This is a genomic window from Mycolicibacterium vulneris, from assembly GCF_002104765.1.
GTDB classification, from domain to species: Bacteria; Actinomycetota; Actinomycetes; order Mycobacteriales; family Mycobacteriaceae; genus Mycobacterium; species Mycobacterium vulneris.
In genome coordinates this window covers 1-115,343 of record NZ_NCXM01000012.1, presented here as the reverse complement: position 1 = coordinate 115,343, position 115,343 = coordinate 1, and the positions used below count along the sequence as shown (strand labels likewise).

102 protein-coding genes, 4 pseudogenes and 1 riboswitch (1 of these 107 running past the window's edge) are annotated in these 115,343 nt (G+C 68.0%); of the genes and pseudogenes, 52 read left to right on the top strand and 54 right to left on the bottom strand.

Annotated features, from left to right (window positions below):
* Window positions 1-343, top strand: partial view of a manganese-exporting P-type ATPase CtpC gene (ctpC, locus tag B8W69_RS13550; protein ID WP_085290314.1) — the end only. The gene continues 1,898 nt to the left of window position 1, outside the view; 343 of the gene's 2,241 nt are visible here — the last part of the coding sequence; its start codon lies beyond the left edge, outside the window; the stop codon is at window positions 341-343.
* Between the two features lie 4 nt (window positions 344-347).
* Here the strand turns inward: ctpC and B8W69_RS13545 are convergent, their stop codons facing one another.
* Complete coding sequence (locus B8W69_RS13545; RefSeq protein ID WP_085290313.1) at window positions 348-1,004, bottom strand: cation diffusion facilitator family transporter; 657 nt, start codon at window positions 1,002-1,004, stop codon at window positions 348-350.
* 137 nt (window positions 1,005-1,141) lie between these two features.
* Between B8W69_RS13545 and B8W69_RS13540 the strand changes: the two genes are divergently transcribed.
* The gene (locus tag B8W69_RS13540; protein WP_085290312.1) at window positions 1,142-2,059 is read left to right on the top strand and encodes a class I SAM-dependent methyltransferase; all 918 of its coding nucleotides are present in this window, start codon (window positions 1,142-1,144) and stop codon (window positions 2,057-2,059) included.
* Window positions 2,060-2,072: 13 nt separating this feature from the next.
* On the top strand, window positions 2,073-3,266 hold the full coding sequence (locus B8W69_RS13535) for a CoA transferase (protein ID WP_085290311.1): 1,194 nt from the start codon (window positions 2,073-2,075) through the stop codon (window positions 3,264-3,266).
* A gap of 3 nt (window positions 3,267-3,269) precedes the next feature.
* Here B8W69_RS13535 and B8W69_RS13530 read toward each other — a convergent pair.
* Window positions 3,270-5,113, bottom strand: a pseudogene (locus B8W69_RS13530) (serine/threonine-protein kinase PknD).
* Window positions 5,114-5,145: 32 nt separating this feature from the next.
* Entirely contained in the window at window positions 5,146-6,252 is a 1,107-nt protein-coding gene (pstS, locus tag B8W69_RS13525; RefSeq protein WP_085290310.1) for a phosphate ABC transporter substrate-binding protein PstS, read from the bottom strand.
* A gap of 375 nt (window positions 6,253-6,627) precedes the next feature.
* Between pstS (B8W69_RS13525) and pstS (B8W69_RS13520) the strand changes: the two genes are divergently transcribed.
* Window positions 6,628-7,749: a phosphate ABC transporter substrate-binding protein PstS gene (pstS, locus tag B8W69_RS13520; RefSeq protein WP_085290309.1), complete on the top strand. Its 1,122-nt coding sequence runs from the start codon at window positions 6,628-6,630 to the stop codon at window positions 7,747-7,749.
* A gap of 26 nt (window positions 7,750-7,775) precedes the next feature.
* Here pstS (B8W69_RS13520) and B8W69_RS13515 read toward each other — a convergent pair whose 3' ends face one another.
* Both B8W69_RS13515 and pstS (B8W69_RS13510) read right to left on the bottom strand, forming a co-directional pair.
* Entirely contained in the window at window positions 7,776-9,773 is a 1,998-nt protein-coding gene (locus tag B8W69_RS13515) for a serine/threonine-protein kinase PknD (protein WP_085290308.1), read from the bottom strand.
* Between the two features lie 21 nt (window positions 9,774-9,794).
* Entirely contained in the window at window positions 9,795-10,895 is a 1,101-nt protein-coding gene (gene pstS / locus B8W69_RS13510) for a phosphate ABC transporter substrate-binding protein PstS (protein ID WP_085290307.1), read from the bottom strand.
* Window positions 10,896-11,101: 206 nt separating this feature from the next.
* Here pstS (B8W69_RS13510) and B8W69_RS13505 point away from each other — a divergent pair, with 206 nt between their 5' ends.
* The 5 genes from B8W69_RS13505 (at window position 11,102) to pstA (ending at window position 16,238) form a co-directional block, all read left to right on the top strand.
* Entirely contained in the window at window positions 11,102-11,965 is an 864-nt protein-coding gene (locus B8W69_RS13505) for an ATP-binding cassette domain-containing protein (protein ID WP_085290306.1), read from the top strand.
* Between the two features lie 44 nt (window positions 11,966-12,009).
* Window positions 12,010-13,134 (top strand): phosphate ABC transporter substrate-binding protein PstS, encoded by a 1,125-nt coding sequence (gene pstS / locus B8W69_RS13500; protein WP_085290305.1) that lies wholly within the window; start codon window positions 12,010-12,012, stop codon window positions 13,132-13,134.
* A gap of 50 nt (window positions 13,135-13,184) precedes the next feature.
* On the top strand, window positions 13,185-14,312 hold the full coding sequence (gene pstS / locus B8W69_RS13495) for a phosphate ABC transporter substrate-binding protein PstS (protein WP_085290304.1): 1,128 nt from the start codon (window positions 13,185-13,187) through the stop codon (window positions 14,310-14,312).
* Window positions 14,313-14,374: 62 nt separating this feature from the next.
* Entirely contained in the window at window positions 14,375-15,388 is a 1,014-nt protein-coding gene (pstC, locus tag B8W69_RS13490) for a phosphate ABC transporter permease subunit PstC (protein WP_085290368.1), read from the top strand.
* Between the two features lies 1 nt (window position 15,389).
* Window positions 15,390-16,238 carry a phosphate ABC transporter permease PstA gene (pstA, locus tag B8W69_RS13485; protein WP_085290303.1) on the top strand — a complete coding sequence of 283 codons (849 nt, stop codon included), beginning with the start codon at window positions 15,390-15,392 and terminating at the stop codon, window positions 16,236-16,238.
* A 15-nt stretch (window positions 16,239-16,253) separates the two neighbouring features.
* Here pstA and B8W69_RS13480 read toward each other — a convergent pair whose 3' ends face one another.
* The 6 genes from B8W69_RS13480 to B8W69_RS13455 form a co-directional block, all read right to left on the bottom strand.
* Window positions 16,254-16,703, bottom strand: a complete 450-nt coding sequence (locus B8W69_RS13480; RefSeq protein WP_085290302.1) for a response regulator — start codon at window positions 16,701-16,703, stop codon at window positions 16,254-16,256.
* Complete coding sequence (locus B8W69_RS13475) at window positions 16,700-18,229, bottom strand: CHASE3 domain-containing sensor histidine kinase (protein ID WP_245843242.1); 1,530 nt, start codon at window positions 18,227-18,229, stop codon at window positions 16,700-16,702. Before B8W69_RS13475 ends, B8W69_RS13480 begins: the two co-directional genes overlap by 4 nt.
* Before the next feature lie 68 nt (window positions 18,230-18,297).
* Window positions 18,298-19,443 (bottom strand): PP2C family protein-serine/threonine phosphatase, encoded by a 1,146-nt coding sequence (locus B8W69_RS13470; RefSeq protein ID WP_110881922.1) that lies wholly within the window; start codon window positions 19,441-19,443, stop codon window positions 18,298-18,300.
* Window positions 19,444-19,688: 245 nt separating this feature from the next.
* Window positions 19,689-20,858, bottom strand: coding sequence for an acyl-CoA dehydrogenase (locus B8W69_RS13465; RefSeq protein ID WP_085290299.1), 1,170 nt, complete (start codon window positions 20,856-20,858; stop codon window positions 19,689-19,691).
* Between the two features lie 15 nt (window positions 20,859-20,873).
* Window positions 20,874-21,395, bottom strand: a complete 522-nt coding sequence (purE, locus tag B8W69_RS13460; RefSeq protein WP_085290298.1) for a 5-(carboxyamino)imidazole ribonucleotide mutase — start codon at window positions 21,393-21,395, stop codon at window positions 20,874-20,876.
* The gene (locus tag B8W69_RS13455) at window positions 21,392-22,708 is read right to left on the bottom strand and encodes a 5-(carboxyamino)imidazole ribonucleotide synthase (RefSeq protein WP_085290297.1); all 1,317 of its coding nucleotides are present in this window, start codon (window positions 22,706-22,708) and stop codon (window positions 21,392-21,394) included. Before B8W69_RS13455 ends, purE begins: the two co-directional genes overlap by 4 nt.
* A 110-nt stretch (window positions 22,709-22,818) precedes the next feature.
* Between B8W69_RS13455 and B8W69_RS13450 the strand changes: the two genes are divergently transcribed.
* Window positions 22,819-23,478, top strand: coding sequence for a GtrA family protein (locus B8W69_RS13450; RefSeq protein ID WP_085290296.1), 660 nt, complete (start codon window positions 22,819-22,821; stop codon window positions 23,476-23,478).
* On the opposite strand, the gene B8W69_RS13445 is transcribed toward B8W69_RS13450, so the two are convergent.
* From B8W69_RS13445 to B8W69_RS13435, 3 genes are all read right to left on the bottom strand, one after another.
* On the bottom strand, window positions 23,433-23,951 hold the full coding sequence (locus B8W69_RS13445) for a PH domain-containing protein (RefSeq protein WP_064954825.1): 519 nt from the start codon (window positions 23,949-23,951) through the stop codon (window positions 23,433-23,435). The genes B8W69_RS13450 and B8W69_RS13445 overlap by 46 nt on opposite strands.
* A 156-nt stretch (window positions 23,952-24,107) precedes the next feature.
* A complete protein-coding gene (locus B8W69_RS13440; protein ID WP_085290295.1) occupies window positions 24,108-24,932 on the bottom strand; it encodes a biotin--[acetyl-CoA-carboxylase] ligase in 825 nt (274 codons plus the stop codon).
* Between the two features lie 17 nt (window positions 24,933-24,949).
* Window positions 24,950-26,521 carry an FAD-binding protein gene (locus tag B8W69_RS13435; protein WP_085290367.1) on the bottom strand — a complete coding sequence of 524 codons (1,572 nt, stop codon included), beginning with the start codon at window positions 26,519-26,521 and terminating at the stop codon, window positions 24,950-24,952.
* Between the two features lie 334 nt (window positions 26,522-26,855).
* On the opposite strand from B8W69_RS13435, the gene B8W69_RS13430 reads away from it, so the two are divergent.
* From B8W69_RS13430 to B8W69_RS13400, 7 genes are all read left to right on the top strand, one after another.
* Complete coding sequence (locus B8W69_RS13430; RefSeq protein WP_064877572.1) at window positions 26,856-28,496, top strand: acyl-CoA carboxylase subunit beta; 1,641 nt, start codon at window positions 26,856-26,858, stop codon at window positions 28,494-28,496.
* 17 nt (window positions 28,497-28,513) lie between these two features.
* Entirely contained in the window at window positions 28,514-28,783 is a 270-nt protein-coding gene (locus B8W69_RS13425; protein ID WP_181447400.1) for an acyl-CoA carboxylase subunit epsilon, read from the top strand.
* Window positions 28,780-29,412, top strand: coding sequence for a Maf family protein (locus tag B8W69_RS13420; protein WP_085290293.1), 633 nt, complete (start codon window positions 28,780-28,782; stop codon window positions 29,410-29,412). The genes B8W69_RS13425 and B8W69_RS13420 overlap by 4 nt, the downstream gene beginning before the upstream one ends.
* A 21-nt stretch (window positions 29,413-29,433) precedes the next feature.
* A complete protein-coding gene (locus B8W69_RS13415; RefSeq protein WP_085290292.1) occupies window positions 29,434-30,324 on the top strand; it encodes a sulfurtransferase in 891 nt (296 codons plus the stop codon).
* Between the two features lie 10 nt (window positions 30,325-30,334).
* Entirely contained in the window at window positions 30,335-30,754 is a 420-nt protein-coding gene (locus B8W69_RS13410; RefSeq protein WP_085290291.1) for a SufE family protein, read from the top strand.
* Window positions 30,755-30,887: 133 nt separating this feature from the next.
* Window positions 30,888-32,684 carry an acetyl/propionyl/methylcrotonyl-CoA carboxylase subunit alpha gene (locus B8W69_RS13405; RefSeq protein ID WP_085290290.1) on the top strand — a complete coding sequence of 599 codons (1,797 nt, stop codon included), beginning with the start codon at window positions 30,888-30,890 and terminating at the stop codon, window positions 32,682-32,684.
* Between the two features lie 195 nt (window positions 32,685-32,879).
* Entirely contained in the window at window positions 32,880-33,296 is a 417-nt protein-coding gene (locus B8W69_RS13400; protein ID WP_085290289.1) for an STAS domain-containing protein, read from the top strand.
* Here the strand turns inward: B8W69_RS13400 and B8W69_RS13395 are convergent.
* The 6 genes from B8W69_RS13395 to B8W69_RS13370 all read right to left on the bottom strand — a co-directional run bounded on the left by B8W69_RS13395 (window position 33,267) and on the right by B8W69_RS13370 (window position 37,664).
* On the bottom strand, window positions 33,267-34,055 hold the full coding sequence (locus B8W69_RS13395) for an RNA polymerase sigma factor SigF (RefSeq protein ID WP_085290288.1): 789 nt from the start codon (window positions 34,053-34,055) through the stop codon (window positions 33,267-33,269). The two genes, B8W69_RS13400 and B8W69_RS13395, sit on opposite strands and share 30 nt — an antisense overlap.
* Window positions 34,052-34,489, bottom strand: coding sequence for an ATP-binding protein (locus B8W69_RS13390; protein WP_085290287.1), 438 nt, complete (start codon window positions 34,487-34,489; stop codon window positions 34,052-34,054). The genes B8W69_RS13395 and B8W69_RS13390 overlap by 4 nt, the downstream gene beginning before the upstream one ends.
* A gap of 434 nt (window positions 34,490-34,923) precedes the next feature.
* A complete protein-coding gene (usfY, locus tag B8W69_RS13385) occupies window positions 34,924-35,235 on the bottom strand; it encodes a protein UsfY (protein WP_085290286.1) in 312 nt (103 codons plus the stop codon).
* 47 nt (window positions 35,236-35,282) lie between these two features.
* Entirely contained in the window at window positions 35,283-35,666 is a 384-nt protein-coding gene (locus tag B8W69_RS13380) for a hypothetical protein (protein ID WP_064877562.1), read from the bottom strand.
* 150 nt (window positions 35,667-35,816) lie between these two features.
* Complete coding sequence (lat, locus tag B8W69_RS13375; RefSeq protein ID WP_085290285.1) at window positions 35,817-37,160, bottom strand: L-lysine 6-transaminase; 1,344 nt, start codon at window positions 37,158-37,160, stop codon at window positions 35,817-35,819.
* Between the two features lie 51 nt (window positions 37,161-37,211).
* Window positions 37,212-37,664 (bottom strand): Lrp/AsnC family transcriptional regulator, encoded by a 453-nt coding sequence (locus B8W69_RS13370; RefSeq protein ID WP_085290284.1) that lies wholly within the window; start codon window positions 37,662-37,664, stop codon window positions 37,212-37,214.
* Between the two features lie 30 nt (window positions 37,665-37,694).
* Between B8W69_RS13370 and hglS the strand changes: the two genes are divergently transcribed.
* From hglS to nei2, 5 genes are all read left to right on the top strand, one after another.
* On the top strand, window positions 37,695-38,948 hold the full coding sequence (gene hglS, locus B8W69_RS13365) for a 2-oxoadipate dioxygenase/decarboxylase (protein WP_085290283.1): 1,254 nt from the start codon (window positions 37,695-37,697) through the stop codon (window positions 38,946-38,948).
* A complete protein-coding gene (gene amaB / locus B8W69_RS13360) occupies window positions 38,945-40,474 on the top strand; it encodes an L-piperidine-6-carboxylate dehydrogenase (protein WP_085290282.1) in 1,530 nt (509 codons plus the stop codon). Before hglS ends, amaB begins: the two co-directional genes overlap by 4 nt.
* Before the next feature lie 46 nt (window positions 40,475-40,520).
* Entirely contained in the window at window positions 40,521-41,192 is a 672-nt protein-coding gene (locus B8W69_RS13355; RefSeq protein ID WP_085290281.1) for a TetR/AcrR family transcriptional regulator, read from the top strand.
* A 61-nt stretch (window positions 41,193-41,253) separates the two neighbouring features.
* Window positions 41,254-45,855, top strand: coding sequence for an ATP-dependent helicase (locus B8W69_RS13350; protein ID WP_181447399.1), 4,602 nt, complete (start codon window positions 41,254-41,256; stop codon window positions 45,853-45,855).
* Between the two features lies 1 nt (window position 45,856).
* Complete coding sequence (gene nei2 / locus B8W69_RS13345) at window positions 45,857-46,612, top strand: endonuclease VIII Nei2 (protein WP_085290279.1); 756 nt, start codon at window positions 45,857-45,859, stop codon at window positions 46,610-46,612.
* A 17-nt stretch (window positions 46,613-46,629) separates the two neighbouring features.
* Here nei2 and B8W69_RS13340 read toward each other — a convergent pair whose 3' ends face one another.
* The gene (locus B8W69_RS13340) at window positions 46,630-47,547 is read right to left on the bottom strand and encodes an extracellular catalytic domain type 1 short-chain-length polyhydroxyalkanoate depolymerase (protein WP_085290278.1); all 918 of its coding nucleotides are present in this window, start codon (window positions 47,545-47,547) and stop codon (window positions 46,630-46,632) included.
* Window positions 47,548-47,738: 191 nt separating this feature from the next.
* Here B8W69_RS13340 and B8W69_RS13335 point away from each other — a divergent pair, with 191 nt between their 5' ends.
* Complete coding sequence (locus tag B8W69_RS13335; protein ID WP_085290277.1) at window positions 47,739-48,104, top strand: DUF732 domain-containing protein; 366 nt, start codon at window positions 47,739-47,741, stop codon at window positions 48,102-48,104.
* A gap of 3 nt (window positions 48,105-48,107) precedes the next feature.
* Here B8W69_RS13335 and B8W69_RS30600 read toward each other — a convergent pair whose 3' ends face one another.
* Together B8W69_RS30600 and B8W69_RS13325 are read right to left on the bottom strand one after the other, a co-directional pair.
* Window positions 48,108-48,269, bottom strand: coding sequence for a hypothetical protein (locus B8W69_RS30600; protein ID WP_165762606.1), 162 nt, complete (start codon window positions 48,267-48,269; stop codon window positions 48,108-48,110).
* Between the two features lie 141 nt (window positions 48,270-48,410).
* Complete coding sequence (locus B8W69_RS13325) at window positions 48,411-49,409, bottom strand: magnesium transporter CorA family protein (RefSeq protein ID WP_085290275.1); 999 nt, start codon at window positions 49,407-49,409, stop codon at window positions 48,411-48,413.
* 144 nt (window positions 49,410-49,553) lie between these two features.
* On the opposite strand from B8W69_RS13325, the gene B8W69_RS13320 reads away from it, so the two are divergent.
* Window positions 49,554-50,213, top strand: coding sequence for a DUF5994 family protein (locus B8W69_RS13320; protein WP_085290274.1), 660 nt, complete (start codon window positions 49,554-49,556; stop codon window positions 50,211-50,213).
* Here B8W69_RS13320 and B8W69_RS13315 read toward each other — a convergent pair.
* The 8 genes from B8W69_RS13315 to B8W69_RS13280 all read right to left on the bottom strand — a co-directional run bounded on the left by B8W69_RS13315 (window position 50,144) and on the right by B8W69_RS13280 (window position 57,867).
* On the bottom strand, window positions 50,144-51,298 hold the full coding sequence (locus tag B8W69_RS13315; protein ID WP_085290273.1) for a PPE family protein: 1,155 nt from the start codon (window positions 51,296-51,298) through the stop codon (window positions 50,144-50,146). The two genes, B8W69_RS13320 and B8W69_RS13315, sit on opposite strands and share 70 nt — an antisense overlap.
* Before the next feature lie 158 nt (window positions 51,299-51,456).
* Entirely contained in the window at window positions 51,457-52,605 is a 1,149-nt protein-coding gene (locus tag B8W69_RS13310; protein ID WP_085290272.1) for a PPE family protein, read from the bottom strand.
* 209 nt (window positions 52,606-52,814) lie between these two features.
* The gene (locus B8W69_RS13305; protein WP_085290271.1) at window positions 52,815-53,621 is read right to left on the bottom strand and encodes an MBL fold metallo-hydrolase; all 807 of its coding nucleotides are present in this window, start codon (window positions 53,619-53,621) and stop codon (window positions 52,815-52,817) included.
* 36 nt (window positions 53,622-53,657) lie between these two features.
* On the bottom strand, window positions 53,658-55,178 hold the full coding sequence (locus tag B8W69_RS13300; protein WP_085290270.1) for an HNH endonuclease signature motif containing protein: 1,521 nt from the start codon (window positions 55,176-55,178) through the stop codon (window positions 53,658-53,660).
* An 8-nt stretch (window positions 55,179-55,186) separates the two neighbouring features.
* A complete protein-coding gene (locus B8W69_RS31415) occupies window positions 55,187-55,558 on the bottom strand; it encodes a hypothetical protein (protein ID WP_245843237.1) in 372 nt (123 codons plus the stop codon).
* A gap of 197 nt (window positions 55,559-55,755) precedes the next feature.
* Complete coding sequence (locus tag B8W69_RS13290; protein ID WP_085290269.1) at window positions 55,756-56,997, bottom strand: DUF6545 domain-containing protein; 1,242 nt, start codon at window positions 56,995-56,997, stop codon at window positions 55,756-55,758.
* Window positions 56,994-57,485, bottom strand: a complete 492-nt coding sequence (locus B8W69_RS13285; RefSeq protein ID WP_085290268.1) for a hypothetical protein — start codon at window positions 57,483-57,485, stop codon at window positions 56,994-56,996. The genes B8W69_RS13290 and B8W69_RS13285 overlap by 4 nt, the downstream gene beginning before the upstream one ends.
* Window positions 57,486-57,492: 7 nt before the next feature.
* On the bottom strand, window positions 57,493-57,867 hold the full coding sequence (locus B8W69_RS13280; RefSeq protein ID WP_110881929.1) for a helix-turn-helix domain-containing protein: 375 nt from the start codon (window positions 57,865-57,867) through the stop codon (window positions 57,493-57,495).
* 595 nt (window positions 57,868-58,462) lie between these two features.
* On the opposite strand from B8W69_RS13280, the gene B8W69_RS13275 reads away from it, so the two are divergent.
* Complete coding sequence (locus tag B8W69_RS13275; protein WP_165762609.1) at window positions 58,463-58,849, top strand: helix-turn-helix domain-containing protein; 387 nt, start codon at window positions 58,463-58,465, stop codon at window positions 58,847-58,849.
* Window positions 58,850-58,859: 10 nt separating this feature from the next.
* Here B8W69_RS13275 and B8W69_RS13270 read toward each other — a convergent pair whose 3' ends face one another.
* The 3 genes from B8W69_RS13270 to B8W69_RS13260 all read right to left on the bottom strand — a co-directional run bounded on the left by B8W69_RS13270 (window position 58,860) and on the right by B8W69_RS13260 (window position 62,981).
* Complete coding sequence (locus tag B8W69_RS13270; RefSeq protein ID WP_085290265.1) at window positions 58,860-59,726, bottom strand: pseudouridine synthase; 867 nt, start codon at window positions 59,724-59,726, stop codon at window positions 58,860-58,862.
* A gap of 12 nt (window positions 59,727-59,738) precedes the next feature.
* Window positions 59,739-61,481, bottom strand: a complete 1,743-nt coding sequence (locus tag B8W69_RS13265; RefSeq protein ID WP_085290366.1) for a glycerol-3-phosphate dehydrogenase/oxidase — start codon at window positions 61,479-61,481, stop codon at window positions 59,739-59,741.
* Window positions 61,482-61,565: 84 nt separating this feature from the next.
* Window positions 61,566-62,981, bottom strand: a complete 1,416-nt coding sequence (locus B8W69_RS13260) for an NAD(P)H-quinone dehydrogenase (RefSeq protein ID WP_085290264.1) — start codon at window positions 62,979-62,981, stop codon at window positions 61,566-61,568.
* Between the two features lie 82 nt (window positions 62,982-63,063).
* Between B8W69_RS13260 and B8W69_RS13255 the strand changes: the two genes are divergently transcribed.
* The gene (locus tag B8W69_RS13255) at window positions 63,064-63,543 is read left to right on the top strand and encodes a gamma-glutamylcyclotransferase family protein (RefSeq protein ID WP_085290263.1); all 480 of its coding nucleotides are present in this window, start codon (window positions 63,064-63,066) and stop codon (window positions 63,541-63,543) included.
* 200 nt (window positions 63,544-63,743) lie between these two features.
* On the opposite strand, the gene B8W69_RS13250 is transcribed toward B8W69_RS13255, so the two are convergent.
* From B8W69_RS13250 to B8W69_RS13240, 3 genes are read right to left on the bottom strand one after another with little or no spacing between them, the layout of a single operon-like run.
* Window positions 63,744-64,922, bottom strand: a complete 1,179-nt coding sequence (locus tag B8W69_RS13250; protein ID WP_085290262.1) for a M20 family metallopeptidase — start codon at window positions 64,920-64,922, stop codon at window positions 63,744-63,746.
* Window positions 64,919-66,109, bottom strand: coding sequence for a M20 family metallopeptidase (locus B8W69_RS13245; protein ID WP_085290261.1), 1,191 nt, complete (start codon window positions 66,107-66,109; stop codon window positions 64,919-64,921). The genes B8W69_RS13250 and B8W69_RS13245 overlap by 4 nt, the downstream gene beginning before the upstream one ends.
* Window positions 66,110-66,155: 46 nt before the next feature.
* Window positions 66,156-66,770, bottom strand: coding sequence for a cutinase family protein (locus B8W69_RS13240; protein WP_181447397.1), 615 nt, complete (start codon window positions 66,768-66,770; stop codon window positions 66,156-66,158).
* 148 nt (window positions 66,771-66,918) lie between these two features.
* Here B8W69_RS13240 and B8W69_RS13235 point away from each other — a divergent pair, with 148 nt between their 5' ends.
* Both B8W69_RS13235 and B8W69_RS13230 read left to right on the top strand, forming a co-directional pair.
* Complete coding sequence (locus tag B8W69_RS13235; protein ID WP_085290259.1) at window positions 66,919-67,734, top strand: purine-nucleoside phosphorylase; 816 nt, start codon at window positions 66,919-66,921, stop codon at window positions 67,732-67,734.
* 4 nt (window positions 67,735-67,738) lie between these two features.
* Window positions 67,739-69,319, top strand: coding sequence for a phospho-sugar mutase (locus B8W69_RS13230; protein ID WP_110881921.1), 1,581 nt, complete (start codon window positions 67,739-67,741; stop codon window positions 69,317-69,319).
* A gap of 7 nt (window positions 69,320-69,326) precedes the next feature.
* Here the strand turns inward: B8W69_RS13230 and upp are convergent.
* A pseudogene (upp, locus tag B8W69_RS13225) lies at window positions 69,327-69,944 on the bottom strand (uracil phosphoribosyltransferase); the annotation flags it as partial.
* Between the two features lie 92 nt (window positions 69,945-70,036).
* Here upp and B8W69_RS13220 point away from each other — a divergent pair.
* From B8W69_RS13220 to B8W69_RS13210, 3 genes are all read left to right on the top strand, one after another.
* A complete protein-coding gene (locus B8W69_RS13220; RefSeq protein ID WP_181447393.1) occupies window positions 70,037-70,927 on the top strand; it encodes an alkaline phosphatase family protein in 891 nt (296 codons plus the stop codon).
* Between the two features lie 165 nt (window positions 70,928-71,092).
* Window positions 71,093-72,391: a protein export chaperone SatS gene (satS, locus tag B8W69_RS13215; RefSeq protein ID WP_085290257.1), complete on the top strand. Its 1,299-nt coding sequence runs from the start codon at window positions 71,093-71,095 to the stop codon at window positions 72,389-72,391.
* Window positions 72,392-72,421: 30 nt separating this feature from the next.
* The gene (locus B8W69_RS13210) at window positions 72,422-73,405 is read left to right on the top strand and encodes a VWA domain-containing protein (RefSeq protein WP_085290256.1); all 984 of its coding nucleotides are present in this window, start codon (window positions 72,422-72,424) and stop codon (window positions 73,403-73,405) included.
* 4 nt (window positions 73,406-73,409) lie between these two features.
* On the opposite strand, the gene B8W69_RS13205 is transcribed toward B8W69_RS13210, so the two are convergent.
* Both B8W69_RS13205 and B8W69_RS13200 read right to left on the bottom strand, forming a co-directional pair.
* Window positions 73,410-74,417: a VWA domain-containing protein gene (locus B8W69_RS13205; RefSeq protein ID WP_085290255.1), complete on the bottom strand. Its 1,008-nt coding sequence runs from the start codon at window positions 74,415-74,417 to the stop codon at window positions 73,410-73,412.
* Between the two features lie 53 nt (window positions 74,418-74,470).
* A complete protein-coding gene (locus B8W69_RS13200) occupies window positions 74,471-75,493 on the bottom strand; it encodes a cupin (RefSeq protein ID WP_085290254.1) in 1,023 nt (340 codons plus the stop codon).
* A 152-nt stretch (window positions 75,494-75,645) separates the two neighbouring features.
* On the opposite strand from B8W69_RS13200, the gene B8W69_RS13195 reads away from it, so the two are divergent.
* Window positions 75,646-76,356: a GntR family transcriptional regulator gene (locus B8W69_RS13195; RefSeq protein ID WP_085290253.1), complete on the top strand. Its 711-nt coding sequence runs from the start codon at window positions 75,646-75,648 to the stop codon at window positions 76,354-76,356.
* A 194-nt stretch (window positions 76,357-76,550) separates the two neighbouring features.
* On the opposite strand, the gene B8W69_RS13190 is transcribed toward B8W69_RS13195, so the two are convergent.
* From B8W69_RS13190 to B8W69_RS13180, 3 genes are read right to left on the bottom strand one after another with little or no spacing between them, the layout of a single operon-like run.
* Window positions 76,551-77,639, bottom strand: a complete 1,089-nt coding sequence (locus B8W69_RS13190) for an adenosine deaminase (RefSeq protein WP_085290252.1) — start codon at window positions 77,637-77,639, stop codon at window positions 76,551-76,553.
* Complete coding sequence (locus B8W69_RS13185; protein WP_085290251.1) at window positions 77,636-78,919, bottom strand: thymidine phosphorylase; 1,284 nt, start codon at window positions 78,917-78,919, stop codon at window positions 77,636-77,638. Before B8W69_RS13185 ends, B8W69_RS13190 begins: the two co-directional genes overlap by 4 nt.
* Window positions 78,919-79,320 (bottom strand): cytidine deaminase, encoded by a 402-nt coding sequence (locus tag B8W69_RS13180; protein ID WP_085290250.1) that lies wholly within the window; start codon window positions 79,318-79,320, stop codon window positions 78,919-78,921. Before B8W69_RS13180 ends, B8W69_RS13185 begins: the two co-directional genes overlap by 1 nt.
* Before the next feature lie 259 nt (window positions 79,321-79,579).
* Here B8W69_RS13180 and sdhC point away from each other — a divergent pair, with 259 nt between their 5' ends.
* The 5 genes and pseudogenes from sdhC to B8W69_RS13155 all read left to right on the top strand — a co-directional run.
* Window positions 79,580-79,918: a succinate dehydrogenase, cytochrome b556 subunit gene (gene sdhC, locus B8W69_RS13175; RefSeq protein WP_245843240.1), complete on the top strand. Its 339-nt coding sequence runs from the start codon at window positions 79,580-79,582 to the stop codon at window positions 79,916-79,918.
* Window positions 79,915-80,385: a succinate dehydrogenase hydrophobic membrane anchor subunit gene (locus B8W69_RS13170; protein WP_085290248.1), complete on the top strand. Its 471-nt coding sequence runs from the start codon at window positions 79,915-79,917 to the stop codon at window positions 80,383-80,385. The genes sdhC and B8W69_RS13170 overlap by 4 nt, the downstream gene beginning before the upstream one ends.
* Before the next feature lie 3 nt (window positions 80,386-80,388).
* The gene (gene sdhA, locus B8W69_RS13165) at window positions 80,389-82,143 is read left to right on the top strand and encodes a succinate dehydrogenase flavoprotein subunit (protein ID WP_085290247.1); all 1,755 of its coding nucleotides are present in this window, start codon (window positions 80,389-80,391) and stop codon (window positions 82,141-82,143) included.
* A complete protein-coding gene (locus B8W69_RS13160) occupies window positions 82,143-82,970 on the top strand; it encodes a succinate dehydrogenase iron-sulfur subunit (RefSeq protein ID WP_085290246.1) in 828 nt (275 codons plus the stop codon). The genes sdhA and B8W69_RS13160 overlap by 1 nt, the downstream gene beginning before the upstream one ends.
* Before the next feature lie 336 nt (window positions 82,971-83,306).
* Window positions 83,307-83,921 (top strand): annotated as a pseudogene (locus tag B8W69_RS13155) (carboxymuconolactone decarboxylase family protein); the annotation flags it as partial.
* A gap of 52 nt (window positions 83,922-83,973) precedes the next feature.
* Here B8W69_RS13155 and B8W69_RS13150 read toward each other — a convergent pair.
* Window positions 83,974-84,876, bottom strand: a complete 903-nt coding sequence (locus B8W69_RS13150; protein ID WP_085290244.1) for a sigma-70 family RNA polymerase sigma factor — start codon at window positions 84,874-84,876, stop codon at window positions 83,974-83,976.
* Between the two features lie 26 nt (window positions 84,877-84,902).
* On the opposite strand from B8W69_RS13150, the gene B8W69_RS13145 reads away from it, so the two are divergent.
* Window positions 84,903-86,234, top strand: a complete 1,332-nt coding sequence (locus B8W69_RS13145) for an aspartate aminotransferase family protein (RefSeq protein ID WP_110881920.1) — start codon at window positions 84,903-84,905, stop codon at window positions 86,232-86,234.
* Between the two features lie 10 nt (window positions 86,235-86,244).
* Window positions 86,245-87,258 carry an SMP-30/gluconolactonase/LRE family protein gene (locus B8W69_RS13140; RefSeq protein ID WP_085290242.1) on the top strand — a complete coding sequence of 338 codons (1,014 nt, stop codon included), beginning with the start codon at window positions 86,245-86,247 and terminating at the stop codon, window positions 87,256-87,258.
* 5 nt (window positions 87,259-87,263) lie between these two features.
* On the opposite strand, the gene B8W69_RS13135 is transcribed toward B8W69_RS13140, so the two are convergent.
* Window positions 87,264-87,584, bottom strand: coding sequence for a hypothetical protein (locus B8W69_RS13135; RefSeq protein ID WP_245843236.1), 321 nt, complete (start codon window positions 87,582-87,584; stop codon window positions 87,264-87,266).
* Window positions 87,585-87,735: 151 nt separating this feature from the next.
* Here B8W69_RS13135 and B8W69_RS13130 point away from each other — a divergent pair, with 151 nt between their 5' ends.
* The 4 genes and pseudogenes from B8W69_RS13130 to B8W69_RS13115 all read left to right on the top strand — a co-directional run bounded on the left by B8W69_RS13130 (window position 87,736) and on the right by B8W69_RS13115 (window position 91,716).
* Window positions 87,736-89,001, top strand: coding sequence for a D-alanyl-D-alanine carboxypeptidase family protein (locus B8W69_RS13130; protein WP_085290241.1), 1,266 nt, complete (start codon window positions 87,736-87,738; stop codon window positions 88,999-89,001).
* A gap of 5 nt (window positions 89,002-89,006) precedes the next feature.
* The gene (locus B8W69_RS13125) at window positions 89,007-90,359 is read left to right on the top strand and encodes a sugar porter family MFS transporter (RefSeq protein WP_085290240.1); all 1,353 of its coding nucleotides are present in this window, start codon (window positions 89,007-89,009) and stop codon (window positions 90,357-90,359) included.
* The gene (gene nagA, locus B8W69_RS13120) at window positions 90,350-91,483 is read left to right on the top strand and encodes an N-acetylglucosamine-6-phosphate deacetylase (RefSeq protein ID WP_085290239.1); all 1,134 of its coding nucleotides are present in this window, start codon (window positions 90,350-90,352) and stop codon (window positions 91,481-91,483) included. The genes B8W69_RS13125 and nagA overlap by 10 nt, the downstream gene beginning before the upstream one ends.
* Before the next feature lie 6 nt (window positions 91,484-91,489).
* Window positions 91,490-91,716 (top strand): annotated as a pseudogene (locus B8W69_RS13115) (DMT family transporter).
* Here the strand turns inward: B8W69_RS13115 and yhjD are convergent.
* On the bottom strand, window positions 91,697-92,734 hold the full coding sequence (gene yhjD, locus B8W69_RS13110; protein WP_085290238.1) for an inner membrane protein YhjD: 1,038 nt from the start codon (window positions 92,732-92,734) through the stop codon (window positions 91,697-91,699). The pseudogene B8W69_RS13115 and the gene yhjD sit on opposite strands and share 20 nt — an antisense overlap.
* A 26-nt stretch (window positions 92,735-92,760) precedes the next feature.
* Window positions 92,761-93,780: a tryptophan--tRNA ligase gene (trpS, locus tag B8W69_RS13105; protein ID WP_085290237.1), complete on the bottom strand. Its 1,020-nt coding sequence runs from the start codon at window positions 93,778-93,780 to the stop codon at window positions 92,761-92,763.
* Window positions 93,781-93,984: 204 nt separating this feature from the next.
* Between trpS and ephH the strand changes: the two genes are divergently transcribed.
* Entirely contained in the window at window positions 93,985-94,782 is a 798-nt protein-coding gene (gene ephH, locus B8W69_RS13100) for an epoxide hydrolase EphH (RefSeq protein ID WP_085290363.1), read from the top strand.
* Here the strand turns inward: ephH and B8W69_RS13095 are convergent.
* Together B8W69_RS13095 and B8W69_RS13090 are read right to left on the bottom strand one after the other, a co-directional pair.
* The gene (locus B8W69_RS13095; RefSeq protein ID WP_085290236.1) at window positions 94,775-96,004 is read right to left on the bottom strand and encodes an NADP-dependent isocitrate dehydrogenase; all 1,230 of its coding nucleotides are present in this window, start codon (window positions 96,002-96,004) and stop codon (window positions 94,775-94,777) included. The genes ephH and B8W69_RS13095 overlap by 8 nt on opposite strands.
* Window positions 96,005-96,032: 28 nt before the next feature.
* A complete protein-coding gene (locus B8W69_RS13090) occupies window positions 96,033-98,267 on the bottom strand; it encodes an NADP-dependent isocitrate dehydrogenase (protein WP_085290235.1) in 2,235 nt (744 codons plus the stop codon).
* Window positions 98,268-98,417: 150 nt separating this feature from the next.
* Window positions 98,418-98,539, top strand: a riboswitch (SAM riboswitch).
* 162 nt (window positions 98,540-98,701) lie between these two features.
* Here B8W69_RS13090 and B8W69_RS13085 point away from each other — a divergent pair.
* Genes B8W69_RS13085 through B8W69_RS13075 form a run of 3 tightly spaced genes read left to right on the top strand, consistent with a single transcriptional unit; the run spans window position 98,702 to window position 101,961 of the window.
* Window positions 98,702-100,072 (top strand): bifunctional o-acetylhomoserine/o-acetylserine sulfhydrylase, encoded by a 1,371-nt coding sequence (locus B8W69_RS13085; RefSeq protein ID WP_085290234.1) that lies wholly within the window; start codon window positions 98,702-98,704, stop codon window positions 100,070-100,072.
* 11 nt (window positions 100,073-100,083) lie between these two features.
* Window positions 100,084-101,226, top strand: a complete 1,143-nt coding sequence (metX, locus tag B8W69_RS13080) for a homoserine O-acetyltransferase MetX (protein ID WP_085290233.1) — start codon at window positions 100,084-100,086, stop codon at window positions 101,224-101,226.
* Window positions 101,227-101,229: 3 nt separating this feature from the next.
* A complete protein-coding gene (locus B8W69_RS13075; RefSeq protein ID WP_085290232.1) occupies window positions 101,230-101,961 on the top strand; it encodes a class I SAM-dependent methyltransferase in 732 nt (243 codons plus the stop codon).
* An 11-nt stretch (window positions 101,962-101,972) separates the two neighbouring features.
* Here B8W69_RS13075 and B8W69_RS13070 read toward each other — a convergent pair whose 3' ends face one another.
* Window positions 101,973-103,979 carry an APC family permease gene (locus B8W69_RS13070; RefSeq protein WP_085290362.1) on the bottom strand — a complete coding sequence of 669 codons (2,007 nt, stop codon included), beginning with the start codon at window positions 103,977-103,979 and terminating at the stop codon, window positions 101,973-101,975.
* Window positions 103,980-104,049: 70 nt separating this feature from the next.
* On the bottom strand, window positions 104,050-105,996 hold the full coding sequence (locus tag B8W69_RS13065) for an APC family permease (RefSeq protein ID WP_439330610.1): 1,947 nt from the start codon (window positions 105,994-105,996) through the stop codon (window positions 104,050-104,052).
* Window positions 105,997-106,700: 704 nt separating this feature from the next.
* On the opposite strand from B8W69_RS13065, the gene B8W69_RS13060 reads away from it, so the two are divergent.
* Window positions 106,701-108,485: an NAD-binding protein gene (locus tag B8W69_RS13060; RefSeq protein WP_085290230.1), complete on the top strand. Its 1,785-nt coding sequence runs from the start codon at window positions 106,701-106,703 to the stop codon at window positions 108,483-108,485.
* Window positions 108,486-108,679: 194 nt separating this feature from the next.
* Entirely contained in the window at window positions 108,680-110,020 is a 1,341-nt protein-coding gene (locus B8W69_RS13055) for a PPE family protein, SVP subgroup (RefSeq protein WP_085290229.1), read from the top strand.
* A 131-nt stretch (window positions 110,021-110,151) separates the two neighbouring features.
* Here B8W69_RS13055 and B8W69_RS13050 read toward each other — a convergent pair whose 3' ends face one another.
* Window positions 110,152-111,609 (bottom strand): FAD-dependent oxidoreductase, encoded by a 1,458-nt coding sequence (locus tag B8W69_RS13050; RefSeq protein ID WP_085290228.1) that lies wholly within the window; start codon window positions 111,607-111,609, stop codon window positions 110,152-110,154.
* A 260-nt stretch (window positions 111,610-111,869) separates the two neighbouring features.
* On the opposite strand from B8W69_RS13050, the gene B8W69_RS13045 reads away from it, so the two are divergent.
* Window positions 111,870-112,409, top strand: coding sequence for a DUF732 domain-containing protein (locus B8W69_RS13045; protein ID WP_085290227.1), 540 nt, complete (start codon window positions 111,870-111,872; stop codon window positions 112,407-112,409).
* Here the strand turns inward: B8W69_RS13045 and B8W69_RS13040 are convergent.
* Both B8W69_RS13040 and B8W69_RS13035 read right to left on the bottom strand, forming a co-directional pair.
* Window positions 112,406-112,687, bottom strand: coding sequence for a DUF3017 domain-containing protein (locus B8W69_RS13040; RefSeq protein ID WP_085290226.1), 282 nt, complete (start codon window positions 112,685-112,687; stop codon window positions 112,406-112,408). The genes B8W69_RS13045 and B8W69_RS13040 overlap by 4 nt on opposite strands.
* The gene (locus tag B8W69_RS13035; protein ID WP_085290225.1) at window positions 112,684-113,529 is read right to left on the bottom strand and encodes a bifunctional methylenetetrahydrofolate dehydrogenase/methenyltetrahydrofolate cyclohydrolase; all 846 of its coding nucleotides are present in this window, start codon (window positions 113,527-113,529) and stop codon (window positions 112,684-112,686) included. The genes B8W69_RS13040 and B8W69_RS13035 overlap by 4 nt, the downstream gene beginning before the upstream one ends.
* An 82-nt stretch (window positions 113,530-113,611) precedes the next feature.
* Here B8W69_RS13035 and B8W69_RS13030 point away from each other — a divergent pair, with 82 nt between their 5' ends.
* Both B8W69_RS13030 and B8W69_RS13025 read left to right on the top strand, forming a co-directional pair.
* Window positions 113,612-114,826 (top strand): NADH:flavin oxidoreductase, encoded by a 1,215-nt coding sequence (locus B8W69_RS13030; protein WP_085290224.1) that lies wholly within the window; start codon window positions 113,612-113,614, stop codon window positions 114,824-114,826.
* Window positions 114,827-114,856: 30 nt separating this feature from the next.
* Window positions 114,857-115,343 (top strand): FHA domain-containing protein (locus tag B8W69_RS13025; protein ID WP_133057997.1); only part of this gene is annotated, 487 nt, incomplete at its 3' end.

The window sequence follows — 115,343 nt, the reverse complement described above, 5'->3', positions numbered from 1 at the left end:
CGCGCTGGCCGCCGCCGACATCGGGATCGCGATGGGGCTGGCCGGAACCGACGTCGCCGTCGAGACCGCCGACGTGGCGCTGGCCAACGACGACCTGCACCGCCTGCTCGACGTGCGCGACCTGGGCGCCCGCGCGGTCGACGTCATCCGGGAGAACTACGGCATGTCCATCGCCGTCAACGCCGCCGGGCTGATCATCGGCGCGGGCGGCGCCCTGTCCCCCGTGCTGGCCGCGATCCTGCACAACGCGTCATCGGTGGCGGTGGTGGCCAACAGCTCGCGGCTGATCCGCTACCGGCTGGACGCGCCGCGCGGCACGTCGAACGACGAACTCGCCGGCTGAAAGGTCAGCAGCCGCAATCCTCGCCGCGCCAGGCGCGCACGCCCTGCCAGACCGCGACGCCGGCGATGGCCAGCCCGACGGCCGGGTCGACCCACCACGCGCCGGACCACAGCGCCGTCATCGCGAGGCCGACCAGCACCCCGGCCGCCTGGGCGGCGCACAGATAATTCTGGATCCCCTCGGCCTCGGTGGCTCCGGACCCCAATCGGGTGCCCAACCGGTGGTTGGCCCGGCCCAGCACCGGCATGAGCACCAGCGCGAGCGCAGTCAGCCCGATGCCGATCACCGACGTCTCGGCGTGGTGCCCTCCGGTCAGCTCGTGCATGGATTCGGCGGCGATGTACGGGGCGGTCAGCCAGAACGACATCGCGACGCCGCGCTGCGCGCGTCGCTCGGCGGTTGCGGAGAAGGCGCGCGACCCGCTGAACCGCCACACCACCATGGCGCTGGCCAGTGCCTCCGATGCGCCGCCCAGGGCCCACCCGGTCAGCGCGACCGAGGCGACCGCGAATCCCTGCCACAGCCCGACGACGCCTTCGACGAGCACCACGGCCAGGCTGACCCAGGCCAGCCGCCGCGCCCACCCGGCGCCGCGCTGCCAGTCGGCGTCGTGTGCCGCGCTGCCCCGGCACTCGAGCTGGATGGCAACCGAAGTGGTCATGGCGCGAGGCTAGCGGCGCCGCGGCGGTGGCCGCGGCCGCAACGCCCGGCCGTGACCGATCTGTGTCTCACTCGCGCTGGGACACTTGACGCTGGTAATTATTGTGGCTAACCAGTAGACCGGAAGGGATTTCCTCCATGGCGCGCACCGACGACGACACCTGGGATCTGGCGACCAGCGTGGGAGCGACCGCCACCATGGTGGCCGCCGGGCGAGCCCGGGCCACCCTGGACGGGCTGATCGACGACCGGTTCGCCGAGCCGCTGGTGCGCGCGGTCGGCGTCGACTTCATGACCCGGTGGGCGGCCGGCCAGCTCGCCTCCGCCGACGTCGACGAGCCGGGCGCCCCGTGGGGGATGCAACGCATGACCGACATGCTGGCCGCCCGCACCCGCTACATCGACGCGTTCTTCGCCGAGGCGGGCGCCGCGGGCATCGACCAGGTGGTCATCCTGGCCTCCGGCCTGGACGCGCGCGCCTACCGGTTGCCGTGGGCGCCGGGCACCACGGTGTTCGAGATCGACCAGCCGCAGGTGCTGGAGTTCAAGGCGGCCACCATCGCCGAGCTCGGTGCCGAACCCACCGCCGCGGTGCGCGACGTTCCGATCGACCTGCGCCACGACTGGCCGTCGGCGCTGCGGCAAGCCGGCTTCGACACCGGGAGGCCCGCCGCCTGGGCGGCCGAGGGCCTGGTCGGCTTCCTGCCGCCCGAGGCTCAGGATCGGTTGCTGGACAACATCACCGCCCTGTCGGCCGACGGCAGTCAGCTGGTGGCCGAGGTCTTCGTCAATACCGGTGTCAGCGGGGAGGCGTTGAACGCCGCGAGCGAGAAGTGGCGGCGCAACGGCCTCGACATCGCCCTGGGCGAGCTGGGCTTCCCCGGCGAACGCAACGACGTGGCCACCTACCTGCAGCAGCGGGGCTGGCAGCCGGTCCGCACCCCGCTGAACCAGATGCTGGCCAACAACGGCCTGCCGCTGCAGTCGCCCGATCCCGATGCACCCTTCGCGCAGAATTACTACTGCACCGCGGTGCTGCACCCGTCGGGTTCTTAGGAAGGCAAACACGATGCCAAACAGCAAGCCCGCCAAGCCACTTGACGGATTCCGGGTGCTCGACTTCACCCAGAACATCGCCGGGCCGATGGCCGGTCAGGTGCTGGCCGACCTGGGCGCCGAGGTGATCAAGGTCGAGGCACCCGTCGGCGAGGCGGCCCGGCACATCACCGCGGTCCTGCCCGGGCGCCCGCCGCTGGCCACCCTGTTCCTCCCCCACAACCGGGGCAAGAAGTCGGTGATGGCCGACCTGCGCAGCGACGAGGCCAAGCAGCAGATCCTGCGGCTGGTCGATACGGCCGACGTTGTGCTGGAAGGATTTCGACCCGGGGTGATGGAGCGCATGGGCCTGGGCCCCGACGAGCTGCAGTCCCGCAACCCCAGACTGATCTACGCGCGCCTGTCCGCCTACGGCGGCAACGGACCCGAGGGCAGCCGCCCGGGCGTCGACCTGATGGTCGCCGCCGAATCGGGCATGACCACCGGAATGCCCACGCCCACCGGCAAACCCCAGATCATCCCGTTCCAGCTCGTCGACGCCGCCAGCGGTCACGTGCTGGCCCAGGCCGTGCTGGCCGCGCTGCTCAACCGGGAACGCCACGGGGTGGCCGACGTCGTGCGGGTCGCCATGTATGACGTCGCGGTCAGCCTGCAGGCCAGCCAGCTGACCATCCACCTCAACAAGCCCAGCGAGGCCCCGAAGCCGGATGCGGCACCAAAGCCCAAGAAGCGCAAGGGTGTTGGCTTTGCCACCCAACCGTCGGACGCCTTCAAGGCCGCCGACGGCTACCTGGTGATCAGCGCCTACGTGCCCAAGCACTGGGACAAGCTGTGCGAGATCATCGGCCGGCCCGACATGCGCGACGACGAGCGGTTCGCCGACCAGCGCGCGCGGGCACTGAACTATCCCGAGCTCACCGAGGAACTCGAGAAGGCCCTGGCCGCCAAGACCGCGGACGAATGGGTGCGGCTGCTCCAGGAAGGCGGCCTGATGGCCTGTCACGCCTACACCTGGAAGCAGGTGGTCGGCACCGCGCTGTTCGCCGAGAACGAGCTCGCCCTCCCGGTCGGCGACGGCGCGGACGAGGTCACGGTAATCCGCACCCCGGCACGCTATTCCAGCTTCGACGCCGCGGCCGCCGAACCCCCGCCCGCCCTCGGCCAGCACACCGAGGAGTACCTGGGCGCACCGCAGCCCGCGCCGTAGGCCTCACGTCGTCAGCTTGACCACCCGGTCGTTGCCGCGGTCGGCGACGTAGGCGTTCTGGTCCTTGTCGATCGCCACCCCCAACGGGGTGTTCAGTCCGGTGAACGGCAGGACGGTCGCGGTATTGGAACCGGCCGGGAGTTTGACCACCTGGTTACCGTCATGTTCGGTGACGAAGACGTCGCCGGCGTTGTTCACCGCGATGCCCCACGGTGCGGCAACGCCATTGAACGGCAGCACGGTCTGGCCGCTCGACCCCGCCGGCAACATCAACACCCGGTTGTTGTCGGTGTCGGTGACGTACACGTTGCCCGCCGGGTCGACGGCCACGCCATCGGGATTCTTCAAGCCGGTGAACGGCAACGCCGTCGCGCTGTTCGACCCGGCCGCCAGCTTCAGCACCCGGTTATTGCCGCGGTCGGCGACGTAGACATTGCCCTGGGCGTCGACCGCGACGCCTTCGGGATAGTTGAGGCCGGCGAACGGCAGCACGGTCTGACTGTTCGACCCGGCCGCCAACTTCACCACCCGGTTGTTGAAGTCGGCGACGTACACCGCCCCGGAGCCGTCCACCGCCAGGCCCTGGGGCTGGTAAAGACCGTTGAACGGCAAAACCGTTGGGGTGCTCGACCCGGGCGTCAACTCAACGACCCGCCCGTACATGCCTTCGCTGGTGACGTACACGTCGCCGGCCTTGTCCAGCGTGATGCCACCCGGGGACAGCCGGAAATTGATGCCGTTGAACGGCAATTCGGTCTGGCCGGACGCCTGCTGTCTGGACGCCGATGACGGGCGGGTGCCCAGGTAACCCGTCAGTGCGACGGCGACGATCAGCAGCACGGCGGTGCCGGCCAGGATCCATCGGGTGCGCTTTCGCCCGGGCCGCCGGGCCGGCGAGGGTGCGGGGGGACGCGTTCGGACACCGCCGATGCCCCGGGGCATGACGCGAGCCATCGTCGCGGCGGTGGGATAGTTCGCGTCCCGCAGCACGGTTTCTTCCTGGTGCCGCTGGCGAACGGACAGAGCATCGTGTGCGGCGACGGCCAAATCACCTGCAGTGCAATACCGTTCGGCTGGCACCTTGGCCATACCCTTGCCGATCACGGCATCCAGGGCGGGCGGAACACGTCCGGCCGCAGCCGGCTGGGCTGTGGAGCGGGCTCGAGCAGGTGCGCGGCGATCAAGCGCTCGACGCTGTCGGCGCTGAAGGCGGGCGCTCCGGTCAAACACTCGCCCAGCACCGCGGCCAACGCGTAAATGTCGGAGCGGTAAGTGACTTCGTCACCGGTGAAGCGTTCCGGAGCCATGTAGTTATAGGTGCCCAGTGCGAATCCGCCCTGGGTCAGCCCGGGATCGGTGGCGGCGCGGGCGATGCCGAAGTCCACCAGATAAGCGAAGTCCTCGCCTGTGATGAGGATGTTTTCCGGCTTTACGTCACGATGGGTGATGCCGCATGCGTGCGCGGCGTCCAGCGCCGCGGCGATTTGCCTGACGATGGCCACCGTTCGCGCCGCGGGCAGCGGACCGTAGTGCGTCAACAGCGTCCGCAACGAAACACCGTCGATCATGCGCATCTCGACGTAGAACTGCCCGTCGATGTCGCCGTAGTCATGGATCGGCACGATGTGCGGCTCGGTCAGCCGTCCCGCGGTGTCGGCCTCGCGCTGCATCCGCGCGCGAAACGTTGCGTCGGTTGAGAATTGGTGCGAGATCAACTTCAACGCGACTATCCGGTGTTTTCGGGTGTCCTCGGCCTCGTAGACCTCCCCCATGCCGCCGCGGCCCAACAGCCGCGTCAGCTGATAGGGACCAAACCGCGTGCCAACCCGCGAAACGGTACTGTTCACCGTCGTCGCTCCTTTCACCAATCTTCCTCACGTCAAGAAATGGCATTCACCGCCGCCGAAATCTTCGATTGGATCGCGGCGGGAAGGGGAATGGAACCGTACTGATCCAGATCGACTTGACCGGGGCCAATTGCGGCCTGCATGAACGCTTTTACCGCCGCGCCGGTCGCGGAATCCGGATATTTCGAGCAGACGATCTCGTAGGTCGGCTCGACTATGGGATAAGCGCCGGGCTGGGTGGGCTTGTAGAACGACGACGTGTCCACCACCAGGTCATTGCCCTGTCCTTTGAACGCGGCACCGGCGATCGTCTTGCTGACCGAGTCGACGGTGATCTGCACCGGGTCCGGGCCCGCCAAGGTGACGACCTGGACCATGGTCAACTGCCGGCCCACCGCGAACGACCACTCGTTGTAGGTGATCGACCCGTCGGTGCTTTGCACCTGAGCCGACGTGCCGTTGTCCCCGACACCGCCGTCTCCGACGCCACCGAGGAACGTCTGACCCGCGCCCCTGCCCCACGCACTGCCCGCGGCGGCGACCAGGTATTGCTGGAAGTTCGACGTGTCACCGGATTGGTCGCTGCGGTAGAAGACATGGATGGACGTTGACGGCAGGCTGGTGCCCGGGTTGAGTGCCTTGATCGCGGGGTCGTCCCATCTGCTGATGCCGCCGTTGAAAATCCTTGCCAGCGTGGGCGCGTCGAGGATCAGCCCGCTTACTCCGGGGAGGTTATAGGTGATGGCGATGGGTTCGAACACCGTCGGCAAATCCCACGCGGGCGAGCCGCAGCGCTGCGCCGCCCGGTCGACCTGGCCCTTGGACGGATCCAGCGGATCGCCGGACCCCGCCAGGTCGGACACGTCATTGACGAAGTCGGTCACGCCGGCGCCGGAACCGTTCGCGTTGTAATCCAGTGTGTAACCCGGGCAGGCGTGGACGTAGGAGAACACGAACTGTTCCATCGCGTTCTCCTGGGCGGTCGCACCGCTGCCTTTGAGTTGCTTCTTGCCGCCGCACTGCACCGGCGCGGCGGTGGAGTTGGACGACGAGGCGTGAGTGGCACTACCGCATCCCCCCAGGGCAAGCGCGCCCGCGGCCAGGAGGACGAGCACAGCGCCTGCGCGATGAACGTTCACGCAGACTCCTTTGTTCTGGGGCGGCGGACACGTGCCGCCACCCGGGAGCCCCCTTGGGATGCATGAAAGACCTCGAAGATGGGAGCAGCATGAGCGGGTCGCCTGAGGATGATGAGAGGTGCACGGCGGCACGAGAATCGGGCGCGATCCGCGCGTGAGGTGAGTCCGGACTGTGAAAATGAGGTGACGATGAGTGTCACCTTTGAAGTCGTCTAGAGATGATCGCGCGCGGCTTTTGACGGTCGCCGACGACGTAGCTTGATGGTAGGTCGATCAGATCGACAACGTGATTTCCGGGGCGCGGGCTCATAAGTCGTTCTCGCGCAGAGTAATTGGGGGCAAAGACAAACGGGGGGAAACGAAAGGTGAAGACCGATGACGAATCGTATCCGCCCCCTGCTTGCCCCGCTGTGCGTCGCAGTCCCCATGGTGCTGGCCGCGGCGGCCTGCGGCTCAACCGGCAGTTCGGCGAGCACCGGTGCAAGCACCGGCAGTCCGGCGTCCACACCGGCGACATCGAAGGTGGCGCTGACCGAAACGGGTGCCACCGAGTTGTATCCGTTGATGAATGTGTGGGCTCCGGCTTACAGCGCCAAGTATCCGAACGTCTCGATCACCACGGCCAGCACCGGATCGGGTGCGGGAATATCCCAAGCCGCCGCTCGTGCGGTCAACATCGGCGCCTCCGGTGCCTATCTTTCCGACGGCGACATGTCCATGCACCAGGGACTGATGAACGTTGCGTTGGCCATCTCGGCGGAGCAGGTCAACTACAACCTGCCCGGTGTGAGCGGCCACCTCAAGCTCGACGGCAAGGTGCTGGCAGCCATGTATGAGGGCACCATCAAAGCGTGGAACGATCCGCAGATCGCCAGCCTCAATCCTGGAGTGAATCTTCCTGCCACCCCGGTGGTTCCGCTGCGCCGGTCCGACGGCTCGGGCGACACATTCGTGTTCACCCAGTATCTGTCCATGCAGGATCCCGACGGTTGGGGCAAATCGCCCGGCTACAACACCACTGTCGACTTCCCCGCGGTGCCAGGCGCATTGGGTGAAAACGGAGCCGGGGGGATGGTGACGGGCTGCGCCCAAACCCCCGGCTGCGTGGCGTACATCGGTGCCAGTTTCCTTGACCAGGCCACCCAAAAGGGTTTGGGAGAAGCCGAATTGGGCAACGCCTCGGGCAATTTCCTGCTTCCCGACGCCCACAGTGTGGCGGCCGAAGCCGCCGGGTTCGCCGCGCAGACGCCGGCGAACGAAGCGATCTCGTTGATCAACGGGACCGCACCCGACGGGTATCCGATCGTCAACTACGAGTACGCCGTGGTCTACGCCGGCCAGCATGACCCGGCGACCGCCCAGACCATGCAGGCCTTCCTGCATTGGGCGGTGACCGACGGTAACAGCCCGACGTTTTTGGACCGGTTTTACCTCCAGCCGTTGCCGCCCACGGTGGCCAAGCTGTCCGACGCCCAGATCGCCAAGATCTCGAGCTAGGCACCTGCGGTGACCGGATCCGCGGATCACTGACCCGCGGCGAGCTTGACCACCCGGTCGTTACCGCGATCGGCGACGTAGACGTTCTGGTCCTTGTCGACCGTCACCGCCAGCGGGGTGTTGAGCCCGGTGAACGGCAGGACGGTCCCGGTGGTCGCGCCCGGTGCGTACTTCACCACGTCGCTCTTGTCGTGCTCGGTGACATAGATCGTTCCGCTGTTGTCCACGGCGATGCCCCACGGCACAGACAGGTCGTGAAATGGCAACTCCGACTGTGTATTCGACGCGGCGTCAAGCTTCACGATCCTGTTGTTGTCGGTATCCGCCACGTAGACGTTGCCCGCGGGATCGACGGCCACGCCGTCCGGGTTCTTGAGCCCGTTGAACGGCAGCACGGTCTGGTCCTTGGATCCCGCCGCCAGCTTCACCACCCGGCTGTTGCCGCGGTCGGCAACATACACGGCGCCCTGGCTGTCGACTGCGACGCCCTCGGGGTAGTTCAGACCGGTGAACGGCAGCTCCTTCTGACTGTTGGAACCCGGGGCCATGCTGATCACCCGGTTGTTGAAATCGGCGACGTATACGGTGCCCGCGCCGTCGACGGCCAAGCCCTGCGGCTGGTAGAGCCCGTTGAACGGCAGCACCGTCGTCGCGTTGGAACCGGCCGTCAGCTTCACCACCCGGCCGTACATGCCTTCGCTGGTGACGTAGACGTTGCCGGCGCTGTCCAGCGTTACGCCGCCCGGGGAGAGGCGGAAGTCGATGCCGTTGAAGGGCAGAACACTTTGACCGGTCGCCTGCTTCGGTCCCGAGGATTCGGTGGACAGGTAGCCGACGACCGCCGCGACGAAAGCGACCAGCGCGACGAGGGCGATGGCGCCGACGATGATCCACTGCTTACGTTTGTTGTCGTGCGGCACGCCGGGATGCTCGAAGTCCGGGCCGGGTCCATAAACACGGCCGGAAGTTGTTGGGGCGGCGCGAATCAGCGACGGTCCATGGCTGGACCGTTCGCTTCTGCTCGCACCGCTCGCCCCCCAGGGCAGCGGCCCCGCCATGGTCTCGGCGCTCGGCAACGGAGCGAACGAATCGGACTCACGCGTCAGGCGCTGGTCGTTGGCGCCCGAGCCCAGGGCCGCGTGTTCCCCCTCGCGCAGAATCGTGCTGGCCTTCCGCTGCTCGGACGTGTTCAGCGCGTGATGGGCAGCGGCGGCGAATTCGCCTGCGGTGCGATAGCGTTCCCTGGGATTCTTGGCCATGCCCTTGGCGATCACCTGATCCAGGGCGGGAGGACACGCGCCGGGGCGCAATTGGCTGGGTGGTGCGGCTGTCTTCGTCAGATGCGCGGCGATCAGCCGTTCGATGGTCTCGGCCCGGTATGGCGGCGAGCCGGTCAGGCACTCGGTCAAAACACATGCGAGCGAATAGATGTCGACGCTGTGGGTGACATCATCGTCGGTGAATCGTTCCGGGGCCATGTAGTAATAGGTTCCGATCGCGGTCCCGACCTGGGTCAGCCCCGGATCCGTCGCGGCCCGCGCGATGCCGAAATCGGCCAGGTACGCGAAGTCGCTGGGGGTGACCAGAATGTTCCCTGGTGTGACGTCGCGGTGCGTCACACCGACGGCGTGTGCCGCGTCCAGCGCGGCGGCGACCTGGCTGATGATGGCGATCGCGCGCGGCGGGTCTAACGGCCCGTCCCTGCGTAACAGCGTGCCCAGATCGACGCCGTCGACGAGGCGCATCTCGACATAGAAACGCCCGTCGATCTCGCCGTAATCGTGGATCGGCACCACATGCGGCTCCGTCAGCCGCCCGGCGATGTCGGCCTCGCGCTGTAGCCGGGCGCGGAACTCCGCGTTGCTGGTGAACTCCGGTGAGATCAGTTTCAGGGCCACCATGCGGCGCTTGCGGGCGTCCTCGGCTTCGTAGACCTCACCCATGCCGCCCTGGCGCAGGAGTCGCACCAGCCGGTAGGGGCCGAACCAGGACCCGGCCCGCGAGGCAGGCCCGCTATCGCTCACCCTGGTGCCTCCTTCGCATTGTCAGGAAATCGCATTGACCGCGCTCGACAGCTTCGCCGAGAACGAACCCGGCAGCGGGATGGAACCGTACTGGTCCAGACCGTCCTGGCCCGGCCCGATCGCGGCCTGCATGAACGCTTTCACCGCCGCACCCGTGGCCGCGTCCGGATACTTCGAACAAACGATTTCGTAGGTCGCCAGCACGATAGGGTAGGCGCCTGTCTGCGTCGGCTTGTAGAACGACGAGGTGTTCAGCACCAGGTCGTTGCCCTGCCCACTGAACGTCGCCCCGGCGATCGTCTTCCCGACGGAGTCCTTGGTGATGGGCACCGCGTCCGGGCCTGCCGACGTGATGATCGATGCCATGGTCAGCTGCTTGCCCACCGCGAACGACCACTCGTTGTAGGTGATCGATCCGTCGGTGTTCTGCAGCAGCGCGGACGTGCCGTTGTTCCCGCTGGCGCCCTGCCCCACGCCGCCGTTGAACGTCTCGCTGCTGCCCTTGCCCCAGGCGCCGTCGGAAGCGCCGTCGAGGTACTTCTGGAAGTTGGCGGTGGTACCGGATTTGTCACTGCGGAAGATCACCGTGATGGGCGTCGACGGCAGATTGAGGCCCGAGTTGATTGCCTTCACCGCCGGGTCATCCCACTTGGTGATGGTGCCGTTGAAGATCTTTGCGACCGTGGGCCCGTCCAGCTTCAGCCCGCTCACCCCGCTGATGTGGTACGTGACCGCGATCGGCCCGAACACCGTGGGCAGGTCCCATGCCGGGGAACCGCAACGCTGCGCCGCCCGGTCGGTCTCACCGGTGGTGGGGTCCAACGGGACGTCAGAACCGGCGAGGTCGGTCTGGTTGTTGACGAACTGCGTGACACCGGCACCGGATCCGTTGGCGTTGTAGTCCAGCGTGTAACCCGGGCAGGCACGGACGTAGGCGTAGACGAACTGCTCCATCGCATTTTCCTGTGCGGTCGAGCCGCTGTCTTTGAGCACTTTCTTGCCGCCACAGTCCACCGGTGCCTTGCCGCCTGACCCCGACGACGTGTTGTCGCCACATGCCGTGAGCGCCATGGCGGCGACGGACACCAGGGCCAGTGCGGTGCCAGTTCGAGCGAACCTCACACGACTCCTTCGAACGTCACGACGGCGAATGCGCGGGCCTCGCCACCGACTGATGCCAAGCCGCGACCACGACGCAAGCACGCCGGTCGGCGACTCCCGGGTATTAGAAAGTTAACCAATTGCGAATATACAAACCCTTGACGATTGCTGAGAGGTGAATGAGCGGCGGCGGTTCGCCGCCCGCAAGCACGTAGCATCGGTTGTTAATGGGCGGTGAACAACGACTCGGGGTCGCAAGTCCGGCTCCCGGTTTCGATGCCGATGGCGCGGCGATGCGTGCGATGAACCTGACCCTGGGATTTGGCCGCAAAACGGTCCTTGAACAGGTAAGTCTTGACTTTCCGGTCCACTCCGTCACCTCCTTGCTGGGACCGACCGGCTCGGGTAAGACGACGTTCCTGCGCACCCTGAACCGGATGAACGACAAGGTCTCCGGCTTCCGCCACAGCGGTGAGGTCTTGATGGACGGGCGCAGCATCTTCTCCGACCGCGACCTGATGGAGTTTCGCCGCAGTGTCGGCATGCTGTTCCAGCGCCCCAATCCGTTCCCCATGTCCATCCTCGACAACGTGGTGGCGGGTGTGCGCGCCCACAAGATGGTGCCCCGAAAAGAATTCAAAAACGTCGCCGAGGCCCGGCTCACCGAGGTCGGCCTGTGGAACGCCGTCAAGGATCGGCTCGGAGATTCCCCGTTCCGGCTCTCCGGCGGTCAGCAACAGTTGTTGTGCCTTGCCCGCGCGCTTGCGGTCGATCCGGACGTGCTGCTGCTCGACGAGCCCACATCGTCGCTGGACCCGACCACGACCGAAAAGATCGAGGGACTCATTCGATCACTCGCCGATCGGCTGACCGTGATTATGGTGACCCACGATCTCGCCCAGGCCGCCCGCACCGGAGACCGGACCGCCTTCTTTTTCGAAGGAAGGCTGGTCGAGGAGGGGCCGACCGAGCAATTGTTCCTGTCGCCGAAGCATGAGGAGACCATCCGCTACTTCGCGCCATTCCGGCCCGCCGAGGGCTCCTCGGGGGCGGCGCGGACCCATCATGCCGGGGTCGACGACAGTTCGTAGCGGCACAGGGTCTCGCCGAGAGGCAGGCAGGAGGAAGCGAGGACGTGAAGACTCGTTCGGGCGCGCTGCTGGCTCTGTTGACAACCGCACCGTTGGCCGCGTGGCTGGTGGCCTGCGGTTCACATACCTCTGCTGGTCCGCACAATCCCGGGTCGACCCCCGGCAGCGCCGCCAGCGTGCCGGCGACGTCCAAAATGCAGCTGTCGGAAACCGGCAGCACGCTGCTGTACCCGCTGTTCAGTGATTGGGGCCCGGCCTATCACGCCAAGTACCCGAACGTGACCGTCAGCACCCAGGGCAGTGGTTCGGGCGCCGGGATCTCCCAGGTCGCGGCCGGGGCGGTCAACATCGGCGCCTCCGACGCCTACCTGTCCGAGGGCGACATGGCCGCGCACAAAGGGCTGATGAACATCGCCTTGGCCGTCTCGGCGCAGCAGGTCAATTACAACCTGCCCGGTGTCCATCAGCACCTGAAACTCAACGGCAAGGTGCTGGCCGCCATGTACCAGGGGACCATCAAAACCTGGAACGACCCGCAGATCGCCGGGCTGAATCCCGGTGTGAATCTGCCCGCCACCCCGGTGGTTCCGCTGCACCGCTCCGACGGGTCCGGTAGCACGTTCCAATTCACCCAGTACCTGTCCACGCAGGACCCCGACGGCTGGGGCAAGTCGCCCGGTTTCGGCACCACCGTCGACTTCCCGCCGGTGCCCGGGGCGGTGGGCGAGAACGGCGACGGCGCCATGGTGACCGGCTGCGCTGCGAACCCCGGCTGTATCGCCTACGCCAGCATCGGCTCGCTCGACGCGACCGACCAGCACGGGCTCGGTGAGGCCAAGCTTGGCAACGCCTCCGGTAGATACCTGCTACCCAACGCGAAGAGCATTCAGGCCGCGGTCGGCGGCTTCGCCTCGACGGTCCCGGCGAACCAGGCGATCTCGCTGATCAACGGCCCGGCCGCGAACGGGTACCCGATCGTCAACTACGAGTACGCCATCGTCAACAGCAGCCAGAAGGACGCCGCCACCGCCCAGACCCTGCAGGCGTTCCTGCACTGGACGGTCACCGACGGCAACAACGCCTCGTTCCTGGACAAGGTGCACTTCCAGCCGCTGCCCGCCCCGGTGGCGAAGCTGTCAGATGCCCAGATCGCCAAGATCAGCGGGTGAGCAGAAACGATGAGTAACGCAAAAGAAACGCTAGGGAAAGGTGGGAGTTCGTGAAAGTTGGTTTGAGTAGGTTGTTGGCGGTGGCCACCACCGCACCACTGGTTTTGGCCGCAGCCGCTTGTGGCTCGAACTCGACGAGCGGTTCGTCGAGTCAGGGAGCCGGCGGGGGCGCGGTTGCGACGACGCCGGCGCCATCGCCAGTGACATTGTCGGAGACCGGTAGCACGCTGCTGTATCCGCTGTTCAACCTGTGGGGTCCGGCCTACCACGAAAAGTACTCGAACGTCACGATCACACCTCAGGGAACCGGTTCCGGTACGGGGATCTCCCAGGCGGCGGCCGGGGCGGTCAACATCGGCGCTTCCGACGCCTACCTGTCCGAGGGCGACATGGCCGCGCACAAAGGGCTGATGAACATCGCCGTAGCCATCTCGGCGCAGCAGGTCAATTACAACCTGCCCGGTGTCACGGAACACCTCAAGCTCGACGGCAAGGTGCTGGCCGCCATGTACCAGGGCTCCATAAAAACCTGGAACGACCCGCAGATCGCCGGGCTGAATCCCGGTGTGAATCTGCCCGCCACCCCGGTGGTTCCGCTGCACCGCTCCGACGGGTCCGGTGACACCTTCCTATTCACCCAGTACCTGTCCAAGCAGAACCCTGACGGCTGGGGCAAGTCGCCCGGTTTCGGCACCACTGTCGACTTCCCGGCGGTGCCGGGCGCGCTGGGTGAGAACGGCAATGGCGGGATGGTGACCGGCTGCGCGGACACTCCGGGCTGCGTGGCCTACATCGGCATCAGCTTCCTCGACCAAGCCCAGCAAAAGGGCCTGGGCGAGGCGCAACTGGCAAATGCCTCAGGTAAGTACCTGATGCCCGACGCGCAAAGCATCCAGGCCGAGGCCGCCGGCTTCGCCTCGACAACGCCGGCGAACCAGGCGATCTCGCTGATCAACGGCCCGGCCGCGGACGGGTACCCGATCGTCAACTACGAGTACGCCATCGTCAACAGCAGCCAGAAGGACGCCGCCACCGCCCAGACCCTGCAGGCGTTCCTGCACTGGACGGTCACCGACGGCAACAACGCCTCGTTCTTGGACAAGGTGCACTTCCAGCCGCTGCCCGCCCCGGTGGCGAAGCTGTCGGACGCGCAGATCGCCAAGATCAGCGGCCAATAAGAAAGGTGATCGACACCACCACACAGCAGGCGCGGCAGGGCGTGACCTCAGCGCGGCGCGCGTTGGACCGGATCCGTGGCGTGAGTCGCGCGAGCCTCGCCGTCCGCTGGGTAGGCGCGGCAGGTGCGGTAGTTCCGCTGCTGGCACTCGTATTCGTGCTGACCACGCTGCTTCTCGAGGCGCTGCCCGCGATCAGGGTCAACGGGCTGCACTTCTTCACCGCCACCGATTGGAACCCGGGCAACACCTACGGTGACGCCGTCGTCACCCACGGCGTCCAACATCCGGTTGGTGCGTATTACGGGGCGCTGCCGCTGATCGTCGGGACCCTGGCGACCTCCGCGATCGCCCTGGCCATCGCGGTGCCGGTGTCAATCGGTGCGGCGTTGGTGATTGCGGAGAAGTTGCCGAGACGCGTCGCGTCGGCCATTGGGATGGTGCTCGAATTGCTCGCCGGCATCCCCAGTGTCATCGTCGGCCTGTGGGGCGCAATGACGTTCGGGCCGTTCGTCGCACACTACGTCGCTCCGATGATCGCCCGCAATGCTCCCGACGTGCCGGTGCTGGACTACTTGCGCGGCGACCCCGGTAACGGGGAAGGCATGCTGGTCTCCGGCCTGGTGCTGGCGGTGATGATCATTCCCATCATCGCCAGCACCACCCGGGACCTGATCCGGCAGGTACCGGTGCTGCCCCGCGAGGGTGCGATCGCGCTGGGGATGACCGACTGGGAGTGTGCGCGACGGGTCACCCTGCCGTGGGTGTCCAGCGGCGTCGTCGGCGCCGTGGTGCTCGGGCTCGGCCGCGCGCTGGGAGAGACGATGGCCGTGGCCATGGTGTCGGGTGCGGTGTTGGGTTCGATGCCCGCCAACATCTACGCGACGATGACCACCATCGCGGCCACTGTGGTGTCGCAACTGGATTCGGCGATGACCGATTTCACCGGCTTCGCGGTAAAGACCCTCGCCGAGGTCTCCCTGGTGCTGATGGTGATCACCTTGCTGACCAACGTGGCTGCCCGCGCGATGGTGCGCCGGGTGTCGGGTACCGCACTACCGGTGGGACGAGGTGTCTGAAGTGAGCGCAACACGGCGCAAGGTCGTCAACACGCTGTTCTGGGCCGCCTGCGTGTGCTGCTTGGCGGTGGTGGTTGTGCCGACACTGTGGATGTTGTTCGAGGTCGTCGCTCGTGCGCTGCCGGTGTTCAAATGGTCTGTGCTGACCGACGACACCCGCGGCAACGGCGGTGGCCTGCACAACGCCATCATCGGCACCGCGGTCGTCGGGATCGGGGTCCTGCTGGTGGGGGGTTCCATAAGCGTGTTGACCGGGATCTATCTGTCCGAATTCGCCAGCGGCAGAACGCGATCCATTCTGCGCGGCGCCTACGAGGTGCTGTCCGGCATCCCATCCATCGTGCTCGGCTACGTCGGCTATCTGGCACTTGTCGTGACGTTCCACTGGGGGTTTTCCCTCGCGGCGGGGGTGTTGACCCTTTCGGCCATGAGCATTCCCTACATCGCCAAGGCCACCGAGTCGGCGCTTGCTCAGGTGCCGACCTCTTATCGGGAGGGCGCGGAGGCACTCGGGCTGCCGCTCGGTTGGACTCTGCGCAAAATCGTGCTCAAGTCGGCAATCCCGGGAATCGTCACCGGTCTGCTGATCGCGCTGGCGCTGGCGGTCGGCGAAACGGCGCCGATGCTGTACACGGCGGGCTGGTCGAACTCCGCCCCGACTGGAAAGCTCACCGGCTCACCGGTCGGGTACCTGACCTACCCGATCTGGACGTTCTACAACCTGCCGTCGAAGACGGCTCGCGACCTGTCTTATGACGCCGCGTTCCTGCTGATCGTGTTCGTGTTCCTGTTGATCGTCCTCGGTCGGGTGATCACCTGGTTCGCGCGGCGGCACTCCGAGTCGGGGTAGCCGGTTCGCGCGCAGCTAGGCCCTGGAGCCCGGCAGCCGCACCACCTGGACGAAGAACTCGTCGATCTGCCGGACGGCCTTCATGAACTGGTCCAGGTCAACGGGTTTGGTGACGTAGGCATTCGCGTGCAGCTTGTAACTCTTGAGGATGTCTTCCTCCGCCGAGGAAGTGGTGAGCACCACGACGGGGATGCGGGCCAGGTCGGGGTCAGACTTGACCTTCTCCAGCAGCTGGCGGCCGTCGTATTTGGGCAGGTTCAGGTCGAGCAGGATGAGGTCGGGCCGCGGCGCGTCGGCGAACTTGCCCCGGCGGTAGAGGTAGTCGAGGCCTTCCTCTCCGTCGTGCGCGACATGGAGCCTGTTCTTGAACTTATTGTGCTCGAACGCTTCTCGGGTGATGAGCTCGTCGCCCGGGTCATCCTCGACGAGCAGGATGTCGATTGCTCTGCCTTCTGTTGTCGTCACTGATGCGCTCCTTCCAAAGCGACCGAGTCTGCTCCGTCGACGGGTCTGAGGCCGGGCAGGGTGAATTCGAATCGGGTCCCATCGGTATAGGACGTGTCGATCCGGACGGTACCGCCGTGGTGCTCGATGATTTTCTTGACCAGTGCCAGCCCGACTCCGGTGCCGGCGTACACGTCGCGGCCGTGTAGCCGCTGGAAGATCACGAAGACCTTGTCGGTAAATTCCTCCGGGATGCCGATGCCGTTGTCGGCCACGCTCAGCAACCATTCGCCGTCATGAGCGTCGGTGCCGGGCGCGCATTCGATGACCACGCGGGGCCGACGATCCTTGTGTCGGAACTTGATTGCGTTGCCGATCAGGTTCTGCCACAGCATCGTCAGCAGCGTCGGATCCCCGACGATCTGCGGCAACGGCTGCGCGGGGCGGACGATCTCGGCGTCGGTTTCCTCGATCGCGGTGGCCAGATTCGACAGGCCGGCGTCGAGCGTCGCGTCGAGCTGCACCTCGGTTTCCGTGGTGCCCAGCCGGCCGACGCGCGAGAAGGTGAGCAAGTCGTTGATCAGCGCCTGCATCCGCTTGGCGCCGTCGACCGCGAATCCGATGTATTCGATGCCGCGCTCGTCGAGCTGGTCGCCGTAGCGCTTTTCCAGCAGCTGACAGAAAGACGCGACCTTGCGCAGCGGTTCCTGCAGATCGTGCGATGCGACGTAGGCGAATTGCTCGAGTTCGGTGTTGGATCGGCGTAATTCAGCGGCCTGTTCGTCCAGTTGCGCCTGCGCCGACTGCGACACCGCGAGTTCGTCGACGATGCGCTTGCGCATGTTCTCCACGTCGATGGCCATGTTGCGAATGTCCTTGGGCCGCCGCGGAGGTGAGATCGTCTCCTCGAAGTTGCCCTGGGTGATGCGCCGGCAGGCCGCGGCCAGCGCCGCGATCGGCCGGGTGATCGCGGCGCGACTGAGCAGCCCCAGCAGCAGGGCGGTTCCGATCACGATGAGCACCGTGGCGCCCAGCACCCAGTCGCGCCAGCCGTTGATCTCGTTGAGCTCGTCGACGGCGGCCGCCCTGGCCGCCGTCAGGTGCGTGTTCTGCGTATCGAAAAGCTCACGGAGATGGTCGAATTTGCTCTTGCCCATGTCGGCCGTGCCGGGGCTGATGTAGCTCGGCGTCTTTGGAGCCACGTTGGCGATCAGGGGATCGGCATAGTTTGTCCGCCAGTCGGCGGCGGCGCTTTCTACCGCGTCCAGGTCGGCGATCAGCTCCGTGCGCCCGCCCACCAGATGCCGAATCTCGTCGGCCGCAGCCTGTTCGGCGCGCTGCCCGTCGTAATACGGCGCGAGGAACTGGCGGTCGGCGGAGATCAGGTAGCCGCGCATGCCCGTCTCCTGGTCGCGCAGCGCCGCCTGCAGGCGCGCCGCGGCGACGCGCGCCGGCTGAATGTTCTGGGCCATCTGCCACGACACCTCGTCGGTGCGATGCAGCAGCACGGCGCCTACCAACGCCCCGACGAGCACGGTGGCGCCCATGACCCACAGCACCAACGCCAGCCATCCCCGCACGGTGAGCTCCGTGAGCCGAAGTGGAAGCGATGGGATCACGTGGTAATCCTCTCGACGCGCAGGACTGCGATGTCATCGGTCAGCCCGCCGCGGGGCTGGGCGAGTTCCTGGGCGCCGTTGATCAGCGCGTCGACGAAGGCGGGGCCGGGCTGATCCGCGTGCGCGCGGGCCAGGGCAAGCAGGCCGTCCTCGCCCAGGCGTTGCGTGCCCTCGCCCGAATAGCCCTCGAAGAGTCCGTCGGTCAGCAACAGCAGGGCGTGCCCGGCGGGCAGCTCGAGCTCTTCGGACGGCCAGTCGCCGGCGTGCAGGCCCAGTGCCGGGCCGCCCGCCGGCTCGAGCCACTCCACGGTCCCGCCGGCCTGCACCAACATCGGCGGGTGGCCGGCGCGGATGACGCCGACGCGCGGGCTGTCGGGCGAGATCTCCAGGCTGAGCACGGTCGCGAAGATCCCGGTGTCGGTTCGTTCCGAATACAGGACCCGTTCGAGCTGCCGCATCAGTTCGACGCCGTGCACACCGGCAAAAGTGAACGCGCGGAACGCAATCCGCAACGCCGCACCCAGTGCGGCCTCGTGCGGGCCGTGCCCGGCGACATCGCCGATCAGGACGTGCACGATCCGGTCGGGCGTCTGGACGACGTCGTAGAAGTCACCGCACAGCAGCGCGTCTTCGCGGGTCGGCCGGTACCTGGCGACGATGTCGACGCCCGGGTTGTCCAGCAGCAGCGGCGAGGGCAGCAGCCCGCGTTCCAGCAGCGCGTTCTCCCGGGCCCGCAGCTGGGTGGCGTGCAGGTCGGCGGCGATGAGCTCGGCGCGCTTGCGTTCGATGGCGTACAGCAGCGCGCGGCGCAGCATTTCCGGCTCGACCCGGCCCTTGACCAGATAGTCCTGGGCACCGGCGGCCACCGCCGACGCCCCGAAGTACTCGTCGTTCAGTCCGGTCAGAACCACGATGGGCACGGTTGCGTCGAGGTTGGCGATGCGGTTCAGTGCGTCGATCCCGCTGGCGTCGGGCAGGTGCAGGTCCAGCAGCACGCAGTCGGGCCGGGCGGACTCCAGCTCGCGTTCGGCGTGCGCCATCGACTTCGCCCACACCACCCGGATGTCGGTGACCGCGTCGGTGATCAGATCTTCTACCAGCACCGCGTCGGCGCGGTCGTCCTCGACCAACAGCAACGACAATGACTGCCAACTTGCGGGGGTGACTGGAGCGGGCGTCGTTATCAATTCCCGGCCATCTGTGAACGGGCAGGAGAAGTCGCGCTGTGCACCGAGACCCCCTTGCCGCGAAAAGCCCTTCGACCTGTGACAGTGGTCGGACGTGAGTCGGTGGCTGTTTACCGACCGTCGGTGTGGACTTCACCCACCGAGTGCAGATCCTAAGCGGTGCGACTCGGCTTTTCGCAACAGCATCGCCGGAAAAAGGATCAGCGCAGCAGTGCCCGCGACATCACCACGCGCTGAATCTGATTGGTGCCCTCGTAGATCTGAGTGATCTTGGCGTCGCGCATCATCCGCTCGACCGGGAAGTCGACGGTGTAGCCGGCGCCGCCGAAGAGCTGCACCGCGTCGGTGGTCACTTCCATCGCAACGTCGGAGGCCAGGCATTTGGATGCCGCGGAGATAAAGCCAAGGTGGGATTCGCCGCGCTCGGCGCGGGCGGCGGCGTGGTACACCATCAGCCGGGCGGACTCGACCTTCATGGCCATGTCGGCGAGCATGAACTGCACGCCCTGGTTGTCGCTGACCGGACGGCCGAACTGCTTGCGGTCCTTGGTGTATGCGATGGCCGCGTCCAACGCGCCCTGCGCGATGCCGACGGCCTGGGCGCCGATGGTGGGCCTGGTGTGGTCCAGGGTCGCCAGCGCGGTCTTGAATCCGGTGCCGGGGTCGCCGATGATCCGGTCGCCCGGGATGCGGCAGTTCTCGAAGTAGAGCTCGGTGGTCGGCGAGCCCTTGATGCCGAGCTTGCGCTCCTTGGGCCCCACGGTGAAGCCCTCGTCGTCCTTGTGCACCATGAACGACGAGATGCCGCCTGAGCCCATGTCCGGATCCGTCACGGCCATCACCGTGTACCAGCTCGACTTGCCGCCGTTGGTGATCCAGCACTTGGCGCCGTTGAGGATCCAGTCGTCCCCGTCTGCCTTCGCCCGGGTCCGCATGGAGGCCGCGTCGCTGCCGGCCTCGCGCTCGCTCAGCGCGTAGGACGCCATCGCCGTGCCGTCCGCGATCGACGGCAGCACCTGCTTCTTCAGCTCGTCGGAGCCGCGCAGGATCAGCCCCATCGTGCCCAGCTTGTTCACCGCGGGAATCAGCGATGCCGAGGTGTCGACGCGGGCCACCTCCTCGATCACAATGCACGCCGCCACCGAGTCTGCGCCCTGCCCGCCGTACTCCTCGGGCACGTGCACGGCGTTGAACCCCGACGAGTTCAGCGCCTCCAGCGCCTCCTCGGGGAAGCGGGAGTTCTCGTCCACGTCTGCGGCGTGCGGAGCGATCTCCTTCTCCGCCAGCGCACGGATCGCGGCGCGCAACTCCTGGTGCTCTTCGGGCAGTTGGAACAGATCGAAGTCGGGGTTTCCGGCCCATCCAGCCATCTCGGCCTCCTCTTACTACTCGCGGGTAACTTTACCCTGACGCTGCTGCAGCGCCTCATCCTTGGCCCGCACGCTGCGCGCCAGCTCCTCCTGGAACTCGACGATCCGCGCGCGCAACGCCGGGTCCGACGACCCGAGGATGCGCACCGCGAGCAGCCCGGCGTTGCGGGCTCCCCCGATGGAGACCGTCGCCACCGGGACGCCGGCGGGCATCTGCACGATCGACAGCAGCGAGTCCAGACCGTCCAGGCGCGCCAGCGGCACCGGCACCCCGATCACCGGCAGCGGCGTCGCGGACGCGACCATCCCGGGCAGGTGCGCGGCTCCCCCGGCCCCGGCGATGATCACCTCGATGCCGCGCCCGGCCGCGTCGCGCGCGTAGTCGAACATCACCTGCGGGGTGCGGTGCGCGGAGACGACCCGGACCTCGGCCGGCACATCGAACTCGGCCAGCGCCGCCGCGGCGTCGGCCATCACCGACCAGTCGCTGTCGCTGCCCATGATCACCCCGACGCGAGGCTGCTCAGTCATGGTCATCTATGCCGCTTCTCCTCGCTTTTTCCGATCGCACTGCCCTGTTGATCGTCGCCGGCATGTGGATCCCATCCGTCCGTCCACTGCCCGCGTGACAACCAGTGTGCCGCCAGCTCGGCGCGCTCCCGTAGCTTCGCCACGTTCTCCCGATCGGCCGGCCCGAAGCCGGCGAAGTTGATGTGCCCGACCTTGCGGCCGGGACGTTCTTCCTTGCCGTAGAGGTGGACGCGGGCGTCGGGCATCCGCGCGAACAGGTGGTGCAGCCGCTCGTCGACGCTCATCTCCGGGACTTCGGGGGCGCCCAGCACGTTGGCCATCACCGTCACCGGCGCGATGGCGTCGGTGTCGCCGAGCGGGTAGTCCAGCACCGCGCGCACGTGCTGCTCGAATTGACTGGTGCGCGACCCGTCCATGGTCCAGTGCCCCGAGTTGTGCGGCCGCATCGCGAGCTCGTTGACCAGCAGCTCGCCGTCGACCGTCTCGAAGAGCTCGACCGCGAGCACCCCGACCACGCCGAGCTCGGCGGCCAGCCGCAACGCCAGCTGCTGCGCGGCGGCGGCCCGTTCGCCGGATAGCTCCGGCGCCGGCGCGATCACCTGCACGCAGATCCCGTCTCGTTGCACGGTCTCGACCACCGGCCACGCGGCACCCTGACCGAACGGCGACCGCGCCACCAGGGCCGACAGCTCGCGGCGCAGGTTCACCTGCTCCTCGGCCATCAGCGGCACCCCGTCGGCCAGGAAGGCGGTCGCGATCTCGCGGGCGTGCGACGGGTCGCGCGCCATCCGCACCCCGCGCCCGTCGTAACCGCCGCGGACCGCCTTGACCACCACGGGCCCGGCGATGCGCCGCGCGAAGGCGTCGAGCTCGTCGACGCTGCGGATCTCCGCGTAGCGGGGCACCGGGATGCCGAGGGCCTCCAGCCGGCGGCGCATGACGAGCTTGTCCTGCGCGTGCACCAGGGCCTGCGGCGGCGGGGCCACGTTGACGCCCTCGGCGACCAGCTTCTCCAGCAGTTCGTTGGGCACGTGTTCGTGGTCGAAGGTCAGCACGTCGGCGCCCACGGCCACCCGGCGCAAGGCGTCGAGATCGGTGTGCGACCCGATGACGATGTCGGGCGCGACCAGCGCGGCCGGCTCGTCGGCGGCGGTGGCCAGCACCCGCAGCGACTGCCCCAGCGCGATCGCCGCCTGGTGGGTCATTCGGGCGAGCTGACCGCCACCGACCATTGCGACGACGGGGACGACGCGGGGGGCGGCGCGGGGCGCTGCGACGGGGGCTGCGCCCGGCGGGCGTGTACTCGGCACGGCCATCATGGTGTCACGGCGAAACAAACCGGCGCCAAAGGCGTGTTGACCGGGGCCGACACCGAATTGTTATGTACCATTTTGCGTCGAATTTGTGTGCATACGTAGACTGACGTGTTGTGTCCTTCGCCGAAGCCACGATCGCGCGTCTGCCTAGGGTTATGCAGCCCTATTTGCTACGCCACCACGAACTGATCAAATTCGCCATCGTCGGCGGAACCACATTCGTCATCGACTCGGCGATTTTCTACACGCTGAAGCTGACAATTCTCGAATCCAAACCGGTGACAGCGAAGGTGATCGCCGGCATTGTCGCCGTCATCGCGTCCTACGTGCTGAACCGGGAATGGAGCTTCCGCAATCGCGGCGGGCGCGAACGCCACCACGAGGCCCTGCTGTTCTTCGCGTTCAGCGGCGTGGGGGTGCTGCTCTCCATGGCACCGCTGTGGTTCTCCAGCTACGTGTTGCAGCTGCGCGAGCCGACGGTGTCGCTGGCGGCGGAAAACGTAGCCGACTTCATCTCGGCCTACATCATCGGCAACCTGCTGCAGATGGCGTTCCGGTTCTGGGCGTTTCGGCGCTGGGTGTTCCCCGATCAGTTCGCGCGCGACCCCGAGAAGGCGCTGGAGTCGGCGCTTACCGCCGGCGGTATCGCCGAAATCTTCGAGGATGAGATCGAGGGCGGCAACGTCACGCTGCTGCGCGCCTGGCGCAACCGGGCCAGCCGGCTGACTCAGCTGGGCGATTCCTCGGAACCCAGGGTGTCGAAGACTTCGTGATACAGCAGCGCGTGCACCTCGCGCAGCCGCGGGATGTCGTAGAACTCCAACGGATCTTGTGACGCCGACTCGATGATCAGCGTCCCGGTGCGGAACATGCGCTCGGTGATGCGGTCGCGGAATTCCACGCTGTTGATCCGGGCCAGCGGGATATCGATGCCGGTGCGGGTCAGCACCCCGTGCCGGAACATCACCCGCCGGTTGGTCACCACGAAGTGGGTGGTCAGCCAGCTCAAAAACGGCCACAGCGTCAGCCAGCCCACGATCACCAGCCAGATCCCCCAGATGACGCCGTAGATGATGTTCTTGGCGAGCTGCTCCCAGTGCGTCGAGTTGAGGTATCCGGAGCCGAACGCGGCCAGTCCGGTCACCAGGATGAGGACGAGCACCGGCCAGATCAGCCGCTTCCAGTGCGGGTGGCGATGCACGATGACGTGTTCGCCGGCGGCCAGGACGTTATCCGGGTAGCCCATGCCCGCCGACATTAGCTGTGCACCGCGACATTCCGAGGCTGACTAGGCCGATGGTGGTGGCGACCCGCTGCGCCCGGCTCCACCGCGCTTGCGATCGCCACTCGGGCCGATGGTGGCGACCCGCTGCGCCCGGCTCCGCCGCGCTTGCGATCGCCACTAGCGCAAATGCACCACGTCGCCGGCCGCAACGACGACGGTCTGCCCGCCACTCTCCAGGCAGAGCCGGCCCTGATCGTCGATGGCGGTGGCGGTCCCGTCGACCTGCTTGCCGCCGGGCAGGTGCGCGCGTACCCGGGTGCCGATGGTCAGGCTGCGCGCCCGGTAGTCGGCGGCCAGCGCCCAGTCGGCCCCGCGCGCGGCGCGCCAGGCCACGATCCGCCGGCCCAGCTCCCGCAGCAGCGCCGACACCAGTTGGGTGCGGTCGGGCGCGGCCACGCCCAGGTCGAGCAGCGACGTCGCGCCGGGGCCGTCGATCTCGTCGGCGGACTGAGTCACGTTGAGCCCCAAGCCGATAACCACGACGGGCTTGGCCACCTCGGCAAGAATGCCGGCCAGCTTGCCCGGCGAATCCGGCGGTCCGGCCAGCACGTCGTTGGGCCACTTGAGGCCCGCCTGCGCCTCGGTCCCCGCCAGCAGCGGCGTTACGGTGTCTACCACCGCCACCCCGGTGGCCAGCGGCAGCCAGCCCCATCCGGTGGTGGGGACGTCGACGACGCTCACCCCGACGGACATGGTGATCTGGGCCCGCGGCGTGGCCGACCAGCCGCGGCCGTGCCGGCCCCGCCCGGCGGTCTGGTGCTCGGCGATCAGCACGGCACCGGCGACGTCGTCGCCCGACGCCGCGCGCGCCAGCAGGTCGGCGTTGGTGGAGCCGGTCTGCTCGACGACGTCGAGCTTGCGCCAGCCCAGCCCGGTGCCGATCGACTCGGCGCGCAATGCGCTCTCGTCCAACGGTGCTCGAAGCTGATCTCGTTCTGTCACCGCACCCAGCCTAGAACTCAGGGCCGGCGGTCGCGCATGTCCAGCACGGCCAAATGGCTGAACAGCATGCTGGTTCCGATCGGGTTGCCCCCGCCGGGATAGGCGGTGCCGCTGGGCGCGGCCATCGTGTTGCCCGCGGCGTACAGGCCGGGAATGGGGTTGCCGGCCGCGTCGAGCACCCGCGCCGCGGCGTCGGTGCGCAGGCCGCCCTTGGTGCCCAGATCCGAGATGCCGAACGCGGCGGCGTGATACGGCGGCGAGTCGATGGGCACCAGCGGCGACGCGCCCGCCGAGAAGGCGCGGTCGAAGGCCTCGTCGCCGCGGCCGAAGTCCTCGTCGACGCCGGCGGCGGCGAAGCCGTTGAACCGCGCGACCGTCTCCGCCAACCGCTCCCCCGGCACGCCGATCTTGGCGGCGAGTTCCTCGAGGGTGTCCGCGGTGTGCCACAGGCCGGCGGCGGCGTACTTCTCGGTCTCCACGATGGAGACGTTGGCCGCCTTCACCGGAGGGACCTCGCCCTCCTTGTCGTCGTAGATCATCCAGTACGGCAACGTCATCGACCCGTCCTGCAGCTGCGCGATGATCTCTCGGCCGGCCCGGTCGTAGGCCCGGGACTCGTTGACGAACCGGTTGCCCGACTGGTTGACGAAAATGCCGCCGGTGAACCACAGCGCGAACGCGGACCGGCCGTCGGGATGGGTCATGCCCGGCGACCACCAGGCCTGGTCCAGCAGGTCGGTGTCGGCGCCCGCGGCGATACCGGCCTGCAGCGCCAGACCGCGACTGCCCGGGCCGCCCATGGTGTCTCGCGACGTTCCCGGCACGCCGTACCGTCGGCGCAGCTCCTCGTTGGCCTCGAAGCCCCCGGCCGCCAGCAGCACCCCCCGGCGGGCGCGGATCGCGCGGCGCTCTCCGGCGGTCTCGACGATCGCTCCCGTCACCCGGCCGTCCGACACCACCAGCTCGACCAGGGCGGTGTCGAGCCGCAGCGACGCCGTCGGGTACTGCCCGATGGCCTTGAGGAATCGCGCGATCAGCGCACGACCCCCAAGGTAGTAGTCGGACGGCGGTTCGGCGCCGAGCCGGTCGGTGTCCAAGGGCCCGCGGATCGCCTCGCGGAATTCGGGGGCGGCGGCCACCTTCAGCGGCTTGGCCGCGATGTGGCGCTGACCGTCCAGGCGCGCCTTGGGCGCCGTGCCGTAGTAATCGGGCCAGGGCAACGGCACGAACTTCAGGTTCGGGTCGGCCTCGAGGTAATCGATCAGCGGCGCGCCGCCGCGGACGAAGGTTTCCTGCAGCTCGCGCGGCGTGCGGTCGCCGACCACGGCGCGGTAGTAGGTGAGCGCGTCCTCGATGGTGTCGTCGTCCATCCCTGCGCGGACCAGGACGGGATTGCACGGGAACCAGACGCCGCCCCCACCGGAGTACGCGGTGGTGCCACCGAATTTCGACGTCGCCTCCACCAGCACGACGTTGAGGCCCTCGCGCGCCGCGGTGTACGCGCCGGTCACGCCGCCGCCGCCGGACCCCGCCACCAGCACGTCGCAGTCGGCCACCAAGTCGGCAGTTTCCAACGGGCCGGCGTCCATCAGCGGAGAGTACCGCGCCGACGGACCCGACTCGTGCGACAAGCGCAGACCGACGCGATCACAGCTAGCGCTGCCGGCCATGCAACGCGAATTCCGCTTCAGGCAAGCGCTTTTCGTCGGATCGCCGGACCGCGGGGCGGGCACCGCGCACACCCCGGCCGCCATGGCGGTGGCCGCCGACTCGTGCAGCCGGTCGAAGCGGGAATGATCCGCAGCACGGAGGCGGAGTCGGAACCCAGTTCCGACATCCCAACCGAATCGGCGTTCATCGGCGGAGGTTGCCGTCATCGGCCTTCATCGGAGCCGACCACCAACCACGCTAAGCTCGACACCCATGACGAGCGTTACCGACCACACTGCGGAACCGGCCGCCGAGCACTCCATCGACATCCACACCACCGCCGGCAAGCTGGCCGAGCTGCACAAGCGCCGCGAAGAGTCGCTGCATCCGGTGGGCGAAGAGGCCGTCGAGAAGGTGCACGCCAAGGGCAAGCTGACCGCCCGTGAGCGCATCCTCGCCCTGCTCGACGAGGACTCGTTCGTGGAGCTCGACGCGCTGGCCCGGCACCGGAGCAAGAACTTCGGCCTGGAGAACAACCGCCCGCTGGGCGACGGCGTGATCACCGGCTACGGCACCATCGACGGCCGCGACGTCTGCATCTTCAGCCAGGACGCCACGGTGTTCGGCGGCAGCCTCGGCGAGGTGTACGGCGAGAAGATCGTCAAGATCCAGGAGCTGGCGATCAAGACCGGCCGCCCCCTGATCGGCATCAACGACGGTGCCGGCGCGCGGATCCAGGAGGGCGTCGTCTCGCTCGGCCTGTACAGCAAGATCTTCCGCAACAACATCCTGGCGTCGGGCGTCATCCCGCAGATCTCGCTGATCATGGGCGCCGCCGCCGGTGGGCACGTGTACTCCCCCGCCCTGACCGACTTCGTGGTGATGGTCGACCAGACCAGCCAGATGTTCATCACCGGGCCCGATGTCATCAAGACGGTCACCGGTGAGGACGTCACCATGGAGGAGCTGGGCGGCGCCCACACCCACATGGCCAAATCGGGCACCCTGCACTACGTCGCCTCCGGCGAGCAGGACGCCTTCGACTGGGTTCGCGACCTGCTCAGCTACCTGCCGCCCAACAACGCCACCGACGCGCCGCGCTACGCCGAGCCGCATCCCCCGGGCGCCATCGAGGACAACCTCACCGAGGAGGACCTCGAGCTGGACACGCTGATCCCGGACTCGCCCAACCAGCCCTACGACATGCACGAGGTGATCACCCGCATCCTCGACGACGACGAGTTCCTGGAGGTGCAGGGCGGTTACGCGCAGAACATCGTCGTCGGGTTCGGCCGCGTCGAGGGCCGGCCGGTCGGAATCGTCGCCAACCAGCCGACCCAGTTCGCCGGCTGCCTGGACATCAACGCCTCGGAGAAGGCGGCGCGGTTCGTCCGGACCTGCGACTGCTTCAACATCCCGATCATCATGCTGGTGGACGTCCCGGGCTTCCTGCCGGGCACCGGCCAGGAGTACAACGGCATCATCCGCCGCGGCGCCAAGCTGTTGTTCGCCTACGGCGAGGCGACGGTCCCGAAGATCACCGTCATCACCCGCAAGGCCTACGGCGGCGCCTACTGCGTCATGGGGTCCAAGGACATGGGCTGCGACGTCAACCTGGCGTGGCCGTCGGCGCAGATCGCGGTGATGGGCGCCTCGGGCGCCGTCGGGTTCGTCTACCGCAAGCAGCTGAGCGAGGCCGCCAAGGAGGGCAAGGACGTCGACGCGCTGCGCCTGCAGCTGCAGCAGGAGTACGAGGACACGCTGGTCAACCCGTACGTCGCCGCCGAGCGCGGCTACGTCGACGCGGTCATCCCGCCGTCGCACACCCGCGGCTACATCGGGACGGCGCTGCGGCTGCTGGAACGCAAGATCTCCCACCTGCCCCCCAAGAAGCACGGGAACATTCCGCTATGAGTCGAGCGAGCGACGACATGCAGACCGACGACGCGGTGGCCGGCGAGGCCGCGGTCGAGGACGCTTCGCAGCCGCAGGCGCACGAGCCCCACATCCAGATCCTCAAGGGTGAGCCAACGGCCGAGGAGGTGGCCGCGCTGGTCGCGGTGCTGGGCTGCGCCGGCGGTGCGCCGGAGCCCGAACAGCCCGAGCGGACCCGCTGGGGCCTGCCAGTCGACCGGCTGCGTTTCGCGATGACCAACTATCAGCGGCTCACGTTCCAGCAAATGACCCACATGAGGCATTGACCCGCCTGGTGCTGGCGTCGGCCTCCACCGGCCGCCTCAAGGTGTTGCGTCAGGCCGGCGTCGATCCGCTGGTCGTGGTCTCCGGAGTCGACGAGGACGCCCTCGCCGCCGCGCTGGGCCCCGACGCGTCCCCGGGCGACGTGGTGTGCGCCCTCGCCCGCGCCAAGGCGGACCGGGTGGCCGGCGAGCTCGACGGCGACCTGGCGGCCGATTGCGTTGTCCTCGGCTGTGATTCGATGCTTTCCCTCGACGGCGGGCTGTGCGGGAAACCCGGGTCGGCCGATGCCGCCGCCGAGCAGTGGCGCCTGATGGGTGGCCGCTCCGGCGAGCTGCACACCGGACACTGCCTGCTGCGGCTCACCGACGGCGGCATTACCCATCGTGAAGTCGAATCGCTAAGCACCACAGTGTATTTCGCTACACCGTCGGAGACGGACCTGCGGGCGTATGTCGGTCACGGGGAGCCGTGGCACGTGGCCGGCGGCTTCACCCTGGACGGCCTGGGCGGCTGGTTCGTCGACGGCATCGACGGCGACCCGTCGAACGTGATCGGGGTCAGCCTGCCGCTGGTGCGGTCGCTGCTGGGCCGGGTCGGGCTGTCGGTGTCCGCACTGTGGGACGCCAACTGACCTGGCGGTAGGCTCGACAATGTGGCATTACCATCCGATCCAAGCCCGACACTGTCGGCCTACGCCCACCCCGAGCGACTGGTCACCGCCGACTGGCTGTCCGCCAACCAAGGCACCCCCGGCCTGGCGATCGTCGAATCCGACGAGGACGTCTTGCTTTACGACGTCGGTCACATCCCGGGCGCGGTGAAGGTCGACTGGCACACCGACCTCAACGATCCGCGGATCCGCGATTACATCAACGGCGAACAGTTCGCGGAGCTGATGGACCGCAAGGGCATCGCCCGCGACGACACCGTGGTGATCTATGGCGACAAGAGCAACTGGTGGGCGGCCTACGCGCTGTGGGTGTTCACGCTGTTCGGCCACCCCGACGTGCGGCTGCTCAACGGCGGCCGTGACCTGTGGCTGGCCGAACGCCGGGAGACCACGCTGGACGTGCCCACCAAGACGTCCAGCGGCTACCCCGTCGTCACCCGCAACGACGAGCCCATCCGCGCCTTCAAGGACGACGTGCTGGGCATTCTCGGCAGCCAGCCGCTGATCGACGTGCGCTCGCCGGACGAGTACACGGGCAAGCGCACGCACATGCCCGACTACCCCGAGGAAGGCGTGCTGCGCGGCGGACACATCCCCACCGCCCGGTCGATTCCGTGGGCCAAGGCCGCCGACGAGAACGGCCGGTTCCGCAGCCGCGAGGAGCTCGAGGAGCTGTACGGCTTCCTGCAACCGGACGACAAGACCGTCGTGTACTGCCGCATCGGCGAGCGGTCCAGCCACACCTGGTTCGTGCTGACGCATCTGCTGGGCAAGCCCGGGGTGCGCAACTATGACGGCTCGTGGACCGAGTGGGGCAACACCGTGCGCACGCCGATCGTGGCGGGTGAAGAGCCGGGATCCGTTCCCGTCTGATGGCGCCGCGATGAGCATGCCCGCGCCGCTGGCCGAAGTGGTGTCCGACTTCGCCGAGGTCGAGGGCCAGGACAAGCTGGCGCTGCTGCTGGAGTTCGCCAACGAACTCCCGGCGCTGCCGCCCGACCTCGAACAGGCGGCGATGGAACCGGTGCCCGAATGCCAGACGCCGCTGTTTCTGCATGTCGACGCCAGCGACCCCGAGCGGGTGCGGCTGCACTTCAGCGCGCCCGCCGAATCGCCCACCACGCGCGGGTTCGCGTCGATTCTGGCCACCGGTCTCGACGAACAGCCGGCCGCCGACATCCTGGCGGTGCCCGAGGATTTCTACGCCGACCTCGGGCTGGCCGCTCTGATCAGCCCGCTGCGGCTGCGCGGCCTGTCGGCGATGCTCGCCCGCATCAAGCGCAGGCTGCGCGAGAGTGCCTAAAAAACCCCAAAATTCCGGACCGCCTCGTCGGGCCCAACGGCGCGGCGCTTAGACTTCCCGAGAACTCGTTGTAAGAAATTCTCTTAGAAAGCCCGCAGAAATACGTCTGCGGATATGCCAAACAGGAGGCGCAGTGGCTAGTCACGCCAGCTCGAGGATCTCCAAGGTGCTCGTTGCCAACCGCGGCGAAATCGCTGTCCGGGTGATCCGGGCGGCCCGCGACGCGGGCCTGTCCAGCGTGGCGGTGTACGCCGAGCCCGATGCCGACGCGCCGCACGTGCGTCTGGCCGACGAGGCGTTCGCTCTGGGCGGTCAGACGTCGGCGGAGTCCTACCTGGACTTCGGCAAAATCCTTGACGCGGCGGCCAAGTCGGGCGCCAACGCCATTCACCCCGGCTACGGCTTCCTGTCCGAGAACGCCGATTTCGCGCAGGCGGTCCTGGACGCGAACCTGATCTGGATCGGGCCCAGCCCGCAGTCCATCCGCGACCTCGGTGACAAGGTCACCGCCCGCCACATCGCGGCCCGCGCGCAGGCCCCGCTGGTGCCAGGCACCCCCGACCCGGTGAAGGACGCCGACGAGGTGGTGGCCTTCGCCAAGGAGTACGGCGTGCCGATCGCCATCAAGGCGGCGTTCGGGGGCGGCGGCCGCGGCATGAAGGTGGCCCGCACCCTCGAAGAGATCCCCGAGCTGTTCGAGTCGGCCACCCGCGAGGCCGTCGCGGCGTTCGGCCGCGGCGAGTGCTTCGTCGAGCGTTACCTGGACAAGCCGCGCCACGTCGAGGCGCAGGTGATCGCCGACCAGCACGGCAACGTCATCGTCGCCGGCACCCGCGACTGCTCGCTGCAGCGCCGATTCCAGAAGCTGGTGGAAGAGGCCCCCGCGCCGTTCCTGACCGACGCGCAGCGCAAGGAGATCCACGAGTCGGCCAAGCGGATCTGCAAGGAGGCGCACTACTACGGCGCCGGGACGGTGGAGTACCTGGTCGGCCAGGACGGCCTGATCTCCTTCCTGGAGGTCAACACCCGTCTGCAGGTCGAGCACCCGGTCACCGAGGAGACCGCCGGCATCGACCTGGTGCTGCAGCAGTTCAAGATCGCCAACGGCGAGAAGCTGGACCTCACCGAGGACCCCACGCCGCGCGGGCACGCCATCGAGTTCCGGATCAACGGCGAGGATGCCGGACGCGGTTTCCTGCCCGCGCCCGGCCCGGTCACCCGCTACGACATCCCGACCGGGCCCGGCGTCCGGCTGGACTCGGGCGTCGAGGCCGGTTCGGTCATCGGCGGCCAGTTCGACTCGATGCTGTCCAAGCTGATCGTGTACGGCGCCACCCGCGAGGAGGCGCTCGCCCGCTCCCGTCGGGCTCTGGACGAGTTCCACGTCGAAGGCCTGGCCACGGTCATCCCGTTCCACCGCGCCGTGGTGTCCGACCCGGCGTTCATCGGTGACGACGACGGCTTCTCGGTGCACACGCGCTGGATCGAGACCGAGTGGGACAACACCATCGAGCCGTTCACCGGCGGCGAGCCGCTGGACGAAGAGGACGCCCGGCCCCGCCAGAAGGTGGTCGTGGAGGTCGGTGGCCGCCGGCTCGAGGTGTCACTGCCCGGCGACCTGGCGCTGTCCGGCGGTGGGACCGCCGACCCGGCCGGCGTCATCCGCAAGAAGCCCAAGCCGCGCAAGCGCGGGACGCACGCGGGTGCGGCTGCGTCCGGTGACGCGGTGACCGCCCCCATGCAGGGCACCGTCGTCAAGGTCGCGGTCGAGGAAGGCCAGGAGGTTGCCGCGGGCGACCTGGTGGTGGTGCTCGAGGCGATGAAGATGGAGAACCCGGTCACCGCGCACAAGGACGGTGTCATCACCGGACTCGCGGTCGAGGCCGGCGCCGCCATCACCCAGGGCACCGTGCTCGCCGAGATCAAGTAGCGGTTGCCTGAGAGTTTTCCCAGACAGCGTTGTCGGCCCCGGCTATCGCGAGTAGGGTCACGGACAAGGTTGAGTTCACAGCCGCCCGGGATACGTCGGTGACGTGGGGGTGGGCGGAATTCCCTCCTTCTCCAAGCTCTTTGCACGTGGCTGACGTATTTACAGCACGAATCCCTCAACGGGATGGAGTAAGCGATGTCTGTGGCCCAATCTTGGCAACAAAGCCGCACAGCACAATTCACCGCCCGCTGGGGCCCGACGGGCACCCTGATCACGGTGGACGGCGAGCTCGACGCGGCCAACACCGATCAGCTCGTGGCGTACGTGCAGCAGAGCGCCGGCCGCTCCCGACGGATGGTCCTTGACCTCCGCGGCCTGAAATTCATTGGTACCGCCGGCTTTTCGGCGCTGCACCGGATCAACGTGAAATGCTCGGCGGCCCAGGTGTCCTGGGCCATGGCGCCGAGCCCGGCGGTGGCCAGGTTGCTGCGGGTCTGCGACCCGGACGGCACCCTGCCGGTGACGACGCAGCAGGCCGAGCCACTGCTGGAACCGCTGTGGGTTGAGGAACGGCCCCGGCCGCTACTGCAGCTGATCACGGAGCCGCGTTAGCGACTTCGCGAGCAACCGCGACACATGCATCTGGGAGATGCCGACCCGCTCCGCGATCTGCGTCTGCGTCATCGACTCGAAGAATCGCAGCACCAGCACCGTTCGCTCGCGCTCGGGCAGCGCCTCGAGCAGCGGACGCAGCGATTCCTGATCCTCGATCCGGTCCAGGCCGGTGTCGACGTCGCCGAGGGTGTCCGCGATCGCGCGGGCTTCCTCGTCCTCGCCGCCGCCACCGCTGTCGATGGACAGGGTGTTGTACGAGCTGCCGGCCACCAGGCCCTCGACGACCTCTTCGCGGTCCATGTCGAGTTCCGCGGCGAGTTCGGTCGCGGTGGGCGCCCGGCCCAGCCGCTGCGACAAGTCGGCTGTGGCGGTGCCCAGCCGCAGGTGCAGTTCCTTCAGCCGCCGCGGGACCTTGACCGACCAGCTGTTGTCACGGAAGTGGCGGCGGACCTCGCCCATGATCGTGGGCACCGCGAAGGAGACGAAGTCCGAGCCGGCGTCGACGTCGAAGCGGACCACCGCGTTGACCAGCCCGACGCGGGCCACCTGAACCAGGTCGTCACGCGGTTCGCCGCGGCCCTCGAAGCGGCGCGCGATGTGATCGGCGAGCGGCAGGCACCGCTCGACGATCTTGTCCCGTTGGCGCTGGAATTCCATCGAGTCCGGCGTGGCACTCGCCAACTCACGGAACATGTCCGGAACATCGGCGTATTCGTTCGGACGCGACACCGAACCGCCGGCAGCTCGCGGTGTCACCTGCTGGAGGCCGCCCGTCGCGCCGTCAGTGTGATGCCGAAAACACTGCCGGTTTCATTGGGTTCGCGACCGTCATGGAAAGTCTGGACGTCGTCGGCGAGCGACGTCAGCACGTGCCAACTGAAGCTTCCGGGCGCCACCACGTCGTGGGTGTCGCATGCCGCGGAAGCCTCCACCACCAACTGGTCATCCTGCGGATCGACCACGACGATCAGGGTCGCGTCGGGAGTGGCCGAACGAATCAACCGGGTGCACACTTCGTCGACCGCGAGCCGCAGGTCCGCCACCGCATCGAAATCCAGGTCCTCGAAGGTGCCGATGGCACCGACCAGGGTGCGCAGCATCGCGAGGTTCTCCAGTCGCGCAGCAACGTGAAGCTCGACGGCGCGCTGGCCGCGCGGACGCTCGTTGGCGTGCAATCCAGCATCCTTCATATGCTCTCCCGGCAATGTTTGACTGACACTACTACTGCCTCGCAGTCCGCCGTGGACCTCGCGTTCGAGCCGGTTAGTCATGGTCGCCGCCGGGTATTCGGCCCGCCGCGGGCGGGCCTGACACGACCGACACAGTCGCGACGCGCCGATAGCGGTGCGTCGCGATGATCGCCGAGGTCACGCTGGTCATATCGATAGTCGTTGCAGTAGGCATATATGTCGGTGTGTTCGTGATCCTGTTCCCCACGATGGGGTGACCACGCTAACGCAACCGTTCCGGCACTCATCATGGTCCACACCTGATACCCACAAGTCAGCGCCCGTAACCGCGGATTCAGCTTTCCAGCGAAATTTAACACCGCCTGCGTCGGGGCAGGTCACCGGCCGAAAAGCCCGCGATGAAAGCTGGCGCCCCGGCTAGTCGGCGGCGGGTGTCAGCTGGCCGGCCACTGCCGGTGCGCCTCGGGATGTTCGGCGTACCACCGATCGGCGATCCGGCGAATCCTGCGGTGCTCCACCGCGAGCCAGACCAGCCCGAGCACTGCGGCGATGACCGCGACGATCCCCGCCGTCATGCCCTCGTGGTGATGTCCGCTGCCGAAGGCCGCAAGACTGCCGCAGACCCCGATCACGCCCGCCACGACTAAGAGATACCCGGGCCAGTGCAGGACGTCGATCAGCGACTCGCCGGCCAGCGGCCGCGTGGTCCTCAGATGGTCGACGGGATCGTGGTAGGTGTCTCCCATAGCTGCTCCTCACCGCACCATCAACGTTAGATCGCGGGAGAACAAACCTAAAGGGCCAGTACTGGACCAGCGATCGGAGCAACACCCATGGCGACCATCAGCGCCATCGCGGTCAACAGGAACCAGCCCGCGCCGTGCCATCCCCACCACGTGCCCCGGGCCTTCCACACCAGATAGGTGCGGACGAAGGCCCAGATCCCGGCGGCGAGCGCGATCAGCGGGCCGCCGAACGCCAGCAGGGTGCGCTGCGGCGCCCCGCACGCCACCGTGTCCACGCTGACCCCCGGGCAGGTACTCACCCACACCGCGGCGATCAAGAGGAAGCCGACGGCGGCCAGCGTCGACAGCACGGCAAACCGGATGGCGGCGTGCACCTCGCCGTCCTCCTGACCCAAGCGGTCACCGCCGGATCGAGCGTCCGCTTTCTGCATCGTTGGTCACCTCCCTCGGGGGCCCGCGCTCAGTTCATCGCTCGCTACGTCACATTAGTTACCGGGCATCATCACCGCGCTGGTAGTAGCGGAAGGCGCACAAAAACAAATACCCCCTGGCAAACGGCGGTAAACGGGATCGATGTGAGGTCAAGGCCTACGCAGGGCCCGCAGAGCCGCGCGGACGGCGCACAGTGCGGCGTCGATCTCCGCGCGCGAGACGGTCAGGGCCGGACGGAACCGGACGCCGTCGTGCCCCGAGGGCAGCACTATCACCGCCTGGCGCCACAGCAGGCGGATCAGCTCGTCGCGGTCGGCGGTGGTCGGCGCGCTGAACGCACACATCAGGCCGCGGCCACGGGGGTCGAGCACCAGGCCGGGAAATTCGCCGGCGAGTTCGTCGAGGCGCGCATGCAGGTAGACCCCTTGTTCGGCGGCCCGGTCGAACAGTCCGTCGGCCTCGATCACCTCCAGGATTCGGCGGGCGCGCACCATGTCGGCTAGGTTGCCGCCCCACGTCGAGTTCACCCGGGAGGACACCGCGAAGACGTTGTCGCGGACCTCGTCGACCCGGCGGCCGGCCATGATGCCGCACACCTGGGTCTTCTTGCCGAATGCCACCACGTCGGGTTGCACGCTCAATTGCTGGTAGGCCCACGGCCTTCCGGTCAGGCCGCAACCGGTCTGCACTTCGTCGAAGATCAGCAAGGCGTCGTACCCGTCGCACAGCTCGCGCATGGCCGCGAAGAACTCCGGCCGGAAGTGACGGTCGCCGCCCTCACCCTGGATGGGCTCGGCCACGAAGCAGGCGATGTCGTGCGGGTGGGCCTCGAAGGCCGCGCGGGCCTGGCGCAGTGACTCGGCCTCCAGCGCCGCCATGGCCGCGCCGTCCAAGCCGGGCCGGAGGAACGGGGCGTCGATGCGGGGCCAGTCGAACTTGGGGAAGCGGGCCACGGTGACCGGCTTGGTGTTGGTCAGCGACAGCGTGTATCCGCTGCGGCCGTGGAACGCGCCGCCCAGGTGCAGCACGCGGGTGCCCAGCGCAGGATCGATCCCGCGCGCTTCGTTGAACCTGCTCTTCCAGTCGAACGCCACCTTCAGCGCGTTCTCCACCGCGAGCGCGCCGCCATCGACGAAAAACAGGTGCGGCAGCGCCGGGTCGCCCAGCACCCGGGCGAAGGTCTGCACGAAGCGGGCCAGCGCCACTGAGTAGACGTCGGAGTTGCTGGGCTTGTTCAGGGCGGCCTGCGCCAGTTCGGCGCGAAACTCCTGGTCATCGGCCAGTGCGGGGTGGTTCATGCCCAGCGCCGACGACGCAAAGAAGGTGAACATGTCCAGGTAGCGCCGGCCGTCGCGGGCGTCGTACAGGTAGGAGCCGGCGGAGCGGGCCATATCGAGCACGAAGTCGAAGCCGTCGGCCAGAATGCTGCGCGCCAGCACCTCGTGGACCCGGTCGGGCTCGGTGTGGGTGAAGCGTTCGAGGGTGGCGGTCATGGCCCGATGGTAGCCGATCTTTACGGAACCATGAGGGTTTTACCGTATATTTTATGGTATTCGTTGCCTATCAGCGTAAAAAGTATTCAATATGATGGTGCTTCGCGTCCTGACGTTCGCCGTCGTCCGGATCCGCTGCAGCAGGTCCTCCAGCGCTCGGGCGGACGGAACGCGCACCAGCAGGACGTAGCTTTCCTCGCCGGCCACCGAGTGACACGATTCGATCTCCTCGATGTGCTCAAGGCGGGCGGGCGCATCATCGGGTTGAGAGGGATCCAAGGGAGTGATGGCCACGAACGCCGACAGCAGGTGTCCGACCGCCTCGGGGTCGACGCGCGCCGCATATCCCGAGATGACGCCGCGCGCCTCGAGCCTGCGCACCCGCGACTGCACCGCCGAGACCGACAGCCGCGCGCTGGCCGCCAGCTCCGCCAGCGTCGCACGGCCGTCGGCGACCAGCTCACGCAGCAGAATCCGGTCAACCTCATCGAGCGTCTCACTCATGGCCGGAGACTATCGCAGGAACGGCCCGTCGTGACCCGCACGAAATGGCTGGAGACCTGGCAACTTCGGGCACAGTTCGCGGCGGGTCTGTCGGCGATGTATGCGGCCGAGGTGCCCGCCTACGGCACCCTGGTCGAGGTCAGCGAGCGAGTCAACGCCGATTACGCGGCGCGTCATGCCGATGCCGAACGGTTCGGCTCGCTGCGGCGGATCACCGCCGAGCGGCACGGTGCCATCCGGGTGGGCAGCCCGGCCGAACTGGCCGCCGTAGCAGACCTTTTCGCCGCGTTCGGCATGCTGCCGGTGGGCTACTACGACCTGCGTTGCGCGGCGTCACCCGTCCCCGTGGTCTCGACAGCCTTCCGGCCCATCGACGCAACCGCGTTGTCGCGCAACCCGTTCCGGGTGTTCACCTCGATGCTGGCCACCCGCGACCCGCGCTACTTCGACCGCGACCTGCGCCGCCGCGTCGACACCTTCCTGGAGCGGCGCCAGCTGTTCGACCCCGCGTTGGTGGCCCGGGCGCGGGTCATCGCCGCCGAGGGCGGCTGCGATGCCGACGAGGCGCGGCCGTTCGTCGCGGCGGCGGTGGCGGCCTTCGCGTTGTCCGGCGAGCCGATCGAGCGATCTTGGTATGACGAATTGGCGCGCGTCTCCGCGGTGGCCGCCGACATCGCGGGCGTGGGCTCGACCCACATCAATCACCTGACGCCCCGGGTGCTCGACATCGACGACCTGTACCAGCGGATGACCCGGCGCGGCATCACCATGGTCGACGCCATCCAGGGACCGCCCCGCAACGACGGGCCGGCGGTCCTGTTGCGCCAGACGTCTTTTCGTGCCCTGGCCGAACCGCGCCGCTTCCGGGGCGACGACGGCCGCATCACCGAGGGGACACTGCGGGTGCGCTTCGGCGAGGTGGAGGCGCGTGGCGTCGCGCTGACACCCAAGGGCCGGGAACGCTACGACGCCGCGATGGCCGCCACCGACCCGGCCGCGGCGTGGGCGGACCACTTCCCGCGCAGCGACGCGGAGATGGCCGCCGCGGGACTGGCCTACTACCGCGGCGGCGACCCGTCGGCGCCGATCGTCTACGAGGACTTCCTGCCCGCGTCGGCGGCGGGGATTTTCCGGTCAAACCTGGACTCCCCCGCAGGCTTCGGAAAGCATTGCACCGTCGATGATTCCGGCTACGACGCGCACTGGCTGGCCGGGTCCATCGGCCGCGAGATCTACGACCCCTACCCACTTTACGAAGCGCTCTCCCAGGAGGCAGGCCGATGAATATGCCGACAGCCGATGACCTGCGCGCCCGGGCGCGAGACGCCCTGCGGGCGATGGGGGCCGGCATCGCACTCGGCGAGCCGGACGCCCACGGCATGCCGGCCGGCACACCGATCACCGGCGAGGTGCTGTTCACCGTCGCGCCCACCACCCCCGAGCAGGCCGAGCGGGTGATATCCGAAGCCGCGCAAGCATTTTCGGTGTGGCGCGCAACCCCGGCCCCGGCGCGCGGTGCACTGGTGGCGCGGCTCGGCGAGCTGCTGACCGAGCATAAGGACGAGCTGGCCACCCTGGTGACGCTCGAGGTCGGCAAGATCACCTCCGAGGCAGCCGGCGAGGTGCAGGAGATGATCGACATCTGCCAGTTCGCCGTCGGCCTGTCGCGTCAGCTCTACGGCCGCACCATCGCCTCGGAGCGCCCCGGCCATCGACTGCTGGAGACCTGGCACCCACTCGGTGTCGTCGGGGTGATCACCGCGTTCAACTTCCCGGTCGCGGTCTGGGCCTGGAACGCCGCGCTGGCCCTGGTGTGCGGGGATCCGGTGGTGTGGAAGCCCTCGGAGCTGACGCCGTTGACGGCGCTGGCCACCCAGTCCCTGATCGCCCGGGCCGCAGCCGATGTGGGCGCCCCGCCCGCGGTGAGCTCCCTGGTGCTGGGCGACCGCGACCTGGGCGAGCTGCTGGTGGACGACCCCCGCATCGCGCTGGTGTCCGCGACCGGTTCGGTCCGGATGGGCCGGGCCGTCGGTCCCCGGGTCGCCGCCCGGTTCGGGCGGGTGCTGCTGGAACTGGGCGGCAACAACGCCGCCATCGTGACGCCGTCGGCCGACCTGGACCTCGCGGTGCGCGCGGTGGTGTTCGCCGCGGCCGGCACCGCCGGTCAACGCTGCACTAGCCTGCGCCGGCTGATCGTGCACCACTCGGTCGCCGACGAGGTCGTCGCGCGCGTCGCGTCCGCCTTCGCACAGCTCCGGATCGGCGACCCGGCCGCACCGGGCACCCTCGTTGGGCCGCTGATCCACGAGACCGCCTACCGCGACATGGTGGGCGCGCTGGAGCAGGCGCGCGCCGATGGCGGTGAGGTCATCGGCGGCGAGCGCACCCACCCCGGTGCCGCCGAACACCCCAGTTCCTACTACGTCGCGCCGGCCCTGGTGCGCATGCCCGCGCAGAGCGCCATCGTGGCGGCCGAGACGTTCGCGCCCATCCTCTACGTGCTGACCTACGACGAACTGGATGACGCAATTACACTCAATAATGCTGTACCGCAAGGTCTTTCGTCGGCCATCTTCACCACCGACCTGCGGGAGGCCGAGCGGTTCCTGGCCGAATCCGACTGCGGAATCGCCAATGTCAACATCGGCACGTCTGGCGCGGAGATCGGCGGCGCGTTCGGCGGTGAGAAGGAAACCGGCGGCGGACGCGAATCCGGCACCGACTCGTGGAAGGCCTACATGCGCCAAAGTACCAATACCGTCAATTATTCCGGCGAGTTGCCGCTGGCCCAGGGCGTGAAGTTCGGATGAAACCAAAGTGGCCGGCGTCTCATCTCGTATGAGTACTATCTGACACATGCCGACAGCCCGAAGGCGCTTGTCCCCCGAGGACCGACGCGCTGAGCTGCTCGCTTTAGGGGCAGAAGTCTTTGGGAAGCGGCCCTACGACGAGGTCCGCATCGATGAGATCGCGGAACGCGCCGGGGTGTCGCGGGCCCTGATGTACCACTATTTCCCGGACAAGCGAGCTTTTTTTGCGGCGGTGGTCAAAGACGAGGCCGACCGCCTGTACGAGAACACCAACATGGACGACGCGACCGGCCTGACCATGTACGAAGAGGTCCGGACCGGTGTGATGGCCTACATGGCCTACCACGAGCAGAACCCCGAGGCCGCCTGGGCCGCCTACGTCGGCCTGGGCCGTTCGGACCCGGTTCTGCTGGGTGTCGACGACGAAGCCAAGAACCGTCAGCTCGAACACATCATGACCCGCATCACCGACCTCGTGGCCAAGACGCCCGCGAGGAAGCTGGAGCCCGACGTCGAACGGGACCTTCGGGTGATCTGCCACGGCTGGCTGGCGTTCACCTTCGAGCTGTGCCGGCAGCGCATCATCGACCCCACGACAGACGCCGATCGCCTCGCCGATGCCTGCGCGCACTCGTTGTTCGACTCCATCGCCCGGGTGCCCGAGATTCCCGAGGAGCTGTCCCACGCGATGGCGACCGCTCGCCTCGAGCCGCGCTAGCCGGCGTCTTGTCGGTGCCTATTGGCACCATGGATAGGTGAGCACTCGCGCCGATTCCGGACTGCCCGGCCGTTCCGACCCGTTGGGCCGGTTCAGCGCGATCACCCGCGAGTGGTTCACCAGCACCTTCGACACCCCCACCACCGCCCAGGCCGAGGCCTGGAACGCGATCGCCGACGGTCACAACACCCTGGTCATCGCCCCGACCGGCTCGGGTAAGACGCTGGCGGCGTTCCTGTGGGCGCTGGACAGCCTGGCCGGGTCGACGGAGCGCCCGCCCGGCACCCGTGTGCTCTACGTCTCCCCGCTCAAGGCGCTGGCCGTCGACGTCGAGCGCAACCTGCGCACCCCCCTGGCCGGCCTCACCCGCATCGCCGAACGCCAGGGCCTGCCGGCCCCGGACATCAGCGTCGGGGTCCGCTCCGGCGACACGCCGCCCGCCGCCCGCCGCCAGCTGATCAACCGCCCGCCCGACGTGCTGATCACCACTCCCGAGTCGCTGTTTCTGATGCTCACCTCGGCCGCGCGCGAGACGTTGGCCGGTGTGCAGACGGTGATCGTCGACGAGATCCACGCGATCGCCGCCGGCAAGCGCGGCGCGCACCTGGCCGTGTCGCTGGAGCGCCTCGACGCGTTGCGGGAGGACAAGCCCGCCCAGCGCATCGGGTTGTCGGCCACGGTGCGCCCACCCGAGGAACTCGCCCGGTTCCTGTCCGGGCAGGCACCGACGACCATCGTGGCCCCGCCGTCGGCCAAGACGGTCGAGCTCACCGTGCAGGTGCCAGTGCCCGACATGGCCAACCTGGCCAACAACACCATCTGGCCCGACGTCGAGAACCGTCTGGTCGACCTGATCGAATCGCACAATTCCACCATCGTCTTCGCCAACTCGCGCCGGCTGGCCGAGCGACTTACAGCCCGCCTCAACGAGATTCATGCTGAACGCAGCGGCGTCGAGCTTTCCACGGACGCCAATCCGAGGGTGGCCGGCGGTGCGCCGGCGCACATCATGGGCAGCGGCCAGACGTACGGCGCCGACCCGATACTGGCTCGCGCCCACCACGGTTCGGTCAGCAAGGAACAGCGCGCCCTGGTCGAAGAGGACCTCAAACGCGGAACGCTCAAGGCGGTGGTGGCGACATCGAGTCTGGAGCTGGGTATCGACATGGGCGCCGTCGATCTGGTGATCCAGGTGGAGGCCCCGCCGTCGGTGGCCAGCGGCCTGCAGCGCATCGGCCGGGCCGGCCACCAGGTGGGCGAGGTCTCGCAGGGGGTGCTGTTCCCCAAGCACCGCACCGACCTGATCGGCTGCGCGGTCAGCGTGCAGCGCATGCTGACCGGCCAGATCGAAACCATGCGGGTGCCCGCCAATCCGCTCGACATCCTGGCGCAGCAGACCGTGGCGGCGGCCGCGCTGGAACCGCTCGACGCCGACCGGTGGTTCGACACGGTCCGGCGGGCCGCCCCTTTCGCGGCGCTTCCGCGCAGCGTGTACGAGGCCACCCTGGACCTGTTGAGCGGCAAGTACCCGTCCACCGAATTCGCCGGGCTGCGGCCGCGATTGGTCTACGACCGCGACACCGGCACGCTGACCGCGCGGCCCGGCGCGCAGCGGCTGGCGGTGACCTCCGGCGGCGCCATCCCCGATCGCGGGCTGTTCACCGTCTACCTCGCCTCTGAAGCCGAAAAGCCTTCGCGGGTAGGCGAACTCGAAGAGGAGATGGTCTACGAGTCGCGCCCCGGCGATGTCATCTCGCTGGGCGCCACCAGCTGGCGCATCACCGAGATCACCCACGATCGGGTGCTGGTCATCCCCGCACCCGGCCAGCCGGCCCGGTTGCCGTTCTGGCGCGGCGATGGCCTCGGCCGACCGGCCGAGCTGGGCGCCGCGCTCGGCGCGTTCACCGGCGAGCTGGCCGGGCTGAAGCGCGAGGCGTTCGACACCCGTTGTGCCGGGCTGGGTTTCGACGCGTACGCCACCGACAACCTGTGGGGTCTGCTCGACGAGCAGCGCAGCTCCGCCGGCGTGGTGCCCACCGACACCACCCTGCTGGTCGAGCGCTTCCGCGACGAACTGGGTGACTGGCGGGTGATCCTGCACTCGCCGTACGGGCTTGGAGTTAACGGACCGCTGGCGTTGGCGGTGGCCCGCCGGCTGCGCGAGCGCTACGGCATCGACGAGAAGCCCACCGCGTCCGACGACGGCGTCGTGGTGCGCCTGCCGGACACTTTTTCCGATTTCGCGTCCGACGCGGGGACTGACACCCCGCCCGGCGCCGACCTTTTCGTCTTCGACGCCGAGGAGATCGACCCGATCGTCACCGCCGAGGTGGGCGGCTCGGCGCTGTTCGCGTCGCGGTTCCGCGAGTGCGCGGCCCGCGCGCTGCTGCTGCCGCGCCGGCACCCGGGCCGCCGCTCGCCGCTGTGGCAGCAGCGCCAGCGCGCGGCCCAGCTGCTGGAGGTGGCCCGCAAATACCCCGACTTCCCGGTGGTGCTGGAGACCATCCGCGAATGCCTGCAGGACGTCTACGACGTCCCGGCCCTGACCCTGCTGATGACCGGCATCGCGGAGCGGCGGGTGCGGGTGCTCGAAGTCGAGACGCAGCGCCCGTCGCCGTTCGCGGCGTCGCTGCTATTCGGCTACGTCGGCGCGTTCATGTACGAAGGCGACAGCCCGCTGGCCGAGCGCAGGGCCGCCGCGCTGTCGCTGGACAGCACGCTGCTGGCCGAGCTGCTGGGCCGGGTGGAGCTGCGCGACCTGCTCGATCCCGACATCATCGCCGCCACCGGCCGCCAGCTTCAGCACCTCGCGCCGGACCGGGCCGCACGCGACGCCGAGGGCGTCGCGGACCTGCTGCGGCTGCTGGGCCCGCTGACCGAGGAGGAGGTCGCCGCCCGCGCCGGCGGCGCCGACGTGGGCGGCTGGCTGGAAGGGCTGCGCGCGGCCCGGCGCGCGCTGACGGTGTCGTTCGCCGGCCGCAGCTGGTGGGTGGCCATCGAGGACATCGGCCGGCTGCGCGACGGCATAGGCATCGCGGTTCCGTTGGGCGTACCGGCCGCCTTCACCCAGGAGGTGGCCGACCCGCTGGGCGAATTGCTGGGCCGCTACGCGCGCACCCACACCCCGTTCACCACCGACGAGGCCGCCGCCCGGTTCGGGCTGGGGCTGCGGGTGACCGCGGACATCCTGGGTCGGCTGGCCGGTGACGGCCGGCTGGTGCGCGGCGATTTCGTCGCCGCCGCCGAACTGCCCGGGGCCCCGGTGGCCGGGGGTGAGCAGTGGTGTGACGCCGACGTGCTGCGCATCCTGCGGCGGCGGTCGCTGGCCGCGCTGCGGGCCCAGGTCGAGCCGGTCAGCACGGCCGCCTACGGCCGGTTCCTACCGGCCTGGCATCGGGTGGGGGCGGCCGAATCATCGCGCTCCCCAACCTATTCCGGGCTGGACGGCCTGATGACGGTGATCGATCAGCTGGCCGGGGTGAAGATGCCCGCTTCGGCGATCGAACCGCTGGTGCTCGCCCCTCGGATCCGCGACTACTCCCCCGCGCTGCTCGACGAGTTGCTCGCCACCGGCGAGGTCACCTGGTCGGGGGCCGGGTCGATCTCCACCAGCGACGGCTGGATCGCGCTGCACCCCAGCGAATCCGCGCCGTTGACGCTGCCCGGGCCGGCCGACATCGAACTGAGCGACGCCCACCGCGCCGTCCTGGACACGCTCGCGCCGGGGGGCGCCTACTTCTTCCGCCAGCTCACGCAGGGCGGGATGCCCGAGTCCGAGCTCAAATCTGCGCTGTGGGAACTGATCTGGGCCGGCTGGATCACCGGCGACACGTTCGCCCCGGTGCGCGCCCTGCTCGGGGGTACCGGCACCCGCAAGCGCTCCGCGCCCGCGCACCGGTCGCACCGCCCGCCGCGACTGAGCCGATACAGCATCGCGCACCCGCAATCGCGGCCCGCCGACCCGACCGTGGCCGGCCGGTGGTCGATCCTGCCCGCCCCGGAACCGGACTCCACGCTGCGCGCCCACTACCAGGCCGAGCTCCTGCTGGGCCGCCACGGCGTGCTGACCCGGGGCGCGGTGACCGCCGAGGGCGTGCCCGGCGGGTTCGCCACCCTGTACAAGGTGCTGAGCACCTTCGAGGACGCCGGCCGGTGCCAGCGCGGCTATTTCATCGAGTCGCTGGGCGGCGCGCAGTTCGCGGTCGCGTCGACCGTCGACCGGTTGCGCGCCTACTCCGACGGGATCGACCCGGAACGGCCCGAGTACCGGGCGATCGCGCTCGCCGCCGCGGACCCGGCCAACCCCTATGGCGCCGCGCTGCCCTGGCCCGCCCCGCGCGGCGAGGGCTCGGGGTCCGGAGGGCCGGGCGCACGCCCGGGCCGCAAGGCCGGTGCGCTGGTGGTGCTGGTGGACGGCGAGCTGGCCTGGTTCCTCGAACGGGGCGGGCGATCGCTGCTCACCTTCACCGACGACCCCGCCGCCAATCAAGCCGCGGCGACGGCGCTGGCGGATCTGGTCGCGTCCCGACGCGTCGCGTCGATCCTGGTCGAACGCATCGACGGGGTGCCGGCCCTGCAGCCCCGCGCGGACGGGCCCGGCCCGGCCGAGGCGCTGTCCGACGCCGGCTTCGCCCGGACCCCGCGCGGAATGCGGTTGCGCTGACATGCCGGAAGGTGACACCGTCTGGCACACCGCCGCCGTGTTGCGCGAGCACCTGGTCGGCGGCACCCTGACCCGCTGCGACATCCGGGTGCCGCGGTTCGCCACCGTCGATCTCACCGGACAGGTGGTCGACGAGGTGCTCAGCCGCGGCAAGCACCTGTTCATCCGGGTGGGAGCCGCCAGCATTCACTCGCACCTGAAGATGGACGGCAGCTGGCGGGTCGGCAACCGCCCGGCACGGGTCGACCACCGCGCGCGCATCATCCTCGAAACCGACAGCGTCCGCGCCGTCGGCGTGGACCTCGGCGTGCTGGAGGTCCTGGAGCGCGAGCGTGACGGTGACGCCGTCGCGCACCTGGGCCCCGATCTGTTGGGCGAGGACTGGGATCCCGCGCTGGCCGCCGCCAACCTGATGGCCGACCCGGACCGGCCGATCGCCGAGGCGATGCTGGACCAGCGGGTGCTGGCCGGTGTCGGCAACGTTTACAGCAACGAATTGTGTTTCCTTTTTGGGCATCTGCCCACAGCGCCGGTGCGCGACATCGCCGACCCCCGTCGGCTGGTCTCGCGCGCGCGGGACATGTTGTGGCTCAATCGCTTCCGCTGGAACCGGTGCACCACCGGCGACACCCGGACCGGACGGCAGCTGTGGGTCTACGGGCGATCCGGGCAGGCCTGCCGCCGGTGCGGCACCCGGATCAATTTCGACGACTCCGGGGAACGGGTGACGTACTGGTGCCCGTCCTGCCAGCGCTGAGGCGCTTGCGATCACAGCTAGTCGCGGGCGTGCGCGAGGAAGAACTGAGCGATGGCCTCGGACCCGTCGAGCGCGCGGGTGGTGGGGCCGATGACGGCCGCGGGCAGATATTGCTTGCCGCCCGGCCAGGTGTGGCCGCCTCTGTCGATCTTGTAGAACACCACCTCGCTGTTCGCCGCGCATCCCGTGGACTCGTAGCGGTGCACGACGGTGCCGTCGCGGACGTCGGGCAGCGCCTCCATCCCCGGCTCGCCCCGGCACCCATCGGCCGCGCGCCACTTGGCGACCATGCTGTCCACCGAGATGGAGTGGCTGACCCCACCGCGGCCGCGCACCACCCCACCCCTGAAGGGCACCAGCGGGTCGGCGGTCCCGTGGGCTTCCCAGACCGACACCGGCTGCGACGGATTGCACGCCACCCCCACGCCCAGGGTGCCGGCCACCGGGGCGACCGCGGCGAAGAGGTCGGCGCGGTCGCACGCCAGCCGGTTCGTCATGAAGCCACCGTTGGACATCCCGGTGACGAAGACGTGCCCGGGCGCGATGCCGTAGTCGTTCTGCAGCTTGTTCACCAGCCCGACCAGAAAGGCCACATCGTCGATGTGGCGGCGATCGGCGGGCGAGGCGCCGCGCCCGTCCGCCCAGCTCTTGTCGTAGCCGTCGGGGTAGGCCACCAACAGGTTGTGGGCATCAGCAACGGTGTTGAAGCCCGTCAGACCGCGCTGCGAGATCCCGGTGCCGCCGCCCCCATGCAAACTGAGCACCAGCCCGACAGGGTCGCCCGCCGGCACGTGCAACATGTAGGTTCGGTCCATGCCGCCGGATCGAAAAGTGCCGGAAATGTCTCGAGCGCTGGCCGCCGACACGTGCCGCACACCGCAGCCGACCAGGCATATCGCCACCACAGCGAGCCACAGCCACCGCGCGTATGCCATGTCGTCAGATCACCGACGGCGCGTCGACGAGGGCTCGCCGGTAACGCGTGTCCGACGGCGGAGCAAACCCTTGTGTGGCACACACCGCATTATCGGCGATACCGCGCCGGGCGACGCCCCGATATGTAAGCATTCGAACTAGCCCCGCCTTCAGCAAGCAACGGCACTTCTGTTCCACGGGAGTATCAGAAATGACGACCACCCAGATACGCAAGCCCATGCGGCCGCTGTCGCTCCTGGCGATCGGCGGGGCGCCGGTGGCCGGGCTGCTTGGCGTGCTGGCCGTGTCCGCCACCGCGCACGCCACTTCTCCCGATGACGCCTTCCTGGCCGCGCTGAAAGCCAAAGGCATCAATTACCAGTCACCCGACGCCGCGGTCAACTCCGGGCACACGGTGTGTCACGAACTCGATATGGGCCAGACACCGGAACAGGTCGCCAACAATGTGCTGTCCAGCAGCACGCTGGACAGCTATCACGCCGGCTATTTCGTCGGGGTCAGCATCAAGGCGTATTGCCCGAAGTATGCGGACGCGGCGGCATCATCCGGGTCGTGAAATTTACATCCGGTTGACATGCTCGTGATGCAATCGCGGATAAAATTTGAGGTATCCGAAACGAAGAATTCCAAGGCCGAAAATGATTCCGCGACTATTGGTCGGTGTTGTGGGTATGGCAATCGCGCTCGGCGTTTCCAGCGCGGCCACGGCATCGGCCAGCACCGATCCCGATCCTTTCAGTCATCTCAGCTGCGCCTGCAAGGATTCCGATCCACCGGGTAGCCCGGCCCTGCGGGACAAGATCAATCGGGGCATCCACCAAGGCATTTCGACCGCACCCGTCGCGCGGTAACCCGCCGCGGCCTACAGCCAGTCGCGACGCCTGAACATCACGTAGAGCACCACCATCAAGACGAGTATCACGCCGGTACTGGCCGCGAATCCGGCATGCGTGCCGAAGCCCGGGTAGGGCACGTTCTGCCCGTAGAAACCCGTGATCGCCGTCGGCACGGCGATGATGGCCGCCCATCCCGTCAGCTTCTTCATGACAGTGTTCAACCGGGCGTCCTGCAGCGACAGGTTGGTCTCGAAAATGGTGGTGATCATGTCGCGCAACGATTCCGTCCATTCGGACACCCGCAGCACGTGGTCGTACAGGTCGGCGTACAGCGGGTCCAGCCGGCGATCGGAGCCGTCCGATACACGATGATGCGCAATCGCGTTGACGACCTCGCGCATGGGCAGGGCGACCCGGCGCAGGTTCACCAGATCCCTGCGCAGCAGGAAGGTGCGGCGCTGAAAGATTCCCTTGCGGGGCCTGCCGTCGAACAGCTCGTCCTCGATGGCTTCGATGCAGTCATCGAGGGCCTCCACGGCGGTGAAATGGCTGTCGACCACCACGTCGAGCAGACCGTGCACCAGCGCGCCGACGCCGTAGCTCTGGCCGCCGATCTCCTGCCACCGCCGGGTCACCTGCGTCATGTCGAAGTCAGGCGTCAGGCGCACGGTGATCAGCCCCTGCGGCAGCACGAATCCCGAAATGCGTTGCATCGACAGCATCCGCTCGCCGGTGTCGGCGGGTTCCGTTGCGACGTCCACGGCGTAGACGGTGAAGAAGGTGTGGCTTTCGTAGGCGGTGGCCTTGACCCGCTCGGCGGCCGCCACGGCGTCTTCGACCGCCCACCGGTTCAGGCCGAGTTCGTCGGCCAGCCCGCACAGCGTGTCGTGGTCCGGTGCGCACAGGTCGGCCCATACCAGGGTGTCGGGCTCGGCGAGGTAGTCCGAGATCTTGTCGAACTCGAAGTCGTCCTGCGCCTTGCCGCCGCGCCACACCCGGCCATGGATACTCGATGCGATCTGCATCCCGACATCTTCTCAATCGTTGTTCACGATCGGTAAACCCGCCAGCCACTCGCTGGTGCAGCGGTCGCCGACTATCCGTGATGGTCTTGACGTTGTGGGGGGCCGTCAGGCCAACCCGGGAGATTCGGCGAGCAGGTGGGTGACATGGAGCAATCAAACCGGTTGCAGCTCAAGCCATATCGGGCTGTGTCCGAGCACATCGACGGCGCTTGGTGGCCGCGGTCGACGAACTTGGCCGACGAGCTGCCGGGCCTGGTGGCGTCGTTGTCCGACCGGCTGGGGCAGATCGTCATGGTGGGCTACCGCCGCAACGCCTGGCACGAGACACCGCAGCTGGTTGAAATCGACGGGCACACAATCGAATTGCTGGGCTTTATCAATGACGAGGAGGCCAGCGTCATCGTGATGGGCGAAAACGGCCGCCACATCACCCTGCAGGTCATCCGGCCGGACACCGACGAGACCGTCGCCCGTCGGGCACTCGACGCCGTGCGCGCGCCCGCCGAGGCCGTGGTGTCCCCGGCCGTCCGGGTCACCATGGGCCGATCGGTGGCGGACGTGGCCGACAAGCTGGCCCGTCACGAGGGGCTCGGTGACGGGCGGCGTACCGCTCAGATCAGGTGCTGGTGCGAGGAGACGGCGCAACGATTCATCGACGCACCGGTGCAGACCTTCGTCCCCATCCTCGTCGAACACATCGTCCGCAACCGCATGATGGAGTCGCTCAACCAGCGCTATCCCGCCGACGGTGGCCTGTGCATCACGGTGCCGGGCAGCTCCGCGCCGTATTCAATATCTTCGTAGTCGCGTCCCCCCTTACGCCGGCGACCATTCGCCGAGCCGCCCGCCGGGCGCATCGGGACCATCGGCAGCATCGGGGTCTGGCCGGCACCAGGGGGCAGCGCGGAGACCGCTGACACCAGCTGCACCGGGGCCGGCGATCCCAGCATCCCCACCGTCGCGGGAGGCATGGTCAGGTTGCCGAGCGAGATACCGATGCCCAGTGTCGCGCGCGGCGCCAAGGATCCGGCGGCGTTGATCGCGCTGATCAGCTGCGTCTCGGCCGACGACAGCGCGGCCGTACCTTCGGCCAGCCCGCCGAAGATGTCGTCGGCCGAGACGCCCTGCAGGGCCTGCGCGGTGTTGAACTGGGCGAGGTAGCTGAGCAGGTTGATCGGCATTCCGCCCGCGAGTTCCTGCCAGCCCCAAACGCTCCAGTACCTGAACCAGCCCGAGTCGGGGTCCAGGCCGAAGGTGCTGGAGGTGGCGAGATCCTGGCTCGCCCCCAGGTTGGCGGCCGTCATCATGCCCGAGTTGATGGTGTTCGAGGTGGGCACCACGGCGGCCTGGGTCGTCACGCCAGAGGGATTGGCGACTTGCGGCGGCGGCGCGAACGAGGGCGCTCGGACGGTGCTCGCCGAGGTCGCGGCGTAGCGGACCAGCGCCGCCGAGTTGTTCACCCACATGGTGGTGTACTCGGCTTCGGTTTCGGCGATCGCCGGGTAGTTGATTCCGAAGAAGTTGGTGGCCAACAACATCGCCAGCCGCGCGCGGTTGGCGGCCACCAGCGAGGGATGCACCACCGTCCAGTGCGTCAACTCGAATGCCGCGGTCATCACCTGCACCGAGGTGGCGACCTCCTGGCACTGCTGCGCGGTGACGCGCAACCAGTCCAGATAGGGTTCCAGCGCTTGGGCCATCGCCAAGGCGGACGGGCCGTGCCACGTCGTCATCAGCCACGACAGCTCCGCGCTGTAGCTGGCGGCGGATTGCTCGAGCTCCATGCTGAGCTCCTGCCAGGCGCCGGCGGCCGCGATCCATGACCAAGCTCCGGGCCCAGAGTGGATCAGCGCCGAAGTGACCTCCGGCGGCAGCATCCCGAAATCCATGAACCTTTACCTTGGAGAAGAACGTGGGTGGGGCGAACGGGGTGCGTCGGCCCGTCCGGCGATTCGCGACTGGGTGACGATCAGGCATCGCGGTGTCGCGCTGCCAGTCGCCGTTGACCGCGGGGTTCGGCGTCCGCAATCGTGGGGCACCATCGACGTCATCCCGCGGATGGGTTTCGAGGCATCACTTTGCCCTTGACCTCCCGGCCCACGGCGACGTCCTCGTACTTCTGCTGTTTGCGCTTGCGCCAGCCGGTGCCCGCCGAGCCCGTCGTCGGCGGCACCATCATCGGCATCAGAGGCAGCCCCGATTCCGCCGCCGGCAGCGGCGAGGCCGCGGAAGCGAGCTGCACCCCGGTCTGCGTGCCCGGCAGCAGGCCCACCACGGCGGGGGGCGCGGTCAGCTTGCCCAGCGACACCCCGACGCCCATTGCGCCGGACGGCGCCATGCCCGCGCCGATGCCTTTGACCGCGTTGGCCAGGCTCGCCGAGGCGGCCCCGAGGCCCTCCGACAGGCCGCTGCCGATGTCGCCGCCCACGCTCTGCAGCGCGCTGGCCGACGAGTTCTGCGCCAGGTAGCTGAGCATGTTGATCGGGAAGCCGGACGAGATGAACTGGTTGCCCCAGGTGCTCCAGTATCCGAACCAGCCGCTGTTGGGGTCGCCGTCGCTGCCGAAGAGGCCGCCGAGCGAGGAGGCTGCGCTCGACACGTCCGAGCCCGCGTTGCCGGAGCCCAGAGCGTCGGCCTGCATCACCGCGGCCTGCTGCCTGGTCGTTCCGCTCGGGTCGGTGGTGGACAGCGGCGAATTGAACTGCGACAGCTGCGTGGTCGCCTGCGACGAGGTCGCCTGGTAGCGGGTCATCGCCGCCGAGTTGTTCGCCCACATGGTCTGGTATTCCTCTTCGGCCTGGGCGATGGCCGCCGTGTTGGTGCCGAACCGGTTGGTGGCGAGCAGCTGCGCCAGGCGCGTCCGGTTGGCGGTGACCACCGCCGGGGGGACGATCGACGAGCGGGCGGCGGTGAACGCCGACGCGGCGGCCTCGGCCGACATGGCCATCTGGGCGGATTGCTGCGCGGTCTCACGCAGCCACAGCAGGTAGGGCTGGACGGCCTGCAGCATCGCCATCGCCGACGGGCCGTCCCAGGACTCGATGAGCGACGACAGCGTCGAGGCGTAGGTGGAGACCGAATTCTCCAGCTCGACGGCGAGCCGTTGCCACGCGCCGGCGGCCTCGATCAGCGAGCCCGCTCCCGGCCCGGTGTGGATGAGCGTCGAGGTGACCTCGGGGGGTGCAAAAAGATCCATCACATCTCACAATGCCCACGCTGAGAACGTCCCCAGCAAATTTGCGTTGACCAGGCAACGAAGAACCCTGAAACTCTGCACATCGATGCCTGCCACCTGCGGTCGCGTCCCTCCCAGATCGACTGCCGATGTTAGGTCACCCTATACCCATAGTAGAAATCGTTTTCACATTTGCTGGCCAGGGTCGTCTACCTGACACCCGCCGTGCATCAAACGGTCACCGAGGCGCCGCGGTTCACCGTTATGATCCGGTCCCCCAGGCCGCGCCGCTGCATCTCCCGGATGAAGTCGGCCAGCGGTGACGCGAACGCCGCGTAGTCGTCGAAGTGCACCGGAATCGCCTTCGGGAGGGCCAGCATTGCGACCAGTTCGGCGCCCTGGCGGCCGTCCATGGTCACCGTCAGTCCGAACGGGAGCCGGTTTCCGGCCGGCAGTCGGGTGCCGCCGAGGTGCAGCATGCCGGCGTCGATCGGGTCGAACCGCGTGGGAATCTCCTTGAGCTCCTCGACCAGCAGGGTGTCACCGGAGATGTAGAGCCGGCGCCGGGGCGAGCCGTCGTCGGGGGCGACCTCCAGCATGGTGCCCATCACCGGCGGGAGCAGGCGCTGACTCCACCCGGGTGCGTGGCGCCCCGGCAGCGACGTGAGGGTGAGCGTGGTGCCGCCCTTGGTGATCGCGTGCTCCTGCCAAGTCCGCAGGCCACGTGCCCGTGCGAAGCCACGCCGGTGCAGCCGTTTGGCGGCGTGCGGGGTGGTGACGACGGGCAGTTCCCGGTCGAGGCCCCGCTGCGCCACCCTGTCCCAGTGGTCGCCGTGCATGTGCGACAACACGATCGCGTCGACCGGCGGGAGGTCGCTGAGTTGCAACGCCGGCTCCTTGAGCCGCTTGGACACCAGCCCGTGGCCGAGGTAGGCGCGTTGCCCGCGGTGCAGGAAGTTGGGGTCGGTCAGCAGCGTCAGCCCGCCCGCGAAAATCAGCGTGGTGGCGTTGCCGACGAACGTGACGGTGATGTCCATAGCCGCGGGCTACCCGGTCCCGCGGCGTCCATGCCGCTAGAAGGGCGGCGGATCGTCGGCGCCGGGCGGGGCGGGGCCGAGGAGGCCGTCGGCCATGCCTGGGCTTCCGGCGACGGCCCGGGTGTTGATCCGCCTGCCGATGCGGGTGTCGCGGTTGTGCCGGCGTTCGGCCGCGATGCGCCTGGCACGGTTCTGGGCGCGGGTGCGGCGCCGGGTCGGCATCATCACCGTCCGGTCACCGCAGTAGTCGGACGCCACGTCGGCCTCCGCGGCCGGAATCGCGCCGACACCCTGACACAGGCTCGGGAACAGCAGTGCACTGCCCGGCGTGGTGACATACGTGCGCCCGGCCGGTGAGGTCAGGATCAGCGTCGCGTCGGGCAGCTGCTTTTCCCGCCAGCCCCAGAAGGTTTTCACCAAATGGTGTGTGCGGCAATAACATTTGAGGTTCGACGCATGCGTGCGCCCACCCTCGCCGTAGGGAATCGTATGGTCCACATCGCAGTTGACGGCGGGCTGGTCACAGCCGGGCCACCGGCAGGTCAGATCTCGACACCGCACGAAATCGGCCAGCGCCTTCGACGGCACATAACCCGGTTCGGGCGGCGCATCGCCCGGGTGAATCAGCGGCGCCAGGGTGGCCGACGCGGCCAGCTCGGCGACCAACTCCGGCGCGATCAAGCCCTCGGCACCCAGCTCGTAGCCCGGCGCCGACCCGGCGCCGTCCAGACTGCCGCGCTCGGCGATCACGTGGATCACCATCGGCGCCGCGCGCCGTTTACCGGCCGCGCAATCGCGGCGTCCGCAGCGACACCCCAACCGGTCCGCCCCGCACGCCAACGCTCCCAACGCATCGGCGCGGCGCTGCTCACGGGTGCGCGGGTCGTGCTCGCACACTGTGGCGGCCAACGCGTTCAGGCGCCGGTCCAGCAGATGTGCATCCGGGGCGAGCAGGCTGCCCTCGATGCGCGCCAAGCCGTCCCCCATGTCACCGATCCAGATTTCGCGCCCCTGCGCCCGCTCCCGTCGCCGGCGCACGGCGTCCGCGTCGGCGCGCGCGACGACCTTGTCCACCTGTGCGGCCAGGCGCCCCTGCGTCATCGACGGCCAGCGCGCCACCTTGATCGCCAACTCGGCGTCGACCGCCGCCAACACATCAGGGTCGGTGATCAGGTCCGTGCGATAGACCACCGTGGCGAACATCCGAAAGTCGATGTCGCCCGCCTTGAACACCTCGCCCACCCGCGGCACTCGCTCCCGCAACGCGCGGGCATACCGCACTCGACTAGCGGCCAGTCCCTGGCTGATTCGCAACTCCGCGGCCACTTCCGCGCTCACCGCCGCCTCGGTGTCGACCGCCCACTCCTCACACTCCGAACAGCGCGAAAGCCGATACGAAAACAGCGCCCCGATCGCAGCCAACTGCTCAGCCGCCGCCCGGTTCTCCACCCGCGAAAACACACCGATCCGCGCCAACAGCGCAGCGGACTCCGAAGTCGCCGACGGATGGTGCCGCTCGAACAACTCGTCGAACCTGGCGATCACGTCTTCGAACATACATTCGATTATGCCATCGTCCACTGACTCAAACTTTTTGGCAGGGTCGCGGTATCGACACCACCGCGACCCTGCCAAAAAGTTTGAGTCAAGAAGTTGGCGCCCATCGCGGCCCCGACGGCAGCGAGGGACCCGCCCGGCAGCCGGTTCTCCTTCCAGCGCAGCCGCCATGCGTCGCACGATCGGGCCGCCGCGGGTAAGACCTCGCGCCAATGCAGGCAGCCCAGCGCCGAGCCCGCCATGATCGGCAGCGACTCCAGGAAGCTGTGCACGTGCTGCTCGAATGTGGTGACCCGGCGCCCGCTGTGCTCAGCGGTGCTGACGTCCCACAACGCGGTGGCTTCGCGGGCGGCGATCGACGCCGATATCGTCGTCAGCACCAACGGGTTGATCTCGCAGACCGGGACCAGGGTGATCGGATTGGTGGGCCAGTTCGACGGGATCGCGTGAAGCCTTGCCCACTGCGTCGGCTAACCCCGAAGAGACAAGCACCCCTGTGATTTTCAGCTTCTGCAGCCCGAGTGCAATGTCGGAGAACAGCCCGAACTCTCCGGGGGACAAGCGCGTTCGCCGATACCTAGTTCACTTCGTCGATCAACTCTGTCGAGCTCACTTTCGTCTCGGCCGCAGATTCGGTGATCTTCTCTGTGGCGGCGTAAGCGGCAGGCCACCATTTCGCCAGCATCGTCAGTTCGGCTGCTTCCTGCCGAAGCGTCGCCGCCCGGGACGCGACGATCGATGTTGAGTCGACGTCGGCGGCTTTCGGCGCGACGCCGGCAGCTTTGGCTCTGGCGGCGTAAGCCAGGCGCAGGGCTGAGATAGCCGCGTTGCGGTCGCGTGCCGGCGCCTTATGGGGCTCGGCGAGAAAGTGCATCAGATCATCGCCGGGTGTTGCACGGAAATACGGGCGCAGTCCCAAGATGGCGTCGCGGATCTCGACTACCGTCTGGTGCAGCTGCAACTCCGTCTTCTGGCGCCCCGGCTCGTCATCGGCGGGTTCGAAGACACATTCTGGGGCAACAACTCTCATAGCCTGGCGCAGCGGCTGCAATTCGCGCCAGCTGCGGCTGATGTGATCGAGTCCGAGGTAATGACGCAGCTTCATCGCAAGAGGGACAGGGGCGATCACGAACAGGCTGAATATCATGTAGAAAAAGCAAGACGCGTGGAATTGCTGCCTAAAGTCGGCGGTGTGAGTCCAGCCAAGTTCGTCGGATATCTGCAGGGCGGCTTCGTGGAGCGCTGTCACAACAGCCGTCAGACCCATCGCCAGTGTGCTGATCGCGATCAGGCGCTCCCGCCGCCTGTCGGCAATCCGCAACTCGCGCACGGAGTTCCAGATCACGCGCGTAACCAGGACCATCGGCATGGCAATAAAGCAGGTCACGGTCGTCACGGAGTTCCAGCCAACGGTGAACTCCAGGGACTGCCCCGCCATTCGGGCAGGAGTACCGAAGACGAGCAATCCGACAGCGAGCAGCATCCCCGCCAGGCGATAATACTTGTGCCTACGGCGGGTTTCGGCTTCTGACAGCCCGGACCACAACAGGGTGAACCCGATGAATTCGCTGTAGCTGTAGCTCAGCACCGCGGTGCCCAATTGCCACGTGCCGGGCAGCGTCATGAAGACCGTTCGTACGAGCAAGCCTTGCACAAGGTGCTCGCGCAACAACTGAGCCAGCAACATGAGCGCCAATGTGGTGTTGAAGTATTTCTCATAGAGGTTGCTGTTGCACCACCGATAGCGCCCCAGCAGCACCAGCGTCATGAAGGCGATCAAAGGCCAGGCGATGATGCCCGGCACAGTGGAGGCGCTCACCGGCGGAAGAACACGCTGCTCATCATCGACTGTCGCGTACCGGCTTCGGCGGCGGCGAGCATCACCAACGATGCGAACATCTCAGCATCGCGTTCGCGGTTGTCATCGAAGCTGGTGCGGCCCAATATCACTCCGGTGCCGGGGTCGAATCCGGCCAGTGCGCTCGCGAAGATCATCTTGGGCAAGTAATCCGCGCTCGTGTCACCTCGCGACCCGCCATCGTGTTCCAACACCATGTGCCCGATCTCGTGGCACACGATTTGGTCGATGTGATATTCCGAGGTATCCGCCTCGTGGATGATGATGTCGTCTTCGTCGCGCTTCAGCCACACCCCGCAGGGGCCCAGCGCGAGCTCGTCCACCGTCGGCACCAGGCGAATCGGCCGGCCCCGCAAGCGGGCGACACCGTCGATGAACGCCGCGCGATCCCAGGGCACGGGAACGGGCAGGGTGCGAACCAATGCGAGCATGTCAACCTTGGATGCCATCTACGCCTCACCGCCCTTCGCGCGGTATCACCGGTAGGTCTTGGAGTTTGCGAACCTCGTCGACCATGGCCGCCAAACTCGTGATGGCCTCCGGCGTGAGTCCGGACGTGCGCACCGCCAGATCACGTACGCCGACATCGCGTAACGCTTGGATCAAGGTCAGCTGTGCGTCGATCTTCTGATCTGGGTCGCGATCGATCAGGTAGGACGCCGGAACCCCGAAAAACTCTGCGATCGCCCGCAAATGCGCGACGGTCGGGTTTCTTTTAACGCCGCTTCTCAGCTGCCACAGATATGCCGGACTGATTGATACGCCGGTTTTCTCGGTGATCGCGGCCGCGGCCGCGGCGTTGGACAGCGGCGCCGTACCGGCCTTCCGCATGACGTCGAAAAGCTTGGTCAGCTTGTGCGCGAGGTCAGAGTCGTTGTCAGCACCGCCACCGGCTGCCGCTTCCTCTGGCCCGCTGCCGCGATCCAATGCACTCTCATTTCATCCAAACACGATCATCGTGTACTGACGTTACCAGCCGCCCGGCATTGAATCCACCGAGCACCCGGCCTGACCTTGGTCGTTTGCCACCAGGAAGGGGCGGCGCCGCGGTCAGCGCGCGCCCTGACCGCCGACGAGCCCCGATGAAGCTCGCAGTCGGTTGTCGCAAGCTCGTCGATGGGGCGTTCCAGCTGACCGGATCGTCCGGCCCCCACGCACATCGCCTGTACGTACTGCCTTCTGCGCGAACGCGTTTAGGCCCGGAAAGGCGGATGCGGATATCGGCTCTGAGGTATCGCGTTTTTACGCTGCGGTAACCGCCCGGGGCAACGACTCGGCAGGCGGTCAGCGAAAGGCCGGGCTGTAACATGTCCGAAGCTGTTGGCGTGTTGCATGAAACGGGAGACCATTGAGATTCGACGACGTCCAGGCCGAAGGGCCGGATAACGGCGAGTTGGCATCGCGTTTGACGAAGCTTTTCGACGTCATGCGGAAGGCCGGTACGGCGCCGCTGTCCAACGCCGCGGCCGCGGCCGCGATCACCGAGAAAACCGGCGTATCAATCAGTCCGGCATATCTGTGGCAGCTGAGAAGCGGCGTTAAAAGAAACCCGACCGTCACGCATTTGCGGGCGATCGCAGAGTTTTTCGGGGTGCCGGCGTCCTATCTGATAGATCGAGACACGGACCCGGCCATCGACGCGCAACTGAACCTCCTGCAGGCCTTACGCGACAACGGCGTGCGCGATCTGGCAGCCCGTGCATCTGGGCTGACTCCCCAGGCCCTCAAGAGTCTGGCAGCGATCATCGATCACCTTCGCGAACTCGAGCGGCTGCCCCCGATCTCCTCTCCTAGAGCGGACCAATCCGACTAGCGGTATTGGCTCAGGGGCCAACCCGGCGGCTGACGAACTCACGCGGATCGCCGGTCAGCGGATCGGTGAACTCGATGCGCTGCGCCAAGAGCCGCAGCGGGGCGCTGAAGTCATCGGGCGCGACGTCAATAATGTTGGGATACAACGGATCACCCTCGATAGGTATCCCCAGCGAGGCCATGTGCAGGCGCAGCTGGTGGGTGCGCCCGGTGCGTGGCGTGAGCCGGTACAGTCCATCCGGGGCCACCAGCTCCACACGGGTCTCGGAGTTTGGCACACCGGGTTCGCAGACGGCCTGTAAGTGACCGCGACGCTTGATGATTCGGTTCTTCACCACGCGGGGCAGCTCCAGTTCCGGTTCGACGCCGGCCCGGGCCAGATACGTCTTGGCGACCATCCCGCGGGAGAACAGCGTCTGGTAGGCGCCGCGCACCTCGCGCCGTGCGGTGAACAGCAGCACCCCGGCGGTCAGCCGGTCGAGCCGGTGCGCCGGGCTCAGCTCGGGCAACCCCAGTTCCCGCCGCAGCCGCACCAGCGCGGTCTGCGCGACGTGGCGTCCGCGCGGCATGGTGGCCAGGAAGTGGGGTTTGTCGACGACCACGATGTCGGCGTCACGATGCAGCACCGGGATGCCGAACGGGACGGGCACCTCGTCCGGCAGCTCGCGGTACAGGTAGACACTCGCGCCGGCGGGAAGCACTGCGGTGTCATCGATCACGGCGCCGTCGGCGCCGACGACCTCGCCGGCGAGCACCTTGGCGCGGGCCTGCGCGCCGAACCGGGCGCTGAGTTCGGCCAGCACCGGCCCGCCGCGCAGCCGCACCCGCGCCGGGCCCAGTCCGTCGCGCACGGGCAGTGGCGCCGGCCGCACGGCCATCTCAGGGCCTGTTCAACTGAGCGGGACCGGTTCGAGGATCTCGGCGCGCGCCTCGGGCGCGCTGGCCCGCAACTCGTCGGCGGACACGTCGTCGGGCTGGGCCTGGGACAGGATCTCGGCCTCCACCCGGGCGGTGTAGTTCGCGACCTCACGCTCGATGTCCCCGGCCGTCCAGCCCAGCACCGGCGCGACCACGTCGGCGACCTCGCGCGCGCAGTCGACGCCGCGGTGCGAGTATTCGATGGAGATGCGCATCCGCCGGGCCAGGATGTCCTCCAAATGCAGTGCGCCCTCGGCCGTTACGGCATACAGCGCCTCCACCCGCAGGTAGCCCGGCGCCTCCTTGATCGGGTTGAGCAGGTCGGGGCGGTCGGCTGCCAGCGCCAGCACGTCGCCGATCAGGGAGCCGTAGCGGTCCAGCAGGTGACGCACGCGGTAGGGGTGCAGGCCCCGCAGCTCGGCGACGTGTTCGGCCTGGTTGATCAGCGCGAAGTAGCCGTCGGCCCCAAGCAGGCTGACCTTCTCGGTGATCGAGGGCGCCACCCGGGCCGGAATAAACTGGGCCGCAGCATCAATCGCGTCGGCGGCCATCACCCGATAGGTGGTGTATTTGCCGCCGGCGATGGCGACCAGGCCCGGGGCGGGCACCGCCACGGCGTGCTCCCTGGAGAGCTTGGAGGTCTCCTCGCTCTCCCCGGCCAGCAGCGGGCGCAGCCCCGCGTACACGCCGTCGATGTCGGCGTGTGTCAGCGGGATGGCCAGCACCGTGTTGACGGTCTGCAGGATGTAGTCGATGTCGGCCTTGGTGGCCGCGGGGTGGGCCAGGTCGAGATTCCAGTCGGTGTCGGTGGTGCCGATGATCCAGTGGCTGCCCCACGGGATGACGAACATCACCGACTTCTCGGTGCGCAGGATGATCGCGACGTCGCTGACGATGCGGTCGCGCGGCACCACCACATGCACGCCCTTGGACGCACGGACCTGAAATCGCCCGCGTTGCTTGGACAATGCCTGGATCTCGTCGGTCCACACCCCGGTCGCGTTGACCACCACGTGCCCGCGGACTTCGGTGATCGCGCCGTCCTCGGAGTCGCGGACGCGCACGCCGGTCACCCGGTCACCCTCGCGCAGCATCGCGACCACCTGGGTGGAGGTGCGCACCACGGCGCCGTAGTGCGCGGCTGTGCGTGCGACGGTCATGGTGTGCCGCGCGTCGTCGACGACGGTGTCGTAGTAGCGGATTCCACCGATCAGCGAACTGCGTTTGAGGCCCGGACTCAACCGCAGCGCGCCCGCGCGTGTCAAATGCTTTTGCGCCGGAACGGATTTCGCGCCGCCCATCCGGTCGTAGAGAAAGATCCCGGCGGCGATGTAGGGACGCTCCCACACGCGGTTGGTCAGCGGAAACAGGAACGGCATCGGCTTGACCAGGTGCGGCGCCAGCTTGGTCAGCGACAACTCGCGCTCGTAGAGCGCCTCGCGCACGAGACCGAACTCCAGCTGCTCGAGGTAGCGCAGGCCGCCGTGAAACATCTTCGACGAGCGGCTCGAGGTGCCCGAGGCGAAATCGCGCGCTTCCACCAGCGCCACCTTGAGCCCGCGGGTCGCGGCATCCAGCGCGCAGCCCGACCCCACCACGCCGCCGCCGATCACCACCACGTCGAACTGCTCGGTGCCCAGCCGTTCCCAGGCCGCCTCGCGCTGGCGCGGCCCCAGCTGCGATACCGGTGAGCTGCGCCGGGTGGGATCAGTCACGACCAGGACTCCGCCACTGGACTCCGCACTGGGAAACTCCTGTCGGTTACCGGTCAGTAGGACGTGCTGCACCAAGGCTAACCGTTAGTCCAGATCGTCGTGCGCCATCAGCCGGCGAGCGGCCTCGGTGATCGACCCGGACAACGAGGGGTAAACGGCGAGTGTCTGGGCCAGCTCGTTGACGGTGATGCGGTTTTGGACGGCCACGGCGATCGGCAGGATCAGTTCGGACGCGATCGGCGCCACCACCACGCCGCCGATCACCACGCCGGTGGACTTGCGGCAGAACACCTTCACGAAGCCCTGGCGCAGCCCCGACATCTTGGCCCGCGCATTGGTTCGCAGCGGGAGCATGATCGTGCGGGCCGACACCGAGCCGTCGTCGATCATCGTCTGCGGGACCCCGACGGCGGCGATCTCGGGCCTGGTGAACACCGTCGCCGCCACCGTGCGCAGCCGGATCGGGCTGACGCCCTCGCCCAGCGCGTGATACATCGCGATCCGGCCCTGCATGGCCGCGACCGAGGCCAGCGGCAGCAGCCCGGTGCAGTCGCCGGCGGCGTAGATGCCGGCGACCGAGGTCCGCGACACCCGGTCCACGGTCAGGTAGCCGCCGCGGCCCAGCTCGATGCCGACCCGGTCCAGGCCCAGCCCGCCGGTGTTGGGAACCGACCCGATGGTCATCAGCGCGTGGCTGCCCTCGACCGTGCTCCCGTCGCCCAGCGTGACCAGCACGCCGTTTTCGGTGCGGGTCACCGATTGCGCGCGGGCGTTCTTGACCAGCTCGACGCCGCGCTCGGAGAACGCCTCCTCCAGCACCAGGGCGGCGTCGGCGTCCTCGTAGGGCAGCACCCGGTCCCGGCTGGCGACCACCGTCACCGGCACACCCAATTCGGTGTAGGCGTGCACGAATTCGGCTCCGGTGACCCCGGACCCGACCACGATCAGGTGCTCGGGCAGCGCCTCCAGGTTGTAGAGCTGGCGCCAGGTCAAAATCCGCTCGCCGTCGGGCGGCGCCGAAGGCAGCACCCTCGGGCTGGCGCCGGTGGCGATCAGCACGACGTCGGCCTCGTACTCCGTGGCGGTCCCGTCGGCGGCGGTCGCTTTGATGCGGTGACAGGCCAGGCCCGGCGCGGGGTCGATCAGCTTGCCGTGGCCGGCCACCACGTGCACGCCCACGCTGAGCAGCTGATCGGTGATGTCGGCGGACTGCTCGGTGGCGAGCTGCTTGACCCGGGCATGGATCTGCGGCAGCGAGATCTTGGCGTCGTCGATGTCGATCTCGAAGCCCAGCCGCGGCGCCCGGCGCAATTCGGTGCGCAGCCAGGTCGAGGCGATGAACGTCTTGGACGGCACGCAGTCGTCCAGGACTGCCGCCCCGCCGATGCCCTCGGAGTCGATCACCGTGACGCGGGTCGTGTCGGGGTGCGAGGTCGCGGCCACCAGCGCGGCTTCGTAACCGGCCGGGCCTCCGCCGAGAATCACGATGCGGGTCACCACAGCCCCTAACCTAACGAAGCGGCAGGGCTCCTGCGAATGCTCGGGGGAAGACCCATCAGCATCGGACGTCTAAGATTTCCCCGTGCCGATCTACGCCGCGTACGGGTCGAACATGGATCCCGAGCAGATGCAGAAACGCGCGCCGCATTCGCCGATGGCCGGAACCGGCTGGCTGCACGGCTGGCGATTGACCTTCGGCGGCGAGGACATCAGCTGGGAGGGGGCGCTGGCCAGCGTCGTCGAGGACCCGGATTCAAAGGTGTTCGTCGTCCTCTACGACATGACACCTGCGGACGAGAGCAACCTGGACCGCTGGGAGGGCTCGGAGTTCGGCGTCCACAAGAAGATCCGGTGCAGAGTGGAGCGCATCTCCTCGGACACCGACACCGACCCGGTGCTGGCGTGGCTGTACGTCCTGGACGCCTGGGAGGGCGGGATTCCGTCGGCGCGGTACCTGGGCGTGATGGCCGATGCCGCCGAAATCGCCGGGGCGCCAAGCGAATACGTGCACTGGCTGCGGACCCGCCCGGCAAGCAACATCGGTCCGGGAACCGGCGCGTGAGCGGGCTTCCCGACGACACCCGCCAAAATAATTCGCCCGACGGCGGTCGGGAGGGTAGACAGACAGACCGATGATGCGCGCCCCGAAACGGCGGTGCCGCCCAGGAAAGGAAAATCGGCTGTCCATATGAGCGAGGCCGGCGACGCCACGCGGCGCAGCTACGCCCGCATCGCCGAACACGTCGTCCGCGCCACCGGCGACTAGGAGCGTTCGAATGCGGCCGACTGCTCGACGATGTTCGTCATCACGCGCACCCCGATCGGCAGGGCCCGCTCGTCGAGATTGAACGTCGGCTGGTGCAGGTCCAGCTGCGGTCCCACCCCCGGCCACACCCCCAACCGGGCCATCGCACCGGGAACCTCTTCCAGATACCAGGAGAAGTCCTCGCCACCGCCGGACTGGCGGGTGTCGGCCAGCGCGTCGGGGCCGATCGATTCGATCGCGTGGGTGAGGATGCGCGTCGAGACGTCCTCGTTGACCACCGGCGGCACGCCGCGCCGGTATTGCAGCGTGTGCTCGATGGCCAGCGGCGCCAGCAGTCCGGACACCGTCTCGCGGATGATCTCCTCCATGCCCACCCAGGTCTGCCGGCTCGCGGTGCGCACGGTGCCGGCCAGCACGCCGGTCTGCGGGATGGCGTTGGCGGCCACGCCCGCGTTGACCGCGCCCCAGACCAGCACGGTGCCGTTGCGCGGGTCGATGCGGCGCGACAACACCCCGGGCAGCCCGGTGATCAGCGTGCCCAGCCCGTACACCAGGTCGGCGGTCAGGTGTGGCCGCGACGTGTGCCCGCCGGGTGAATACAGCGTGATCTCTATCTGGTCGGCCGCCGACGTTATGGGGCCGTGCCGGACCGCGATCTTGCCGACCTCCAGCCGGGGGTCGCAGTGCAGGGCGAAGATCCGCGACACCCCGGTCAGCGCGCCGGCCGCGATGGCGTCGATCGCCCCGCCGGGCATCAGCTCCTCGGCGGCCTGAAAGATCAGCCGCACCCCGACCGACAGCTCGGGCACCGACGCCAGCACCAGCGCGGTGCCCAGCAGGATCGCGGTGTGTGCGTCGTGACCGCAGGCGTGCGCCACATTCGGCATGGTGGAGGCGTACGGAGCGCCGGTGAGCTCGGCCATCGGCAGGCCGTCCATGTCCGCGCGCAGCGCGATCCGGGGCTCGTGCTCGGGGCCGATGTCGCAGACCAGCCCGGTTCCGCCGGGCAACACCTTCGGGTTGAGCCCGGCTTCGGCCAGCCGCTCGGCGACGAACTGGGTGGTGGCGTACTCCTGACGGCCCAGCTCGGGATAGCGGTGAAGGTGCCGGCGCCACTCGACCAGGTCGTCGTGGTGGGTGGCCAGCCAGGCATCGGCGGCGTCGACCAGGCTCATGATTGCGCCCCTGCGCGTCTGCGCTGCTGTGCGTCCAGCACCCGGTCGCGCTGGGCGGGCGTCTGAGCCAGCTGAACCACCGTGCGCGCCAACATGATCGCGCCCTCGACCACCGCGCGGTCGGCGCTGGGACCGGCCGCGGCGTCGGCGAAGGCGCGCTGGTGAACCATGGCGCCGCCGGCGTCGACGCCGACCACCGGGTGGATCCCGGGCAGCACGTGCGTCACGTTGCCCATGTCGGTGCTGCCCATCGGCAGTGCCGCCTCGTACTCGCGGGCCACCGGCTCGCGGCCGAGCCGGCACATCTCGTCGCGGAAGGTGTCGGCCAGCCATTGGTCGGGCTTCAGCTCGTCATACGGCGGTGCGGGGTTGTCGATCTCGTACTCGCAGCCGGTGGCCAGGGCGCCCGCGGCGAAGCAGGCGTACATCCGGCCCTCCAGCTCGCGCAGCGAATCCGCTTCGACCGCGCGCATCGCGTACTCCAGCGTCGCGTGCCCGGGGATGACGTTGACCGCCTGGCCGCCGTTGGTGATGATCCCGTGCACCAACTGCCCGGGCGCCAGTTGCTGGCGCAGCAGCCCGATGGCCACCTGAGCGACGGTGACCGCGTCGACGGCGTTGATGCCCTGATGCGGCGCGACGGCCGCGTGGGATTCCTTACCGCGGTAGTTCACCGTCGCCTCGGACAGGGCCAGCGACCGGGCCGCGGCGATGTCGGCCGGCCCGGGGTGCAACATGACCGCCGCGGCGATGTCGTCGAACACCCCTGCCTTCAGCAGCAACGCCTTGCCGCCGCCGGCCTCCTCGGCCGGCGTGCCCAGCAGCGACACCCGCAGCCCCAGGTCGTCGGCCACCTCGGCCAGCGCCAGCGCGGTGCCCACCGCGGACGCCGCGATGATGTTGTGGCCACAGGCGTGGCCGATCTCGGGCAGCGCGTCGTATTCGGCGCAGATCCCGATGGTCAGCGGCCCGCTGCCGAAGTCGGCGCGAAAGGCGGTGTCGAGCCCGCCGGCGGCCGCGGTGATCTTGAAGCCGCGCTCGGCGACCAGTGCCTGCGCCTTGGCGCAGCTGCGATGCTCGGCGAAGGCCAGCTCAGGCTCGCCGTGGATGTCATGAGACAACTCGACAAGGTCGGCACCACGCCGCCGCACGACATCTTCAACGCTGTCTAACGGGGTTATGGGCACTCTCGCAGTATGTCGCAGTGTGCGATCAGGGCCCAACCCCGCCGGGCTACACCAGCCCGGCGATGAATCCCGCCGCCTGGCCGGGGTACGGCGGTGCGGAGTAGTCGTGGTGCGCATCGCGGTCGCGGCCACCGACGACGCAGACGGGATCGCCCTCGCTGCACAGGTCGATGGCGCGGCCGGCGAACGCACCCGTCGACGACAGCGGCGTGTTGAAGCGGTTGCCGGGGTTGCCGAACACCGCGACCGCCGCGATCTTGTTCGCCAGGCCGGGATCCAGCGCCGGAGCCGAGCCGAGGTTGCCGATGCGCTGACCCACCGGCGGCACCCCCGCGAGCATCGAGACCGCGGCGGCGCCCTGCGAGAAGCCGCCCAGCACCAGCCGCGTCGACGGGCACTGGTCGACCATCTGCGCGATGTGGTCGCGCGCGTCGTTCGCGCCGTCGGCGGTGGTCAGGAAGTTGTAGCTGGCCGGGTAGTTCACCGCGTAGGAGTCGAGGTTGCGCGATCCAAGCGCGGGCTGCAGCGCGCCGAACAGCGCGTCGCCCACTGCGCCCAGACCGGGCGGCTCGGCGGTACCGCGAGCGAAGATGAGTTGTACGTCGGGACAGTCCGCTTTCGCCGACGGCGCCGGGCCGAATGTGATCGAAACCACCGCCAGCACAACAGCGACGGCTACTCCCATGACCGGGCCAACCACCGGCCACCTACGAAGATTCATACGGCAGATCCTGGCATATACCGGGGACACCGTCGCACCGCCAGGCTCGATGGCCCCGGTCCTCGCCCGCGAAGGCTAGGCTCCCGCTGTGACCGAAACCCCGTCCGACCCAGGCGACCTCGCGCGCCGGGCGGCCGGGGTCATCGCCGAACGCACCGGAATCGTCGAGCACGACGTCGCCATCGTGCTCGGATCGGGCTGGCCGCCGGCGGTCGCCGCGCTCGGCACCCCCACCGCCGTGCTGCCGCAGGCCGAGCTACCCGGCTTCCGGCCGCCCACCGCGGTCGGGCACACCGGCGAGCTGTTGTCGATGCGCATTGGTGCGCATCGGGTGCTGGTGCTGGTCGGGCGCATCCACGCCTACGAGGGCCACGACCTGCGTCACGTCGTGCACTCGGTGCGGGCGGCCTGCGCGGCCGGCGTGCGCGCGGTCGTGCTGACCAACGCGGCGGGCGGCCTGCGCCCGGACATGGCCGTCGGCGAACCGGTGCTGATCAGCGACCACCTGAACCTGACCGCCCGTTCCCCGCTGGTCGGCCCGCAATTCGTGGACCTGACCGACGCCTACTCCCCGCGGCTGCGCGCACTCGCCCGCCAGGCCGACCCGACGCTGACCGAGGGCGTCTACGCCGGGCTGCCGGGCCCGCACTACGAGACGCCCGCCGAGATCCGGATGCTGCGCACGCTGGGCGCCGACCTGGTCGGTATGTCGACGGTGCACGAGACCATCGCGGCCCGCGCCGCCGGCGCCGAGGTGCTGGGGGTGTCGCTAGTGACCAACCTGGCCGCCGGGATCAGCGGCGAACCGCTGAGCCACACCGAGGTGCTGGCCGCCGGCGCCGCGGCGGCCACCCGGATGGGGGCGCTGCTGGCCATGATCCTCGAGCAGCTCCCCCGGTTCTAGGGCCATGACGCCCGAGGAGTGGATCGCCCACGATCCCGACCCGGCGACCGCCGCCGAGCTCGCCGCGTGCGACCCGGACGAACTCGCCGCGCGGTTTGCCCGCCCCTTGAAATTCGGCACGGCGGGCCTGCGCGGCCCGGTGCGCGGCGGACCCGACGCCATGAACGTCGCGGTGGTGTCGCGGGCCAGCTGGGCCGTGGCGCAGGTGCTGATCGGGCGCGGCCTGCGCGGCTCGTCGGTGATCGTGGGACGCGACGCGCGGCGCGGCTCGGCGGTATTCGCCACGGTGTCCGCCGAAGTGCTTGCTGCCCAGGGGTTTTCCGTGCTGCCGCTACCCGGTCCGGTGCCCACCCCGGTGGTGGCGTTCGCGGTCCGGCACACCGGCGCACCGGCCGGCATCCAGATCACCGCATCGCACAACCCGCCCGCCGACAACGGCTACAAGGTGTACCTGGACGGCGGCATCCAGATCGTCTCGCCCACCGACCACGAGATCGAAGAAGCGATGGCCGCCGCCCCACCGGCCGACCGGATCGGCAGGGCCCCGGTCGAATTCGCGCGCGCCGACCTCGTGGAGCGCTACATCGAGCGCGCGGCCGGGTTGCGGCGCGGCACCGGTTCGGTGCGGGTGGCGTTGACCGCGCTGCACGGGGTGGGCGGCACGGTCGCCGTCGAAACATTGCACCGCGCGGGGATCACCGAAGTGCACTCCGTCGCAAGCCAATTCGCACCGGACCCGGACTTTCCCACGGTCACGTTCCCCAACCCCGAGGAGCCCGGCGCCACCGATGCGCTGCTGACCCTGGCCGCCGATATCGGCGCCGACGTGGCGATCGCGCTGGACCCCGACGCCGACCGGTGCGCCGTCGGCATTCCCGACGCAGGGCGGTGGCGGATGCTGTCGGGCGACGAAACCGGTTGGCTGCTAGGTGATTACCTGCTGTCCACAACCCGGCCGGACACACCGGTGGTGGCCAGCACGGTGGTGTCGTCGCGGATGCTGTCGGCCATCGCCGCGCGCCACGGCGCCGTCCACGTCGAAACCCTCACCGGCTTCAAATGGCTGGCCCGCGCCGACGCGAAAGTGCCCGGCGGCACGCTGATCTACGCCTACGAGGAGGCGATCGGGCACTGCGTCGACCCCGCGGCCGTCCGCGACAAGGACGGCATCAGCGCCGCGGTGCTGGCGTGCGACCTGGTGGCCGCGTTGAAGGCGCATAACAGCACCGTGCCCGACGCCCTCGACGAGCTGGCCCGTCGGCACGGGGTACACGACGTCGCCGCGGTGTCGCGCCGGGTCGCCGATCCCGCCGAGGCGGTCGAACTCATGGGGCGCTGGCGCGCCGCGCCGCCGAAAGCGCTAGCCGGTTACACCGCGAGCCTCACCGATATCACCGACGCGCTGATCTTCACCGGCGGCGACGACGACACGTCGATCAGGCTGGTGGTGCGGCCTTCCGGGACCGAGCCGAAGTTGAAGTGCTACTTGGAGATTCGCTGCGCGGTGCACGACGACCTGGACTCTTCGCGGCGGCGCGCCGGCGCGCTGCGCGAGGAGCTGGTCGCTGCGGTGCAGAGCTGGTGAACAGGTTGGGCCCGAATTGGCGGTCGCCGGCGTCGCCGAGGCCCGGCACGATATAGGCCGCCTTGTTCAGGCCCTTGTCGATCGCGGCGGCGAATACCCGCGTGTCCGGCGCCGCTTTCCTCACCGCTGCAATGCCTTCCGGGGCGGCCACCACACAGAGCACGGTGATGTCCGTTGCGCCGCGGCGCGCCAGCAAATCGATCGCGTGCACCATCGACCCGCCGGTGGCCAACATGGGATCGAGGACGATCACCGGCCTGCCCGCGAGCTTGTCGGGCAGCGCCTCCAGATACGGCACCGGCAGGTGGGTTTCCTCGTTGCGGGCCACGCCGACGAAGCCCACCTCCGCGTCCGGTATCGCCGCCTGCGCCGCGTCGACCATGCCCAGCCCGGCCCGCAGCACCGGCACCAGCAGCGGCGGCTTGACCAAGCGCGCCCCGACCGCCGGGGCCACCGGCGTGCGGATCTTCACCGACTTTCGCGGCGCGTCCCGGCTGGCTTCGTAGACCAGCATCAGGGTCAGCTCGTGTAGCGCCGCGCGAAATCCGGCGGTATCGGTGCGTTCGTCACGCAGCACCGTCAGCCGGGCGGCGGCCAACGGGTGGTCGACGACGCACATTTCCATGGGGTCGAGGGTATATAACGATCGGGCAAAGCCCTTCTGACACGCTCGCGTCCGTCGCGGCAGACGCCTACGCGCGTTCCTATACTCCGGGCGTGTTGCGCGAAATTCAAAGTCCGAGAAGGCTGATCGGCGGGGCATACCGGAGCCTACGCATCCTTGGCGCGTGGGCGCTGGTGGCACTGGCGGCCAGCCCGTTGACCCCGCGCATAGGCCTTGCGGCAGCGGCCATTCCGCAACCGGCGCACATCGTGATCGTGGTCGAGGAGAACCGTTCCGAGAACGGCATCATCGGTAACAAGTCGTCGCCCTTCATCACCACGCTGGCCGCGAACGGCGCCAACATGACCCAGTCGTTCGCCGAAACCCATCCCAGCGAACCGAATTACCTGGCGCTGTTCGCCGGCAACACGTTCGGCGTGACCAAGGATCTGTGCCCGGTCAACGGCGGCGCCGCGCCGAACCTTGGTTCCGAATTGCTGGCCGCGGGCTACACATTCGTCGGTTTCGCCGAGGGCCTGCCCGCGGCCGGATCACCCGTCTGCAGCGCGGGCAAGTACGCGCGCAAGCATGTGCCCTGGGCCAACTTCACCAACGTGCCGGCCGCGAACTCGCTGCCGTTCTCCGCGTTCCCGAGGGGCAACTACTCCAGCCTGCCGACCGTCTCCTTCGTCATCCCCGACAACGACGACAACATGCACGACGGTTCGATCGCGCAGGCCGACTCCTGGCTGAACCGCGAGCTGTCCGGGTACGCGAACTGGGCGGTGGCCAACAACAGCCTGCTGATCGTGACGTTCGACGAGGACGACAACGGCAGCCGTAACCAGATCCCCACGGTGTTCTACGGCGCCCACGTCCGTCCCGGCAACTACAGCGAACAGATCAACCACTACAACGTGCTCGCCACCGTGGAGCAGATGTACGGATTGCCCAAGACGGGCTACGCCGCCAACGCCGCGCCCATCACCGACATCTGGGGCTAGTCCGGATGGTGGCGACCCGCTTCGCCCGGCTCCGCCACGCTCGCGATCCCCACTAGTCCCGATGGTGGCGACCCGCTTCGCCCGGCTCCGCCGCGCTCGCGATCCCCACTAGTCCCGATGGTGGCCCCATAAGCGCGTTCGGCCGTCGTCGCTATTCTGTGCCGCATGGTTGCTGACCTCGTGCCCATCCGCCTGAGCCTGTCCGAAGGTGACCGCTACACCGTGTGGGCGCCTCGCTGGCGCGACTCCGGCGACGAGTGGGAGGCGTTCCTGGGCAAGGACGAGGACCTGTTCGGCTTCGCCTCCGTCGCCGACCTGGTCGCCTTCGTGCGTTCGGACGACGACAACGACCTGACCGACCATCCGGCGTGGAAGGAGCTGCGGGCGGCGCACGCGCACACCTTCGAGCCGGCTGCCGACAAGCAGTTCGACCTGGTCGCCGTCGAGGAGCTGGTGGCGGAGAAGCCCACCGAGGAGTCGGTGTCCGCGCTGGCCGGCACGCTGTCGATCGTGTCGTCCATCGGATCGGTGTGCGAGCTGGCGGCGGTCTCGAAGTTCTTCAACGGCAACCCCAGCCTGGGCACGGTGTCCGGCGGAATCGAGCACTTCACCGGCAAGGCCGGCGCCAAGCGGTGGAATGCGATCGCGGAGGTGATCGGGCGCAGCTGGGACGACGTGCTCGCCGCGATCGACGGCATCGTCAGCACTCCCGAGGTGGACGCCAAGCTGTCGGACAAGGTCGCCGACGAACTGGCCGAGGAGCGCGCGGAGGACGAGCCGGAGGAGGACGCCGGCGCCGAGGATGCCGTCGAGGAAGAGGCCGCCGAGGAAGCCGCGGAGGACGACGCCGAGGCGCAGGACGAGGACACCGACGAGGCCGACCGCGCGACCGGCGACACCGTAGTGCTGGGCAGCGACAAGGACTTCTGGCTGCAGGTGGGCATCGACCCGATCCGGATCATGACGAGTTCTGGCACCTTCTACACGCTGCGCTGCTACCTGGACGACCAGCCGATCTTTCTGGGCCGCAACGGACGCATCAGCGTCTTCACGTCCGAGCGTGCGCTGGCCCGCTACCTGGCCGACGAGCACGACCACGACCTGGCCGACCTGAGCACCTACGACGACATCCGCACCGCCGCGACCGACGGCTCGCTGGCCGTCGAGATCACCGACGACAACATCTACGTGCTCAGCGGGCTGGCCGACGACCTGGCCGACGGACCGGACGCCGTGGATCGCGAGCAGCTGGAACTGGCCGTCGAGGTGCTCCGCGACATCGGCGACTACTCCGAGGAGAGCACCGTCGACAAGGCCCTCGAGACGAGCAAGCCGCTGGGCAAGTTGGTGGCCGCCGTGCTCGAGCCCGACTCGGTCACCAAGCCGTCGCCGCCGTACGCCGCGGCGGTGCGCGAGTGGGAGAAACTGGAGCAGTTCGTCGACGGACGGCTGCGCCGCGAGTAGCGCCGTCGTTGACGCGATAGGTTGGGTGTCGTGTCGCTTCCCGGTATCGGCCCGCTACCTCTGTACGGGTTCCAGCGCCCGGGCCTGTTGCTGTTCGGCTTGGTGCCCCTGGCCCTACTGGCCGTCTACGTCCTGGTCCAGGCGCGGCGCCGCCGGCGGCTGCACCGCTACACCGACACCCCCGTGGCGCAATCGCCGTGGCGGCACCTCCCGATCGCGGTGTCGCTGCTGTGCCTGGCGCTGTTGACCATCGCGCTGGCCACCCCCACCCACGACATGCGCATCCCGCGCAACCGCGCCGTCATCATGCTGGTGATCGACATGTCGCAGTCCATGCGGGCGACCGACGTCGAACCCAACCGGCTCAAGGCCGCCGAGCGGGCCGCCACCCAGTTCGCCGCACAGCTCACGCCCGGCGTCAACCTCGGGCTGGTCGGATTCGCCGGCACGCCGTACTTGCTGGTGCCGCCGACCCCGCAACACCAGGCCACCATCGACGCGCTGAAGAAGCTCGACTTTGCCGACAGCACCGCTACCGGCGAGGCCATCTTCACCGCCCTGCACGCGATCAGCGCCACCGCGGTCGTGGGCGGCGACAAACCGCCACCGGCCCGCATCGTGCTGCTCTCCGACGGCGGCGAGAACAAGCCCTCCAACCCCAGCGATCCGCACGACGGCGTCTACACCGCGGCGCGGCTGGCCAAGGATGAGGGCGTGCCCATCTCGACGATCTCGTTCGGGACCAAGGGCGGCGAGATCGAGATGGACGGGCGGCGCATCGCCGTCCCGGTCTCGACCGACCAGCTGAAGACGGTCGCCAAGCTGTCCGGCGGGCAGTCCTACACCGCCACCAACCTCGGCGAGCTACAAAAGAGCTACAACGCCATCGAGAACGAGATCGGTTACCGCACCGTGCCGGGGCCGGGCAGCGCCGGCTGGCTACGCCTCGGCGTGCTGACCGCACTGATCGCGACGGCGCTGGCGCTGCTGATCAACCGGCGCCTGCCCAGCTGAGCACTCAGGCGGGCAGCCTGCGGTTCAGCAGCAGACCGGCCAGGATGGCGCCGGCCATGACGAAGGCGCCGAGCAGCATCCAGGCCAGGCTCGCGTCGCCCTTCACGGTTTCGTAGCCAATTTGGCGCTGCAGCGTCGAGTACACGTTCTTCAGCGAGTCCAGGCTGTCGGCGTGGAACGCCTGGCCGTCGGTGATTTCGCAGATCTTCTGCAGTGTCTGGTCGTCCACCGGGACCGGGATGGTGGCGCCCTCGTAGTCGACGGTGCCGTACGGGGTGCCGAACGAGATCGTCGAGATCTGCACGCCTTCGGACTTGGCGGCCCGGGCCGCGGTGAACGCCCCCTGTGGGGCGTTGGGGTCCAGCGGCACGTTCTCGGCGCCGTCGGACTCCAGCACGATCCGCGCCGGCGGCGGACCGTCGCCGCCGCCCATCACCGAACCCACCGTCGCGATCGCCTGCAAGGCGGTGAAAATACCCTCTCCCGTAGCGGTTTTGGGCATCGGCTTGAGGCTGTCGATACCCGCCTTCACCGCGCCGCGGTTGGTCGTCGGCGGCACCAGCAGCGTGGCATTGGCCGCGAACTCCACCAGCCCCAGGTTGATCGCCGGGGTCAGCTGGTCGGCGAATTGCTTGCCGGCCTCCTTGGCCGCGTCCAGGCGGTTGGGCGGCACATCGGTGGAGGCCATCGACTCCGAGACGTCGATCACCAGCATTACGACTGCCCGGTTGAGCGGAATCCGGATATCGGACGTCGGCCCGGCCATCGCGGTGGTCAGCAATACCAGCGAGACGGCCAGCAGGATGGTCGGCACGTGCCGCCACTTGCTGGGCCGCGGCGGCGCCACCCGCTCCAGCACCTCCATGTTGGCGAAGCGCAGCACCCGGCGACGACGGGCGAATTGCTGCACGACGTAGAGGCCGATCACCAGCAGCACGATCAGCAGGACCAGGAAGAACCAGGCGTTCTGGAAGCCCGTGAGCGACACCGGTCCCAGCAGGGGCACCTTCATGTCCAGCCACACTATGCGTCGAACTCCGGCGGTGCATGGACCGCCGCCGGGAATTACCCGGCGACGAGATCGCGCCGCTGGGTGAACTTGATGTCCAGGCTGCGCAGGTGGGTCTGCAGCCCGGCGTCCTGGACCGGGATCAGGTGGGCCGGCTGATCGGTTTCGTTGTAGTGGGCGTGCCACATGCCCGGCGGGGTGGTGAAGGCGCACCCGGCCCGCCAGTCCACCCGGGTGGGGTTGACGATGTCGCCGTGCTCGTCGAGACGGGTGCCCAGCAGCGTGTAGCAGCCGGACTCCGGGGCATCGAGGATGAGATCCAGCGCGACGGACTGGTGCCGGTGCGGGCGCTGCACCTGGTTGGGCGGCAGCACGCCGAACATGGCCCACAGCACGTGGGTGATGGTCAGCGTCTGCTCCTGGTTGGCGTTGGCCAGCAGCACGCTGACCCGGCTCTTGTCGTTGGCGCCCGGCCGCGACGCGATCTCCTCTAGCTTGGCCACCGCGTCGGCGCGGCGGAACTTGGTCGCCGCAAACCGTGGCCGGGTCGCCTCGGCGCCCAGGTAGCGCATCAACGGCTCGTCGTGCACCCAGTACATGGCCGTGTCGGTCGCGCCGTAGAACACCGCGTGGTTGCCGGCGGGCAGCGTCACGAAGTCGCCCTTCTCCCACTCGATCAGCCGGCCGTTGACCGCCGCGAAGCCCCGCCCGTAGAGCACGTAGTAGAGCTGCGAGGTGGCGTTGGGGCTGGTGTCGACCTGCTCCCCGGCGCGGATGCTGATGAAGTTGGCCAGCAGCGCTGGACTGGTCGCCGCGCCGGTGTCGATGCCCAGCTCCTCGGACAGGTCCAGGGGGATCACCCCGGTCGGCGCGCCGAGGTAGATCTCGGGATCGAACCGCCGCAGCGGAACCGGCGGGACGTGCCCGGATCCGATCGGGTTGGCCGCCTTGGAGTACTCGAAGTATTCGGCCTGCTGCGCCCACTCCGCGAAACGGCCCTCGAACCCGTACTCGGCCACGTTGATCATCGGTGCCGGGATCGTCGGGTCCAGGTTCGGCGTCACCAACTGCTGGGGCATCTGCGGCCTCCTTGACTCAGGTCTATCTCGTATCTGAATAGTATTTATCTTGTATCCCAGCAGTCTGGGTGTCAATCCCCGCAGGTAGGACCGCACGGTGTACGGTCGTGCCCAGGCTTGAGATACGACTTAGCTACCAGAAAAGGGCTCGCGTGGCAGCAAAGGACCCCCGGCCGGGCACGGCCAAGGACCGCGCGCTGGACTACGTCAAGACGCAGGTGCTCACCGGCGAATTCCCCGGCGGGGAGCTGATCAGCGAGGGCGACGTCGCCACCGCGCTCGGGATGTCGCGCACCCCGGTGCGCGAGGCTTTCCTGCGACTGGAGGCCGAGGGGCTGTTGCGGCTCTATCCACAGCGCGGCGCGCTGGTGGTCCCGGTCTCGCCCGACGAGGTGCGGGCGGTCATGGAGGCCCGGCTGGTGCTGGAGCAGTTCGCCGCCGGCAAGGTGATTGGGCGTGGCCCGGTCGTCTGCGCCGTGGTCTTCGAACGGCAGTCGGGCGAGTTGCGCCGGCAGCGCGACGCCGCGGCGGCCGCCGACTGGCGGGAGTTCCTGGAGTCCGACCGCGCCTTCCACGCCATCACGCTGGAAGAGTCGGGCAACGCCATCCTGTCGGCTTTCTACTCGACCCTGCGCGACCGCCAGATGCGGATGATCGGGGAATCGGCCTTGCGTGAACCCGATCGAGTGGCCACGATCATGGCCGAGCACGCGGACATCGCGGAAGCCTTGCGCGACGGCGACTTACCGCGCGCACTGACGGCCGTGCAGACCCACTTGGCCAGCACGGTGCGGGCCATGGGTCTTTCGGTCCAACCGGACCCGTTATGGGCTATCAGATTTGGCGCTCGTGCCGCAGACTGATCGACAGCCCGGGGAAAGCCGCGCCGGGCCCAACCGTGAGGGGGCACGATGACTTGGGCGATCTGCGCACCCCCGCCCATGGCACCCCCGCCGATGGCTCCGCCGCCCATGCCGGTCGCACCCGAACCGACGTCGGACCCTCCATCGGGATGCCCGGGCACATCTAGCGGCGGGCCAAGCCCTTTAAGGTCGGCCTAGCCGATCAGCACGGCATAGCGCGGCTTGATCACCTCGTCGATGATCGCCAGCCGCTCGTCGAAGGGGATGAACGCGGATTTCATCGCGTTGATGGTGAAGCGCTCGAGGTCGCTCCACCCGTAGCCGAAAGCCTCCACCAGCCGGTGCATTTCGCGGCTCATGAAGGTATCGCTCATCAGCCGGTTGTCGGTGTTGACGGTCACCCGGAAGCGGGTGCGGGCCAGCAGGTCGAACGGATGCTCGGCGATGCTCTTGACGGCACCGGTCTGCACGTTGGAGCTGGGGCACAGTTCCAACGGAATTCGCTTGTCCCGCAAGATGGATGCCTGTTGCCCCAGCCGGACCTGCCCGTCGTCCAGTATCTCGATGTCGTCGACGATGCGGACCCCGTGACCCAGCCGGTCCGCGCCGCAGAAGGCGATCGCCTCATGGATGGACGGCAGCCCGAACGCCTCACCGGCGTGAATGGTGAAGCGGGCGTTGTGGTCTCGCATGTAATCGAAGGCTTCCAGGTGCCGGGTCGGCGGGTTGCCGGCCTCGGCGCCGGCGATGTCGAACCCGACGACTCCCTTGTCCCGGAACCGGATCGCCAGCTCGGCGATCTCCCGGGACACCGCCGCGTGCCGCATCGCGGTGACCAGCAGGCGCACCATGATCGGGCGATTCGCTGCGGCGCAAGCCTTTTCGCCTTCGGCGAAGCCGGCCAGCACGGCGTCGACGATCTCGTCGAAGGACAGCCCGCGGTCGATGTGCAGCTCGGGCGCGAACCGGATCTCGGCGTACACCACCGAGTCCTCGGCCAGATCCTCCACGCACTCGTAGGCGACCCGATGCAGCGCCTCTGGTGTCTGCATCACGGCCACGGTGTGCGAGAACGGCTCCAGGTAGCGCTCCAGCGAGCCGCTGTGCGAACGGGTGCGAAACCACGTCGCCAGCTCGTCGACGTCGGTGGCGGGCAGCCCGTCGTAGCCGACCTGCCCGGCGATGTCCAGCACGGTCGACGGGCGCAGCCCGCCGTCGAGGTGGTCGTGCAGCAGGGCCTTGGGGGCCTTTCTGATCTGCTCGAGTCCCAACGGTGTGGTCATGTGACGATCCGATCGATGATCAGCGGGCGGGGCGCCGGTGGTGTGCCGTCGACGCTCCACCCGCCATTCAGCTCGGCGAGCGCGGCACCGAAGCGCTCCGGGGTGTCGGTGTAGAGGGTGAAGAGCGGCTCACCGGCGCTGACCGGCTCACCGGGGCGGCGGTGGATCCGGATACCCGCGCCCAACTGCACGCGTTCGCCCGGACGGGACCTGCCCGCACCGAGCCGCCACGCCCCCAGCCCCACTGCCATCGCGTCGATATCGCCCATTGTGCCGCCCCGGGGCGCGATCACGGCCTCGGCATGCCCGGCGACGGGCAACGGCACCGACAAATCGCCACCCTGGGCCGCGATGAGCCTGCGGAACCGGTCCATCGCGGTGCCGTCGCGCAGCGTGTCGGCGGGATCGCGGTCGTCGATCCCCGCCAGCTCGAGCATCTCGGCGGCCAGCCGCAGCGTCAGCTCGACCACGTCGGGCGGGCCACCCCCGGCCAGCACCTCGAGCGACTCGGCGACCTCCAGGGCATTACCGACGGTCGCGCCCAGCGGGCGGTTCATGTCGGTCAGCAGCGCGCGGGTGGGCACCCCGTGCGCCGCGCCCAGCTCGACCATGGTGTGCGCCAGCTCGCGGCACTGCCGCTCGGAGTCCAGCAACGCCCCGGAGCCGACCTTCACGTCGAGCACCAGCGCGCCGGCCCCCTCGGCCAGCTTCTTGCTCATCACCGAGCTGGCGATCAGCGGCAGCGATTCGACCGTGGCGGTGATGTCGCGCAGCGCGTACAGCTTGGCGTCGGCCGGGGCCAGGGCACCGGCGGCGAAGATGGCCGCGCCGACCTCGCGCAGCTGGTCGCGCACGCGCCGGTTGGACAGCTCGGCGCTGAACCCGGCGATGGATTCCAGCTTGTCCAGGGTGCCGCCGGTGTGGCCGAGCCCGCGGCCCGACGCCTGCGGGACGGCGGCTCCGCAGGCGGCGACGACGGGCACCAGGGGCAGGGTGATCTTGTCCCCCACCCCGCCGGTGGAGTGCTTGTCGACCGTCCGCAGGCCCAGGTCGCCGAAGTCGAGCGTGTCGCCCGATGCCAGCATCGCCGCCGTCCACCGGGCGGTCTCGCCGGGGTCCATGCCGCGCAGCAGGATCGCCATCAGCAGCGCCGCCATCTGCTCCTCGGCCACCCGCCCATCGGTGTAGGCGCCGATGACCCAGTCGATGGCGGCGTCGGACAACCGGCCGCCGTCGCGCTTGGTCCTGATCACCGTGGGCGCGTCGAACGCGGGGTGCATCAGCCGCGCCCCGCGGCCAGGTCGTCGGGGCCGAAAGCGTCCGGCAGCAGGTCGCCGAGCCTGCGCGGGCCGGCCGGGTGGTCGATCAGCAGCTCGGGGCCGCCATGTTCGAGCAGCACCTGACGGCACCGCCCGCACGGCATCAGCACCGACCCGCGCCCGTCCACGCACGCCAGCGCCACCAGGCGGCCGCCGCCGGTGGAATGCAGGGCGCACACCACCGCACATTCGGCACAGAGACCAAGGCCATATGAGATGTTCTCCACATTGCAACCGGTGACCACCCGGCCGTCGTCGACCAGCGCGGCCGCCCCGACCCGGAATCGCGAGTAGGGTGCGTATGCCCCCGCAGAGACATCGACTGCCTTGTCCCGCAACGTTTTCCAGTCGATCTCAGGCATAACGAAACCCCGCTCACCCTTCGTCGATTCCGACGATCACCCTAGCCGCAAAACGGCATTTCGCTTCGCGGACATTGGCGCAAGTCACACTGTGTCCGAGCTAAGCTCAAGTGCCCGGAGTGGCTGACGTTGAAGTCGGAAGAAGGCGGTGAGGACTGGGGTGACTACGCAACCGACGACCGCGGATCCGGCGGCACCGGTATCGGCTCCCTCGCGCAAACGCAGGCCACCACGGACGCTGTACCGCGGCGACCCCGGCATGTGGTCGTGGGTGCTGCACCGGATCAGCGGCGCGACGATCTTCTTTTTCCTGTTTGTCCACGTGCTGGACGCCGCCATGCTGCGGGTGAGCCCGCAGACCTACAACGCGGTGATCCACGACTATCAGATGCCCATCGTCGGCCTGATGGAATACGGCCTGGTCGCCGCGGTGCTCTTCCACGGCCTGAACGGGATCCGGGTGATCCTGATCGACTTCTGGTCCGAGGGCCCGCGCCACCAGAAGCTGATGCTCTGGATCGTCGGCATCGTGTTCCTGCTGCTGATGGTCCCGGCCGGCGTGGTGACGGTCATCCACATAATGGAGCACTCCCGATGAGCAGTCCGGACCTGCAGCTGGGCCGCGGCGAGGTCGCCCCGGTCAAACAGCGCCTCTACGACCGTCCCGCCAGCCTGGACAACCCCCGCTCACCGCGGCGGCGGGCCGGCATCCCCAACTTCGAGAAGTTCGCCTGGCTGTTCATGCGGTTCTCCGGGATCGCGCTGTTCGTGCTGGCGATCGGCCACCTGTTCATCATGCTGATGTGGGATAACGGCGTTTACCGCATTGACTTCAACTACGTGGCGCAGCGCTGGGCGTCACCGTTCTGGCAGTTCTGGGACCTGGCGCTGCTGTGGCTGGCGCAGCTGCACGGCGGCAACGGGCTGCGCACCATCATCGACGACTACAGCCGCAAGGACAGCACCCGGTTCTGGCTCAACAGCCTGCTGCTGTTGTCCATGGGCTTCACGCTGGCGCTGGGCACCTATGTGCTGCTGACATTCGATCCCAACATCGGAGGCTGACCCGTGATCCAGCAACACCGGTACGACGTGGTGATCGTCGGCGCGGGTGGTGCCGGCATGCGCGCCGCGGTGGAGGCGGGCCCGAGGGTGCGCACCGCGGTGCTGACCAAGCTCTACCCCACCCGCAGCCACACCGGCGCCGCCCAGGGCGGCATGTGCGCGGCGCTGGCCAACGTCGAAGAAGACAACTGGGAATGGCACACGTTCGACACCGTCAAGGGCGGCGACTACCTCGCCGACCAGGACGCCGTGGAGATCATGTGCAAGGAAGCCATCGACGCGGTGCTCGACCTGGAGAAGATGGGGATGCCGTTCAACCGCACCCCCGAGGGCCGCATCGACCAGCGCCGGTTCGGCGGGCATACCCGCGACCACGGCAAGGCCCCGGTGCGGCGGGCCTGTTATGCCGCCGACCGCACCGGTCACATGATCCTGCAGACCCTTTACCAGAACTGCGTCAAGCACGACGTGCAGTTCTTCAACGAGTTCTACGCGCTGGACCTGGTTTTGACGCAGACGCCGACCGGCCCGGTAGCCACCGGGGTGGTCGCCTACGAGCTGGCCACCGGCCACATCCACGTCTTCCACGCCAAGGCGGTGATACTAGCCACCGGCGGTTCGGGCCGGATGTACAAGACGACTTCCAACGCGCACACGCTGACCGGTGACGGCATCGGCATCGTCTTCCGCAAGGGACTTCCGTTGGAGGACATGGAGTTTCACCAATTCCATCCCACCGGCCTGGCGGGCCTGGGCATTTTGATCTCCGAGGCGGTCCGCGGCGAGGGCGGCCGGCTGCTCAACGGCGAGGGCGAGCGCTTCATGGAGCGCTACGCCCCGACGATCGTCGACCTGGCGCCGCGCGACATCGTCGCCCGCTCCATGGTTTTGGAGGTTTTGGAGGGACGCGGCGCCGGCCCGCACAAGGACTACGTCTACATCGACGTCCGCCACCTCGGCGAGGACGTGCTGGAGGCCAAGCTGCCCGACATCACCGAGTTCGCACGCACCTATTTGGGCGTGGACCCGGTGCACGAGCTGGTCCCGGTGTACCCCACATGTCATTACGTGATGGGCGGCATCCCCACCACCGTCACCGGACAGGTGTTGCGGGACAACACTTCCACGGTGCCGGGGCTGTACGCGGCCGGCGAGTGCGCGTGCGTGTCGGTGCACGGGGCCAACCGGCTGGGCACCAATTCGCTGCTCGACATCAACGTGTTCGGCCGCCGGGCGGGCATCGCTGCGGCCAACTACGCACGGGGGCACGATTTCGTGGACATGCCGCCGGAACCCGAGGCGATGGTCGTGGGGTGGGTCGGCGACATTTTGAGCGAGCACGGCAACGAGCGCGTCGCCGACATCCGCATCGCGCTGCAGCAGTCGATGGACAACAACGCCGCGGTGTTCCGCACCGAGGAGACACTCAAGCAGGCGCTCACCGACATCCACGCCCTGAAAGAACGGTACGCCCGAATCAGCGTGCACGACAAGGGAAAACGATTCAACAGCGACCTGCTGGAGGCGATCGAGCTGGGCTTCCTGCTCGAGCTGGCCGAGGTCACCGTGGTCGGTGCGCTGAATCGCAAGGAGTCGCGCGGCGGTCACGCCCGCGAGGACTACCCCAACCGCGACGACGTCAACTTCATGCGCCACACCATGGCCTACAAGCAGGGCAGCGACCTGCTGAGCGACATCGCGCTGGACTTCAAACCCGTGGTGCAGACCCGCTACGAGCCCAAGGAACGGAAGTACTGATGGCCGAAGGTGACACCACCGATCCTGAAGTGGCAGAGGTCGTGCCCAGCCTGGAGCCTCCGTTGCCGGCGATTCCCGACGGCGCGGTGATGGTGACCGTCAAGATCGCCCGCTTCAACCCCGACCAGCCCGACGCCTTCGCGGAAACCGGTGGGTGGCAAAGCTTTCGGGTACCTTGCCTGCCCAGCGACCGGATGCTCAACCTGCTGATCTATATCAAGAGCTACCTGGACGGGACGCTGACCTTCCGGCGATCCTGCGCGCACGGGGTGTGCGGGTCGGACGCCATGCGGATCAATGGAGTCAACCGGCTGGCGTGCAAGGTGCTGATGCGCGACCTGCTGCCCAAGAGTAGGCCGGGTAAACGCCAAAAAACACTGACCATCACGGTCGAACCGATCCGCGGGCTGCCGGTGGAGAAGGACCTGGTGGTCGACATGGAGCCGTTCTTCGACGCCTACCGCGCGGTGAAGCCGTACCTGATCACCACCGGCAATCCGCCCACCCGCGAACGCATTCAGAGCCCGGCCGACCGCGCCCGCTACGACGACACCACCAAGTGCATCCTGTGCGCGGCGTGCACCACCAGTTGCCCGATCTTCTGGCACGAGGGCAGTTACTACGGCCCGGCGGCGATCGTCAACGCGCACCGGTTCATCTTCGACAGCCGCGACGAGGCCGCCGCCGAGCGCCTGGACATCCTCAACGAGGTCGACGGCGTGTGGCGCTGTCGCACCACGTTCAACTGCACCGAGGCGTGCCCCCGCGGCATCGAGATCACCAAGGCGATCCAAGAGGTCAAGCGCGCGATCATGTTCTCGCGCTAGGCTTCTCCCGCTAGGCGCTTCAGCGGCGGGTGTCGGATCAGGGCGCTGACTCGCCCCGACGAGTGCCCGCCACGTGCGCCGGCCCGACGCGGTCGTCGTCGCGGTCGGATTCCGGCATTTCCGAAGCCGGTGTCGCGCGCGCCGCTACCCAACTCAGGGTCGTCGAACTGTTCGAGCCTCGCATCGTCCGGCTGCTGATCATTTTGAGAGGTCATAATCTGTCTCCTCACCCTCTCGTTGCCCTGCCGCACCGGTTGGCCTGGCAAAGGTGAGGGACGGGTACCCGGACCTTCCGACAAGAAGCACCTGCTCAGGACGATCCGGCCGACCGTGCTGTCACACATCGCGGGCCCGCCTCGTCTGATCGGTATGACACAGAAAACCCGCATCGAGCCCCTGCCTCCCAAGCGCGCCGGATTGCTGACCCGGGCGATGTACCGGATCGCCAAGCGGCGCTACGGCCAAGTTCCCGAACCCTTCACCGTCGCCGCGCATCATCGCGGGCTGATGATCGCCGGCGCCCTGCACGAGACCATGCTGGACCGGGCGTCGAAGACACTGCCGGGCAGCGTGCGCGAACTCGCGGTGTTCTGGACCGCCCGCACGGTCGGCTGCTCGTGGTGCGTCGACTTCGGCTCCATGCTGCAGCGCCTGGACGGACTGGACATGCAGCGACTGAAGGACATCGACAACTACGCCACCTCAACGGCATTCAGCGACGACGAGCGTGCCGCCATCGCCTACGCCGATGCGATGACCACCGATCCGCACACCGTCACCGACGAACAGGTCGCCGATTTGCGGGCCCGCTTCGGTGATGCCGGGGTGATCGAGCTGACGTATCAGATCGGGGTGGAGAACATGCGGGCGCGGATGAACACCGCGCTGGGCATCACCGAGCAGGGCTTCAATTCCGGTGACGCCTGCCGCGTTCCGTGGGCTAGCGACGATCGCAAGCGCGGCGCAGCCGGGCGCAGCGGGTCGTCGCCATCGGCCACCGAGCTCAACGAGCCCGCAGCGGGGAGCCGGTGAATTTGTCGGGGTTGGCGACATCCCATAGGGCGCAGACCTTTCCGTCGCGCACCGTCGCCGCCATGATCCGCGGCATCATCTCGCGATATCCGTCACTGGCCGGGCAGCCCGCCGTGTAGCCGCCCAGCTCACCGTTGACCAGCCCCAGCTGATACGAGGTGAACATCGCCGGGCCGTAGCGCTGGGCCAGGCCGAAGAAGAACCGGGCCACCTTGTCCGCACCGTGGATGACGTTGATCGCGGTGGGCGCCTTGCCATTCGCGTCGCCGGTCAGGATCACGTCGGGATGCAGCAGCCCCACCACGGCCTCCAGATCGCCGGACGCCATGGCGGCCAGCAACTTCCCGACCACCTCGTCGTGCGCGGGATCGGGCTTGGGTGGCGCCTCGGCCGAGACGGCCTTGCGGGCTCGCGACGCCAGCTGGCGGGCGGCGGCCTCGTTGGTCCCCAGCACCCGAGCCACCTCCGCGAACGGCACGGCGAACCCGTCGTGCAGCACGAAGGCGACGCGCTGATCGGGTGACAGCCGCTCCAGCACCACCATCGCCGCGAACCGCGCGTCCTCGCCGGCCACCACCGCGGACAGCGGGTCGGCCGCGTCGAACCCGGTGACCACCGGCTCGGGCAGCCAGTTGCCTGTATAGGTCTCGCGACGATGCGCGGCAGAACGCAACCTGTCCAGGCCCAGCCTGCTCACCACCGTGGTCAGCCAGGCCCGCAGGTCGGTGATCGCGCCATCCTGCCGGTGCCAGCGCAGCCAGGCGTCCTGCACGATGTCCTCGGCGTCGGCCACCGTGCCGGTCAGCCGGTAGGCGACCGACATGAGATGGGGCCGTAGCGACTCGAACTCGCTGACCTGCTGCGCTGAGGTCATGCCGCGAGGTTACGCTCAGCGGCAAGATGACTGACAACCTATGGCTGCACTTCGCCCGGCACGGCCCGGACATCACGCCGCCGATCATCACCCGCGGCCAGGGTGTCACCATCTTCGACGACCGCGGCAAGAGCTACCTGGACGGCCTGTCCGGGCTGTTCACCGTGCAGGCCGGCCACGGCCGCACCGAACTCGCCGAGGTCGCCGCCCGGCAGGCCGGCACGCTGGCGTTCTTCCCGCTGTGGGGGTACGCCACTCCGCCCGCGATCGAGCTCGCCGAACGCCTCGCCGGCTACGCCCCCGGCGACCTGAACCGGGTCTTCTTCACCACGGGCGGCACCGAGGCCGTCGAGACCGCGTGGAAACTGGCCAAGCAATACTTCAAGCTCACCGGCAAACCCGGTAAGCACAAGGTGATTTCGCGCGCGATCGCCTACCACGGCACCACCCAGGGCGCGCTGGCGATCACCGGGCTGCCCCGCTTCAAGGCACCCTTCGAACCGGTGACTCCCGGCGGCTTCCGGGTGCCCAACACCAACTTCTACCGGGCTCCCGAACCGTTCGGAACCGACCCGAAGGCCTTCGGGCAGTGGGCCGCCGACCGGATCGCCGAGGCCATCGAGTTCGAGGGCCCCGACACCGTGGCCGCGGTTTTCCTGGAGCCGGTGCAGAACGCGGGCGGCAGCATCCCGCCTCCCCCAGGCTATTTCGAACGGGTGCGGCAGATCTGCGACGAATACGACGTGCTGCTGGTCTCCGACGAGGTGATCTGCGCGTTCGGCCGGATCGGGTCGATGTTCGCCTGCGACGACTTCGGCTACGTGCCCGACATGATCACCTGCGCCAAGGGAATGACGTCGGGCTACTCACCGATCGGCGCCATGATCGCCAGCGACAGGTTGTTCGAGCCGTTCAACGACGGCGCCACCATGTTCCCGCACGGGTATACCTTTGGCGGCCACCCGGTTTCGGCGGCCGTGGGGCTGGCCAACCTCGACATCTTCGAGCGTGAGGGCCTCAACGATCACGTCCGGACGCACGCACCCGCCTTCCGCGCCACCCTGGACAAGCTCTACGACCTGCCCATCGTCGGCGACGTGCGCGGCGAGGGGTTCTTCTACGGCGTGGAACTGGTCAAGGACAAGGCGACCAAGCAGACCTTCACCGACGAAGAACGCGGCCCGCTGCTCGCCCGGGTCGGTGCCGCGCTGTTCGAGGCCGGGTTGTACTGCCGCACCGACGACCGCGGCGATTCCGTCATCCAGCTGGCGCCGCCGCTGATCAGCGGCCAGGCCGAATTCGACACCATCGAGGCCATCCTGCGCGAGGTGCTGACGCAGGCCCACGCGTGGCTCTAAAGTCCCGGGCATGGCCCGCAAACCCCGTATCCACCCGGTGCGGTGGCAGCCGCCGCCGGTCGAGAAGCTGCCCGACGTGCCGGCGCCGGGCGTCACCGTCATCCCGCTGCCCGGCAACGGGCCCGAGGACGTCGTCGTCGACTCGGCCGGCCAGTTGTGGACGGGCCTCGAGGACGGCCGCATCGTGCGGATCTCCCCCGAGGGCGGCGGTGGCACCGTCCCCAAAATTATCGTCGACACCGGCGGACGACCGCTCGGCCTGCACGTCGCCCGCGACGGCCGGCTGCTGATCTGCGACAGCCACCGCGGACTGCTCGCGCTGCAGCCGGAGGGCGGCACGCTGGACGTTCTGGTGGAATCTGTCGGCGGCAGGCGGCTCAAGTTCTGCTCCAACGTCACCGAAACAGCCGACGGCACAATCTATTTCACCGAGTCGACGAGCGACTATCATTTCGAGCACTTCACCGCCCCGATCGTGGAGGCACGCGCAACCGGCGGCCTGTACCGCCTCGGCACGGACGGCACGGTCAGCACGCTGGTGGACGGGCTGTACTTCGCCAACGGGGTGACGGCCACGGCCGACGGGTCGGCGCTGGTGTTCGCCGAGACGCAGGCGCGCCGGCTGTCGAAGTACTGGCTTAGCGGGCCGCGGGCTAAAACGGTGACACCGTTGGCGGTGCACCTGCCCGGCATGCCCGACAACATATCCACCGGCGCCGACGGCCGCATCTGGGTCGCGATGGTCACCGAGGCGAACCCTGCGCTGGAATCGCTGTTCCCGCGCGCCCCGATCATCCGCCAGGTGGTGTGGCGGCTGCCCGAGCGGCTACAACCGCGGATCAAGCCGGAGATCTGGGCGGTCGCGTTCGATCCGGACAGCGGCGCGGCGGTGGCCGGCCTGCGCACCGCGCAGCCGGACTTCGGCTCCGTCACCGGGCTGGTCGAGGCGGCCGGCAAGCTCTGGATGAGCACGATCAACTTCCCGGCGCTGGCCCACGTGGACCTGGCCGCCACCACGCTGTAAGCCTGCTAGCCGGCGGGTGTCCGCCGGACCGCGTCGGCGGCCATCATCACCTCGCGGGCGTGCGTGGCGGTCGGGTTGTTGCCGAACCGCGTCACTGCGTTGCACAGCCAGGCCAGCGCCGATCGCAGCTCGGCGTCGGTGGCGGCGTCACGGTGCAGCTTCAGCTCCGCCAGCACCTGCTCGAACCCGGAACGTCGCACCTGCGTTGCCTTCTCGACCTGTTTGAGCAGATCGTTCAGCGCTCGCGGGCCGGCAGCGGCCGAGGCGCCCGCGCCGCCGCGATTGCGCCGCCAGGCGGACCAAAACCGATCGCGTGAAATGACCAAACCCTCCGAATCCGGTGCGGTGGGTGGCCTTCGGGCTGACCGCGGGCCCAGCGTATCGCGGCCCCGCCGCCACCGCTCAGTAACTTCCGCCTCACCAGCCACAGCGCGGCTCCCCGGATTCGGGCCGCCGATCGCTTACTGTGCACAGACGATGAGCCTGTTACGTTCCGCATCATGCCTGGCAGCGGCGCTTTTCCTGATGGCCGCCCCGGCCACGTTGGCGGTACCGGCGACTTTGCCGCTGGGTGTGCCACCGGCGAACGCCGAACCCGGCGCCGAACCCAATGCCGCGCCCCCGGACTGCCCGTACAAGGTGAACACCCCGAAGGCCGTGGATTCGTCGGAGGCGCCCACAGCCGGTGACCCGCCGATACCGCTGGCGGTGCCCGCCAAGCCGGTCGGCGGTGACGCGCTGGGCAGCTGCGGCATCGTCGCCGCGCCGAATACGCCGGCGCTGCCCAACGACGTCTCCGCCGAGGCCTGGCTGGTGGCGGACCTGGACAGCGGCGCCGTCATCGCGGCCAAGGACCCGCACGGGCGGCACCGCCCGGCCAGCATCATCAAGGTGCTGGTCGCGATGGCCTCCCTCAACGCGCTCAACCTGAACAAGTCGGTCCCCGGAACCGCCGACGACGCCGCCGCCGAGGGCACCAAGGTCGGTGTCGAGGAGGGCGGCGTCTTCACCGTCAACCAGCTGCTGCATGGGCTGCTGATGCACTCCGGCAACGACGCCGCCCACGCGCTGTCGATGCAGCTGGGCGGCATGCAGCAGGCGCTGGAGAAGATCAACGTGCTGGCCGCGAAGCTGGGCGGCCAGGACACCCGGGTGGCCTCGCCGTCGGGGCTGGATGCGCCCGGGATGAGCACCTCGGCCTACGACATCGGGCTGTTCTACCGTTACGCGTGGCAGAACCCGACGTTCGCCGACATCGTCGCGACGCGGACCTTCGACTTCCCCGGCCACGGCGACCACCCAGGCTACGAGCTGGAGAACGACAACCAGCTGCTCTACAAGTATCCCGGCGCCCTGGGCGGCAAGACCGGGTACACCGACGACGCGGGCCAGACGTTCGTGGGTGCGGCCAACCACGACGGGCGAAGGCTGGTGGCGGTGCTGCTACACGGGACGCGGGTGCCGATCGCGCCGTGGGAACAGGCAGCGCACCTACTGGACTACGGCTTCTCCACGCCGCAGGGCACGCAGGTCGGCTCGCTGATCGCGCCCGACCCGTCCCTGGCGCCTGCCAAGCACGACGCCGTGACGGACCCGCTCGCCAATAACGCTGAGGCCGGCGGGATCCTCCCGTCGGCGGACGCCATGCCGATCCGGGTGGGTGTGGCGGTGATCGGCACCATCGTCGTGTTCGCGCTGATCATGGTGGCCCGCTCGATGAACCGCCGACCGCAACACCGCTGAGCGCCGTGGCAGGCGGATCGCGGCGCGGACTGCTGGTCGGGCTCACCGCCGCCAGCGTGGGCGTCATCTACGGCTACGACCTGTCCATCATCGCCGGGGCGCAGTTGTTCGTCACCGAGGACTTCGGATTGTCCACGCGCCAGCAGGAATTGCTGACGACGATGGTGGTGATCGGCCAGATCGTCGGGGCGCTGGGCGCCGGAGTACTGGCCAACGTGATCGGGCGGAAACGGTCCGTGGTGCTGATCCTGTTCGCCTACGCGGTTTTCGCGCTGCTGGCCGCGTCCTCGATCTCGCTGCCGATGTTGCTGACAGCACGGCTGCTGCTGGGGCTGACCATCGGGGTGACGGTGGTGGTGGTCCCGGTCTACGTGGCGGAGTCGGCGCCGACGGCGGTGCGCGGTTCGCTGCTGACGGCCTACCAGCTGGCGATCGTCAGCGGTCTGATCGTCGGCTATGTGACCGGCTACCTGCTGGCCGGCACCCACAGCTGGCGGTGGATGCTGGGGCTGGCCTGCGTGCCCGCAGCGTTGTTGCTGCCGTTGGTGATTCGAATGCCCGACACGGCCCGCTGGTACGTGTTGAAGGGCCGGATGGACGACGCCCGGCGCGCGCTGCTGCGGGTGGAACCCACCGCGCAGGTCGACCACGAGCTCGCCGAGATCGGCCGCGCGTTGAGCGAAGCCGCGCCCGGCGCCAGGGGTGGGTTCACCGAGATGCTGCGGCCCCCCTACCTGCGGGCTACCGCCTTCGTGGTCGTGCTCGGCTTCCTGATCCAGATCACCGGCATCAACGCGATCATCTACTACAGCCCCCGGATCTTTCAGGCCATGGGGTTCACCGGCAATTTCGCGCTGCTCGGTCTGCCGGCACTGCTGCAGGTCGCCGGGCTGGCCGCGGTCGGCGCGGCGCTGCTGCTGGTCGACCGGGTGGGCCGGCGGCCAATCCTGTTGTGGGGCACCGCCATGATGATCGTCGCCGACCTCGTGCTGATGGCCGTGTTCGGTCAGGGCTTGGGTGGCGCGATCGCCGGGTTCGCCGGCATCCTGCTGTTCATCATCGGCTACACGATGGGCTTCGGTTCGCTGGGCTGGGTATACGCCAGCGAAAGCTTCCCGTCCCGGCTACGCTCGATCGGGTCGAGCACCATGTTGACCTCCAACCTGGTGGCTAACGCCATCATCGCCGCCGTCTTCCTGACCCTGCTCCATTCACTGGGTGGCGCAGGGACTTTCGCGCTGTTCGCGGGGCTCGCCACGGTCGCGCTCGTCTTCGTGTACCGGTACGCGCCGGAAACCAAGGGGCGCCAGCTCGAGGACATCCGCCACTTTTGGGAGAACGGCGGCCGATGGCCGTGATCGCCGCGGGCACCATGGTGCTCGACGGTCAGGTCTGCCGCCCCGGCTGGCTGCAGACCTCCGGCGGACAGATCGCGGCCTGCGCGCCAGGCCCGCCGCCCTACCCGGCCGACCGGGACTTCCCCGATTGCACTGTGGTGCCCGGCTTTATCGACATGCACGTGCACGGCGGCGGCGGCGCATCCTACACCGAGGCCGACGGCATCGCCGGCGCCGCCGCGTTCCACCTGCGACACGGCTCCACCACCACGCTGGCCAGCCTGGTGACCGCGTCACCGTCCGAACTGCTCGCCGGGGTGCGCGCGCTCGCCGAAGCCACCCACCGGCGCACCGTCGCGGGCATCCACCTGGAGGGGCCGTGGCTGAGCCGCGCACACTGCGGAGCCCACGATCGCACGAAGATGCGCGAGCCGGACCCGGGCGAAATCGACGCGGTGCTGGCCGCAGGCGACGGCACCATCCGGATGGTGACGCTGGCACCCGAGCTGCCCGGGGCCGATGGGGCCATTCGCCGTTTCGTGGACGCGGGAGTCGTTGTGGCGGTGGGGCATACCGGCGCCAGCTACGAGCAGACCCGGCACGCCGTCGCGCTGGGCGCCACGGTCGGCACGCATCTGTTCAACGCGATGCCGCCGCTGCACCATCGCGAGCCGGGCCCGGCCCTGGCGCTGCTGCGCGACCCGCGGGTGACCGTCGAGGTGATCGCCGACGGCGTGCACCTGCACCCCGACGTGGTGGCGGCGGTGATCGCGGCCGCCGGGGCAGACCGGGTCGCGATGATCACCGATGCGATCGCCGCGGCCGGCCGGCCCGACGGTGCGTTCCGGCTCGGGTCGGTGCACGTCGACGTCGTCGCCGGTGTCGCACGGGTGCACGGGACGCCGACGATCGCGGGCAGCACCGCCACCATGGATCGGCTCTTCCGCACGGTGCATGCCGACGCCGGGCCGCTCGCCGCGGTGCAGACGACCGCCACGACGCCGGCGCGCGCACTCGGCCTGCAACGGGTGGGCGAGCTGAGAGCGGGCTACGACGCCAATCTTGTTGTGCTGGACGCTGGTTTGAGCGTATCGGAGGTCATGGTGCGCGGCGCCTGGCGAGACCATCCGCTCGATGTTTGTTAGCATCCCCTGAACAAATCCGACGGCTTCTCCCGGCCCGGGCCGTCGCTGTTCTTCCTTGTCGCCGTGGCGCTTTCGATGACCGGACTGAGGATCGCCATGCGCACCCTGCCGGTCGGTACCACGCGATGCTGGTCGGCGACGAATCGGCGTCGTTGATCAAGCTGGCGCTGATCGGCGGGATCGTGGCCTGCGTCGCGGGCCTGAAACTGCCGGCTAGCGATCGCGGCGGGTGAGGCGGGCGATCCGGGAAAGCGTCAGCGCCCCAACGGCTCCCAGTGCCATCGCGGTCAGGGTCTGGCGGGTGTTGAGGCCCTCGTCCATCTGAATCCGCGGCGCGATGACGGCCGGGGCCGGAGGCGCGACGGGTTGACTGCGCGGGTCGTTGGAGGCGGTCGCCGCCCACGCGGTGCAGTACAGCACGAGATACGCGGTGATGTAAGCGAACACCATCAACCCCAGCACCGGGCCGAAGGCCGCGCCCGCCGGGCTGCGCAGCACCGTCCGCAGATAGATGGAGGCGACCTGTTTGAACACCTCGAAGCCGATCGCCGCGATCAGTCCGGCCCGCATCGAATCGACCAGGCTGACCTTTTCGCGCGGCAGGCGGGCGATCATCCAGGTGAACAGCAGCCAGGACACCAGCGTCGCGATCAGGATCGAGAACAGCCAAAACAACCAGTCGAAGACCACAAACTGTGGTATACCAAGCCATTTCAGCAGCGCGGCCATGGGCGCGGCATGGCCGACGGCGGTCAGCGCGACGGTGGCCACGATCACCGCGAACGTCCCCACCATCGCCAGCAGATCGGAAAACTTGTTGCGCACGAAGCCCGGTGACTCGATCTCCTCGTCCCACCACATCTCCGTCAGCGCCTGGCGCAAGTGCGAGATCCAGCCCAGGCCCGCCCATACCGCGGTGGCCAGACCGATCACGCCGACCGACGTCCGGGCGTCGATGGCCGAGTTCATCAGCTCCTGCAGCTCATTACCCAGCGTGCCGGTCACCTGGGAGCGGATGTGGTCGTCGATGGTGCTCAACAGCTGCGGCCGACGGGCCAGCGCGAACCCGAAGACCGCGAAACCGACCATGAGCAAAGGAAACAACGCGAAGATCGTGTAGTAGGTGAGGCCGGCCGCGAAGAACCCGCCGTTGCGGTCGTCGAAACGCTGGTAGGCGCGGATGACGTGATCGATCCACCCATGGCGGGCGCGCAGCCGATCGAAAAAGCCCGGCTTCGCCGGCTCACTCATCGCACGACTCCAAATGAGAAGCGGTACTAGCTCCGTTGTGGAAGAAACCCAAGCCGATCGTAAACCCGCTGGACCGTTTTCCCGGCCACATCGTTCGCCTTTTCCGCTCCGGACGCGAGCACGGCCTCCAATTCGGCGAAATCGGCGGTCAGTTCGTCGACCCGGGCCTTGATCGGGGTGACGAATTCGACGACCGCCTCGGCGGTGTCCTTCTTCAAATCGCCGTAACCCCTTCCGGCATAGCCCTCCACGAGCTGATCGATGCCGACACCGGTAACCGCGGACTGGATGCTCAGCAGGTTGGACACGCCCGGCTTGGCCTCGGTGTCGAATCGGATCTCGCGCTCGCTGTCGGTGACCGCGGAACGAATCTTCTTGGCCGACACCGCCGGTTCGTCGAGCAGGTTGATCAACCCGGCATCTGAGGCCGCCGACTTGCTCATCTTCGACGTCGGGTCCTGCAAGTCGTAGATCTTTGCGGTGGCCTTCGGGATGAGCATGTCCGGCACCACGAACGTCTCCGGGAAGCGGCTGTTGAACCGCTCGGCGATGTCGCGCGCCAACTCGAGATGCTGACGCTGATCCTCACCCACCGGCACCAGGTCGGTGTCGTAGGCCAGCACGTCGGCGGCCTGCAGCACCGGGTAGGTGAACAACCCCACGGTGGTGGAGTCGGCACCCTGGCGCAGCGACTTGTCCTTGAACTGCGTCATCCGCGAGGCCTGCCCGAAGCCGGTGAAGCAGCCCAGCACCCAGGCCAGCTGGGCGTGGGCGGGCACGTGGCTCTGCACGAACACGGTGCTGCGGGACGGGTCGATGCCCAGCGCCAGGTACTGCGCGGCCGTGATCAGGGTGCGGCGGCGCAGCGCCTCAGGATCCTGGGCGACGGTGATGGCGTGCAGGTCAACGACGCAGAAGAACGCGTCGTGATCGTCCTGCAGCGCGACCCAATGCGTGACCGCGCCCAGCGCGTTACCCAGGTGAAGGGAATCGGAGGTGGGCTGCACGCCGGAGAAAATCCGGCTGGATCCGGTAGCGGTGCTCATGATGCACCGATCTTTTCACGGGCGGCCGCTACGGCCGCACCGACCGGCGCCCGCGCAACCCCGCCGGTTGCGGTACCGGCGGTACCGGATTTAATGTCGGGTTATGCGCAAGCTCGTCTGCTCGGCTCCTTCCTCGTGAGCCCCGCTCACTCGGCGTCGCCTTCGGCCCGTTCGCCGATCCACGTTGGTTCCGGAGAGCCGGTCCTGATGCTGCACGGATTCCTCATGTCGCAGACGGTGTGGGATCCGGTCGCGCCGCGGCTGGCCGACACCGGCCGCTTCGAGGTCTTCGCCCCCACCATGGCCGGGCACAACGGCGGGCCCTACGCGGGCACCTGGCTGCTGAGCTCGTCGGTGCTGGCCGACCACGTCGAGCGCCAGCTCGACCAGCTCGGCTGGGAAACCGCCCACCTGGTGGGCAACTCGCTGGGCGGCTGGGTCGCCTTCGAGCTGGAGCGGCGCGGGCGCGCACGCAGCGTGACCGGCATCGGCGCCGCGGGGGGATGGACGCGGTGGAGCCCGGTGAAATTCGAGGTCATCAGCAAGTTCATCGCGGGCATGCCGATGCTGGCGCTGGCCCGGCTGCTCGGCGAGCGCACCCTGCGGCTGCCGCTGAGCCGGCGGCTGGCCACCCTGCCGCTGACCGCGACGCCTGACGGGATCAGCGAGGAGCAGCTGCGCGGCGTCGTCAACGACGCCGCCCACTGCCCGGCCTACTTCCAGCTGCTGGCCAAGTCGTTGCTGGACCCCGGCCTGCTGCAGCTGGCCGACACCGCGGTGCCCGTCCAGCTGGTGCTGTGCGAGAAGGACCGGGTGGTGCCCGCGAGTAGGTTCAGCCGGCACTTCACCGACTACCTGCCGCCGGGAACGAAGATCACCAAGCTCGACGGCGTCGGGCACGTGCCGATGTTCGAGGCGCCCGGGCGGGTCGCCGCGGCCATCGCCGACTTCATCGACGAATGCGCCGGCGGGGCCGACCGCCAACAGCCACCGGCTAGCTAGCCAGCTGTTTTTCCAGGTTCTCGGCGATCGAGTTGAGGAATTCCTCGCTCTGCTGCCACTCCTGGTCGGGGCCGATCAGGATGGCCAGGTCTTTGGTCATCTTGCCGCCCTCGACGGTGGAGACCACCACGTTCTCCAGGGTCTGCGCGAACCCGATCACCTCGGGGGTGTCGTCCAGCTTGCCGCGGTGCGCCAGCCCGCGCGTCCAGGCGAAGATCGAGGCGATGGGGTTGGTCGAGGTCGGCTTGCCGGCCTGATACTGACGGAAGTGCCGGGTGACGGTGCCGTGCGCGGCCTCGGCCTCGACCGTCTTGCCGTCGGCGGTCATCAGCACCGACGTCATCAGCCCCAGTGAGCCGTAGCCCTGCGCGACGAGGTCCGACTGCACGTCGCCGTCGTAGTTTTTGCAGGCCCACACGTAGCCGCCCTCCCACTTCAGGCAGGCCGCGACCATGTCGTCGATCAACCGGTGCTCGTAGGTCAGCCCCTCGGCCTCGAACTGGTCCTTGAACTCCTCGTCGTAGACGCGCTGGAACTCGTCTTTGAACATGCCGTCGTAGGCCTTGAGGATGGTGTTCTTGGTGGACAGGTACACCGGCCACTTGGCGTTCAGCCCGTACTTCAGCGAGGCGCGGGCGAAGTCCCGGATGGAGTCCTTGAAGTTGTACATCCCCATCACGACGCCGCCGTCCTCGGGGATGGACACCACCTCGTGCACCATCGGCTCGCTGCCGTCGGCGGGGGTGAAAGTGATTGCGACGGTTCCGGATTTGTCGACCTTGAAGTTGGTCGACCGGTACTGATCGCCGAAAGCGTGGCGGCCGATGACGATCGGCTTGGTCCAGCCCGGTACCAGCCGTGGCACGTTCGAGATCACGATGGGCTCGCGGAAGATGGTGCCGCCCAGAATGTTTCGAATTGTCCCGTTCGGCGAGAGCCACATCTTTTTGAGATTGAACTCCTGGACGCGGGCCTCGTCGGGGGTGATGGTGGCGCACTTGACACCCACGCCGTGCTTCTTGATGGCGTAGGCCGCGTCGATGGTCACCTGGTCGTCGGTGCGGTCGCGGTGCTCGATGCCCAGGTCGTAGTAGTCCAGATCGATGTCGAGGTGCGGCAGGATCAGCAGGTCCTTGATGAACTTCCATATGACGCGGGTCATTTCGTCACCGTCGAGCTCTACGACGCGGCCTTTGACCTTGATTTTGGCTTTGCCTGCCATGTCAAGTCCGGCTTCCTGCTTGCGGGCCCTAGCCTGTCGAAGCCGCTAGCGCCTCATTGAAGGTCTTGCTCGGGCGCATGATCGCCGTCGTCTTCTCGCTGTCCGGGTAGTAGTAGCCGCCGATGTCGACCGCCTCGCCCTGCGCCTCGGCCAGTTCGGACACGATGGTGTCCTCGTTTTCGCTCAACGAGTCGGCCAGCGCTGCGAAGTGCTTGCGCAATTCTTCGTCGTCGGATTTCGCGAGTTCCTGCGCCCAGTACAGCGCCAGGTAGAACTGGCTGCCGCGGTTGTCGAGTTCACCGGTCTTGCGCGACGGGCTCTTGTTGTTCTCCAGCAGCTTGCCGATCGCGGCATCCAGCGTTTTGCCCAGGACCTTGGCGCGCTCGTTGTCGGTCTTGATGCCGATGTCTTCGAAACATGCTCCGAGAGCTAGGAATTCACCCAAGGAATCCCAGCGCAGATGGTTCTCCTCGACGAGTTGGTGAACGTGCTTGGGAGCCGAGCCGCCCGCGCCGGTTTCGTACATTCCACCGCCGGCCATGAGCGGCACGATGGACAGCATCTTGGCGCTGGTGCCCAGCTCCAGGATCGGAAACAGGTCGGTGAGGTAATCGCGCAGGATGTTGCCGGTCGCCGCGATGGTGTCCTGCCCGCGCATGGCGCGCTCGATCGTGTACCTCATGGCCCACACCTGCGGCATGATCTGGATCTCCAGGCCCTCGGTGTCGTGTTCCTTCAGGTACGCCTTGACCTTCTTGCGCAGCTCGACCTCGTGCGGTCGTTCGGTGTCCAGCCAGAACAACACCGTCATACCGGAGTTCCTGCCCCGGGTGACCGCGAGCTTGACCCAGTCGCGGATCGCTTCGTCCGTGACGATCGGCATGCGCCAGATGTCGCCCTCCTCGACGTTCTGGGTCAGCAGAACTTCCCCCGTGTCGAGGTCGACGATGTTGGCGACACCGTCCTCGGGGACCTCGAACGTCTTGTCGTGGCTGCCGTACTCCTCGGCCTGCTGCGCCATCAGGCCGACATTGGGAACTGTGCCCATCGTGGTCGGATCGAACTGCCCGTGGGTCTTACAGAAGTTGATTATCTCCTGGTAGATGCGGGAGAAGGTGGACTCGGGGTTGACGGCCTTGGTGTCCTTCTGCCGCCCGTCGGCGCCCCACATCTTGCCGCCCGCTCGGATCATCGCCGGCATCGACGCGTCCACGATCACGTCGCTGGGCGAATGGAAGTTGGTGATGCCCTTCGCGGAATCGACCATGGCCAGCTCCGGGCGGTGTTCGTGGCAGGCGTGCAGGTCGCGGATGATCTCCTCGTGCAGCGACGCGGGCAACGACTCGATCTTGTTGTACAGATCGACCAATCCGTTGTTGACGTCGACACCGAGCTCGTCGAAGAGCTCCTGGTGCTTGGCGAAGGCGTCCTTGTAGAAGATCTTCACCGCGTGACCGAAGACGATGGGGTGCGACACCTTCATCATCGTCGCCTTGACGTGCAGCGAGAACATGACGCCGGTCTCGTAGGCGTCCTGCATCTGCTCCTCGTAGAACTCGACGAGGGCCTTCTTGCTCATGAACATGGAATCGATGACGTCGCCCTCGCGCAGCTCGACCTTGTCTTTCAGCTCGATGGTCTGTCCGCCCTGGGTCTCCAGCACCATCTTCACATTGCGCGCGCGGTCCAGCGTCATCGACTTCTCACCGTGGTAGAAGTCGCCGTGCCGCATGGTCGCGACGTGAGTGCGCGAGGCCGGCGACCAGTCCGCCATGCTGTGCGGGTGCTTGCGGGCATATTCCTTCACCGCCTTGGGTGCACGCCGGTCCGAGTTGCCCTGCCGCAGTACCGGGTTGACCGCGCTACCGAGGCACTTGGCGTAGCGCGCGCGAATCTCCTTGTCCTCGTCCGTCTTTGGACTCTGCGGAAAGTCCGGAATCTTGTATCCCTTGCCCTGCAGCTCCTTGACGGCGGCGATCAGCTGGGGGACCGAGGCGCTGATGTTCGGCAGCTTGATGATGTTGGTGTCGGCGCGCTCTGTCAGCCGGCCCAGTTCGCCCAGGTTATCCGGCACCCGCTGCTCTTCGGTCAGATCGTCGGGGAACTCCGCCAGAATCCGGGCGGCCACGGAGATGTCACTGGTCTTGATCTCGATGCCCGCCGGCTCGGCGAAGGCGCGGACGATCGGCAGGAACGCATAGGTCGCCAGAAGCGGCGCTTCGTCGGTCAGTGTGTAGATGACGGTCGGCTGTTCGGCGCTCACGGTCCCTCTCCCGGCGTCAATGATGGGTTGAAAATTGTGGGGCTCAGCGTTCTAACTGCCACGTTAGCAAGGGTGTTTGGACAGGTGTCGACCTGCAGGTGCACCGCGATAGCTGGCACCGACTCGGCACAGTAAGATAATCTCCGTATTGGTCATGAGTGCCAGCATCAAGCCCCGGCTTGCTGGCCGGCAACCCTCCAACCGCGGTGGGGTGCCCCGGGTGATGACCAGGTTGAGTAGCCACACAACCGGCTATCCGGCAAGCGCGGGTCCGCCATGACGGGCCCCTGAGTAGACAGGGAAACGTGATGTGCGTCCGCTTCGCTCATTCGCTCCTCATCGTGTGTCGCTGCTAACCCGCGGCGCCGGTTGACGCCCCGTTCCGGGCTCCCGGCTATCCGACGGCAGCTCCCCTACCAGCAGAAAGCAACCCCGTGACCTCCGACAACGCCGATCACGACACCGATCCGACCGCGAATTGGTCGTTCGACACCAAGCAGGTGCACGCCGGCCAGCACCCGGACCCGGCGACCAACGCCCGCGCCCTGCCGATCTACCAGACCACGTCGTACACCTTCGACGACACCACGCACGCCGCCGCCCTGTTCGGGCTGGAAGTGCCGGGCAACATCTACACCCGCATCGGCAACCCGACCACCGACGTCGTCGAGCAGCGCATCGCCGCGCTCGAGGGAGGGGTGGCGGCGCTGTTTCTGAGCTCCGGACAGGCCGCTGAGACGTTCGCCATATTGAACCTGGCCTGTGCCGGAGATCACATCGTCTCGAGCCCGCGGCTGTACGGCGGAACGTACAACCTGTTCCACTACTCGCTGGCCAAGCTCGGCATCGAGGTGACCTTCGTGGAGGACCCCGACGACCTGGATTCGTGGCAGGCGGCGGTGCGGCCGAACACCAAGGCCTTCTTCGGCGAGACCATCTCCAACCCGCAGATCGACCTGCTGGACATCCCCGGGGTCGCCGGGGTCGCGCACGCCAACGGCATCCCGCTGATCGTCGACAACACCATCGCCACCCCGTACCTGATCCAGCCGTTCAAGCACGGCGCCGACATCGTCGTGCACTCGGCCACCAAGTACCTCGGCGGGCACGGCTCGGCGATCGCCGGGGTCATCGTCGACGGCGGCACGTTCGACTGGACGCAGGGCCGCTACCCGGGATTCACCACCCCCGACCCGAGCTACCACGGCGTGGTGTTCGCCGAGCTCGGTCCGCCGGCCTACGCGCTCAAGGCGCGCGTGCAGCTGCTGCGCGACCTCGGTTCGGCGGCTTCGCCGTTCAACGCGTTCCTGGTCGCCCAGGGCATCGAGACGCTGAGCCTGCGCATGGAGCGCCACGTCTCCAACGCACAGCGCGTGGCCGAGTACCTGGCCAGCCGAGACGGAGTGCTGTCGGTCAATTACGCGGGGCTGCCCGACTCGCCCTGGCACGAGCGGGCAAAGAAGCTGGCGCCCAAGGGAACCGGCGCTGTGCTGGCCTTCGAGCTGGCCGGCGGCGTCGAGGCCGGCAAGGCGTTCGTGAACGCGCTGAAACTGCACAGCCACGTCGCCAACATCGGCGACGTGCGTTCCCTGGTGATCCACCCGGCGTCCACGACGCACGCGCAGCTGTCCGCGCAGGAGCAGCTGCGCACCGGGGTCAGTCCCGGGCTGGTGCGCCTGGCCGTCGGCATCGAGGGCATCGACGACATCCTGGCCGACCTGGAGCTCGGCTTCGCGGCGGCGAGCAAATTCGGTGCGACGGCGGGGGCGTCCGGCACCGATCCGCAAGCCGTGGCGGCGTTCTAAGGAGCCCGGCGATGACGATCTCCGACGTCCCGACCCAGACGCTGCCCGACGAAGGCGAAATCGGCTTCGTCCACATCGGTTCGCTGACCACCGAGGGCGGCGCGATCATCGACGACGTGCACATCGCCATCCAGCGCTGGGGCGAGTTGTCGCCGACGCGCGACAACGTGGTGGTGGTGCTGCACGCGCTGACCGGCGACTCGCACATCACCGGGCCCGCCGGGCCCGGACACCCCACCGGCGGCTGGTGGGACGGGATGGTCGGGCCGGGCGCGCCGATCGACACCGACCGCTGGTGCGCGCTCGCCACCAACGTGCTCGGCGGTTGCCGAGGCTCCACCGGGCCCAGCTCGCGGACCCGGGACGGAAAGCCGTGGGGCTCAAGGTTTCCCCGCATCACGATCCGCGACCAGGTGGAGGCCGACGTCGCCGCGCTGGCCGCGCTGGGGATCGAACGGGTCGCCGCGGTGGTCGGTGGATCCATGGGCGGCGCAAGGGCTTTGGAGTGGATCATCGGTCACCCCGACCGGGTCCGGGCCGGGCTGCTGCTGGCGGTCGGCGCGCGCGCCACCGCCGATCAGATCGGCACCCAGTCCACCCAGATCGCGGCGATCAAGGCCGACCCCAACTGGCAGGGCGGTGATTACCACGACACCGGGCTGGTGCCCGACACCGGTCTGACAATCGCCCGCCGCTTCGCGCACCTCACCTATCGCGGTGAGGCCGAGCTGGACGCCCGGTTCGGCAACGACGGGCAGAACGACGAGGATCCGAGCAGCGGCGGCCGCTACGCGGTGCAGAGCTATCTCGAGTACCAGGGCAACAAGCTGCTGGAGCGTTTTGACGCGGGCAGCTACGTGGTTCTGACCGAGGCGCTGAACAGTCACGACGTCGGCCGGGCGCGCGGCGGGGTGCGTAAAGCGTTGCGTAACTGCCCGGTTCCGGTGGTGGTCGGCGGCATCACCTCCGACCGGCTCTACCCGCTGCGCCTGCAGCAGGAGCTGGCCGAGCAGCTGCCCGGCTGCACCGACCTGCAGGTCGTGGACTCCCTGTGCGGGCACGACGGCTTCCTGGTGGAATCCGACGCCGTCGGCGAAATGATCCGCAAGACACTGGTGTTGGCCGACTCCGACGACAGGGAAGGCGCGTCGTAACGCATGACCCGCTCGCGGCACGACCGCTCCCTCTCGTTCGGCTCGGCGGCCGCGGCGTATGAGCGTGGGCGTCCCTCATATCCCCCGGAGGCGATCGACTGGCTATTGCCGATCGGCGCGCGCCAGGTGCTCGACCTGGGCGCCGGCACCGGCAAGCTGACCACCCGGCTGGTGGAACGCGGCCTGGACGTGGTGGCCGTCGACCCGATTCAGGACATGCTGGAGGTGTTGCGCACGTCGCTACCGGAGACCCGGGCGCTGCTGGGCACCGCGGAAGAAATTCCGTTGGAGGACAACAGTGTTGACGTGGTGCTGGTGGCACAGGCCTGGCATTGGGTGGATCCGGCCCGCGCGATTCCGGAGGTGGCCCGGGTGCTGCGGCCCGGCGGCCGGCTGGGCCTGGTGTGGAACACCCGCGACGAGCGGCTCGGCTGGGTGCGCGAGCTGGGCCGGATCATCGGCAGCGACGGCGACGGCCGAACGCAGGTGACGCTGCCCGAGCCGTTCACCGACCTGGCGCATCATCGGGTCGAGTGGACGAGTTACCTTACGCCGCAAGCATTGATCGACCTGGTCGCGTCGCGCAGCTACTGCATCACCTCACCGACCGAGGTCCGCGCCCAGACGCTGGACCAGGTGCGCCAACTGCTGGCCACCCACCCAGCGCTGGCGAACTCGACGGGACTGGCGCTGCCCTACGTCACCCTGTGTACCCGGGCGACGTTGTCCGCCTAGCGGTTTGAGGCTCAGTCGCCCACGAAGCTCGGCATCTGCGTCTCGACCTTCTCCACGGGCTGCGCGGCTTCGAGTCCCAAGCCGTCGGGGGTGACCCGTGCGATGCGCGACTCGATGTCGTACGGCACGATGATGGCGGTCGCGTTCCGGATGCGGCTTACCGCACGGGCCATCCTGTCCGCGGTGCGGTCGTGCAAGAACCGACCCAGCAGCGGCGAATATGTCCGGCGCGGCAACAACACCGTCACCCTGGTATCCGGATGCTCGGTGAGCACCCGCACCACCAACTCGTGCGCGGCCCGGCTCAGATGACGATCCGGGCAGTTGATCAACTTGAGCGGGATGTCATGCTCGAAGCGATCCCAGCGCTCCCGCAGGGACATCGCGCGATCGGCATCGATCACAAAGTGCACCGCGGTCAGCTCATCGGCCTGCAGCCCGCTACCGACACGGACGGCCTCGATCTCGGCGAGGTCGATGGTGTCCACGAACACCAGCACCTGAAGCCGCGGGTACCGAGCCAGGTCGACCGGTACCGTGCGCGATGTCTCCAGAACCGCCGCCTCGTCGCGGTACTTCTTGTTGAGCTTCATCAGGGCCAGCACCAGCAGTGGGAAGATGACCACGATGAGCCAGGCGCCTTCGGTGAACTTGGCCACCACGAAGATGGCGACCACAACCGTCGACAGGATCCCCGCCGACAAGTTGACCGCGAGCTTGCCGCGCCAGCCCGGCCCGCGCCGGGTCCGATGATGCTTGGCCATGCCGAAACCGGCCATCGCGAATGCGGTGAACACACCGATCGCGAAAAACGGCACCAGTGCGCTCACCTTTGCCTCGGTGACGAGAAGCAGCACCACGGCCAGCGCCGTGAGGGTCAGGATGCCATTGGAGAACACCAGCCGATGGCCGCGTTTCGTCAGCGGCCGCGGCAGAAATCGATCCTCGGCGACGAAACTGGCCAACGCGGGGAAACCGTTGAAGGCGGTGTTGCAACCGGTGAACAGGATCGCCGCCGTCGACGCCTGCACCATGAAGTACAGGATCTTGCCGACCACGCCGTCGCCGAAGACGGCACGGGTGATCTCCGACAACATCGACGGGTATTCGTCGAGGTAGGGGACGGCGTGGGTGACGTGCGCCAACCAGGCCACACCCGCCAGTAGGAACCCGAGCATGCACGCCATCGCCGTGAGCACGCGGCGGGCGTTGACGCTTTCGGGCTTCTTGAAGACGTTGAGGGAGTTGGACACCGCTTCGATGCCCGTCAGCGACGTGCCGCCGTTGGCGAAGGCGCGCAAGACGATCAAGACCGTCGCGCCCATCACCAGTCCGCCACCGTGGTGGACCGGTACCGCGCCGACAATGTGGTGCGGATCGTATTTCGGTAATCCCCAGAACATCTCACGAACGAAACCGGTCAGGATCGTCGCCGTGATCATGGCGACGAACGTGTAGGTCGTGATCGCAAACATCCGGCCGGAGCGCCGGAGCCCGCGCAGGTTGGCCAGACCTATGAGCACCACTGCGGCCACGGTGATTTCCAGGTGGTAGGGACGAAGGGGCGGGATCGCCGAAACCACCGCCACCGTCGCGGCGGCGGGCTGCACCGCGACCGTCACCACGTAGTCGATCAACAGGGCCGCCGCGGCGACCTGCGCGATCCTTGGGCCGAAGTTGTCCCGCGCGACCATGTACGAGCCGCCGGAACGGGCATAGACCATGACGACCTGGCGGTACGACACCGACACCAGCGCCAGGATCACCAGGATGACACCGGTGATCGGAAGCAACAACGCAAATGCCGCCATCCCGGCCGCCGGGAGCAACTCGATCATGATCTGCTCGGGACCGTACGCGGTCGAGGAGATCGCATCGGGCGCAAGCGCCCCGAGCGCAACCGGAGTCGCCAGCCTTTCCGCGTCCAGCTGATCGGTAGTCAGCGGCTTTCCGAGGAAGAGCCGCTTGCACTTGTCGGTAAACGAGAGCGGTATCCCGCTCAGCGGTTGGGTCACAATATCCCTCCTCGAGGGCTCAAAACGATGCGATTGCGGGGGCCGGCCCCGTGCGGCTCGGGGCTGGATCGCGCTATTCGGCCCGGGTGGTCTCCGCAATACGGGATTCGATGTCGTAGGGCACGATCTGGGCAGCCGCACCCGGAATCCGACTGACGGCACGGGCGATCTTGTCGGCCGTGCGGTCGTGCAACAGCCGGCCCACCAGAGGCGAATACGTCCGCCGCGGCAACAACACTGTCACCCTGGTTTCGGGATGTTTGTTGAGCACCTCCACCACCAACTCGTGGGCGGCTCTGCTCAGGTGGCGATCCGGACAGTCGACGACCCGCAGCGGGGTGTCGTGTTGGAATGCGTCCCACCGCTGCTGCAGCCGTGCAGCGTGATCGGCGTCGATCACCAGGTGCACGGCGGTGATCTCGTTTGCGTGCAGTCCGTTTCCGTAGCGCATGGCCTCGACCTCCGCAAGGTCGACGGCATCGACAAAGACAAGGACCCGGTGCTTCGTGTATCGGCCCAGGACGGGAGGTTCCGTTCGCGACATCTCCAGAACCGAGGCCTCGGCACGGTACTGCCGGTTGAGTCGCATCAGGGCAAACACCAACAACGGAAAGACAACGACGATCAGCCAGGCGCCTTCGGTGAACTTGGCCACCGCGAAGATGGCGACCACGACCGTCGACAGGATCCCCGCCGACAAGTTGACCGCGAGCTTGCCGCGCCAGCCCTGTCCGCGATGGGTCAGATAATGCTTGGTCATGCCGTAGCCGGCCATAGAGAATCCGGTGAACACCCCGATGGCGTAGAACGGCACCAGGGCGTCGACCGAGCCGCCGGTGATGATGAGCAGTGCCACGGACAGTGTGGCGAGCGCGATGATGCCATTGGAGTACACCAGCCGGTGGCCCCGTTTCATCAACGGGCGCGGCAGGAAGGCGTCCTCGGCCACAAAGCTGGCCAACGCGGGGAAACCGTTGAAACTGGTGTTGCCGCCGGTGTAGAGAATCGCCGCGGTCGCCGCCTGCAGCACGAAATACAGGGTTTTGCCGATCACTCCGTCACCGAAGACGGCCCGGGCGATCTCCGACAACATCGACGGGTATCCGTCGATGTAGGGGGTGGCGTGGGTGACGTGTGTCAGCCAGGCCACCCCGGCCAGCAGAAACCCCAGGATGCAGGCCATCACGGTCATGACCTTGCGCGCGTTGATGCCCTCGGGCTTGCGAAGGCTGTTGACCGTGTTGGAGATGGCCTCCACTCCCGTCAGCGAGGAGCCACCGTTGGCGAAAGCGCGCAGCACAATGAGGACCGTCGCTCCCATGATCAGCCCGTTGCCGTGATGGATCGGCACCGCGCCGGCGAGGTGTTGGGAATCGTAGACCGGCAGGTTGCCGCACAGTTCGCGGATCACCCCGACGACGATCGTGAGCGAAACCATGGCAGTGAAGGCGTAGGTGGGCAGCGCGAACCGCACCCCGGCCTCGCGCAATCCACGCAGGTTGGCAAAGCACATCAGCAGCACCACGCCGACCGTGATCTCCAGGCTGTACGGGCCCAGGACGGGTATCGCCGAGACCACCGCCACCGTGCCGGCCGCGCACTGCACCGCCACGGTGACCACGTAGTCGATCAGCAGCGCCGCGGCGGCGACCTGGGCCACCCGCGGGCCGAAGTTCTCCCGCGCCACCACGTAAGAGCCGCCGGACCGCGTATAGACCATGACGACCTGGCGATACGACGCGGCCACGAGCACGAGAATCAGTAGAATGACGCCGGTGATCGGAAGCAACAACGCGAACGCGGCCATCCCCGCCGCCGGCAGCAACTCGATCATGATCTGCTCGGAGCCGTAGGCGGTCGACGAGATGGCGTCCGGTGACAGCACCCCGAGCGCGACGGGGTTGGACAACTTCTCGTGCTCGAGCTGAGACGTGATCATGGGCTTGCCGAGGAGTCCCCGTTTCCATACGTCAGAAAAAGACGACCACGCTTTGTGCTCGCGGGCCTTTTCGTCAGCCAAAGATGTCGTCACAACCCATATTCCTTACCCCGCAGATGCGTGAAACCTAGATGCAAAAAGTCCGCCGAAAGCCTAACTGCCGCAAAGTGCCCGACGCTTCCACGAGACGGCAGAGACAGTAGATTGTCAGCAATATTCCCAGGACATTCCCAGGTAGTTGATTTGGACGTAACACGATGTAACACACCGTAACGCCAGAAGCCACAGGGTCCCAAAGCCGTTGTGATGCAAAGCACTTAGGCACTTAGCACCTTTACATATCGCCACTACCTGCAGCTATGCCGTCAGCGCCCGGCATGCCCGGACTGACCGGCCCGAGCAATGAAACCGTGATGGTCCAGATTGGCTGCATCGCATCAGTTTTGGTTGCAATACGACGCAAACCCTCCCGACCGGCTCGCGATGAATTCAGCGGAAGTAATGGTTAACACAATCGCGGGTTGTAAATATTTGAGTTCCACTTTGCTTCAAGCAGTTTCAGCGTCGCCAGGCACCAGTCAACCCGCTGCCGATCGACCGAAACGGATCTCTCGCCTTGGCGATGTCCCAGAATCTGCTGTTAGTATTCCGTGAAGGCCGTTGACATGCCCATTTTCGTGGAGCATCGAACGGCATTCGAGCCACGGCGGTGTCAGCAAAGGTGTGGTTTACGGCATAGACCCGCACCCGCAATCACTGCGTATTCCAGAACAGGAGCCGACCCCATGAGCCAGTGCATCATCGTCAGTGGTGATGACGCGCTGGCGACGACAATCGTCGAGGAGCTTAAACGAGCGGGCGCGAACGTCGCGAGACTCCTCGGCTCGGAGCTTGCCGGCGCCCGCGTCAAGACCGAACTCGCCCGGGCCGGGGTGGCCGACGCGGCCGCCGTCGTCTGCGCCGGAGACGACGATGCGACAAACCTGGAAATCGCGCTGCTCGCCCGCAAGGCCAACCCGCGCATCCGCGTGGTGGCGCGGGTTGCCAATGACGTGCTTCGGGAGGCTGTCGCCGTCGACGACGGTCCCAGCACGATTCTTGGCGTCGCCGATCTGGCGGCGCCGGTCGTCGTCGAGGCATGCCTCGCCCGGACTACGCACCCCTTCGAGGTGTCGGGCATCGAATTCGTGGTCTTCGGCGCCGCGGCACCCTTCGATGCGTCGCTGCGCGAAATCTACGGCGATCTCGCCCCGGTGGCGGTGGTCAACCGGCAGGATGCCGCCAACCCCGGTGAGGTGGTCCCGTGCCCGGGACGGGATATGCACGTGCATGCCGGCGACTGGACGGCGATGATCGGCACCACCGAGGAGGTCGCCTCCTGCGGCGTCAACCTCCCGCGTAGTCAGGACAGAATGCGTGCCCGCCAGTCCCGACTGCGTCGGTTCCTGTATGCGGCGCGGGCCCTCCCCAGTGAGGTCAACCCCGCCTTCTACCCGGTGATCGTCGCCCTGATCATCCTGGTCGTCGGCTCGACGACGTTGCTGCATTTCTCCTACACGCACCCGGGGATGTCCTGGACCGACGCGTTCTACTTCACCAATGAGACGATCACGACGACGGGCTACGGCGACTTCAGCTTCGCCAAGCAGCCGACCTGGCTGCGGCTTTATGCCGCCTTGTTGATGCTGGGCGGTGTAACCACCACCGCTCTGCTTGTCGCCTTCGTTGCCGACGTCCTGCTGTCTCGCCGATTCCTCGCGCTGTCCGTGCGCCCGCGTGCGCGCCATCTGCGCAATCACTTCATCGTCGTCGGGTTGAGCGCGCTCGGAGTCCGTGTCGTCACCGATCTGACGCAAGCCGGGTATGACGTCGCGGTCATCGAACGCGACCCGAACAACCCGTTCCTGTCGACGGCCGCCGACCTCGACGTGCCGGTCATCTTCGGGGATGCGACGTTGCGCCCGGCGTTGGAAGCGGCCCGTGTCGACACCGCCCGCGCGGTAGCGGTGCTGACTCGCGACGACATGGTCAACATCGAGACGGGCATCGTGATTCGCGAGATGCTGAGCGCCCAACCGGCACCGGGCGGCAACCGGTGGACAAAGGTTCCGCTCGTGCTGCGGGTCTACGACCATGACCTGGGATCCGCGGTTGCCCAGCGATTCGGTTTCGAAAACGTGCGGTCCACCGTCGAATTGGCCGCACCGTGGTTTATCGGCGCCGCTATGGGTCTGCAGGTGCTGGGAACGTTTTCGGTGGAAAACCGTTCGTTTTTGATCGGCGGAATGCATGTGCAGCCCGGCAGCGAACTCGACGGCATGCAGATGTTCGAGGTGTCGACGCAAACTCGGGTCATCGCCATCACGCGGCACGATGCGCCGGTTCGGCTGCACCCGCGGCGCGATGCCCGGCTCAGCGCCGGCGACACTGTTTATCTCGTCGGTCCATACCGAGAACTCCTGGCCACCCTGCGCAAAGGACAGCCATCTCAGCAGCCGGTCGAAGATGACCAGCTGGCCGACGAACGCTCGTGCGAATGTCAAGAGGTAAACGTCGGACTGAAGACGTAGCGGAGATTCCAGGAAACAGTAATTGCGACAATGGGAGTCGCGAGTTTCTGCGCGCTCGAACGACCCGAACAGGGTCGTGCGCAGTCCACAGATGTCAGGGGGAAGCCCGTGTTGTCGTGGCCGTACAGCCGGTACGGCACACCGGGGTGGCCGGAGTGGGCCATCCGGTGGCGTTCGAATAGGGCTGGCGCATGATGGAATTCGGGGCTCTACCGCCAGAAGTCAATTCCGGCCGCATGTATGCCGGCCCCGGTTCGGGACCGATGCTCGCCGCTGCCGAGGCATGGGAAACGATAGCCGCGGAACTGCATTCGGCGGCGAGCTCTTATGAATCGGTGGTCTCGGGGCTCACCGCGGGACCATGGCTCGGCCCCTCATCGGCGACGATGGCCGCCGCGGCCGGCTCCTACCTGGCGTGGATGAGTAGCACCGCCGCACAGGCCGAGCAGACGGCCGGGCAGGCCAGGGCGGCCGCCGCCGCCTACGAAACGGCCTTTGCGGCAACGGTTCCGCCACCGGTGGTTGCGGCCAACCGTAGCCAACTGGCGACGCTCGTTGCCACAAACCTATTGGGGCAGAACACCCCCGCGATCGCGGCCACCGAGGCGCAGTACAGCGAAATGTGGGCCCAGGACGCGGTCGCGATGTACGGCTACGCGGGTTCGGCGGCAGCGGCGACACAGCTGACCCCGTTCAGTCCGGCACAACAGAACACGAATTCGGGTGGACAGGCGGGCCAGGCGGGCGCGGTCACTCAAGCCGGCGAGCTGGCGGCCGGAAACACGCAGGGCGCGGTCTCGAATGCCTCGCTTTCCTCGCTGCCGGATGGCCTGACCGGCGCGACGTCCGCGCTCGGCGTGTCAACACCGCTGGACTTGTTGGACCTGGGTGCCGATGGAATCGCCTACGGACTAGACGCCCCGATGGCCCCGCTGGGAGCGATATCCCTTCCCATCGACCTCGTTGGCGCGCAGACCGGTATCCACACCGATGACATCGTCAGCGGCTGGGACGCCGCGGGAACCTCGCCTGAGGCCATGGTGAGGAGCGTGACACCGGCCGCGCCGGCGACAACCGCGAACGTGGTCTCCAGGGCGGTGTCGGCGGGCGTGGGTGAGGCGAATACGGTCGGCGCGCTGTCGGTGCCACCCACCTGGACCGCGGCGACACCCGCGGTACGCCCGATAGCGCTGGCATTGCCGGCCGCACCCGCCGGCATCGCACAACAGGCGATGACACCCAGTTTGGGGAGCTCGTTCGGTGAGATGGCCATGGCCGGCACGGCCGGACGCGCCATTCGCGACGGCTTCGGCCCACGCGTCCGCGAGCCGCGCGACGCGAATCGGGTTGAGGTCCGGGCGGTCAGCGCCGCGGCCCCAAGAGTTGGGGATGAAGAGGCGAGCGGGGAGAACGAACCACGCACCGTGGTGACGGGAATCGCCGCCGAGATACGCGAGTTCGCCAGGCTGCGCGACGAGGGCCTGATATCCGACGAGCAATACGCCGAGCAGCGCGATCGGTTGCTCGGGTTATAACGGCGAGTTACCACTCGTCGTCACCTTCGCGCAGCAGCCTTTCCGGTGTCGGCTCGGGTGTTTTGCGGGTGGCCCCAGACAGAAAACGCGCCGATGAAAGTTTTGAAACTAAAGCGGCGCAAGTGTTCTCGTCAGAAATCGAGCCCTGAGAACATCATCCGGTTGGGATCGTACTTCTGCCGGACGGTAGTCAGCCGCGACAGGTTCGGGCCGTAATAGCGGGCCGGCGTGGGGTTGGGCTCCAGGTAGTTGACGTAGCCACCGACCGAGAACTGTTGCACCGCTTGATGTGCGCCGCCCAGCCAGGTGGTCGCGGCGGCGACCTGGTTGCCGGCGGGTTCGACATACCACTGCACCACCGCGGACTGGGTGCGCCACGGAAACGCGGTGTCGCCCGGGGCCACATCGGCCACCGCGCCACCCAGCGGATCGATCAGGACCGAGGCCTGCCCCGCCCCGGAGGCCGGCCACTGCCCGGCCGCGGTCGCAATGGCATGGGCCGCAGCCGAAGTCATCGGCCCGATCACATCGGAGCCGGCCACGAAGCCGCGCGCCGGACTGTTACCGCTGCCGCCGGCCAGGTAGGTGACCAGGTCTATGTGGCTCAGCGTCTTGTTGGTCACGGTGCTAGGCGCCAGCCCGACCGCCGACTTGAGGGCGTCCGCCACGGCGGAGCCGGTGCCGGCCGGAGATGTCGCGAGCACATGGCAATTGGCCTGCGCCGAACCGACCGACAAATCGACCATCCCCCACGTGTTCCGGTCCGCACCCGCCAGCCAGGACTGCCAGCCCGTGAGCACCTGCACGGCCGCCGACGGCGGGAAGTCCAGCCGGACCAGGTCGCTGTCGGCGGTCGCGAAGGTCGCGAACGTCATCGAGGTCGTCACCCCGAAATTGCCGCCGCCGCCACCGCGCAACGCCCAGAACAGATCCGGGTTGTCATTGGCCGACGCGGTGACCACATCGCCGGTGGGCAGAACGACGGTCGCGGATTGCAGCGCATCGCAGGTGAGTCCGGCACGCCGGGCGTCGGCTCCCACCCCGCCGCCCAGCGCGAGTCCCGCCATGCCGACGGTGGGACAGGTGCCGGTGGCAACGGCGCGACCCGCGCCGGCCAAAGCCTGGTGCACCGCATACAGATTCGTCGCCGGGGTCACCGTGACGTTGTTGCCGTCGAAGTTCGCGCCACCCGGAAGGCCGCGCAGGTCGAGCACCATGGTGCCGTTCGCGCCGGACGCGCCGACATACGAGTGCCCACCGCCGCGCGGGGCGATCTTGAGGTTGTTGGTCTTCGCGAATGCGACCGCCTGCTGCACGTCGGCCTGCGACGAAACCCGCACTACTGCAGCGGGATTGGAGTGGTTATAGAACGAGTTGAAAACCTGTTTGCCGGCAGAGAATTGGGCGCCGTTGGCCGGCAACAGCACGCTGCCGCCAATGGACGAGGCCAGGCCGCCCCACCCGGCGGCGGGGTCGGCCGCCGCCGGTGCGGCGCCGAACACCGCTCCCGTCGCCAACGTGACGGCGCCGCGCAGAAACGTCTGGCGCGAGATCTCATGGCTGGTCGGACGGCTGCGATTAGTCGTCATGCGCGCAGATTCTGCTTCACCGCGCGCCGAGAAGCCCGGTACCGCCGCCCGTGTTCACATCACAGTGTGGCGTCGATCCGCCACCCGGCCTTGCGCAACCGGGCCGCGTAATAACCGACACCGCCGACGCCGCGACCTCGCGAAACGCTTATTGTGCGAACCTTAACCCCACCGTGTTGCAAACGTGACAGTGATAGCTCAGAGTTCGTAGGCGTGATTCGAGTGCCTCAGACGCACTCCATGGCGGACGGGGAGGCTGCGTGAAGGCATTTGCACGAACTCATCAATGGATCTGGGTTTTGCGACATCAGCCCTTCACCATCCGCCTGCTGGCCGCTGCCGCCGGCCTGCTGACCGTGGCTTCCGCGTTCGCGGCGCCGGCCGAAGCGAACGGGAACGGCGATGACTTCATCGACGCGCTCAACCACGCGGGCATCGATTTCGGCGAGCCCGGAAACGCGATGTCCGTCGGCGAGTCCGTGTGCCCGATGCTGTCGCAGCCGGGTGGCAATTTCGCCGCCGTCGCGTCCAGCGTCGCCGGCCGGGGCATGTCACCCACGATGGCGCGCATGTTCACCACGATCGCGATCCAGACGTACTGCCCCGAGGAGATGGCGAACATCGCCAACGGCAACCTCGCCGGCGCCATGCCACCGGGCATGGCGGGACAGATCCCTGGCATGGCGGGTCAGGTTCCGGGGATGGCGGGACAGATCCCTGGCATGACGGGACAGATCCCGGGAATGGCAGGCCAACTGCCGGCGATGGCCGGGCAGGCCCCGGCGCTGCCGAGGTTTTAGCGGGTGCCCAACGGGTCGATGGTCCACGCGATGTAGAACATCGCCGCCCCGACCGTCGCGGTGGTCATGAAGTCGATTCCCTTGCCGCGCACCACCAGAAGGCCGGCCCGGTCCTCGGACAACACCAGCCGCAGCAGCGCCGCCACACCGACACCGATACCGATCAACAGCGAACCGCGACGCCAGAAGTTGGCCCCGACCAAGGCCAGTGCCGTCGCAAAGATCAAGCCTACCAATAGAATCGGCCATTGAGCCCGCAGCACGGTGCGCGCGGTCATTGCCGCTCGGCCAGCTCGACGACGTTGGTCAGCAGGAACGCACGGGTCAGCGGTCCCACGCCGCCGGGGTTCGGCGACACGTGGCCGGCCACCTCCCACACATCCGGATGCACGTCGCCGGTGAGCTTGCCGTCCACCCGGCTGACCCCGACGTCGAGCACCGCGGCGCCCGGGCGCACCAAGTCGGCGGTCAGCATGTGCGGCACCCCGACGGCCGCGACGATGATGTCGGCCTGCCTGGTCAGCGCCGGCAGATCGCGAGTCTTGGTGTGGCACAACGTCACCGTGGCGTTCTCGGAGCGGCGGGTCAGCAGCAGCCCCAGCGGGCGGCCGACCGTGACGCCGCGGCCGATGACGACCACGTGCGCCCCGGCGATCTCAACGTCGTAGCGGCGCAACAGATGTACGATGCCGCGCGGGGTGCACGGTAGCGGGGCCGGGTTGTTGAGCACCAGCCGGCCGAGGTTGGTCGGGTGCAGCCCGTCGGCGTCCTTATCCGGGTCCACCCGCTCCAGCGCCGCGTTCTCGTCCAACTGCTTGGGCAGCGGCAACTGCACGATGTAGCCGGTGCATTCGGGATTGGCGTTGAGCTCGTCGATGGTCTCGTTCAGCGTGGCGGTGCTGATGTCGGCGGGCAGGTCGCGGCGGATCGAGGTGATGCCGACCTTGGCGCAGTCGGCGTGCTTACCGCGCACGTATGCCTGCGAGCCGGGGTCGTCGCCCACCAGGATGGTGCCCAGGCCCGGGGTGCGGCCCGCGGCGGTCAACGCGGTCACCCGCTGTTTGAGGTCGACGAAGATCTCGTCGCGGGTGGCCTTGCCGTCCAGCGTGATTGCTCCCACGCTGACAGTCTGGCAGACATCGATGATGGCGACCCGCCACGCCCGGCTCCGCCGCGCTTGCGATCGCCATTAGGCTCCCGGTATGTCTACCCCTCCGGACGTGTTCAGCCTCGCGAAACTCGGTCCGATAACGCTGCGTAACCGCACCATCAAGTCCGCCACCTTCGAGGCGCGCACGCCCGAGGCGCTGGTGACCGACGACCTCATCGAATACCACCGGCTGCCGGCCGCGGGCGGGGTCGGCATGACGACCGTCGCGTACTGCGCCGTCTCCCCCGGCGGCCGTACCGAGGGCAACGGGATCTGGATGCGACCCGAGGCCGTGCCCGGATTCCGCCGGCTCACCGACGCGATCCACGCCGAGGGCGCCGCGGTCAGCGCGCAGATCGGCCACGCCGGCCCGGTGGCCAACGCCAAGTCCAACAAGGCGAAGGCACTGGCGCCGGTCCGGTTCTTCAATCCGATCGGGATGCGATTCGCCAAGAAGGCGACCCGCGAGGACATCGACGAGGTCATCGCCGGGCACGCCAACGCCGCCCGGCTGGCCATCGAGGCCGGCTTCGACGCCGTCGAAATTCATTTGGGCCACAACTACTTGGCGAGTTCGTTCCTGTCCCCGCTGATCAACCGCCGCGACGACGAGTTCGGCGGATCGCTGCAGAATCGGGCGAAGGTGGCCCGCGGCATGGTGATGGCCGTCCGGCGCGCGGTGGAAAAAGAGGGCACGCCCATCGCGGTGACCGCCAAGCTGAACATGGCCGACGGGGTGCGCGGCGGCATCAACACGGAGGAATCGCTGACCACCGCCAAGTGGCTGGAGGAAGACGGCGGGCTGGACGCGATCGAACTCACCGCGGGCAGCTCGCTGGTCAACCCGATGTACCTGTTCCGCGGCAACGCACCGCTCAAGGAGTTCGCCGGGGCGTTCAAGCCGCCGCTGAGCTGGGGCATGCGCATGACGGGCAAGAAGTTCCTGCGTGAGTACCCCTACCGCGAGGCCTATCTGTTGCGCGACGCCAAGCTGTTCCGCAACGAGTTGAAGATGCCGCTGATCCTGCTCGGCGGCATCACCAACCGGGAGACGATGGACCTGGCGATGGCGGAGGGATTCGAGTTCGTCGCGATGGCCCGGGCACTGCTGGCCGAGCCGGATCTGATCAACCGGATCGCCGCTGATGGCGCCCAGCACCAGGTGCATTCGGCGTGCACACACTGCAACCAGTGCATGCCGACGATCTACACCCGAACGCACTGCGTGGTGACCGGCGCGCCCGACGCCGCAGGCGCTCAGAGCTAAACCATAGGGCTGCAAGCTACAGTTGTGGCGATGTCAGCACCAGCCCCGCCAGCGCTAACCGTCCATCACGAAGGATCGGAACGCACCTTCGCAGCGGGCCACGATGTAGTAGTCGGGCGCGATCTGCGAGCGGACATGCGTATCACCCACCCGTTGATTTCGCGTGCCCACCTGCTGCTGCGTTTCGATCAGGGCAAGTGGCTGGCCATCGACAACGGTTCGCTCAACGGCACTTTCGTCAACGGCCGGCGCGTGCCGGTGGTCGAGATCCACGACGGGCAGACCCTGAACATCGGAAACCCCGACGGACCCCTGCTGACCTTCGACGTCGGGCGCCACCAGGGCATGGCCGGACGCCCGCCACGCACCGAATCGATGGGCATCCCGATGGCTGCCCCGCCGCAGGCCGCGGCGTGGTCGGCGCAGCCGGGCCCGCCCGTCGCCCCGCCACCGCCTCCGCCGCCCGGGCGCACGCCCAACTGGGCGGCGGAGGCGGTGGCGGGGCGACGGGCGGGCC

Excerpts from the sequence above, each read along its gene's own strand:
- B8W69_RS13340 (WP_085290278.1), bottom strand. The coding sequence starts at position 47,547 with ATGGCATACGCGCGGTGGCTGTGGCTCGCTGTGGTGGCGATATGCCTG.
- B8W69_RS13535 (WP_085290311.1), top strand. The coding sequence starts at position 2,073 with ATGCCAAACAGCAAGCCCGCCAAGCCACTTGACGGATTCCGGGTGCTC.
- B8W69_RS13400 (WP_085290289.1), top strand. The coding sequence starts at position 32,880 with ATGTCTGTGGCCCAATCTTGGCAACAAAGCCGCACAGCACAATTCACC.
- B8W69_RS13075 (WP_085290232.1), top strand. The coding sequence starts at position 101,230 with ATGACCCGCTCGCGGCACGACCGCTCCCTCTCGTTCGGCTCGGCGGCC.
- B8W69_RS13285 (WP_085290268.1), bottom strand. The coding sequence starts at position 57,485 with ATGGCATCCAAGGTTGACATGCTCGCATTGGTTCGCACCCTGCCCGTT.
- B8W69_RS13140 (WP_085290242.1), top strand. The coding sequence starts at position 86,245 with ATGGCCCGCAAACCCCGTATCCACCCGGTGCGGTGGCAGCCGCCGCCG.
- B8W69_RS13030 (WP_085290224.1), top strand. The coding sequence starts at position 113,612 with ATGTCTACCCCTCCGGACGTGTTCAGCCTCGCGAAACTCGGTCCGATA.
- satS (WP_085290257.1), top strand. The coding sequence starts at position 71,093 with ATGGTTGCTGACCTCGTGCCCATCCGCCTGAGCCTGTCCGAAGGTGAC.
- B8W69_RS13370 (WP_085290284.1), bottom strand. The coding sequence starts at position 37,664 with ATGAGTGAGACGCTCGATGAGGTTGACCGGATTCTGCTGCGTGAGCTG.
- B8W69_RS13505 (WP_085290306.1), top strand. The coding sequence starts at position 11,102 with ATGGGCGGTGAACAACGACTCGGGGTCGCAAGTCCGGCTCCCGGTTTC.
- purE (WP_085290298.1), bottom strand. The coding sequence starts at position 21,395 with ATGACCATGACTGAGCAGCCTCGCGTCGGGGTGATCATGGGCAGCGAC.
- lat (WP_085290285.1), bottom strand. The coding sequence starts at position 37,160 with ATGACCGCCACCCTCGAACGCTTCACCCACACCGAGCCCGACCGGGTC.
- B8W69_RS13335 (WP_085290277.1), top strand. The coding sequence starts at position 47,739 with ATGACGACCACCCAGATACGCAAGCCCATGCGGCCGCTGTCGCTCCTG.
- B8W69_RS13185 (WP_085290251.1), bottom strand. The coding sequence starts at position 78,919 with ATGCACCCCGCGTTCGACGCGCCCACGGTGATCAGGACCAAGCGCGAC.
- B8W69_RS13325 (WP_085290275.1), bottom strand. The coding sequence starts at position 49,409 with ATGCAGATCGCATCGAGTATCCATGGCCGGGTGTGGCGCGGCGGCAAG.
- B8W69_RS13355 (WP_085290281.1), top strand. The coding sequence starts at position 40,521 with ATGCCGACAGCCCGAAGGCGCTTGTCCCCCGAGGACCGACGCGCTGAG.
- B8W69_RS13150 (WP_085290244.1), bottom strand. The coding sequence starts at position 84,876 with ATGACCTCAGCGCAGCAGGTCAGCGAGTTCGAGTCGCTACGGCCCCAT.
- B8W69_RS13305 (WP_085290271.1), bottom strand. The coding sequence starts at position 53,621 with ATGGACATCACCGTCACGTTCGTCGGCAACGCCACCACGCTGATTTTC.
- B8W69_RS13280 (WP_110881929.1), bottom strand. The coding sequence starts at position 57,867 with ATGCGGAAGGCCGGTACGGCGCCGCTGTCCAACGCCGCGGCCGCGGCC.
- pstS (WP_085290309.1), top strand. The coding sequence starts at position 6,628 with ATGACGAATCGTATCCGCCCCCTGCTTGCCCCGCTGTGCGTCGCAGTC.
- metX (WP_085290233.1), top strand. The coding sequence starts at position 100,084 with ATGACGATCTCCGACGTCCCGACCCAGACGCTGCCCGACGAAGGCGAA.
- usfY (WP_085290286.1), bottom strand. The coding sequence starts at position 35,235 with ATGGGAGACACCTACCACGATCCCGTCGACCATCTGAGGACCACGCGG.
- B8W69_RS13160 (WP_085290246.1), top strand. The coding sequence starts at position 82,143 with ATGGCCGAAGGTGACACCACCGATCCTGAAGTGGCAGAGGTCGTGCCC.
- B8W69_RS13300 (WP_085290270.1), bottom strand. The coding sequence starts at position 55,178 with ATGTTCGAAGACGTGATCGCCAGGTTCGACGAGTTGTTCGAGCGGCAC.
- B8W69_RS13130 (WP_085290241.1), top strand. The coding sequence starts at position 87,736 with ATGAGCCTGTTACGTTCCGCATCATGCCTGGCAGCGGCGCTTTTCCTG.
- B8W69_RS13180 (WP_085290250.1), bottom strand. The coding sequence starts at position 79,320 with ATGCCTGAGATCGACTGGAAAACGTTGCGGGACAAGGCAGTCGATGTC.
- B8W69_RS13475 (WP_245843242.1), bottom strand. The coding sequence starts at position 18,229 with ATGGGCGCCACCGTGCTCGTCGGGGCGTTGGTAGGCGCCGTGCTGCTG.
- B8W69_RS13170 (WP_085290248.1), top strand. The coding sequence starts at position 79,915 with ATGAGCAGTCCGGACCTGCAGCTGGGCCGCGGCGAGGTCGCCCCGGTC.
- B8W69_RS13390 (WP_085290287.1), bottom strand. The coding sequence starts at position 34,489 with ATGAAGGATGCTGGATTGCACGCCAACGAGCGTCCGCGCGGCCAGCGC.
- B8W69_RS13190 (WP_085290252.1), bottom strand. The coding sequence starts at position 77,639 with ATGACCACACCGTTGGGACTCGAGCAGATCAGAAAGGCCCCCAAGGCC.
- B8W69_RS13145 (WP_110881920.1), top strand. The coding sequence starts at position 84,903 with ATGACTGACAACCTATGGCTGCACTTCGCCCGGCACGGCCCGGACATC.
- B8W69_RS13410 (WP_085290291.1), top strand. The coding sequence starts at position 30,335 with ATGAGCATGCCCGCGCCGCTGGCCGAAGTGGTGTCCGACTTCGCCGAG.
- trpS (WP_085290237.1), bottom strand. The coding sequence starts at position 93,780 with ATGAGCACCGCTACCGGATCCAGCCGGATTTTCTCCGGCGTGCAGCCC.
- B8W69_RS13455 (WP_085290297.1), bottom strand. The coding sequence starts at position 22,708 with ATGATGGCCGTGCCGAGTACACGCCCGCCGGGCGCAGCCCCCGTCGCA.
- B8W69_RS13445 (WP_064954825.1), bottom strand. The coding sequence starts at position 23,951 with ATGGGCTACCCGGATAACGTCCTGGCCGCCGGCGAACACGTCATCGTG.
- B8W69_RS13230 (WP_110881921.1), top strand. The coding sequence starts at position 67,739 with ATGACGCCCGAGGAGTGGATCGCCCACGATCCCGACCCGGCGACCGCC.
- B8W69_RS13040 (WP_085290226.1), bottom strand. The coding sequence starts at position 112,687 with ATGACCGCGCGCACCGTGCTGCGGGCTCAATGGCCGATTCTATTGGTA.
- B8W69_RS13545 (WP_085290313.1), bottom strand. The coding sequence starts at position 1,004 with ATGACCACTTCGGTTGCCATCCAGCTCGAGTGCCGGGGCAGCGCGGCA.
- B8W69_RS13430 (WP_064877572.1), top strand. The coding sequence starts at position 26,856 with ATGACGAGCGTTACCGACCACACTGCGGAACCGGCCGCCGAGCACTCC.
- amaB (WP_085290282.1), top strand. The coding sequence starts at position 38,945 with ATGAATATGCCGACAGCCGATGACCTGCGCGCCCGGGCGCGAGACGCC.
- B8W69_RS13095 (WP_085290236.1), bottom strand. The coding sequence starts at position 96,004 with ATGGCAGGCAAAGCCAAAATCAAGGTCAAAGGCCGCGTCGTAGAGCTC.
- B8W69_RS13205 (WP_085290255.1), bottom strand. The coding sequence starts at position 74,417 with ATGAAGGTGCCCCTGCTGGGACCGGTGTCGCTCACGGGCTTCCAGAAC.
- B8W69_RS13200 (WP_085290254.1), bottom strand. The coding sequence starts at position 75,493 with ATGCCCCAGCAGTTGGTGACGCCGAACCTGGACCCGACGATCCCGGCA.
- B8W69_RS13380 (WP_064877562.1), bottom strand. The coding sequence starts at position 35,666 with ATGCAGAAAGCGGACGCTCGATCCGGCGGTGACCGCTTGGGTCAGGAG.
- B8W69_RS13055 (WP_085290229.1), top strand. The coding sequence starts at position 108,680 with ATGGAATTCGGGGCTCTACCGCCAGAAGTCAATTCCGGCCGCATGTAT.
- nagA (WP_085290239.1), top strand. The coding sequence starts at position 90,350 with ATGGCCGTGATCGCCGCGGGCACCATGGTGCTCGACGGTCAGGTCTGC.
- yhjD (WP_085290238.1), bottom strand. The coding sequence starts at position 92,734 with ATGAGTGAGCCGGCGAAGCCGGGCTTTTTCGATCGGCTGCGCGCCCGC.
- B8W69_RS13425 (WP_181447400.1), top strand. The coding sequence starts at position 28,514 with ATGCAGACCGACGACGCGGTGGCCGGCGAGGCCGCGGTCGAGGACGCT.
- B8W69_RS13315 (WP_085290273.1), bottom strand. The coding sequence starts at position 51,298 with ATGGATTTCGGGATGCTGCCGCCGGAGGTCACTTCGGCGCTGATCCAC.
- B8W69_RS13270 (WP_085290265.1), bottom strand. The coding sequence starts at position 59,726 with ATGGCCGTGCGGCCGGCGCCACTGCCCGTGCGCGACGGACTGGGCCCG.
- B8W69_RS13465 (WP_085290299.1), bottom strand. The coding sequence starts at position 20,858 with ATGGCTGGATGGGCCGGAAACCCCGACTTCGATCTGTTCCAACTGCCC.
- nei2 (WP_085290279.1), top strand. The coding sequence starts at position 45,857 with ATGCCGGAAGGTGACACCGTCTGGCACACCGCCGCCGTGTTGCGCGAG.
- B8W69_RS13435 (WP_085290367.1), bottom strand. The coding sequence starts at position 26,521 with ATGGACGCCGGCCCGTTGGAAACTGCCGACTTGGTGGCCGACTGCGAC.
- B8W69_RS13275 (WP_165762609.1), top strand. The coding sequence starts at position 58,463 with ATGCGGAAGGCCGGTACGGCGCCGCTGTCCAACGCCGCGGCCGCGGCC.
- B8W69_RS13540 (WP_085290312.1), top strand. The coding sequence starts at position 1,142 with ATGGCGCGCACCGACGACGACACCTGGGATCTGGCGACCAGCGTGGGA.
- B8W69_RS13060 (WP_085290230.1), top strand. The coding sequence starts at position 106,701 with ATGAGCCAGTGCATCATCGTCAGTGGTGATGACGCGCTGGCGACGACA.
- B8W69_RS13310 (WP_085290272.1), bottom strand. The coding sequence starts at position 52,605 with ATGGATCTTTTTGCACCCCCCGAGGTCACCTCGACGCTCATCCACACC.
- sdhC (WP_245843240.1), top strand. The coding sequence starts at position 79,580 with ATGTGGTCGTGGGTGCTGCACCGGATCAGCGGCGCGACGATCTTCTTT.
- B8W69_RS13050 (WP_085290228.1), bottom strand. The coding sequence starts at position 111,609 with ATGACGACTAATCGCAGCCGTCCGACCAGCCATGAGATCTCGCGCCAG.
- B8W69_RS13250 (WP_085290262.1), bottom strand. The coding sequence starts at position 64,922 with ATGAGCCTGGTCGACGCCGCCGATGCCTGGCTGGCCACCCACCACGAC.
- B8W69_RS13320 (WP_085290274.1), top strand. The coding sequence starts at position 49,554 with ATGGAGCAATCAAACCGGTTGCAGCTCAAGCCATATCGGGCTGTGTCC.